Origin of the sequence: Pseudomonas sp. MWU12-3088, from assembly GCF_023242405.1 — a bacterium.
In the GTDB taxonomy this organism is placed as follows: domain Bacteria; phylum Pseudomonadota; class Gammaproteobacteria; order Pseudomonadales; family Pseudomonadaceae; genus Aquipseudomonas; species Aquipseudomonas kribbensis.
The window spans coordinates 281,925-395,417 of record NZ_JALJEA010000004.1 but is presented as its reverse complement, the minus strand read 5'-3'; the positions used below and the strand labels follow the sequence as shown (position 1 = coordinate 395,417).

The following is a 113,493-nucleotide window of genomic DNA, read 5'->3' as shown; positions in this document are numbered from 1 at the left end:
CCTTTGGCCATGGCCTGATTGATCGCACCCAGATCGTCCTCGGGCACGGCGAACACCACGGTGGCCGGGGTCATCTGGGTGATCACGGCAATTCCGGTGGTGCTGGTGGTGGTCACGTAGTTGCCAGGATCGACCTGGCGCAAACCGACCACGCCATCCACCGGCGAAGTGATCGTGCAGTAGCTCAACTGGACTTCGAGGTTCTGCACGCTGCCCTGATCCGAAGCGACCGTGCCTTGCAGTTGCTGCACCAGCGAGGCCTGGGTATCGAGGGTTTGCTGAGTGGTGGAGCCGACCTTGATCAGTTCGCGATAACGCGCAAGATCGCGCACGGCGTTGGCGAGCAGCGCCTGATCATGCATCAGCGTGCCTTTGGCCACCGCCAGTTGCGCCTTCAGCGCCCGGTCGTCAATGCGGGCGATGACCTGGCCTTTGGCGACGTGCTGGCCTTCCTTGAACTCGACCGAGCTGAGAATGCCGTTGACCTGGGTCACCACCGTCACGCTACGGGTCGGGGTCACCGTGCCCAAGGCGTCGATGTAGACCGGCACGTCCTGCAACTTGACCGGGACCGCCGCGACCGGCTCGGCGGCCGGCGGGGGTTTGACCCGGCGCTGACCGGCGCTCAGGTAGAACCACAGGGCAAGCCCCAGCAACAGCACAATGCCAATGATCAACAGGACTTTGCCGCGCCTGCGTCTCGCCATGACCGCCCGCCTCTTGCCCCCGCGTCTGCCTTGACTCTAGCAGCGTCCCGGAAGCCGTCGCGGGGCATGGCGAATTTGTTCAGGCTGGCGACAGACTGACGCGACGAGCGCCACCGACGGGCATTGTTGAGCGCCGCGCGAGGCCGGTGCTACCATGCGCAACCGCCAGAACAGGCAAGGAACCACCGGGTTTATGAGCACAATCCGCGAGCGCAACAAAGAACTGATCCTGCGTGCCGCCAGTGAAGAGTTTGCCGACAAGGGCTTCGCTGCGACCAAAACCAGCGACATCGCCGCCAAGGCGGGATTGCCCAAGCCCAACGTCTACTACTACTTCAAGTCCAAGGAAAACCTCTACCGCGAGGTTCTGGAAAGCATCATCGTGCCGATCCTGCAGGCTTCGACCCCGTTCAACCCGGACGGCGTGCCGAGCGAAGTGCTGAGCGGCTACATCCGCTCGAAGATCCGCATCTCCCGCGACCTGCCGTTTGCCTCCAAGGTGTTCGCCAGCGAAATCATGCACGGCGCCCCGCACCTGAGCGCCGACCTCGTCGAGCAACTGAACAGCCAGGCCAAGCACAACATCGACTGCATCCAGAGCTGGATCGACCGCGGCCAGATCGCCCCGATCGACCCCAACCACCTGATGTTCAGCATCTGGGCCGCGACCCAGACCTACGCCGACTTCGACTGGCAGATCTCCGCCGTGACCGGCAAGGAAAAGCTCGACGAAGCCGATTATGAGTCCGCGGCACAAACCATCATCCGGTTGGTCCTCAAGGGCTGCGAGCCGGACTGAAACCAACACCTCCAGACACAAACAAGCCCGCCCTCACAGAACTTCCTGTGAGGGCGGGCTTGTTCGTTTCAGCAACTATCCGGCGTTAGCCGCTCAGGCCGCCACCCCCGCATCCGCCCGCAGGTCCAAAGCCTCCACAGCCTTGATCGCCACCTGCTCATCGACATCCGACAGATCGCCGCTGATGCCGATCGCCCCCAGTACGTTGCCCGCCTGATCACGGATCAACACGCCACCCGGTGCCGGGACGACGCTGCCCTGCCCCATGCTGTTGAGTGCGGCGATGAACGCCGGGCGTTGTTGCGCGTCCAGCGCCAGCAGGCGTGAGCCCTTGCCCAGGGCGATGGCGCCCCAGGCTTTGCCGATGGCGATGTTCGGGCGCAGCAGGCTGGCGCCGTCTTCACGTTGCAAGGTGACCAGGTGGCCGCCGGTATCCAGTACTGCAATGGTCAGCGGCGCGGCGGAGATCGCCCGCCCTGCGCTGATGGCTTCGTTGACCAGGTTGACTGCGACTTTCAAGGTTAAAGCGCTCATGGTGCCGTCCTCATTTTGTTATTGGGAAAGCCGTTGGACTGCGCTTTTCTGCCGCAGCCCGATGCAACAAATAGAACACAATGAATTATTTTTTTGTATACAATAATTCTCGAAAAGCGCTCCATGCGACGAAAAGCCACAGCAGAACAGGCTTCCGACGAATGAAACAGGCGCTTGAGAAAATGGATTGACCTGCGCCGTCCGCCGTGAATACACTCTGCGCAAAGCCACTTGTATACAATTACAAAACGTAAAGAGGCACAAAACCATGAGCAAAATGAGAGCAATCGAAGCCGCCGTTCTGGTGATGCGCCGTGAAGGGGTTGATACCGCTTTTGGCATTCCGGGTGCTGCGATCAACCCGCTGTATTCCGCCCTGAAGAAAGTCGGTGGCATCGATCACGTCCTCGCTCGCCACGTTGAAGGCGCCTCGCACATGGCCGAGGGCTACACCCGCACCAAGGCCGGCAACATCGGCGTGTGCATCGGCACTTCCGGCCCGGCCGGCACCGACATGGTCACCGGTCTGTACAGCGCCTCCGCGGACTCGATCCCGATCCTCTGCATCACCGGCCAAGCGCCACGTGCCCGTATGCACAAGGAAGACTTCCAGGCCGTCGACATCACCAGCATCGTCAAGCCAGTGACCAAGTGGGCAACCACCGTTCTGGAGCCGGGCCAGGTGCCTTACGCGTTCCAGAAAGCCTTCTATGAAATGCGCTCCGGCCGCCCGGGCCCGGTGCTGATCGACCTGCCGTTCGACGTGCAAATGGCCGAAATCGAATTCGACATCGACGCCTACCAGCCGCTGCCGCTGGCCAAGCCGAGCGCAACCCGCGTGCAGGTTGAAAAGGCTCTGGCGCTGCTCGATCAGGCTGAACGTCCATTGCTGGTGGCCGGTGGCGGCATCATCAACGCCGACGCCAGCGATCTGCTGGTGGAATTCGCCGAGCTGACCGGCATCCCGGTGATCCCGACCCTGATGGGCTGGGGCACGATTCCGGACGATCACCCGTTGATGGTCGGCATGGTCGGTCTGCAGACTTCGCACCGTTACGGCAACGCCACGATGCTGAAATCCGACGTGGTGCTGGGCATCGGTAACCGCTGGGCCAACCGCCACACCGGCTCGGTCGACGTGTACACCGAAGGTCGCAAGTTCATTCACGTCGACATCGAAGGCACCCAGATCGGCCGCGTGTTCACCCCGGACCTGGGCATCGTTTCCGACGCCGCCGCCGCGCTGACCGTGTTCATCGAAGTCGCCCGTGAATGGCAAGCCGCCGGCAAACTGAAAAACCGCAGTGCATGGCTGCAGGACTGCCAGCAGCGCAAGTCCAGCCTGCAACGCAAGACCCACTTCGACAACGTGCCGGTCAAGCCGCAGCGCGTCTACGAAGAAATGAACCAGGTGTTCGGCAAGGACACCTGCTACGTCAGCACCATCGGTCTGTCGCAGATTGCCGGCGCGCAGTTCCTGCACGTCTACAAGCCGCGTCACTGGATCAACTGCGGCCAGGCAGGCCCGTTGGGCTGGACCATTCCGGCAGCGCTGGGCGTGGTGAAGGCCGATCCGAACCGTAAAGTCGTGGCTCTGTCGGGGGACTATGACTTCCAGTTCATGATCGAAGAACTGGCGGTCGGCGCCCAGTTCAATCTGCCGTACATCCACGTCGTGGTGAACAACTCGTACCTGGGTCTGATCCGTCAGGCACAGCGCGGGTTCGAAATGGACTACTGCGTGCAGCTGTCCTTCGATAACCTGAACGCGCCGGAACTCAACGGTTACGGTGTCGACCACGTCGCAGTCGCCGAAGGCCTGGGCTGCAAGGCGCTGCGTGTGTTCGAACCGGCTGACATCGCCCCTGCCCTGCGCAAGGCCGAAGAGCTGATCGAAGAGTTCAAGGTGCCGGTGATCGTCGAGATCATTCTGGAGCGTGTGACCAACATCTCCATGGGTACCGAGATCAACGCTGTCAACGAATTCGAAGACCTGGCGCTGGTCGGCAACGATGCGCCTACCGCGATTTCGCTGCTCGACTGAACGTAACCTGCTCCCTCTCCCTTTGGGAGAGGGTGGCTACATGTCCCTCTCCCCCAGGAGAGGGGACTGATTGCGTTGTGTCAGACATTTTGTTTTAGGAGACCACCATGCCGCGTTTCGCAGCCAACCTGTCCATGCTGTTCACCGAACAGGATTTCCTTGCCCGTTTCGACGCCGCCGCCAAGGCTGGCTTCAGCGGTGTCGAGTACCTGTTCCCGTACGATTTCAGCTCTGCCGAAATCAAGGCCAAACTCGACGCCAACGGTCTGACCCAAGTGCTGTTCAACCTGCCGGCCGGTGACTGGGCCAAGGGCGAGCGCGGTATCGCGTGCCTGCCGGACCGGGTCGAAGAGTTCCGTGCCGGTGTCGATCTGGCCATCGCTTACGCACAGGTGCTGGGCAACACCCAGGTCAACTGCCTGGCCGGTATCCGTCCGCAGGGCGTGGACGATGCCACCGTTGAAAAGACCTTCGTCGCCAACCTCAAGTACGCCGCCGAAAAGTTGCAAGCCGTCGGCATCAAACTGGTGATGGAAGCGATCAACACCCGCGACATCCCGGGCTTCTACCTGAACAACACGGCGCAGGCCCTGTCGATTCGCGAGCAGGTCGGCAGCGCCAATCTGTTCCTGCAATACGACATCTATCACATGCAAATCATGGAAGGCGATCTGGCCCGCACCCTGCAATCGCACCTGGCCGAGATCAACCATGTGCAGTTGGCCGACAACCCGGGCCGCAACGAGCCGGGCACTGGCGAGATCAACTACCGCTTCCTGTTCGAACACCTGGATCGCATCGGTTATCAGGGCTGGGTCGGCTGCGAGTACAAACCGCTGACCACCACTGAAGCGGGCCTCGGCTGGCTGAAATCCCACAACGCGATCTGACCCCCTATTTGCTTGAGCAAGACAAAAACAAGAGGAATTTCTCATGGCTAAAATCGGATTTATCGGCACCGGCATCATGGGCCACCCAATGGCTTCGAACCTGCAGAAAGCCGGTCACAGCCTGTTCCTGTCGGCACACCACGACGCCGCCCCTGCCGACCTGGTTGCCGCTGGCGCCGTGGCTCTGGCCAACCCGAAAGAAGTGGCCCAGGAAGCCGAATTCATCATCGTCATGGTGCCGGATACCCCGCAGGTCGACGACGTGCTGTTCCGCGCCGACGGCGTTGCGGCCGGCATCGGCAAAGGCAAAGTGGTGATCGACATGAGCTCGATCTCGCCGACCGCCACCAAGGCTTTCGCCGCGAAGATCAACGAAAAAGGCGCGCAGTACCTCGACGCTCCGGTGTCGGGTGGTGAAGTCGGTGCCAAGGCTGCGACCCTGAGCATCATGGTCGGTGGCGATGCCGATGCCTTCGAACGCGCACTGCCGCTGTTCCAGGCCATGGGCAAGAACATCACTCTGGTCGGTGGCAATGGCGACGGTCAGACCGCCAAGGTCGCGAACCAGATCATCGTCGCCCTGAACATTCAGGCCGTTGCCGAAGCCCTGCTGTTCGCTTCGAAAAACGGTGCCGATCCGGCCAAGGTGCGTGAAGCGCTGATGGGTGGTTTCGCCTCCTCGAAGATCCTCGAAGTGCACGGCGAGCGCATGATCAAAGGCACCTTCGATCCGGGCTTCCGCATCAGCCTGCACCAGAAGGACCTGAACCTGGCCCTGCAAGGCGCCAAGGAGCTGAACATCAACCTGCCGAACACCGCCAATGCCCAGCAAGTGTTCAGCACCTGCGCGGCCATCGGTGGCAGCAACTGGGACCACTCGGCGCTGATCAAGGGCCTGGAACACATGGCCAACTTCTCGATTCGCGACAAGAAGTAAGCCCTGCCCCGCCCCCGGTGTGGAAGCAGCCCTGCTTCCACACTGGACCGAGTTGCCCTTCCAATAACAAGAATTCCGGGAGCCCGCCATGTCGGTCGATCCGCAACAACTGCTGCGCGAGCTGTTTGCCACAGCCATCGACGCGGCCCATCCGAACCAGGTCCTCGAAGCCCATCTGCCGGCCGATCGCACAGGTCGCGTGATCGTCATCGGCGCCGGCAAGGCTGCCGCTGCCATGGCGCAAGTGGTCGAGCGCTGCTGGGAAGGCGAAGTCTCGGGCCTTGTGGTGACCCGCTACGGTCACGGCGCCCCGTGCGAAAAAATCGAAGTGGTCGAAGCCGCGCATCCGGTCCCGGACGCTGCCGGTCTGGCCGTGGCCAAACGCGTGCTGGAACTGGTCAGCAACCTGACCGAAGACGACCGCGTGATCTTCCTGCTGTCCGGCGGCGGTTCTGCCCTGCTGGCGCTGCCGGCCGAAGGCATCACCCTGGCCGACAAACAGTCGATAAACAAAGCCCTGCTCAAATCCGGCGCGACCATCGGCGAGATGAACTGCGTGCGCAAGCACCTCTCGGCGATCAAGGGCGGACGCCTGGGCAAGGCCTGCTGGCCGGCGACTGTTTATACCTACGCGATTTCCGATGTACCGGGCGACCTCGCCACGGTCATCGCCTCCGGCCCGACCGTGGCCGACCCGAGCACCAGCGCCGAAGCGCTGGCCATCATCAAGCGCTACGGCATCGAGATCCCGGCTTCCGTGCGCACCTGGCTGCAAAGCCCGGAATCGGAAACCGTCAAACCCGGCGATCCGAGCCTGGCCCGCAGTCATTTCCAACTGATCGCCCGCCCTCAGCAATCGTTGGATGCGGCGGCGGTGAAATGCCGTCAGGCCGGTTTCAGCACGCTGATCCTTGGTGACCTGGAAGGCGAATCCCGCGAAGTGGCGAAAGTCCACGCCGGCATTGCCCGCCAGATCATCCATCACGGCCAGCCGCTGGCAGCACCGTGCGTGATTCTCTCCGGCGGCGAAACCACCGTGACCGTGCGCGGCAATGGCCGTGGCGGACGCAACGCCGAATTCCTCCTCAGCCTCACCGACAGCCTCAAGGGCCAGCCCGGCGTCTATGCGCTGGCCGGTGACACCGACGGCATCGACGGCTCGGAGGACAACGCCGGCGCGATCATGACCCCGGACAGCTACGCCCGCGCCGCCGCCCTGGGCCTGAGCGCCAGCGACGAGCTGGATAACAACAACGGCTACGGCTACTTCGCGGCGCTCGATGCGCTGATCGTCACTGAGCCGACCCGCACCAACGTCAACGACTTCCGCGCCATCCTGATCCTCGAGAGCTCTAAATCATGACGCCTGACAAAAAGGTCAAAATCCTCGCCACCCTCGGGCCTGCCGTCGACGGCATCGAAGACATCCGCGAGCTGGTCGAGGCCGGGGTCAACATCTTCCGCCTCAACTTCAGCCACGGCGATCACGCCGACCACGCCAAGCGCTATCAGTGGATCCGCGAAGTCGAGCGCCAGCTCAACTATCCGCTCGGGATCCTGATGGACCTGCAAGGGCCGAAACTGCGGGTCGGCAAGTTCGCTGACGGCAAGGTTCAACTGCATCGCGGCCAGGCCTTCCGCCTCGATCTGGACGCAACACCGGGCGACGAACGCCGGGTGAACCTGCCGCATCCGGAGATCATCGCGGCGCTGGAAGCCGGGATGGACCTGCTGCTCGATGACGGCAAACTGCGCCTGCGGGTCGTCACCAAATACTCCGACGCCATCGACACCACCGTGCTCAACGGTGGCGAGCTGTCGGACCGCAAAGGCGTGAACGTGCCGCAAGCGGTGCTCGATCTGAGCCCGCTGACCACCAAGGATCGCCGCGACCTGAGCTTCGGTCTGGAGCTGGGTGTGGACTGGGTCGCGCTGTCGTTCGTGCAGCGTCCGCAAGACATCATCGAGGCCCGCGAGCTGATCGGTGACAAGGCGTTCCTGATGGCGAAAATCGAGAAGCCGTCGGCCGTCGAGCAACTGCGCGAAATCGCCGAGCTGAGCGACGCGATCATGGTTGCCCGCGGCGACCTGGGCGTGGAAGTGCCGGCCGAAAGCGTGCCGCAGATCCAGAAAAACATCATCACCACCTGCCGCCAGCTCGGCAAACCGGTGGTGGTGGCAACGCAGATGCTCGAGTCGATGCGCTTCTCGCCGGCGCCGACCCGCGCCGAAGTCACGGACGTTGCCAATGCCGTGGCCGAAGGTGCCGATGCGGTGATGCTGTCGGCCGAAACCGCGTCCGGCGAATACCCGCTGGAAGCCGTGCAGATGATGAGCAAGATCATCCGCCAGGTGGAGAACGGTCCGGACTACCAGACCCAGCTCGACGTCAGCCGGCCAAAAGCCGAGGCGACCGTGTCCGATGCGATCAGCTGCGCGATCCGCCGGATCAGCAACGTGCTGCCGGTGGCGGTGCTGGTCAACTACAGCGAGTCCGGCGCATCGAGTCTGCGTGCGGCGCGGGAGCGGCCAAAAGCGCCGATCCTCAACCTGACGCCGAACCTGCAGACCGCCCGCCGCTTGAGCGTGGCGTGGGGCATTCATTCGGTGGTCAATGATCGCCTGCGTCAGGTGGATGAAGTGTGCTCGACGGCGCTGGAAATCGCTCAGGCTCAAGGAATGGCCGAGCGTGGCGATACGTTGCTGATCACCGCGGGTGTGCCGTTTGGGCAGCCGGGGTCGACTAATTCGCTGCGGATCGAAACATTGATTTAAGCAACACCTGTGTGGCGAGGGAGCGTGCTCCCGTCGCTCGGCATGACGGTTTCCACAAGAGACACCGCATTCACCGGGCATGAGCTTCCTCGCCACAGCTTCAAGCAAGACCTTTTGATTGTCCTACTGCCCAGATTTCCCAGACATGCCTGCCAACCATTTCAACACCCACTGCCCTGACTGGGCCGAAGCCTTGCTCAACGGCTTCAGTCAAATCTTCCTCCAGCGCCATCCGCTGTGTGGCCTGCTGTGCCTTTTGGCCATTTTATTCACCGCGCCGGTGCTGTTCGCCGGCGCGCTGCTCGGCGCGGTCGCCGGTTTGCTCACTGCGCAACGCCGCAACTACGCCAAGGCTGATCGCCAGGCCGGACTGTTCAGCTACAACGGCGTGCTGGTCGGCCTGTTGCTGAGCCTGTATTTCCCCTGGTCGCCGATGTTGCCACCGTTGATTCTGGCGGCCGGTGGCCTGAGCGCGATGATCACGCAGCAGTGGCTCAAACGCGCGCGTCTCACCGAGTACCTGCCCGCCTACACCGCGCCGTTCGTGCTGCTGAGCTGGGTATTCCTGTGTTTCGCCGAGCCTTCGACGCCGGCTCCGGCGCTTGAACTGAACACGCTGAACCTGCTCGGTGCCGCCCTGAAGGGGCTGGGCCAGGTGATGTTCCTCGACCACCCGCTGGCCGGTGCATTGATCGCTGCCGGTCTGCTGATCGCCGATCGCCGGGCATTTGCCTGGGCAATGGCGGCCTCGGCGATTGGTCTGGGTTCCAGCCTGTTGCATCACGACAGCCAGGTCGCGCTGCTCGGTCTGGGGGGTTACAACGCGGTGCTCGCCGCCCTCGCCTTCAGCGCCCAACGCCAGCGACCGTGGCTGCCGCTGTTTGGCATCGGCCTGGCGCTGCTGGTGACACCGCTGTTCGGTGCCCTGGGCCTGGCGACCCTCACCGCACCGTTCATTCTCGCCTGCTGGCTGCTGCGCACCGGCATTCGCCTGATGCGCCAACCCGAGTTGAACGCGGCGCCTTGCGCTGACGGGGAGAATCAACCTAGGCTGCGCTGATTTATGGCCAGGGCGATTCGCATGAACGGCAACAACACGTGGCGTGATCGCCTGTACGTGATCATCTTCCAGACTGACACAGTAGCGGGACGTCGTTTCGACAAGACCCTGCTGCTGATCATCCTCGCCAGTCTGGTGACGGTGATCCTCGACAGCATCGATGACGTCCACCAGAACTATGCCGATGTGCTGGCGTACATCGAGTGGGGCTTCACCGTCATCTTTCTCGGCGAGTACCTGCTGCGCTTGTACTGCTCGCCCAAACCGTTGCGCTACGCCTTCAGTTTCTACGGGCTGGTGGACCTGCTGGCGATCGTGCCCGGCATCCTCGCGCTGTATTACAGCGATGCCCAGTACCTGCTGATCATCCGGGTGATCCGGATGCTGCGGATCTTCCGTGTACTCAAGCTCGGCCCCTATCTGAAGCAGGCACATTACCTGCTCGACGCCCTGCGCGGCAGCAAGCAGAAAATCCTCGTATTCCTGCTCAGCGTCTGCACTCTGGTCACAGTGTTCGGCACCCTGATGTACGTGGTCGAAGGCCCGGAACATGGCTTCACCAGCATTCCCAAAGGCATCTATTGGGCTATCGTGACCCTGACCACCGTGGGTTACGGCGACATCGTGCCGAGGACCATTCTGGGCCAGGTGATTTCGTCGCTGGTGATGATTACCGGTTATTCGATCATCGCCGTACCCACGGGGATTTTCACCGCCGAACTGGCCACCGCCATGCGTGGCGGTCAGCTGCAGCACGACTGCCCGGTGTGCAAGAAAAACAGCCACGAACACGAAGCCTCGTTCTGCTCCCGTTGCGGCAATGCGCTGTTCAAGAAAATGGAATAAGCAAAGTTCTTTTTAATCTTTAAGCGACTATGCGCGCCCCGCTATAGTCGCTGGCAAATGGCCTCACCTTTGTAAAAACACCCCCACAGAACAAGGAATGCGCAGTGAAAAAACTCTTTGGCGCCTCACTTCTCGCCGCTGGTCTTGCCTTCGGCAGCGTGGCTCAGGCCGCACCGACCCTGCTTAACGTGTCCTACGACGTGATGCGCGATTTCTACAAAGACTACAACACTGCGTTCCAGAAACACTGGCAGGCCGAACACAACGAAAACATCACCGTACAGATGTCTTTCGGCGGTTCGAGCAAGCAAGCCCGCTCGGTGATCGACGGCCTGCCGGCTGACGTGATCACCATGAACATGGCGACCGACATCAATGCCCTGGCCGACAACGGTCAACTGGTTCCAAAGGACTGGGTCACCCGTCTGCCGAACAACAGCGCGCCATTCACCTCCGCCACCGTGTTCATCGTGCGCAAGGGCAACCCGAAAGCCCTGAAAGACTGGCCGGACCTGCTCAAAGACGGCGTGCAGGTGATCGTGCCGAACCCGAAAACCTCGGGTAACGGCCGCTACACCTACCTGTCGGCCTGGGGCTATGTGCTAAAAAACGGCGGTGATGAGAACAAGGCGAAAGACTTCGTCGGCAAGCTGTTCAAGCAGGCCCCGGTGCTGGACACCGGTGGCCGTGCCGCCACCACCACGTTCATGACCAACCAGATCGGCGACGTGCTGGTGACCTTCGAGAACGAAGCCGAAATGATCGCCCGCGAGTTCGGCCGCGACCAGTTCGAAGTCATCTACCCGAGCGTCTCCGCCGAAGCCGAGCCACCGGTGTCGGTAGTCGACAAAGTTGTCGAGAAGAAAGGCTCCCGCGCCGCCGCCGAGGAATACCTGAAGTACCTGTGGTCGCCGGAAGGTCAGGAAATCGCTGCCGCCAACTACCTGCGCCCACGTGACCCGGCGGTACTGGCCAAGTACACCGACCGTTTCCCGAAAGTCGACTTCCTGTCGGTCGAGAAAACCTTCGGCGACTGGCGCACCGTGCAGAAGACCCACTTCAACGACGGCGGGATCTTCGACCAGATCTACAACGGCCAGTAAGGCGTGAGCTGACATGAAAAAGGCGACCTGAAGAGGTCGCCTTTTTTGTGGCCGGCTACATGGGCGGCTTGACGCCATCCTTCCCCGCCGAGATCGATTGCGCGGTCAATGTGCCGTCCGCGCTCTGGGTCACGAAGGTCACAATCTTCACGCCAACCTTGAGCAGGCTGCGATCGCCCGGCGTCAGGTTGACGATCGGCACGTCCTCCGGCACCAGGATCTTCTGCTGGCCGCCCTTGTAGTTGACGGTCAGCACCCGGCCGTTGCTCACCACCAGATCGCCGACGCTGCCATTGGTCATGCTGCTGCCCTTGGCCAGGTCGAATGGTCGATGACCATCGCCGCTGCCGGCCAGCTCCGGCGGGAAGACGTGAACCTCCAGCGCCTTGAGCGTGCCATCCTCCTGGGGAATGGCTGCCGAACCAATGTAGCTGCCGGGCTTGATGTCTTCGATGTTGGCCAGGGTGACAGCGCGGACCTTGGTGTCCGGGGTCAACTGGACCACTACGTTTTCGCCCGTGTTGACGTGCACTTTGAGGGAGTCGGAGCCGACCCCGGTGATTTCGCCGCGTATGCCCATGCGCATGCCCGGGGCTTCGCCGGCGTAGACGCTGCCGGCACTCAGTAAGCCGATCATCAAAAGTGTCGTGGTGTGGCGAAGCAACTGACGAAACATCGCAATCCTCCCGTTGAGTGCACATGGAAATCCAGACGCAACATAAGCACGCTATCGAACAAGATGTAAGTGAATGTATCATCGTCCCTCTTCGGTCGGACGCAAGGTTCGCCGATGGACGACGGATTGTTCGACGCGATCTATTCCGCAACGGAATAACTGATATCGATCCAGGGCTTCTACCGCCCGCCCGTTTCGTCCCTTAGCCTCACCGCATTCCTTTTCGCTGGATCGAGAAACCCTATGACCGCCACAACTCACGCAATGACCCGAGGCATGGTGCTGCTGTTCGCTTTCTGCTGCGGCGCCATCGTTGCCAACATCTACTATGCCCAGCCGATCATCGGTCTGATTGCCCCGGACATCGGCCTGACCGACACCATGGCCAGTTTCATCGTGTCGCTGACCCAGATCGGTTATGCGCTGGGGCTGTTCTTCCTGGTGCCGCTGGCGGATCTGCTGGAAAATCGCCGTCTGATGATCATCACCACGGTGGTGGCGATTGCCAGCCTGCTGGGCGCGGCGTTTACCGATCAGCCCAACGTGTTCCTGTTGATTTCGCTGCTGGTGGGTTTCAGTTCGGTGTCGGTGCAGATCCTGATTCCGCTGGCGGCACATCTGGCGCCGGAAGAGTCACGTGGCCGGGTGGTCGGCGGGATCATGGGTGGTCTGCTGCTGGGCATTCTGCTGGCACGTCCGGTGTCGAGCGTCGTCGCCGACCATTTCGGCTGGCGGGCAATGTTCATGATCGCGGCGGCGTTGATGGCGGCGATCAGCATCGTGCTGGCCCTGACCGTGCCCAAGCGCCAACCGGATCACAGCGCTTCCTACGGCCAGTTGATCGGCTCGCTGTGGACGCTGCTGCGCCAGCAACCGGTGCTGCGTCAGCGGGCGTTCTACCAGGCCTGCATGTTCGCCACCTTCAGCCTGTTCTGGACCGCCGTGCCGCTGGAACTGGCGCGCAACCATGGCCTGTCCCAGAGTGAAATCGCGATCTTCGCCCTGGTCGGCGCCATCGGTGCCATCGCCGCCCCGATCAGCGGACGCCTGGCCGACGCCGGCCACACCCGCGTCGCCTCGCTGCTGGCCATGCTGTTCGCCAGCCTGAGCTTCCTGCCAGCGTTCATTCACCCGGCCTACAGCGTGATCGGCCTGGCCGTGACCGGCGTGGTACTCGACTTCTGCGTGCAGATGAACATGGTGCTCGGCCAGCGCGCGGTCTACTCCCTCGATGCCAAAAGCCGCGGCCGCCTCAACGCGCTGTACATGACCAGCATCTTCATCGGCGGCGCCTTCGGCTCGTCAGTGGCCAGTGCGGTGTACGAACACGGCGGCTGGCTGTGGATCGTGATTGTTGGCAGTGCGTTTCCGCTGCTGGCGCTGGTGCGGTTTCTGAGTGCGTCCCAGAAAGCAGTGATGGCGACTGCTTGAAAGGTACGAGGCGCTGCCAACCGGCAGCGCCCGACGCTCAATGCCGGACCAGTTTTTCCATGGCAGCATCCGCCAGAAAGGATGAACGGCTTTTGACGTTGTGCTCGCGCACATAGCGGTCGATACGCTGGATGACATAACCGGGCAACGTCACGTTGACCTTTTCGGTCTTGCCCATGTACGGCGAGATGTCCAGCTCCAGCATGCCCCAGCCCATGTCGGCAAATTCCGGGTTGTTGCGGTGGGTGGCCGCCGAGGTCGGCATCGGAATCGGATCACCATCCGCCGCGATCTCCTGCAGCATGATGTGGGCAATCTCGACGGCTGCGTTGTAGGCATCCTCAAACGTATCACCGGCCGTTACCGCGCCGGGAATATCGGGGATCTGAATACCGATGGCGGTATTCTCGTCGCCCCACTCGATGCAGATTGGGTATTGCATTACGAATCTCCTGTGTCACTGGCTGGCGGGTTGTATAACCCGGCGCGCCTCCTGATGCTCTTGACCGTCCCGACCGGCAAATCCTTCTTCGGATGAGGAACGGGAATCGTGTAAGGGTTGTAACGGTGCGTGAAGATGTGATGACTGCCGGTAATCCGATCCAGCGTCCAGCCTGCTTCCTCCAGCTCCTTGATCAATAACCTGCTCTGCACCAACCGCCTCCTTGCTTCGGCTCAACAAAAGTAACTCTAGAGTTATCTTTACTCAAGCACATAAATCCGCAGGACGACGTTCGGTTGTTTTGCAGCATGTGATTGATGCACTGTCCTCGGACCCGATTAAACTCGGCTGCCATGCTTGCTCCTCTCTATTCTCAAGGACCGCCGATGGACCGCCTCGCCGCCATGGAAACCTTCGTCTACGTCGTGGAAACCGGCTCGTTTTCCGCCGCCGCCCGGCGGTTGAATATCGGTCAGCCGGCCGTGTCGAAAACCATCGCCCAACTCGAAACCCGCCTCGGCGTGCGCCTGCTGTTGCGTTCGACCCGAGGCCTGACGCCGACCGAAGCGGGCGTGGCCTTTTTCGAGCGAGCCAGGCGTGCGCTCGAAGAAGCCGACGAGGCCGACAACGCTGCCCGAGGCGTGGCGGGCGGTCTGAGCGGCAATCTGCGGGTCAGCACTGCCGTGACCTTCGGCCGGATGCATGTGGTGCCGCACCTGGGGCCATTTCTCGATCAGCACCCGCAACTCAATGTCGATCTGTTGCTCGACGACCAGAACATCAACCTCGTGGAAGAAGGCATCGACGTCGCCCTGCGCCTTGGGCCGCTCAGTGACTCGGGCCTGACCGTGCGCAAGATCGCCGAATGCCGGCGCGTCATCGTTGGCACTCCGGCCTACTTCGCCAGTCACGGTGAACCTGCCTGCCCTGCCGATCTGAGCCGGCACCGCGCCGTCATCTACCACCGTGGTGGCGGTGCGACCTGGCACTTCAACAAGGATGGCGAAGAACAGTCCGTGACCGTCAATGGCCGCCTGCGGGTCAGCGCCGCCGAAGGGTTGCGTGAGGCGGTGCTGACCCATCAGGGGCTGGGGATGGGCTCGGAGTGGATGTTTGCACCGGAACTGGCCAGTGGCGCAGTGAAGGCTGTCATGGGCGACTGGGTGTTGCCGAAGCTGGAGCTGTGGGCGGTGTTTCCCACGGGCAGGATGGCCAGCGCCAAGGCGCGGGTGTTTGTTGAGTATGTGCAGGGAATGTTGATGAAAAAGCCGTAAAGCAGCACTCGTTTCGTTTATTGCGATTTTCGCTTATTTCGAATAACGTTCCCGGCATTACTCATTTCCAAAGCCGGACTCGCCATGTCGACCGTTATTCATCCCTCCATCAGCCTCCCTGTAGAACGTGAAGTCAAAGCCGCCATTGAAGGGCAACGTGCCTTGGCTGCTTACCTTGCGACCCATTTCGAGACCCAACACATCCAGATTTTCGACGAGCAGAATGAAGCTCATCGCGTCGAACTGCCCACCTCGGCCCTACGCTTGCTGATCGACATTCTGGCGGAGCTGGCAGCCGGCAACGCGGTCCAGGTCGTGCCGGTGCATGCTGAATTGACGACTCAGGAAGCCGCCGACCTGCTCAACGTCTCACGTCCACACCTCATAAAACTGCTGGAAAGCGGCGAGTTGTCCTACCACAAAACAGGCAAGCACCGACGTGTGCGTTTTGCCGATCTGATGGACTATAAGACCCGGCGCACCACCGCCAGCGAGCAGGCAATGGCGCTTCTCGCAGAGCAAGCTCAGGCGTTAAGGACAGGTTACGAGTGAGGCACTCCTCTTTTACCGCTTTGTACGATGCATGCGTCTTGTACCCCGCCCCCTTGAGAGACTTCCTCATGTGGCTTGCCCTCTCGGGACGATTTCGGGCGCGATGGACCCAGGAGATTCACTGCGAATGGAAACGCAATCTGCTGAAGAACCGTCCGGATCTGACAATGGAACAGCTGGATCGTACGTCCGGCCTGATGGATCAAGCGATACCCGACGCTTGTGTCCATGACTATGAAGACCTGATTGCCGGCCTCACCTTGCCCGACTGCAATGATCGTCATGTTCTGGCTGCGGCCATCCGCTGCGGCGCAAGCGTGATAGTGACGTTCAACCAGAAAGACTTTCCCTGCAGATCGCTGGAGCCTTTCGGCATCGAAGCGCAGCATCCGGACGAGTTCGTCGACAACCTCTTGGGGCTTGATCCGGCAGCAGTGGTTGCAGCGGCCCAAAAGCAGCGTCGGCAGCTGAAAATGCCTGCCATGGACGTCGAACTCTTTCTTGATCTACTGCAACGACAAGGCCTGATTAAATCGGTCCAGGCACTAAGCAGCTATCACTCGATTCTTTGAAAGCTCATGACCCTGGATAGCAAAACGGCGATCCAAAGATCGCCGTTTTTCATTATTCCCCGAACTGCTTGCCCAACCCCGCCGGCACACCGTGGATATTGGTGTCCTCCCACGGTCCGTTCGGGCTGATCGAGCGGCTCCAGCCGTTGTTCCAGCGGTAGTAGGTGCGCTGGCGGTAGAAAGTGTTGGGCTGGTCATCCAGCACGTACACGCCCAGTTTCTGGTCCCAGTGGCTGTTGCCGCCCGGTGGCGGGGCGAAGCTTGCCGAGGTGCGCGGGGCGGGTTTCGAGGGTTTGGCCGGGATGCCCGGTTTGCCCGGCGTCGGACTGGTCGACGGAGTCGGGCTCGGCTGTGACGGCGGGATCGGCGGCAGCCGCGTGGTCGGCTCCGGCCGTTGCACCGCACATGCGCTCAAGCCCAGGGCCAGTGTGAGGACTGTGATTCGGGCGATGGCGTTCATGGCGGTGCGTTCCTGATGGTTCCGGCTATTTGTCCGGGCTGTCGATGGTCAGTTTTTGTGGCGCGGTGGTGCTGCTGGCCAGAGGCCCGCTGCGGCCTACCCACTCACCGGCGGTCGGCTGACCGGCACGGGAGACGCGCGCAACCAGTTGGACTTCAGGAAAGTTCGACAGTTTCAACTGCGGCATCATTGCATCGGCGTCGCCCAGCTCGACGGTCACCGGCAGGTCGGCGACGGTCAGACGCTTGGCTGCCAGCGGCGCTGGAGGGCCGGAAACGGCGCGGGCGAAGATGAACACGCTGTCACCCGGTTGCACCTTGCCTTTGAGCTCGCTGGCCAGATCGACGCTGACCTTGAGCAGCGCGGTTTTCGCCACCGGCGCCTGAGCCACCTTGCCGCCGCTGGCTTCAAGTTTCTCGGTCGCTCGCGCGATACCGCCCTGCAGGGCTTCGCGGGATTTGTCATTCGCCGGCAGTTGCTCCAGCAAGCGGTTCCAGTAATCGATGGCTTGCTGATAGCGCTCGCCTTCGAAAGCGGCGATGCCGAGCAGGCCAAGGCTGGTGACTTCTTTCGGATCAGCCTTCAGCGCTTCGTCGGTCAGGGCCTGGATCTTGTCCGACCACTTCTTGCCATCGGCGAAGTACTGCGCCTGCGCCCACTGGCCAAGCAGTTCCGGTTGACGACCAGCCAGGTTGGCGGCGCGCTCGAACATCTTCGCCGCATCGGCTGGACGATCCTGAGCCATGTAGGTGCGACCGAGGAAATACAGGCCTTCGGCGGAATCCGGTTGCGCGGCCACGGCGCGCTCCAGCCGCCGGGTCATCTCATCCATCGACTGCGGTGCCTGGGCGAACTCCCGGGTCAGTTCGACTTTGTCGGCAGCACCGAAATGCAGGTACAAACCGAGGCCCAACACCGGCACCAACACGGCCGCCAGCAACGGCAACGGCTTGCCCAGTCTAGAAACCCGGGTCGGCGCCACACCTTCGGTGTCGGCCAGCAGCTCACGGGCCGCTTCGGCTCGGCCGCTGTCCATTTGCGCAGCATCGAGAACACCTTCAGCCTGCTGCGATTGCAGCTCGGCGACGCGCTCCTGATACAACGCGACGTTCAGTGCAGTCCGATCCTCTTCACGCTGGGCGCGACGCTCTCGCAGAACGGGGATCAGCAGAAAACTCAGGGCGACCAGAAGCAACAGCCCTGCGGCAAGCCAGAAATCAATCATTCTTGGTTTTTATCCAACAGTTGGTCGAGGCGCTGACGCTCTTCGGGAGACAGCGATTGCGGAGTCTCGGCGCGTTGCCCGCGACGGCGGCGGACGATCACGGCGATGACGACAAAACCGCCGAGCAACAATCCCGCCGGGCCGAACCACAGCAGCGCGGTCTTGGCATTCAGCGCCGGTTTGTAGCGGACGAAATCACCGTAGCGATCGACCATGAAGTCGATGATCTGCTGATTGTCCTTGCCCTCGCCGAGCATGCGGAAAATCTCTTTGCGCAGGTCGGCGGCAATCGGCGCGTTGGAATCGGCAATGTCCTGGTTCTGGCACTTGGGGCAGCGCAGTTCCTTGGTCAGCTCGCGGAAACGCTCGCGATCGCCTTCTTTGGCGAACTCATAGGTGTCGATGGCGGCGTGGGCCACACCGGCCAGACTCAGCCCCAGTACCACGGCAGCAATAAAACGCTTCATGGCTTGGCCTCGTCGACCAATGCCTGATACTTGGTCGCCAGTTTTTCGCGCCAGACCTGCTCGTCGATCACCCCGACGTACTTGTCGCGGATGATGCCCTTGGCGTCGATGAAGAAGGTTTCCGGCGCGCCGTAGACACCGAGGTTCAGGCCAAGGGAGCCCTCGTCATCGCGGATGTCCAGTTGATACGGGTTGTGGAATTCGGCCAGCCATTTCAACGCATCGGCGTTGGTGTCCTTGTAGTTGATCCCGTAGATCACCACGCCGCGCTCGGCGAGTTTGTTCAGCACCGGATGCTCGACCCGGCAGGAAATGCACCAGGTGCCCCAGACGTTGACCAGCGCCGGTTTGCCGAGAATGTCAGCCTTGGTCAGGGTCTTGTCGCCCTGCACCGCCGGCAGGGAAAACTCCGGGAACGGCTTGCCGATCATCGCCGACGGCAACTCCGCCGGATCCAGGTACAGACCGCGATAAAGAAATACCGCCACCAGCAGGAAAACCGCCAGCGGCACCAGCATCAACCAACGTCTCATGCAGCGGCTCCTTCCATGCCCAGCGCTTCACGCACCTTGGCTTTGACCTTGACCCGGTAACGCCGGTCCAGCGCTGCCAGCATCCCGCCCAGACCGGTCAGCAGACCGCCGAACCAGATCCAGCGTACAAACGGTTTCACATGCACCCGCACCGCCCAAGCGCCGTCGCCCAGTGGTTCGCCCAGCGCGACGTAGAGGTCGCGGGTGAAACCGGCGTCGATTCCCGCTTCGGTCATCATCGAACTCTGCACGGTGTACAGGCGTTTTTCCGGGTGCAGCACGCTGACTTCGCGGCCATCGCGGATCACCCGGATGGTGCCTTTGTCAGAGGTAAAGTTCGGGCCTTCGAAGTGTTTGGCACCTTCGAACACGAACTGATAACCGGCCAGTTCCATCGACTCGCCCGGCGCCAGACGCAGGTCACGCTCGGCACTGTTCTGGCTCGACAACACCACGCCCAGCGCACACACGGCGATGCCGATGTGGGCCAGTTGCATGCCCCAGTAGCTGCGGGTCAGGGTCGGCAGGCCTTTGATCAGGCCTTTGTGGCGCGTCTTGTCGAAGATGTCGCGCACGCCGGCCAGCAACACCCATGCAGCCAGCAGGAAGGTCGCGATCACCGCCCAGTTGAAATCGCCGTAGGCGACACCGGCAACGACCGCCAGGGCGACACTGCCCAGCAGCACTGGCGTCAGCATATTGGCCAGCCACTTCACCGGCGTATCTTTCCAGCGCACGATCACACCGACCGCCATCACCACCATCAGCAATGCCATCAACGGAATGAACAGCGCGTTGAAGTACGGCGGGCCGACCGACAGCTTGGCGCCGCTGATGGCATCCAGAATCAGCGGATACAGGGTGCCGAGCAGGATCATCGACGCCGCCACCACCAGCACCAGGTTGTTGCCCAGCAGCAGGGTTTCCCGCGACCACAGGTTGAAGCCAACCTGGCTCTTGACCACCGGGGCGCGCAAAGCAAACAGCGTCAGCGAACCGCCGACCACGAACAGCAGGAAGATCAGGATGAACACGCCGCGCTCAGGATCCGAGGCGAACGCGTGTACCGACGTCAGCACACCGGAACGTACGAGGAACGTCCCGAGCAGGCTCAGGGAGAACGCGGCAATCGCCAGCAACACCGTCCAGCTCTTGAACACGCCACGTTTTTCCGTGACCGCCAGCGAGTGAATCAGCGCCGTGCCCACCAGCCAAGGCATGAACGAGGCGTTTTCCACCGGGTCCCAGAACCACCAGCCGCCCCAGCCGAGTTCGTAGTAAGCCCACCACGAACCGAGGGTGATGCCAATGCCGAGGAAAGCCCAGGCAACGATGGTCCACGGGCGCGACCAGCGTGCCCACGCGGCATCCAGACGACCGCCGAGCAGTGCAGCGATGGCGAACGCAAACGCCACCGAGAAACCGACATAACCCATGTACAGCATCGGCGGATGCACGATCAGGCCGATATCCTGCAGCAACGGATTGAGGTCACGACCGTCCGCCGGGATCTGCGGCAGGATCCGCGAGAACGGGTTCGAAGTCAGGATCAGGAACAGCAGGAAACCCGTGCTGATCATGCCCATCACCGCCAATACACGGGCGAGCATGACTTGCGGCAACTGTCGGGAGAACACCGACACCGCGAAGGTCCAGCCACCGAGGATCAACGCCCACAGCAGCAACGAACCTTCGTGGGCGCCCCACACCGCGCTGAATTTGTAGTACCACGGCAGCGCGCTGTTGGAATTCATCGCGACGTAGGCCACGGAGAAGTCATCGGTCATGAAGGCATAGGTCAGAACGCCGAAGGCGAACAGCAGGAACGCGAACTGCCCCCAGGCCGCTGGCTGGGCAAGGCCCATCCACAGACGGTCGCCGCGCCAGGCACCGAGCAAGGGCACCACGGCCTGCACCAGCGCGAAACACAGCGCCAGGATCATGGCCAGATGGCCAAGCTCGGGAATAAAAATCGTTGAAGTCATCGATCAACCCTCCTTCGCTTGGGTCGGCGCGGATTGACCGCTGTCCTTCAGGGCCTTGGTCACTTCCGGCGGCATGTATTTCTCGTCGTGCTTGGCCAGCACTTCATCGGCCACTACGACGCCGTCGGCGTTGAGCTTGCCCAGTGCAACAATGCCCTGCCCTTCGCGGAACAGGTCCGGCAGGATGCCGCGGTAGGTGATGGTCACGGACTTGTTGAAGTCAGTGACCACGAATTTCACGTCCAGGGAGTCCGGGGAACGTTGCAGCGAGCCTTTCTCGACCATGCCGCCGGCGCGGATGCGGGTGTCCTGCGGTGCTTCGCCGTTGGCGATCTGGGTCGGGGTGTAAAACAGATTGATGTTCTGCTGCAGGGCGCTCAGGGCCAGGCCGACGGCAGCGCCGACCCCGACCAGAATCGCCAGAATGATGATCAAGCGTTTTTTGCGCAGCGGATTCACTTGCCGTTCTCCCGGCGCAGACGACGCGCCTCTTGTTGCAGATAACGCTTGCGGGCCGCGATCGGCGCCGCCACGTTGAGGATCAGTACCGCCAGACAGATGCCGTAGGCCGACCAGACGTACAGGCCGTGATGGCCCATGGCGAGGAAGTCGCCGAATGACGCGAAACTCATCGAGCGGCCTCCAGGCTGTTCTGCACTTCTTCTTTCACCCAGCTGGCGCGGGCTTCGCGCTTGAGCACTTCAAGGCGCATGCGCAGCAACAGCACGGCGCCGAAGAAACAGTAGAAACCCAGCACCGTCAGCAACAACGGCAGCCACATTTCGGCGGGCATCGCCGGTTTTTCGGTCAGGGTGAAGGTCGCGCCCTGGTGCAGGGTGTTCCACCACTCCACCGAGTATTTGATGATCGGAATGTTGATCACGCCGACGATGGCCAGTACCGCGCAAGCCTTGGCGGCGCTGTCGCGGTTGCTGATGGCGTTGCCCAGAGCGATCACGCCGAAGTACAGGAACAGCAGAATCAGCATCGAGGTCAGCCGCGCGTCCCAGACCCACCACGAACCCCAGGTCGGCTTGCCCCAGATTGCCCCGGTGACCAGCGCCACAGCGGTCATCCACGCGCCGATCGGTGCGGCGCATTGCAGCGCGACGTCGGCCAGTTTCATCTTCCACACCAGCCCGACCACACCGCACACCGCCAGCATCACGTAGATCGACTGGGCGAGCATCGCGGCGGGAACGTGGATGTAGATGATGCGAAAGCTGTTGCCTTGCTGATAGTCCGGCGGCGCGAAGGCCAGGCCCCAGACGACGCCGACAGCGATCAGCAGCAACGCTGCAATGCTCAGCCACGGCAGGAACTTGCTGCTGATGCCGTAGAACCACTTGGGCGAGCCGAGCTTGTGAAACCAGGTCCAGTTCATACTGTTTCCATCACGGGTGCCGCTCATCGGTGTGAGCAGTCTCAGGGTCTTTGCTGGTTAAATTTTAACCAGACCTCATTATTCGCCGACGCTGATCTTCAGGCCAGCAGCTATTGCAAAAGGTGTCAGGGTTATCGCCAGGGCGGTCAGGCTGCCAAGCCACAACAGATAACCAATTGCCGGCATGCCCTGCAGCGCCGCCTGCAAGGCGCCACTGCCGAGGATCAACACCGGGATGTACAACGGCAGAATCAGCAGCGCCAGCAACAGGCCACCGCGTTTCAGACCGACCGTCAGCGCCGCGCCCACCGCGCCGAGCAAGCTCAGCACCGGTGTTCCCAGCAGCAGCGAAAGCAGCAATACCGGCAGACACGCAGCCGGCAACCCGAGCATCAACGCCAGTAACGGCGAGAGCAAAACCAGTGCCAGCCCGGAAAAAAGCCAGTGTGCCAGCACCTTGGCCAACACCAGAAGTGGCAGGGGGTGCGGCGAAAGGACCCACTGTTCAAGGGATCCGTCTTCGAAATCACTGCGGAAAAGCCCGTCCAGCGAGAGCAGGACCGACAAAAGCGCCGCCACCCAGACTAACCCCGGGGACAAGTTTTGCAATACTTGAGTTTCCGGTCCGACGGCCAGCGGGAACAATGCGATGACGATGGCGAAGAAAATCAGCGGATTGGCCAGCTCCGCCGGGCGGCGGAACAGCAGTCGGGATTCACGGGCAACCAGCAGGCCGAACACACTCATACTGCCCAGTTCCCCAGATCGATGTCGCGATAACCGGCCGGCATCCGGCTCAGCGTGTGGTGAGTGGTCAACACCACCAGACCGCCCTGCTCGCAGTGATTGGCCAGGTGTTCTTCGAGTTGCGCCACGCCTTGCTTGTCCAGCGCGGTGAACGGCTCATCGAGGATCCACAGCGGCGGGCTGTCCAGATACAAGCGTGCCAGCGCCACGCGGCGCTGCTGGCCGGCGGACAGGCTATGACAGGGAACATCTTCGAAGCCGCGCAATCCAACCGCCGCCAGCGCCTGCCAGATCGCCTTGCGTCCGGCAGGTTGATGCAAGGCGCAGAGCCAGGCGAGGTTTTCTTCCGGGGTCAGCAAGTCCTTGATGCCGGCGGCATGGCCGATCCACAGCAGGTTGCGCGCCAGTTCGCTGCGTTGCTCGGCCAGGGGTTGACCGTTGAGCAGCACCTGACCGTCGGTCGGTTGCATCAGGCCGGCCAGCAGGCGCAAGAGACTGGTCTTGCCGCTGCCGTTGGGACCGCTGATCTGCACCATATCGCCACTGGCCAGTCTCAATTCGAGATTCTCGAAGAGCAGTCTGAGATCACGCTCACAGGCGAGGCCGACGGTTTGCAGGACAGGGCTGGTCAAGGGTTCACGGGCCTTATACGGTTCAAGTCGGCTCTGGGGCGGCCGTTAAAGAGTTGCAGCATAAATGCAATGACGGCTCAATCCAGAGAGCTGGGTCAAACAATTGCTATGTTTTTTTGAACGAACGGAAGGACGGGCGGCATTATACATGGCGTCCCCTGCTCTCCCGAGTGCATTTTCCTCAGGTTGTGTCCGCGTATGACAGGCGAAATGAACATCCTCCCGCTCCCGCCCACCACCCCGGCGACCGCTCGCCCGCAGGTAGGTGAGCTGCTCAAGCTGCTGACGCCGATGGACGGGCTGATTGCCGCCGGCCAGAGCGCCAAGGCCGAGGTGTTGTCGCTGAAACCGGCGGACCAGGCCTTTCAGGTACTGCTCAAGGTCACCCTCGACGGCGGCCGCCAGACCACCGTGCAGGCGACCAGTCCCCTGCCGCTGCCGCAAGGCACCAACCTGGCGGTCACCCAGCCGTCGGCGGGCAATCTGGCGGTTACCGTGCAACAGGCCATCGCCACGGCTGTCGCCACCCTCACCCGCATTGATACCGCGCAATTGCCGGTCGGGACGTTGCTGCAAGGCAAGGTGCTGACCAATCAGGCGCTGCCGCAGGTGCCGGGGCAGCCGACGGTGTTCCGCTCGACGGTCAGCCTGCTCAACACGGTGTTGAGCGGCAGCACCCTGAGCCTCGACAGCCCGCAGCCGTTGCGCATCGGCACCCTGCTGTCGGCGCTGGTGCAGGATTCCCAGACCCTGAAATTCCTGCCCCTGAGCAATCGCCAGGAACAACTGGCGGTCAGTCAGCAACTGGTCAGCCAGCAAAGTCGCCAGGGTTCGCTGGATGGCTTGTTGAAAATGCTCCAGAGCCTGCCGCCCGCCGACGACCAGACCTCCAGTGATCTGCGCGCGGCCGTGGACCGGCTGCTGGCGAACCTGCCGGACGTCGGGCAACTGAGCACACCCAAAGGCCTGGCCCAGGCGCTGCTCAACAGCGGCGCATTTCTCGAAGCCAAATTGCTCGCCGGGCAAAACCCGACGCTGACCCCGGACATGAAAGGCGATCTGCTCAAGCTGATCGCGCAACTCACCCCCGGTCTGCCCGGCAATACCAATCTGAATGCGATCATCGCCGCCAACACCCTGGCCCAGGCGATGCCGAGCTTCGTGCGCAATGCCCTCGGCATGCTCGGCCAGGTCAGCGCCAAACCGGTGCCGGGCAGCTTCCCGTTGCCGGACCGGCTGCTGCAAAGCCTGGAAGGTGAAGGCGATCTGGAACACTTGCTGCGCCTGGCCGCCGCCGCTGTCTCACGCCTGCAAAGCCATCAACTGTCGAGCCTGGAGCAGACCGGCGTGACCGACGACGGGCGTCTACTCAGCACCTGGCAACTGGAAATCCCGATGCGCAATATGCAGGACATCGTGCCGTTGCAGGTCAAGTTCCAGCGCGAAGAAGCGCCGCAAGAAGAAAAACAGAATGACCGCCGTGACAGCGAGCGCGAAACCAGACAACAGCTGTGGCGTGTCGATCTGGCCTTCGACATGGAACCGCTGGGGCCAATGCAGGTTCAAGCGCAACTGATCAACGGCAGCCTGTCGAGCCAGCTATGGGCCGAACGGCCGTACACTGCCGACCTGATCGAAACCAATCTGGCCGCACTGCGCCAGCGCCTGCTGGATCGCGGGCTCAACGTCGGCGATCTCGACTGCCACCTCGGCACCCCGCCGCAAGGCATCCAAACCCGTCTCGAACACCGCTGGGTCGACGAAACCGCATGAATGATTCCACTGCTCCACGCCAGGCCATTGCCCTCAAGTACGACGGCAGCCACGCTCCGACCCTCACCGCCAAGGGTGACGACGAACTGGCCGAAGAAATCCTGCGCATCGCCCGCGACTGTGAAGTGCCGATCTACGAGAACGCCGAACTGGTGAAGTTGCTGGCGCGCATGGAACTGGGCGACAGCATTCCGCAGGAGCTGTACCTGACGATTGCCGAGATCATCGCGTTTGCCTGGAACCTCAAGGGCAAGTTCCCGCAAGGACACGACCCGGATGCACCGATGGTCGAGAAAGACGTCACCGAACGCGGCGACGATTACTGAGGGCAAAAAAAAATCGCAGTCATCGACTGCGATTTTTTTGTTCCGCTCGAAACTCTCAACTGCTTCTGTGCAGCTTGCGCATCAACTCCGCCTCAGCCTGGGTCAAGCCGCAAGACTGAGTCAGCTCATCGACACTCGCGCCCATCCCGACCAGTTTCGCCGCCTGGGCGAATGACAGGCTGGACGGGTCGCGCTGTTCGAGCTGGGTGATCTTGTCCGGGATCGGACTGACGACCGCGCGCAGCTCGTGCAGGGCTTCGCCCATGCGCACGTTGCCGTTCTGGTAATCGTCGACACGCTTGGCCAGGTCCTTGATGCGCTGGTCACGCAGCGCATCGCCCTGGGCCTGTTGCGCAGCGATCACGCGCTGCGCCTTGATGTACGCCAGAAACATCGCCAGCGTGCCTGCCCAGAACAGGAACAGGACAATGACCGCTACCTCGAGAATCAATCAGATATTCTCCAGTTCCGACCATTCTTCTTCGCTCATCATCTTGTCCAGCTCGACCAGGATAAGCAACTCGTTGTTCTTGTTGCACACGCCCTGGATGAACTTGGCCGACTCTTCGTTACCGACGTTCGGTGCGGTCTCGATTTCCGACTGACGCAGGTAAACCACTTCAGCCACGCTGTCGACCATGATGCCGACCACTTGCTTGTCGGCTTCGATGATGACGATACGGGTGTTGTCGCTGATCTCGCCGCTCATCAGGCCGAAGCGCTGACGGGTGTCGATCACGGTCACCACGTTGCCGCGCAGGTTGATGATGCCCAGCACGTAGCTTGGAGCACCCGGAACCGGAGCGATCTCGGTGTAGCGCAGGACTTCCTGAACGCGCATCACGTTGATGCCGTAGGTTTCGTTGTCCAGCTTGAAGGTCACCCATTGCAGGATCGGATCTTCGGAACCCTTTGCCGCAGTAGCCTTGTCGTTCATACCCTAGCCCCTCGAAAAACCGCGCCTGGCGGTGTGTGTTCTGTGCGCCGCCATGCATATGCCGGTGCTGTCTGTTATGTAAGTGTCATGTCGGTTTGTGGTTCGGCTTACTGCCGGACATGTGCTTTGCCCCACCGCTGGCGATCAGCTCGGCCAGTGCGGAGACATCGAGCAAGGCGCACATGTGTTCAATCACCGTGCCCGCGAGCCATGGCCGCTGACCCCGGTGACTTCTCCATTTGATTTCATTCGGGTCCAGGCGCAACGAGCGGCTGACCTGATGCACCGCCAGCCCCCACTCGTAACCTTGTACCGAAATCACGTATTGCAGGCCCTGACGGAAGTCATCGCGATAGCGATCCGGCATGACCCAGCGTGCGGTGTCCAGCACCTTCAGATTCCCCGCCTGGCTTGGCAGGATGCCGAGGAACCATTCCGGCTGACCGAACAGCGGCGTCAGCTCATGGCCGGCCAGCGAATAGATCGAGCCCAGGCACACCAGCGGCACGGCCAAGGTCAGCCCGGCGACGTCGAACAGCAGGCATTCAAAGGCTTCCGACGCCCAGGCCGGGCGACCGTCGGTTTCCACCGGTGGCGGCGTATTGCTCGGTGGCAGATGCACTTCCACCAGTGGCGCAACCAGGGTCGGCTCGACCGGGGCTGGCGCAGGCACTTCAGGCTCGGGCGCTGGCGCCGCCGGAACCGCAGGCGTTTGCAGAAGTTGGGTTTGCAGCAGCGGTGCCAGCGTCGAGACCACGCGCACCGGCTCAGGCTCTTTGATCAAAGTTGCAGGTACTTTCGCTACCACAGCGGCAGGCGCTGCAACCGGGGCGACCGGCCGGGCGGCTTGCTGCGCATCGCGGGCCTGCTCTTCAAGCACGGCGGCCTGGAATTCATCGAGTACGGCGGTGTTCTCGACCACCTCGACCGGCGCTGCGATTTCCTGCTCGACCTCGTCCGTCACTTCCTGCAGCAAGCCGTCCAGATAGGACTGCAGCGCCAGTTGCGGCTTCGATGTCAGCTTGATCGGCCGATTCATGCTCAGGCCACCTGCGGAACGAGTTGTTGCGCCAGCAGATGCTTGAGCAGCGCGCGATAGGCCAGCACGCCACGGCTCTTGCCGTCGAATTGCGAAGGCGTGACACCGGCACGGCTGGCATCGCGCAGACGTGTATCGACCGGGATATAACCCTGCCAGATCTCTTCGGGGAATTTGTCGCGCAGCACGCGCAAAGTGCCCATCGACGCCTGAGTGCGGCGGTCGAACAGGGTCGGCACGATGCTGAACGGCAGCGCCTGTTTGCGCGAACGGTTGATCATCGCCAGCGTATTGACCATGCGCTCCAGGCCTTTGACGGCCAGGTGTTCGGTCTGCACCGGGATCACCAGTTGCTGGCTCGCGGCCAGGGCGTTGACCATCAGCACACCGAGCAACGGCGGGCTGTCGATGATCGCGTAATCGAAGTCCTGCCACAGCTGCGCCAGACTCTTGGCGATCACCAGGCCCAGGCCACTCTGCCCCGGCGACTGACGCTCGAGGGTGGCCAGCGCGGTGCTCGACGGCAACAGGGAAATGCGTTCATCGCTGGTGGACAGCAGCAACTGGCCCGGCAGGCCTTGCGGCACACTGCCCTTGTGCAGGAACAGGTCGTAGTTGCTGTGTTCCAGGCTGTCGGGGTCGTAACCGAAATAGCTGGTCATCGAGCCGTGCGGGTCGAGATCGACCACGACCACGCGTTTGCCCGCCTCTGCCAGCAAACCGGCTAAAGCGATGGAAGAAGTGGTTTTACCAACACCACCCTTTTGATTGGCGACTGCCCAGACTCTCATTCGGATTGTTCCTCCCGGCCGAGCTGCTCGGCCGAGACATGGCTCAGCGTATTAATGCGGGCGACGGAGAATTGACGGCACTCTCGCGTCCCGGCGTCTTGACCGGGGTCGGTGCAGTTTGTGTGCCAGCACGCTTCAACGCGGCGTCCGGTGTTGCATTGGCGGTCCCGGTGCCGGTCAGGCTGCGACGCACATCGAGATTGCGCGACACCACCAGCACCACGCGACGGTTCTTCGCCCGGCCTTCGGCGGTGGCGTTGTTGGCCACCGGCTGGAATTCGCCGTAACCCACCGAGGCCATGCGGCCAGGGTTGACGCCCTGCATCGCCAGCATGCGCACGATGCTCGCCGAACGCGCCGAAGACAGTTCCCAGTTGGTCGGGTACTGCGCGGTGCGGATCGGCTGGTCGTCGGTGAAGCCTTCGACGTGGATCGGGTTGTCGAACGGTTTGAGGATCGCCGCAACCTTGTCGATGATGTTAAACGCGATATCGCTCGGCATCGCATCACCACTGCCGAACAACAGGCTGGAGTTGAGTTCGATCTCGACCCACAGTTCGTTGCCGCGTACGGTCATCTGGTTGCTCGCGATCAGGTCGCCGAACGCGGCACTGATATCGTCGGCGATGCTTTTCAGCGGATCGCTGGCCCCGGCGATGCCGGCATCGACCTGTTCGGAGTCCTTGACCAGCGGCTTGGCCGGGGTCACGGTTTTCGGGCGTTCTTCACCGATCGGGATCGGCTTGAGCGAGCGGTCGGAGTCGGTGAAGACCCCGATCAGCGCTTCGGAGATGACCTTGTACTTGCCTTCGTTGATCGACGAGATGGAGTACATCACCACGAAAAAGGCAAAGAGCAAGGTGATGAAGTCGGCGTAGGAAACCAGCCAACGTTCATGGTTTACGTGCTCTTCATGCTGGCGACGACGTGCCATGAGGTTAGTCCCTTAATCCATGAAGCCCTGAAGCTTCAACTCGATGGAGCGTGGGTTTTCACCTTCAGCGATCGACAAAATACCTTCCAACAACATTTCGCGATAACGCGACTGCCGCAACGCAATTGACTTGAGCTTGGCGGCGACCGGCAGCAATACCAGGTTGGCACTGGCCACGCCGTAGATGGTGGCGACGAATGCCACGGCGATGCCGTTGCCCAGTTGCGACGGATCGGCCAGGTTGCCCATCACGTGGATCAAGCCCATCACCGCACCGATGATACCGATGGTCGGCGCATAGCCGCCCATGCTTTCAAAGACCTTGGCGGCTTCGATGTCGCGGGCTTCCTGGGTGTAGAAATCCACTTCGAGAATGCTGCGGATCGCTTCCGGCTCGGCGCCGTCGACCAGCAGTTGCAGGCCCTTGCGCGAGTAGGCGTCAGGTTCGGCATCCGCCACGCCTTCCAGGCCCAGCAGGCCTTCCTTGCGTGCAGTGAGGCTCCAGTTGACGACACGGTCGATGCCGCCGGCCAGATCCACACGGGGCGGGAAAAAGATCCAGGCCAGAATCTGCATGGCACGCTTGAACGCGCTCATCGGCGATTGCAGCAAGGCGGCACCGATGGTCCCGCCGAGCACGATCAGCGCCGCCGGGCCGTTGGCCAGTGCGCCGAGGTGACCGCCTTCAAGGAAGTTGCCGCCGATGATGGCGACAAACGCCATGATGATCCCGATAAGGCTTAGAACATCCATCAGATACACGCCTCGACGATGTGCTTGCCGATATCGTCCAGACCGTACACCGCATCCGCGAGGTCAGCTTTGACGATCGCCATCGGCATACCGTAGATCACGCAACTGGCTTCATCCTGGGCCCAGACGGTGCTGCCGCCCTGCTTGAGCAGACGCGCGCCTTCGCGACCGTCAGCGCCCATGCCGGTCAACACGACCGCCAGAACTTTGTCGCTGTAGGATTTCGCCGCGGAACCGAAGGTGATGTCCACGCAAGGCTTGTAGTTCAGACGCTCGTCGCCCGGCAGGATTTTCACCGCGCCACGGCCGTCGATCATCATCTGCTTGCCACCCGGTGCCAGCAGCGCCAGGCCCGGACGCAGGATGTCGCCATCCTCGGCTTCCTTGACGCTGATGCGGCACAGCTTGTCCAGACGCTCGGCGAAGGCCTTGGTGAAGGCCGCCGGCATGTGCTGGATCAGCACGATCGGCGCCGGGAAGTTGGCCGGCAACTGGGTCAGAACCCGTTGCAGGGCAACCGGGCCACCGGTCGAGGTGCCGATTGCCACCAGCTTGTAGGCCTTGCGTTTCGGCGCCGGCGACGAAGCGCTGGCTGCCGGAGCGCGAGCCGGGGCAGGCGCCGGTGCCGGACGAGCCGGTGCACTGTGGCTGCCAAAGCTCGACGGCGCCGCTGCCGGAGTCGGCGCAGGTGCCGGTGCAGCGGCAGGCGCCGGCGCACTGTAGGCACTGAAACGACGGTTACTGCGCGAGATGCTGTGCACCTTCTCGCACAGCAGTTGCTTGACCTTCTCCGGATTGCGCGAGATGTCTTCGAAATTCTTCGGCAGGAAATCCACCGCGCCGGCATCCAGCGCATCCAGGGTCACCCGGGCGCCTTCATGAGTCAGCGAGGAGAACATCAACACCGGGGTCGGGCAGCGCTGCATGATGTGCCGCACCGCCGTGATGCCATCCATCATCGGCATCTCGTAGTCCATGGTGATCACGTCCGGCTTGAGGGCCAGGGCCTGATCGATCGCCTCTTTACCGTTGGTTGCCGTACCGACAACCTGGATGCTCGGATCCGCTGAAAGAATTTCCGAGACGCGGCGGCGGAAAAAACCCGAATCGTCCACCACCAGGACTTTGACTGCCATAAACACTCCATTAGGTGCAGCGGGACGTTGTCGCCCCGCTGCCCCGGATTCAAATACGCCGTGCGGCGTAACGCTTGAGCATGCTTGGAACATCGAGAATCAGCGCAATGCGGCCGTCACCGGTAATGGTGGCGCCGGACATGCCCGGGGTTCCCTGCAGCATTTTGCCCAATGGCTTGATGACCACTTCTTCCTGGCCGACCAGTTGATCGACGACGAAGCCGATCCGCTGGGTGCCTACCGAAAGGATCACCACATGGCCTTCGCGCTGCTCTTCGTGAGCGGCGGAGCTGACCAGCCAGCGCTTGAGGTAGAACAATGGCAGCGCCTTGTCCCGCACGATCACCACTTCCTGGCCGTCCACCACGTTGGTGGTCGACAGGTCGAGGTGGAAGATTTCGTTGACGTTCACCAGCGGGAACGCGAACGCCTGGTTGCCGAGCATCACCATCAGGGTCGGCATGATCGCGAGCGTCAGCGGCACCTTGATGACGATTTTCGAGCCGGCGCCCTTGGTCGAGTAGATGTTGATCGACCCGTTGAGCTGGGAAATCTTGGTCTTCACCACGTCCATGCCGACACCACGGCCGGACACGTCGGAGATCTCGGTCTTGGTCGAGAAACCCGGGGCGAAGATCAGGTTGTAGCATTCGGTGTCGCTCAGGCGATCGGCGGCATCCTTGTCCATCACGCCGCGTTTCACGGCGATGGCACGCAGGACGTTCGGGTCCATGCCTTTGCCGTCGTCGGAGATCGACAGCAGGATGTGGTCGCCTTCCTGTTCAGCGGCCAGGATCACCTTGCCGCCACGGGCCTTGCCCGAGGCTTCGCGTTCTTCCGGCGACTCGATGCCGTGGTCGACCGCGTTGCGCACCAAGTGGACCAGCGGGTCGGCCAGTGCCTCGACGAGGTTCTTGTCGAGGTCGGTCTCTTCGCCCACCAGTTCCAGGTTGATCTCTTTCTTGAGCTGACGCGCGAGGTCGCGAACCAGACGCGGGAAGCGACCGAAGACTTTCTTGATCGGCTGCATCCGGGTCTTCATGACAGCGGTCTGCAGGTCGGCGGTGACCACGTCGAGGTTCGACACGGCCTTCTGCATCGACTCGTCGCCGCTGTTCAGGCCCAGGCGCACCAGACGGTTACGCACCAGCACCAGCTCGCCGACCATGTTCATGATTTCGTCGAGACGCGCGGTGTCCACACGCACGGTAGTCTCGGCTTCGCTCGCCGGTTTTTCCGGTGGCGGAGTCGCCGGTGCACGGGCCGGAGCCGGTGCAGCAGCGGCAGCCGGTTTGGCCGGTTCGGCTTTGGGCTCAGGCGCTTTTGCAGCAGGCTTCGCCGCAGCGGCCGGGGCCTTGGCGGCAGGCGCTGCAACAGCAGAAGCATTGCCGGCCGTCACGACGGCACCGGTGGCGACGTCAGTGAACTTGCCTTTGCCATGCAGATCGTCGAGCAGCGATTCGAACTCGTGGTCGGTGATCAGATCGCTACCGGCTGCAGCCGCTGCCGGAGCAGCATTCGCATTTGCAGGGACGGACGCAATCGCCGACTCCAGCGCATCGACAGCAAAGTTACCCTTGCCGTGCAACTGATCGAGCAAGGCTTCGAATTCATCGTCGGTGATGTCCGAGCTGTCGCCCGCCGCCGGAGCCGCAGGTGCAGCGGCCGCAGGTGCCACGGCATCGGCCGCGAACTGGCCCTTGCCGTGCAACTGGTCGAGCAGCGACTCGAACTCGGCGTCGGTGATTTCATCGCTGGCCGCTTCGTCGGAAGCCGGCGCAGCGGCAGCCGCCGGGGCTTCGGCTTCGGCCTTGACGGCATTCAGCGAGTCCAGCAGCTGTTCAAATTCGTTATCGGTGATGTCGCCGGAGTCGCCGGTTTCGTTTTCAACGACCAGCTCTTCGATCATCTCGGCCACAGGCGAAGCCGGGGCTTCATCCGCCGATTGCGGTTCGGCCAGGCGCGCCAGGGCGGCCAGCAGTTCCGGGGTTGCAGCGGTGATCGGGCTGCGATCGCGAACTTCGCCGAACATGCTGTTCACCGAGTCCAGCGCTTCGAGCACCACGTCCATCAGTTCTGCATCTACGCGACGCTCACCCTTGCGCAGGATGTCGAACACGTTTTCGGCGATGTGACAGCACTCCACCAGCTCGTTGAGCTGAAGGAAGCCGGCGCCCCCTTTTACAGTGTGGAAACCGCGAAAAATTGCGTTGAGCAGATCTGCGTCATCCGGGCGGCTTTCCAGCTCGACCAGTTGTTCGGACAGTTGCTCAAGAATCTCGCCGGCCTCAACCAGGAAATCCTGAAGGATCTCTTCATCGGCGCCGAAGCTCATTAATGGGGTGCTCCTACAGGTCTAAAAACCCAAAAAAACTCAAAATCCAAGGCTGGATAGCAAATCGTCCACATCGTCCTGACCGGACACAACGTCTTCTCGTTTATCGGCATGAATCTGCGGACCTTCACCCTGCGAGAGATGTTTTTGTGGATCTTTTTCAGCGAGCATCGCCGCACGGTCATGTTCGATGCCCGCAAAGCGGTCAACCTGACTGGCCATAAGGACGAGTTTGAGCAAATTGCTTTCGACTTCGGTGACCAGTTGGGTCACGCGCTTGATCACCTGGCCGGTGAGGTCCTGGTAATCCTGGGCCAGCAGGATGTCGTTGAGGTTGCTCGACACCGCGCGGTTGTCCGCGCTGCTGCGTGCCAGAAAACCGTCGACCCGGCGCGCCAGTTCGCGGAACTCTTCAGCCCCGACTTCGCGGCGCATGAAACGTCCCCAGTCGGCACTCAACGCCTGGGCTTCGTCAGCCAGACCATTGACCACCGGCGTGGCGCTTTCCACCAGATCCATGGTGCGGTTGGCCGCGGCTTCGGTCAGCTTGACCACATAGCCCAGGCGCTCGGTCGCATCAGTGATCTGCGACACTTCCTCGGCCTGCGGCATATGCGGGTCGATCTGGAAGTTGACGATCGCACTGTGCAGTTCGCGCGTGAGCTTGCCGACTTCCTGGTACAGGCCACGGTCACGGGTCTGATTGAGCTCATGGATCAGTTGCACAGCGTCGCCGAACCTGCCTTTTTCAAGGCTTTCGACCAGTTCGACCGCGTGTTTTTTCAGCGTCGACTCGAAGTCGCCCTGTGAAGATTCTTTATGCTCCATAGCTCCCCCGCGCGTCATCAGCCGATGCGTTCGAAAATCTTCTCGATTTTTTCTTTCAGCGCCTGAGCCGTGAAAGGTTTGACCACGTAGCCGTTAACGCCGGCCTGGGCCGCTTCGATGATCTGCTCGCGCTTGGCTTCAGCGGTCACCATCAGCACCGGCAGGTGCTTGAGTTTTTCATCGGCGCGCACGTGACGCAGCAGGTCGATACCGGTCATGCCGGGCATGTTCCAGTCGGTCACCAGAAAGTCGATGCTGCCGCTGTTGAGCACCGGAATGGCGGTGGTGCCATCGTCGGCTTCAACGGTGTTGGTGAACCCGAGGTCACGCAACAGGTTCTTGATGATCCGCCGCATCGTTGAGAAGTCATCAACGATGAGGATTTTCATGTCTTTGTTCAATTCGACCTCCAAGCAGTCTTAAACGCGTCCAGCACCTGAACGCGCCATTTCAATCAATCCGGCAAAGCACTCGATGACTGTCTGGAGCACAACAGAGCAAGACCGGTGCCGTTCACCACCGCACCAGCCTCGTTCGCAGTGTCCCCACACTGCCTTCAGCGCGCTCGCCACTCCCCCAAACGCCCCCGCAAGCGGGCCGCGCACTGGCTGTGTAACTGGCTGACCCGCGATTCACTGACGCCAAGGACTTCACCGATTTCCTTGAGGTTCAGCTCTTCGTCGTAGTACAGCGCCAACACCAGTCGCTCACGCTCCGGCAAATTGGCAATCGCGTCCGCCAGCGCCGCCTGGAAGCGTTCATCTTCCAGATCGCGTGACGGCTCAAGATGAGCACTGGCGCCATCCTCGTGCAGCCCTTCGTGTTCGCCGTCCTGCAACAGGTCGTCGAAACTGAACAGTCGGCTGCCCAGGGTGTCGTTCAAAATCCCGTAGTAATCGTCGAGACTCAACTGGAGTTCGGCCGCAACCTCGTGATCTTTAGCGTCACGGCCGGTTTTAGCTTCAATCGAGCGAATCGCGTCGCTGACCATACGGGTATTGCGGTGAACCGAGCGCGGTGCCCAGTCCCCCTTGCGTACTTCATCGAGCATCGCGCCGCGGATCCGGATGCCCGCGTACGTTTCGAAACTGGCGCCCTTGCTGGCGTCGTATTTGGTCGAGACTTCGAGCAGGCCGATCATCCCGGCCTGGATCAGGTCCTCGACCTGCACACTGGCCGGCAACCGCGCCAGCAAGTGGTAGGCGATGCGCTTGACCAGTGGCGCGTAACGCTCGATCAGCTCGTACTGCGCGTCACGCGCCGACTTTTTGTAAAGGTTCATACCGCTGGCGGTCATAGCACAGGTCCTGCCGTTTGCTGCACGAGGCGCTCGACGAAAAATTCGAGATGGCCGCGCGGGTTGGCGGGCAGCGGCCAGGTGTCGACCTTTTGCGCGATCGCCTTGAATGCCAGTGCGCACTTGGAACGCGGGAAGGCTTCATAGACCGCACGCTGCTTCTGCACCGCCTTGCGCACGCTTTCGTCGTAAGGCACCGCACCGACGTATTGTAAGGCGACGTCGAGGAAGCGATCCGTGACCTTGGTCAACTTCGCGAACAGGTTGCGACCTTCCTGCGGGCTCTGGGCCATGTTGGCCAGGACGCGGAAGCGGTTCATGCCGTAATCGCGGTTGAGCAGCTTGATCAGCGCGTAGGCGTCGGTGATCGAGGTCGGCTCGTCGCAGACCACCAGCAACACTTCTTGCGCCGCGCGAACGAAACTGACTACCGAGTCACCAATACCCGCAGCGGTGTCGATCACCAGCACGTCGAGGTTGTCGCCGATGTCACTGAATGCCTGAATCAGACCGGCATGCTGGGCCGGGCTCAGGTGAACCATGCTTTGCGTGCCGGAAGCGGCCGGCACGATGCGGATCCCGCCGGGACCTTGCAACAGCACGTCGCGCAGTTCGCAGCGGCCCTCGATCACATCGGCCAAAGTACGTTTGGGCGTCAGGCCCAGCAGAACGTCGACGTTCGCCAGACCCAGGTCGGCATCCAGCAGCATGACCCGACGGCCAAGCTCTGCCAGCGCCAGGGACAAGTTCACTGACACGTTAGTCTTGCCGACGCCACCTTTGCCGCCGGTCACCGCGATCACCTGTACGGGATGCATGCTGCCCATGTTATTTCTTTACCTTGTCTTGCATAGACGGAGGCCACATTACTGGCTGCGCGTTCACAACCGGAACAATGCGTGGCAGACCATCGATGTAGGTACAAAAACTGTTCATTACCTCAGCCAACCTGCTTGGTCGGGCTGTGGTAGATATCAGCGAACATGTCAGCCATGGCTTCTTCGCTGGGTTCTTCCTGCATTTGCACGCTGACGGCGCGGCTGACCAATTGATGACGGCGCGGCAGATGCAGATCATCCGGAATCCGTGGGCCATCGGTCAGGTAGGCGACCGGCAGTTCATGACTGATCGCCAGGCTCAGCACTTCGCCAAGGCTGGCCGTCTCATCCAGTTTAGTCAGGATGCACCCGGCGAGCCCGCAACGCTTGTAACTGTGATAAGCGGCGGTTAGAACCTGTTTCTGGCTGGTGGTTGCCAGCACCAGATAATTTTTCGACCGAATGCCACGACCGGCCAGACTTTCCAGCTGCATGCGCAGTGCCGGATCGCTGGCCTGCAGGCCGGCGGTGTCGATCAGCACCACGCGTTTGCGCAACAGTGGATCCAGCGCCTGCACCAGGGACTGGCCCGGGTCGACGTGGGTCACCGACACATTGAGGATCCGGCCCAGGGTTTTCAACTGTTCCTGAGCGCCGATGCGGAAACTGTCCATGCTCACCAGCGCAATGTTCTGCGCGCCGTACTTGAGTACGTAGCGGGCAGCCAGTTTGGCCAGGGTGGTGGTCTTGCCCATGCCGGCCGGGCCGACCATGGCAATCACACCGCCCTCTTCCAGCGGCTCGACTTCCGGTGTGGCGATCATCCGCGCCAGGTGCGCGAGCAGCATGCGCCAGGCCTGACGAGGCTCTTCGATATCGCTGGTCAGCGCCAGCAGGTCGCGGGACAACGGACCGGACAAGCCGATGCGTTGCAGACGACGATACAGATTGGCCTGAGCCGGACGGCTGCCTTGCAGCTGATTCCAGGCCAGGGTGCCGAGCTGCACTTCCATCAGCTCGCGCAGGCTGTTGAGTTCGAAACGCATCGAATCCAGCGCACGCGGATCGACGCCAGCGGCAGCCGGCGCAGGTGCCGGGGCTGGACGGGCCGGTGCGGCGTACGTCGGTTCTGTCAGAGGCTCGGCTGCTGTCAGCGGCAGGCCGGCGGTCAATGGCAGACCGGAGAACAACTGGCGATTGGTGTTGCCGTCGGCCTCACCACGCATGCTCAGCTCGGCCTGGGCAGTGACGATGCGCGACTGGGTCTTGCGCAGCTCGTCTTCGAGTTCCATGTTCGGAACCCGTGGCGCCAGCGCCGACAGTTTGTAATCCAGCGCCGCCGTCAGCTCGACGCCGCCGGCAATGCGGCGGTTGCCAATGATGGCGGCATCAGCGCCCAGCTCATCACGAACCAGCTTCATGGCCTGACGCATATCGGCGGCGAAAAAACGCTTAACTTGCATAAACCACTACCTCAGCCGTTGGGCCCTACTGTCGCAACGATGGTCACTTGCTTGTTGTCCGGAATTTCCTGGTAGGCCAGCACATGCAGTCCGGGAACTGCCAGGCGACCAAAGCGCGAGAGCATCGCGCGAACCGGGCCTGCTACCAACAGGATCACCGGCTGACCTTGCATTTCCTGACGCTGCGCCGCTTCGATGAGCGAACGTTGCAGCTTCTCGGCCATGCTTGGCTCCAGCAGAACGCCCTCTTCCGAGCCTTGTCCTGCCTTCTGCAGACTATTGAGCAATATTTGTTCCAACCTTGGCTCCAGCGTGATGACTGGCAGCTCGGACTCAGTCCCTACAATGCTTTGGACGATTGCACGGGATACGCCAACCCGCACAGCGGCCACCAAAGCGGCGGTATCTTGACTCTTGGCGGCATTGTTGGCGATGGCTTCGGCAATGCTGCGGATGTCGCGCACCGGCACGTGTTCGGCCAGCAGCGCCTGCAACACTTTCAGCAGCTGCGACAACGTGACCACACCCGGCACCAGCTCTTCCGCCAGTTTCGGCGAGCTCTTGGCCAGCAATTGCATGAGTTGCTGCACTTCTTCGTGGCCGATCAGCTCGCTGGAGTGCTTGTACAGAATCTGGTTCAAGTGGGTGGCGACCACGGTACTGGCGTCCACCACGGTGTAACCGAGCGATTGCGCCTGGGCGCGCTGGCTGACTTCGATCCACACCGCCTCCAGGCCGAAAGCCGGATCTTTGGCGGTGATGCCGTTGAGCGTGCCGTAGACCTGCCCCGGGTTGATCGCCAGTTCGCGATCCGGGTAGATCTCGGCCTCGGCCAGAATCACGCCCATCAGGGTCAGGCGATAGGCGCTTGGTGCCAGGTCGAGGTTGTCGCGAATGTGTACGGTCGGCATCAGGAAGCCCAGATCCTGCGAGAGCTTCTTGCGCACGCCCTTGATCCGCGCCAGCAACTGGCCGCCCTGGTTGCGGTCCACCAGAGGGATCAGTCGATAGCCGACTTCCAGGCCGATCATGTCGATTGGTGTGACGTCGTCCCAGCCCAATTCCTTGGTTTCCATGGCGCGGGCCGGCGACGGCAGCAGCTCCTGTTGACGTTTGACCTCTTCCAGCGCCTGCACCTTGGCCACGTTCTGCTTCTTCCAGAACAGGTAAGCACCGCCAGCGGCCAATGCGGCCATGGTCAGGAACGAGAAGTGCGGCATGCCCGGCACCAGGCCCATGACCGCCATCAGACCGGCCGCCACCGCCAGCGCTTTCGGCGAGGCGAACATCTGGCGATTGATCTGCTTGCCCATGTCTTCCGAACCGGAAGCACGGGTCACCATGATCGCTGCAGCTGTAGATAACAACAGTGATGGCAATTGCGCCACTAAACCGTCACCGATGGTCAGCAAGGCGTAAACCTTGCCGGCGTCAGCGAAGGACATGTTGTGCTGGAAGATACCGACCGCCATGCCGCCGATGAGGTTGATGAACAGAATCAGCAGGCCGGCGATGGCGTCACCGCGGACGAACTTGCTGGCACCGTCCATCGAACCGTAGAACTCTGCTTCCTGGGCCACTTCCTGACGGCGGGCCTTGGCCTGGGTCTGGTCGATCAGGCCGGCGTTGAGGTCGGCGTCGATGGCCATTTGTTTGCCGGGCATCGCATCGAGGGTGAAGCGCGCGCTCACCTCGGAAATCCGCCCGGCACCCTTGGTCACCACGACGAAGTTGATGATCATCAAGATCGCGAAGACCACGATACCGACCACGTAGTTACCGCCGATCACCACCTCACCGAAGGCCTGGATCACCTTACCGGCAGCGGCGTGGCCGTCCTGACCGTGGAGCATCACCACCCGCGTCGACGCCACGTTCAGCGCCAGCCGCAACAGCGTCGCCACCAGCAGGATCGTCGGGAACACCGCAAAATCCAGCGGCCGCAGGGCGTACACGCAGACCAGCAGCACGACGATCGACAGGGCAATGTTGAAGGTGAAGAACACGTCGAGCAGGAACGGCGGCACCGGCAACATCATCATCGCCAGCATGACCAGCAGCAACAGCGGCACACCCAGATTGCCCCGGCTGAGGTCGGCAATGTTCGAGCGAGCACTGTTGATTAACTGAGAGCGATCCACCGGTTTTCCCCGTTCCTTTAAAGCAAACTTTTGACGCCCAGAGCGGGCGCACGGCGGCTACTGCAAGAAGCCTTCCAACTTTTGCCGATGATTGAAACAGAGGGGTTTGAGTGTGGTTTTTCTGCTGGGCGGGACGTCGCCTTCGCAGGAAGTCAGCAAAAAGTGCCTTCTAAACTCGGGTGTTTAAAAGACACCTTCAGACACGCCTTACAGGCTACGAATCCTTGCGCCATTGCCTACAGCTACGCCAGAATCCGCCGGCTTGTGCGCCTTGGGGTCGGGTTTTATTGTGGGTCTGTCGCTGACGAATCAGCGATCGGGTTTAGCGACTCGCTCAGATTAAAGGTGCACCAGCGTTCCAGGCTTCGTTGCGGATCTGTATGTCTGCAATTTCGTTATGGTGGCTGTATGCGGGAGACCCTTGCGGTCTGCCGGGTGCCTTTGACCGGTTCGCTAACCTGCGTACAGCCGCCACCTTCCTGTTTAGCGACTGGATCTGGCGGCTCCACCCCAAAGGAGCTTCACCATGATCAAACCAACACCCAATCCGCCCGAAACCGACCCCGCCTCGCCCTACGAATCCCTCGACTCCAGAAAGCTTCACGAAGCCGCCGACCGCGCCCTCGATCACTACCTCTGCCCGCCCGGTTCCACGCCACCACCGCGCAGAACCCGCCGGATGTTTGCCGTCACCGCAGACTTCAAAAACGAAGAGCTGCTGGTCGAGCTCTGCGAAACCCTCGCTTCCGCCAGAACCATCGCCAATGACTTCGCCCACCTCATGCCCGCCTCGCAGCGCAGGACACTGACGGGCATCGGGCAACTGATCATGCTCGGGGAACTGGCAGCGAATCGGGTGTTGAATAATCTGGAACTAACGCCGTCGCAGACCTCCGTGTAAAGGCTTGAGAAATGCGTCGTGGCGGCCTCAATGCCAACGCATGTCATCGGGCATAAAAAAACCGCCACCGGGTTCAACCGGAAGGCGGTTTTTTTTCATCACCACAAAGTCAGGAATCGCGCCGCAGATCCGGCGGAATCGGCAAGTCGTCCTTGAGCGGCTCAGGGAACTTGCCCTTGCCCGCGCGGTGCTGGCGGATCTGGTAGACGTAGGCCAGTACCTGAGCGACCGCGAGGTACAGGCCGCCGGGAATTTCTTCTTCCAGCTCGGTGGAGTAGTAGATCGAACGCGCCAGGGCCGGCGATTCGAGCAGCATGACTTCGTTGGCCACCGCGATTTCGCGGATCTTCAGCGCCAGGAAGTCGCTGCCCTTGGCCAGCAGCACCGGCGCCCCGCCCTTCTCCGAGTCGTATTTGAGCGCCACGGCGTAGTGGGTCGGGTTGGTGATGACCACGTCGGCATCGGGAATGGCCGCCATCATCCGCCGCTGCGACATCTCGCGCTGGACCTGACGGATCCGCTGCTTGACCTCCGGCCGGCCTTCCTGGTCCTTGTGCTCGTCGCGCACTTCCTGCTTGGTCATCTTGAGCTTTTTAATGCTCTCCCAGAGCTGCACCGGGACGTCGACGGCCGCGATGATGATCAGACCGCAGGCCATCCACAGCGTGCTCCAGCCCACCACTTGCAGGCTGTGAATGATGGCCCGGTCGATGGGTTCGTGAGCGATGCGCAGCAAGTCGTCGACATCCCCGGACAGCACCACCAGCGCCACGGCCAGAATGATCAGGAATTTGGCCAGCGCCTTGAGCAGTTCGATCACCGACTTCGCGGAGAACATGCGCTTGAGGCCCGCGCCCGGGTTCAACCGACTGAACTTGGGCGCCATCGAGCCTGCCGCAAACAGCCAACCACCGAGGGCAATCGGCCCGAGAAACGCCGCCAGCAGCAAAGTGATCATGATCGGCTGGATCGCCACCAGCGCAATCAGCCCGGAGTTCATCAGGAACTTGCCCATGGCGCCCTGATCCATGATCACTTCCCGCGACAGCGTGAAGTTCATGCGCATCAGCTCCATCAGGTCCTGCGCCAGCATCCCGCCGAACACCAGCAGCGCGCCGGAACCGGCAAGCATGATCGCCAGGGTGTTGAGCTCCTTGGAGCGTGCAATCTCACCCTTTTCCCGGGAGTCCTTTTTGCGCTTCTCCGTGGGGTCTTCTGTCTTGTCCTGACCGCTCTCGCTCTCTGCCATGACTCAGCGCGCCTGTGCCAGTTCGCGTAGCAGCTGCAAGGCTTCGACGGCCAGCGGCTGATACTGGTTGAGAATGTCCGCGAGACCGACCCAGACAATGAACAGGCCGAGCACGAGGGTCAGCGGGAAACCGATCGAGAAGATGTTCAGTTGCGGCGCCGCCCGGGTCATCACGCCGAACGCAATGTTGACCACCAGCAGCGCAGTGACCGCCGGCAGCACCAGCATCAATGCCGCCCCCAGCACCCAACCGAGCTTGCCGGCCAGTTCCCAGTAATGCGCGGTCATCAGGCCTGCGCCGACCGGCAGTGTGGTGAAACTTTCAGTCAGCACCTCGAAGACCACGAGGTGACCGTTCATGCCGAGGAACAGCAGCGTCACCAGCATGGTGAAGAACTGCCCGATCACCGCCACCGACACGCCGTTGGTGGGATCGATCATCGAGGCGAAGCCCATGCCCATCTGGATCGCAACGATCTGCCCCGCCACCACGAACGCCTGGAAGAACAGCTGCAAAGAGAACCCGAGCACGGCACCGACCAGGATCTGCTCGGCGATCAACAACAGGCCGCTGAGATCGAGAGGACTGACCGCCGGCATGGGCGGCAGGTTGGGCGAGATCACCACGGTGATCGCCAGTGCGAGGTACAGGCGGATGCGTTTGGGAACCAGCGTGGTGCCGAAGACCGGCATCACCATCAGCATCGAGCCGATGCGAAACAGCGGCAGCATGAACGTCGCCACCCAGGTACTGATCTGGGTGTCGGTCAACTGAAGCAGCGATTGCATGGCCTAGCCGATGACCAGCGGAATGTTTTTGTACAGCTGGATGATGTATTCCATGAAGGTCTGGATGATCCACGGACCGCCGACGATCAGGGTCACCAGCATCACCAGCAGACGCGGCAGAAAGCTCAGGGTCTGTTCGTTGATCTGCGTCGCCGCCTGGAACATCGACACCAGCAGACCCACCAGCAGGCTCGGGACCACCAGGATCGCGACCATCATCGTGGTCAGCCACAAGGCCTCGCGAAAGATGTCGACCGCTACTTCTGGGGTCATGGCGAAACACCTCCGAAACTGCTGGCCAGGGTGCCGATGATCAGCGCCCATCCGTCAACCAGCACGAACAGCATGATCTTGAACGGCAGGGAAATGATCAGCGGCGACAGCATCATCATACCCATCGCCATCAGCACACTGGCCACGACCAGGTCGATGATCAGGAACGGGATGAAAATCATGAAGCCGATCTGGAACGCGGTTTTCAGCTCGGACGTGACGAAGGCCGGCACCAGAATGGTCAGCGGCGCCTGATCCGGCGTCGCGATGTCGGTGCGCTTGGACAGACGCATGAACAGCTCGAGATCGCTGGAGCGGGTCTGTGCGAGCATGAAGTCCTTGATCGGCACCTGAGCCTTTTCCACCGCTTGCTGGGCGGTGAGTTTCTCCGCCAGGTACGGTTGCAGCGCATCGTTGTTCACCCGGTCGAACACCGGCGCCATGATGAACAGGGTCAGGAACAGCGCCATGCCGGTGAGGATCTGGTTCGACGGCGTCTGTTGCAGGCCGAGGGCCTGACGCAGGATCGAGAAGACGATGATGATCCGGGTGAAGCTGGTCATCAGGATGACGGCGGCCGGGATGAAGCTCAGCGCCGTCATGATCAGCAGGATCTGCAGGCTGACCGAATACTCCTGCGCCCCGTTGGCGTTGGTGCCCAGGGTGACCGCCGGGATCGACAACGGATCGGCGGCGAACGCCAGTGGCGCGGCCAACATCAGGGCCAGGGTCAAGACGATGCGCAACGCACCCATTACTTCTTATCCTTCTGATCCTTGCCGAGGATCTTCAACAGATGCTGGGCAAATTCCGGAGTCGCTTTTTCGGAGGTGGCCGGGACGTCCACCGGCTCCTTGAGTACGTGCAGCGCGGTGATAGTGCCGGGACTCAGACCCAGCAGGATCTGCTCGTTGCCAACCTGAACCAGCATCAAGCGGTCACGCGGACCGAGCGCCCGGGAACCGATCAGCTCGATCACCTGCCCCTTGCCCGCCGGCCCTGCGTTCTGCACCCGGCGCAGCAGCCAGGCGAGGAAGAAGATCAACCCCAGCACCAGCAGCAGGCCGAACACCAGTTGCGTCAATTGCCCGGCGACGCCACTGCTGACCGCCGGAGCAATCGCGGGCGCCGCAGCAGCAGTCGCGGCCGCAGGCTCGGCGGCCATGACCGTCAATGGCAGCGCCAGCACCGCGGCCAGCAAGGAACCCAGAACCTTTTTCACTCAGCGCAGCTTCTTGATGCGTTCGCTTGGACTGATCACGTCGGTCAGGCGGATGCCGAACTTTTCGTTGACCACGACCACTTCACCGTGAGCGATAAGGGTGCCGTTGACCAGCACGTCCAGCGGCTCACCGGCCAGACGATCGAGCTCGATCACCGAACCCTGGTTGAGTTGCAGCAGGTTGCGGATGTTGATGTCGGTGCTGCCCACTTCCATCGAGATCGACACCGGGATGTCGAGAATCACGTCCAGGTTCGGACCGTCCAGGCTGACCGGTTCGTTGCTCTTCGGCACGCTGCCGAACTCTTCCATCGGCAGACGGTTGGAGCTTGAAACGCCAGCGTCGGCGGCCAGCAGCGCGTCGATGTCGGCCTGCCCGGCTTCACCGGTTTCTTCCAGGGCGGCAGCCCACTCGTCGGCCAGTGCCTGATCGTCCTGGGCGTTCATTTCGTCGTTCATCATTTGTCCTCGGCGGGCAACAATTCAGTTAAAGGCGTAAGGGGTGTTGCGCCGCTTCAGCGGCGCTCGATCGGCTCGATCACCTGCAACGCGAGGTTGCCTTTGTGCGAGCCCATCTTGACCTTGAAGGCCGGCACGCCGTTGGCGCGCATGATCATGTCTTCCGGCATCTCGACCGGGATCACGTCACCCGGCTGCATGTGCAGGATGTCGCGCAGTTTCAACTGGCGGCGAGCCACGGTGGCACCGATCGGCACGTCGACATCCAGCACGTCCTGGCGCAGGGCGTTGACCCAGCGCTCGTCCTGGTCGTCGAGGTCCGACTGGAAACCGGCGTCGAGCATTTCGCGCACTGGCTCGATCATCGAATACGGCATGGTCACGTGCAGGTCGCCGCCACCGCCGTCGAGTTCGATGTGGAACGTGGAGACCACGATCGCTTCGCTCGGGCCGACGATGTTGGCCATGGCCGGGTTCACTTCCGAGTTGATGTACTCGAAGTTGACTTCCATGATCGCCTGCCAGGCTTCTTTCAGGTCGACGAACGCCTGTTCCAGCACCATGCGCACCACACGCAGTTCGGTCGGGGTGAATTCACGCCCTTCGATCTTCGCGTGACGGCCGTCGCCGCCGAAGAAGTTGTCCACCAGCTTGAACACCAGTTTGGCGTCGAGGATGAACAGCGCTGTACCGCGCAGGGGTTTGATCTTGACCAGGTTGAGACTGGTCGGTACGTACAGCGAGTGCACGTATTCGCCGAACTTCATCACCTGCACGCCACCGACGGCAACGTCCGCCGAGCGGCGCAGCATGTTGAACATGCTGATGCGGGTGTAGCGGGCAAAACGCTCGTTGATCATTTCCAGAGTCGGCATGCGTCCACGGACGATGCGATCCTGGCTGGTCAGGTCGTAGCTTTTGACACTGCCGGGTTCGGCAGCGTTATCGGTCTGTACCAGACCATCGTCGACGCCATGCAACAGCGCGTCGATTTCATCCTGGGACAGCAGATCCTGCACGGCCATGTCGTGTTCCTACTGCAGTACGAAATTAGTGAAAAGCAACTGTTCGATCACCACTTTGCCCAGCTCTTTCTGCGCCACTTCCTGGACGCTGGCCGTGGCCTTCTGGCGCAACATCTCCTGGCCGACCGGGGTCGCCAAAGTGGCGAAATCCTGACCGGAGAAGAGCATCACCAGGTTATTGCGGATCACCGGCATGTGCACTTTGAGCGCTTCCAGATCAGCCTGGTTGCGCGCCAGCATGGTGATGCTCACCTGCATGTAGCGCTGACGGCCGTTCTGGTTGTAGTTGGCCACGAAGGCCGGCGCCATCGGCTCGAAAATCGCCGGCTGCTTGCCGACCGGAGCGGTTTCCACGGCAGCCGCAGGTTTGCTCTGGGCGCTGTGCATGAAGAACCACGTCGCCCCCACAGACGCGCCGATGGCCAGCAGCAACCCGAGCACGATCGCAATGATCATCTTGAGTTTGCCTTTGGTTGCGGGGTCTTTTACTGCTGCTGCTTCGCTCTTCGCCATGCCAATAATCCGTCACTAATCGGGTTTTCACAGTCGCACGGCAAGGCAAGAGCAAGTGTTATGCCAGAAGTGTCGGAGGGGAATGGAGAGCGGTGGCAAAACAGACGAGGGAGCGGACAGGGCCGCTCCCTCGGGGTAGGATGAATCAGGCGTAATAGTCGACGGCGCTGGAGCCGATCACGTGAGTTGTAGCGGCAGCCGCTTCAGCCACCGCCGCAGACGTCAACTCTTCTTCCGAAGAGTCCAGGCGACCGCCGGCGGCACTGGTACGCCCCGTCTGGCCCTGCTGGGCCTGCTCCTGACCCTGCCCTTGCCAGCCACGGTTCTGGTCGGAAACGTTGACATCGACCTGTCCCATGCCCTGCTGGGTGAACATGTCACGCAGGCGATGCATCTGGCCGTCGAGGGCTTCGCGAACACTCGGGTGGGCGCTCATGAAAGTCACCTGGGTCTGCTGGTCCGGCACCATGTTCACCCGGATATCCAGACGACCCAGTTCAGCCGGCTGCAACTGGATATCGGCAGACTTCAGGTTATTGCTCGACAGGTACATGACGCGGTTGACCACTTCTTCGGTCCAGCCGTTCTGATGCATGGCAATCGGCTGGTTCACCGGCACCGCGTTGGCGGTTTTCGGTGTGGCCGCCTGAGTCAGTGCCGCCAGACGGTTGGCGAAATCATCGACGCGGGTATCGCTGGTGGCGGATTTCAGGTCTTTCAGACCATCGTCGATCAGACCACTGAAGGCTTTTTCGCCGCCCTGACTGGTGCTGTCCTTGTCGGCCTGCACATCCAGCATGCTGGCCATGCCGGCAGCGAAGGTCTGAGCCGAGGTCAGTTCGCCGTCGGCCTGGGTCTGGGCCGGGGTCGCCTTGGGTTGCGACTGGCTGGACGCGGAAATGTGACCGCTCTGCTCCATCGCCATGCGCAAGGCCGGCATCGAATCGAGTGGATCGGCCTCAGGATCGAAATCACTGTCAACGGCAGGTGTCGTCGCAGTGGCGGCAGCTGGCAATGCCGCCACTGCCGGCGCCTGGGTCTCAGGCTTCACCGGAGGTGTCTCAACGACCGGCGCAGCAACAACCGGCGGTGTGACGACCGGCTGCACGACCTGCATCAGCGCCGGGTCAAGCGTCGGATCCACAACCGGCGCGGTGTCGGCGACCGGCGTGGTCGGCGTATCGGAGGTATCGTCGCTGGCGACCTTGTCGTCCGCAGCTGTCGAAGACGTTTTATCGGCGGGCAAGGCTTTGCCGCTATCGGCAACGGTCGCGTCCGGAGCGGCAGACTGATCCTTGCCGGCGTCCTTCTTGCCGCTGTTGTCGGCGACCTTGTCGCGTGCGGGTTTTACCGAGTTATCGACCGTGACGGCAGGCTTGTTCTGCCCCTGATCGGCAAACACCTGAGCGAAGCTCGAAGCCTTGTCCCCGGGGCCTGCGGCCACCACTGACGGTTTGGCAGAGGCGGCTTGCGCCTTGGCCTGGGCGGCAGTCTGAATAAGAATGTTAGGGGTTGCAGGCATGGCACGGTCTCCGCTGCACTGGGATCGTAGGTACAGTTGAACGAGATGACTGCAAGTGCCGGGCCAGTTTCGTCCGGCGCCGGATAAAAACGCCGGACGGTTGACTCAATGGGCGGGAGAGCGCTGTCGCTCGGCTTCATAGACGGGGCGCACATCCGCGAACTCGTCATGGATGTCGGCCACCAGCTTGATGATTTCGGACGGGCTCTTGTCCCTGGCGTGCTGTTCCAGCTCCTGACAAAGTTCGGCAAGACGGGTTGCCCCCATATTGCTGCTACTGCCTTTGAAGCTATGAGCCACCGACGACAAGGCGTCGGCATCGGCGGTTTTTTGCAGTTCACGCAGGCGCGCTTCGGAATCTGCCAGGAACGTATCCAGCAATTCCGGATAGCCATCCTCCATGACTTCTTGCAACGCACTCAGTACGTCGCGATCTACACAGGCATCAGTCACTTGTTCACTCCTTGATCAAGAATGCGCGGATTATGCCAGAGCCTCCCAGAAAAACTCTACGCGAGCACTACGACCATCGTCCGACCAGCTTGGATTTCTGCTCAATTGCCGGATCAGACTGACGCCGCGCCCCGACAGGCGAACACCGTCGAGCGGCCTCTCCATCACCCGAGCCACGTCAAAGCCTTTGCCGCTGTCTTCGACACGCACGACCAGACAACCGCCCTCGCCCTCTGGACGAACCTCCAGATGCACGCGCACATAACCCTCCTGCAGGGCATCGAGGCGCGCATTGCGTTGCTCATAGTAACGGGCAAAACCCGAAGCGTCGCGCTTGAGGCTGGAGTCCAGCCCCAGCACCCCATGCTCCAGCGCATTGGAATAAAGCTCGGCGAGCACGCTGTACAATGCGCCACTCTGCGTGCGCAAGCCATGCACTTCGAGCAGCAATTGCAGCAGGTAGGGTAAAGGATTGAAGCGCTTGAGCGTGGCGCCGCGAAATTCGAAACCCACCGACCAGTCCAGCGGGCACGACTGGCCACTGTCGGAGTACACCGGTGCCGACGGATTGACCTGCGCCATTTCCAGCAGGCTGACCTCGACCATGCTCACATCGTCCCGGGCTTCGCCGCGAAAATCCTGCAATGCCTGCTCGATCTCGGCGAACAACCGATCCGGCTGGCGATTGCCGGCAAACACCCGCTGCAAGCGCTCGACGCCAAACAACTGATCATTGGCATCGCAGGTGTCGATCACGCCATCGGACAACAGGAACACCCGATCGCCCACCGCCATCGGCAGCACTTCGGTTTGATCGTCAAAGGCCTGCGGGCTGAGCACACCCAGTGGCAGATGCCGCGCCGCCAGCGGAACCCGTTCGCCCGTAGCGATGCGATGCAGATAACCGTCGGGCATGCCGCCGTTCCAGATCTCCACGCTGCGGCGCTGAAAACTCAGGCAGAGCAGCGTGGCGCAGCAGAACATGTCCACCGGCAGGATGCGCTTGAGCTTGGCGTTCATTTCCCGCAGGGTTTCGGCCAGCCCGTACCCCTTGGCAGTCATGCCGTAGAACACTTCCGCCAGCGGCATGGCCCCCACCGCCGCTGGCAGACCATGGCCCGTGAAGTCACCGAGCAACACATGCATGTCGCCGGCCGGCGTGTAGGCTGCCAGCAGCAGATCGCCGTTGAACAGCGCATAAGGTGATTGCAGGTAGCGGATATTCGGCGCACTCAGGCAACCGGAATGCGCGACCTTGTCGAAAACCGCCTTGGCGACCCGCTGCTCGTTGAGCAGGTAGTCGTGGTGCCGGGCAATCAGGTCGCGCTGCTCCAGCACCGTGGCTTGCAGACGACGCAAGCGATCCATCGCCTTGATTTTGGCGGACAGGATCACCTGGTTGTAGGGCTTCGCCAGAAAGTCGTCGCCGCCAGCCTCAAGGCATCGCACCAAAGCTTCGCTCTCGGTCAGCGACGTGAGGAATATGATCGGCACCAGGTTTTCACCGGCCAACACCTTGATTTGCCGCGCGGCCTCGAAGCCGTCCATGACCGGCATCATCGCGTCCATCAGCACCAGGTGCGGCTGCTGACGGGAAAACACCTCGACTGCTTCTGCCCCATTGGTGGCCGTCAGCACTTCGTGCCCCTGGCGTCGCACGATGGTCGACAACAGCAGCCGGTCAGCGGCGCTGTCTTCGGCGATCAGGATCGTCAGGGGTTCTTGCGGCTGCATGGCCGTCAACTGATATCGAACAGTTTGTCGAAGTTGGAGATGGCGAGGATCTTGCGCACATCCGAATTGCTGTTGACCACCCGCACGTCCGAGTCGTCGCCGCCGGCATGATCGCGCAGCAGAAGCAGCATGCCCAGGGCCGAGCTGTCGAGATAGGTGGCATCCTTGAGATCCACCACGATGGAGTCGGGCTTTTTATTGAGTCGCTCGTAGGACTCGCGAAATTCCTGATGGCGACCGAAATCGAACCGGCCCTTGATCGAGATCGTCAGCTTTTGGCCATCCGGAGAAACTTCTGTAACGACTGACATGTACTGGCTTCCTTGTCATTGACGAACCTGTACAAGGTTTAGCACTTGCAAGGGTAAGGGGCAAGGCAGGAAGTCACCGCAAACTGTCAGAGATCAACCCTTCAGTAGGCATCACGGCGCGGCAGGCGCTGGGACAGTTCATCCAGCAGCTTTTGCTCGCGCTTGTCTTCGACTCGCTGGGCTTCATCGCGGTAGCGTTGTACAAGTTTTCGCAAGCCTTCGACCCGGGCAAACGCCTGCTGCCAGGCCTCGCGAGCCTTGTCCAGATTGTTCTGGTGCCACTGCAGGCTTTGCCGTTGCTGGTCGACCGCCGTATCGAGCTGGGTCAGAAACCCCTGAAACCCGAGCAACCACTGCCCGGTCACCCCGGTGCTGCCGCGCACGATCCATTGCTCGGAGTAATCCAGACGAAAGGCATGCAGGTCGGCGAGTTTGCTTTCGGCCACTTTCACCTGCCCCTGGAAATACCCGAGACGCTGCACGGCGGTTTTCTCGGCCTTTTCGGCCATTTCCACCACCGGTGCCAGACGCGCGGCGCGGCTCAGGGCCATGGCCGGTTACCCGCCGGTCGCAGGGGCGAGAATTGTTTCGAGGTAGGCCTCGCTTTCGCCCAGGCTGATGCTGTCGTTCAGACCCTGGCGCAGGTATCTGACCAGTTGCGGCTGCAGATTGATGGCAAGGTCAGTCTCGCGATCACCGCCAGCGACATAGGCACCGACACTGATCAGGTCGCGACTTTGCTGGTAACGCGACCACAGCTGCTTGAAGAATTGCGCCCGGACCATGTGATCGGGCGGTACCACGGCCGGCATGACCCGGCTGATCGAGGCTTCGATGTCGATGGCCGGGTAATGCCCTTCTTCGGCCAGACGCCGGGACAACACGATGTGACCGTCGAGCACGCCCCGCGCCGAGTCGGCAATCGGGTCCTGCTGGTCATCGCCCTCGGACAGCACGGTATAGAACGCGGTGATCGAACCACCGCCCTTCTCCGCGTTACCGGCGCGCTCCACCAGTTTCGGCAGCTTGGCAAACACCGAAGGCGGATAACCCTTGGTCGCCGGCGGCTCGCCAATGGCCAGGGCGATTTCCCGCTGGGCCTGGGCGAAACGGGTCAGGGAATCCATCAGCAACAGGACGTTCTTGCCCTTGTCGCGGAAATATTCGGCGATACGCGTGCAGTACATCGCCGCGCGCAGACGCATCAGTGGCGCATCGTCCGCAGGGGATGCAACCACCACGGAACGCTTGAGGCCTTCTTCACCGAGAATGTGCTCGATGAATTCTTTAACCTCTCGACCCCGCTCACCGATCAGGCCGACGACGATGATGTCGGCCTCGGTGAAGCGGGTCATCATGCCCAGCAGCACCGACTTACCGACACCGGTACCGGCGAACAGACCCAGACGCTGACCGCGACCGACCGTCAACAAACCGTTGATGCAACGAATGCCGACGTCCAGCGGTACGCTGATCGGGTCGCGGTTGAGCGGGTTGATGGTCGGACCGTCCATCGGCACCCAGTCTTCGGCCTTCATGCCGCCCTTGCCGTCCAGCGCACGTCCGGCGCCGTCCAGCACACGACCGAGCATGCTCATGCCCATCGGCAAGCGACCGGTATCGGCCAGCGGCACCACACGGGCGCCCGGCGCGATACCGGCAACACTGCCGACCGGCATCAGGAACACCTTGCTGCCGGAGAAACCCATCACTTCGGCTTCAACCTGCGACGGGTGATAGCTGTCGTCGTTGATCACCATGCAGCGCGTGCCCATGGCGGCACGCAAGCCTTCGGCCTCGAGGGTCAGGCCGACCATGCGCAGCAAGCGCCCTTCGAGGATCGGCGCACCGGGGATTTCGGTGGCCTCCGCATAGGTGCTCAGGCGCTTGGCGAAACTGGTGCGTTCAAGGCGCATCGGGGGCGTCCGCGAGCGGCTCGTCGGTGACAGGGGCCGGTTTCGGCGCTTCCGGCAAGTCGAGGCTCAGATCCGGTTCGGCCGGGTGCAAGGCCTGCTCGTGCAGTTGATCGAACAGCTTGGCCATGACCTGGCCGACACGGGTTTCGATGCTCGCATCGATCCGGCTGTGTTCGGTTTCAACCCGGCAACCGCCCGGCAGCAGCGATTCGTCCTCGACGATACGCCAGGTTTCCTCATGACGTTCACGCAGGGCTTTGACTTGCTCGAAATCCTGCGGATTGACGTACAGCCGCACATTGCCCACGCCCAGCGGCAACAGCTTGAGGGCGTCGCGCATGACGTGTTCGATTTGCGTCGAGTCGATGGCCAGTTCGCGCTGGATCACCTGACGGGCGATGTGCTGCACGAGGTCGACCAGCGACTTTTCAATCTGCGTGTCTTGTTCGGCGATAGGCTCGAACAGGTTCGCCATCAACTGCTCAAGGCTGTTGACCTTGGCGGTGAGGACCACTTCGGCTTCCTGGCGCACCTTGAGGGTGGCGCTGTGGAAACCTTCTTTTTCGCCAATGGCGAAGCCCTCGTTGTAAGCCTCCTGACGGATGCTTTCGAGTTCTTCCAGGGTCAGTGGCTGGACTTCCTCCAGCGGCACTTCTTCCATTTCCGGCGGTTCGGGCTCGGGCTCCGGCTCGGGTTCCGGTGGCGGCGGATCGAAACTCGGGATGGCCCAGGTTTCGAAACCGCGGACGTCCCGGGCACGGATCAGGTCCGTCACATCGTCGTCGTTCTTGCCCATGGTGTTAGATCATTTCCTCGCCGCCCTTGCCACCGAGCACGATTTCTCCGGCTTCGGCCATACGGCGGGCGATGGTGAGGATTTCCTTCTGCGCGGTTTCCACGTCGCTGACGCGCACCGGGCCTTTGGCCTCGAGGTCGTCGCGCAGCAGTTCGGCAGCACGTTTGGACATGTTCTTGAAGATCTTCTCCTTGACGCCTTCGTCCGAACCCTTGAGGGCCAGCACCAGCACATCGGAGGACACTTCGCGCAACAGCGCCTGGATACCGCGGTCGTCGACATCGGCCAGGTTGTTGAACACGAACATGAGGTCTTCGATCTGACCGGACAGGTCTTCGTCGACTTCGCGGATCGAGTCCATGAGCTGGCCTTCGATCGAGCTGTCGAGGAAGTTCATGATGTCCGCCGCCCGCTTGATGCCACCCAGGGTGGTGCGCGAGGCGTTCGAGTTGCCGGAGAACTGCTTCTCGAGGATCTGGTTCAATTCTTTCAGCGCCGCCGGCTGCACGGTGTTCAACGACGAGACGCGCAGGATGATGTCCAGACGCACCTTGTGGTCGAAGTTGCCCAGCACTTCACCGGCCTGGTCCGGATCAAGGTACGCGACCACGATCGCCTGGATCTGCGGGTGCTCGTAGCGGATCACGTCGGCTACGGCGCGCGGCTCCATCCATTTCAGGCTGTCGAGGCCGCTGGTGTTGCCACCCAGCAGAATGCGGTCGATCAGGCCGTTGGCCTTGTCTTCACCCAGGGCCTGGGTGAGCATTTTGCGCACGTAGTCGTCGGAGCCGACGCCCAGGCTGGTCTGGTCGCCGACGATGTCGACGAACTCGCTCATGACCTGTTCGACCTGCTCGCGGTGGACGTTGCCCATCTGGGCCATGGCCACGCCGACTCGCTGAACCTCTTTCGGGCCCATGTGGCGCAGCACTTGTGCAGCATCGGTCGATCCCAGGGACAGCAGCAGAATCGCGGCTTTATCGACCCGGGACAGTTTGGCGACGGCGGCTCGGTTATCACTCATCTGCGTTAATCCACTCTTTCACGACCTGGGCCACACGACCCGGGTCTTCTGCCACCAGACTCTTGATTGCGTTCAACTGAGCGTCATAGCCTTCGCTCGGGCTCGGCAGCAGGATGCTGGTCGGGCCGCCGAGGCTGACGCGATCGTTGGACAGTTCACCGTCCAGACCGCCCATGCCACCCAGTTCCACGTCACCGCCCAGACCGGCCAGCTCCTTGCCTTTGCCGCCACCGGTGATGTTGTTGAGCACCGGACGCAGCACGCCGAACACCAGCACCAGGATGAACAACACACCCAGCACTTGTTTGACGATGTCCCAGAACCATGGCTGGGAGTAGAACGGAATGTCGGCAATCACTTCGCCGCGCTCGGCGGAGAACGGCATGTTGATCACGCTGACGCTGTCGCCACGGCTGGCGTCGAAACCAACGGCGTCCTGCACCAGGCGAGTGAAGCGCGCCAATTCGTCGGCGCTCCACGGCGCACGGGTGGTTTCGCCGTTGGCCGGGTTGATCTTGACCTGATCGTCCACCACCACCGACACCGACAGGCGATTCAGGCGACCCTGCTGCTGCTTGGTGTGGCTGATGGAACGGTCGAGTTCGAAGTTCTTGGTGGATTGTTGACGCTTGTCCGCCGGGTACGGCGCGAGCATCGGCTGGCCGGTGGCCGGGTCCATGATCTGCTGACCGTTGGCGTCAACCAGTGGCTGGCCAGGTTGCACCATGCCGGTCGACGCCTGGGCACCACCGGTGGTTTGCGGCGCCGAAGCCGGCGACGGCGGCTGGTTGCTCAGGGCACCTGGTACGCCTTGCGGGCCATTGCTGGCGGTACGCTGTTCGTTGACCGACTGTTCGCTGCGCAACGCCGGCTGATCCGGGTTGAACTGCTCGGCGGTGGATTCGACGGCACTGAAATCGATGTCGGCCGATACTTCAGCCTTGTAGCGATCGTTGCCCAGTACCGGTTGCAGGATATTGTGCACACGCTGGGTCAGCATGCTTTCCATGCGGCGGCTGTAATCGAACTGCTTGCCGGCCATGGTCATTTCGGAATTTTCCGCCTGATCCGACAGCAGATTGCCCTTCTGGTCGACGACGGTGATCTGCGACTTGCTCAGCTCAGGAACGGAAGTCGCCACCAGATTGATGATGGCAACGACCTGACCCGGCTCCAGCGAACGGCCGGAGTACAACTCGACCAGTACCGAAGCGCTTGGCTTGCGCTCGTCACGCACGAACACCGAGCTTTTCGGGATCGCCAGGTGAACGCGCGCGCCCTTGACGTTGTTCAGGGCGGAGATGGTGCGGGCCAGTTCGCCTTCGAGGCCGCGACGGTAACGGGTCGCTTCCATGAACTGGCTGGTGCCCAGACCCTGTTCCTTGTCGAGAATCTCGAAACCGATGTTGCCGTCGCTGGGAGTGACACCAGCAGCGGCGAGTTTCAGTCGCGCACGGGACAGGTCATCGGCCTTGACCAGCAAGGCACCGGAGTTCGGTTCAACGGTGTAGGGAATGTCGGCGGAGGCCAGGGTGTCCATGACCTGCTTGGCGTCCATACCGGCAAGGCTGCCGTACAGAGGCCGGTAGTCCGGTTGCTGTGACCACAGCACCACGGCAAAGCCAATCGCCACGCTCGCAGCCAGGCCGACCAACAGGCCCACCTGACGCAGCATGGTCATCTCGGAGAGGTTTTCCAGGAAGGACAGGCCGAACAGCGGCGGTTTGCCGTCTATCGGGGTGGCCTTGGCCGGAACGTTATCGGCGACTGCTTCTGCCATGACTCAATCTCGTCCTTAAACCGGCATCTGCATGATGTCTTGATAAGCCTGAACCAGTTTGTTGCGCACCTGGGTCAGAGCCTGGAACGACACGCTGGCCTTCTGCGAGGAAATCATCACGTCCGTCAAATCGACGCCGCTCTTGCCGATTTCGAACGCGTTGGCCAATTGGCTCGAAGCCTGTTGGGTATCGTTCACTTTGTTGATGGCCTGACCGAGCATGTCGGAAAAGCTGCTGCCTGCCACTTCAGGGACGGCGGCAGTCGATTTCGGCTTCGACATGGCGTCCATTTGCATGGCCTTCATGTCCATCATCAACCGATTAAATTCAATACCTTGGCTCATGGTCTACTCTCTTGGGCGGCCCGCAATTTTTTGACACTCACTCGGCGGGTACTCAGGTGTTAGCAACAACGGTGCCAGCTCACGGGCACCGCTTCGAGAAATGCGTTTTCAAACGTTTGCGCCACCGCTTACGTGGCGAACAGATACCCTTCGACGTCCATTCCGGCATCGCGCATCTGCGCCAGTTTGTAGCGCAATGTACGTGGGCTGATACCGAGTTTTTCGGCGGCTTCCTTGCGCCGACCGCGTTCGGTGCGCAGGGTGTCGATGATCATCTGGAACTCGCGACGACGCAGGTCATCGCCCAGCGCGCCGGCCGAATCGGCCTCGATCTCGACCTCACGAATGACCGGCACGACCGGCATCGCCACCGGCAACGGCGCGAACAGCGCAGGCCCGGAGAGACAGAAATCCTGCGGCTGGATCAGCCCGCCCTGCTGCAGAATCAACGCCCGCTGCACCGCGTTATCCAGCTCACGCACGTTGCCCGGCCATGGATAACCGATCAGACACGCCTGCGCCTCGGGCGAGAACTTCGCCATCGCATGCTTCATTTTATTGACGTGTTTGGCCAGCAGACGCTCGGCCAGCGGCAGGATGTCGGCGGTGCGCTCACGCAGCGGACGCCAGGCCAGCGGGAACACCGACAGGCGATAGTAGAGGTCTTCACGGAACCGCCCCGCCGCCACTTCGCCCGCCAGATCACGGTTGGTGGTGGCGACGACACGAATATCGAGAGTGATCGGCTTGCGTGCGCCGACCCGCTCCACTTCACGTTCCTGTAGCACCCGCAGCAACTTGGCCTGCAGACCCAGGGGCATTTCGGAAATCTCGTCGAGCAGAATGGTGCCGCCGTCGGCCTGCTCGAACTTGCCCGCCTGTGCCGCGATGGCGCCAGTGAACGAACCCTTCTCGTGACCGAACAGTGTCGCCTCGAGCATGTTGTCGGGGATCGCCGCGCAGTTGATCGCGATGAACGGCTGACTGGCGCGATGGGATTGCTGGTGAATGTAGCGCGCCAGCACTTCCTTGCCGGTGCCGGACTCGCCGGAAATCAGCACGGTGGAATCGCTGCGGGCGACCCGCGCCGCCAGATCCAGCAGCTGCGCACTGGCCGGTTCGACCGCAACCGGCCCTTCTGCGTCAGCTGTGCCGAGATTGCCCAAGGCATGACGCGCGACCAAATCCAGCAGCGCCTTGGGCTCGAATGGCTTGACCAGATAGTCCGCCGCGCCCTGACGCATGGCATCGACCGCACGCTCGACGGCGCCGTGAGCCGTCATCAGCAGCACCGGCAATTGCGGCTGGCGCGCGCGCAGCAGGCCGAGCAACTGGTGACCGTCCATGCCCGGCATGTTGACGTCGCTGACCACCAGGCTGAACGCCTCGCACTCCACGGCTTTCAGCGCCTCCTCGGCAGAACCCACGGCGTGATAGTCGTGACCGGCCAGCAGCAGCGTATCGGCCAGCGCCTCGCGCAATGAACGGTCATCCTCGACCAGCAGAACCTTGATGCCCATGACCTTCACTCAGCTCCCTGTACAGCGGAAAACATCGGCAGGATCACCTGCGCGCACGTGCCGCGCCCGACCCGCGAGCGCAGCTGCAATTCTCCCTGATGCGCACGGGCCACGGCCTTGACCACGGTCAGGCCCAGGCCGGTGCCGGTGACCTTGGTGGTGAAAAACGGCTCGCCGAGCCGCGCCAGCACCGCCGGCTCGATGCCGCCGCCGTTGTCACTGACGCAAAGGCGCAGGGTGTTGTCGCGGGTGTAGCAATGCACCTTCAGACGCACATCACCGCCACCGGCCTGAATCGCGTTTTCGATCAGGTTGAGGATTGCCCCGACCAGCGTGTCGCGATTGCAAAGCAACTCGCCTGCGTGGCTGTCGCACTGCCAGCGAATTGGCAGATCCTGTACGTGGGTCAGCGCCGCGGCCTGCAACGACTGCATCAGGGCATTGGGCGTGATGCGGTCGGTCAGCGGCAATTCACCGCGAGCGAATACCAGCATGTCGCGCACCTGGTGCTCCAGCTCATGCAGACGCTCCTTCAGGCGCCCGGCAAACCGCTGCTGGGTGGCAACCGGCAGCGCCTGCTCGGTCAAATGGCTGGCATAGAGCAGCGCGGCGGACAGCGGAGTACGAATCTGATGAGCCAGCGAGGCGACCATGCGCCCCAACGATGACAGGCGTTCGTGGCGTGCCAGTTGATCCTGCAAGTGACGGGTTTCAGTCAGATCGTTGAGCAGCACCAATTGCCCCGGCTCGGCATCCAGCGAGCGGGTGGCAATCGACAGGCGTCGACCGTTTCTCAGGGAGATTTCATGACCGTCGTCTTCACGGGGCGCGAAGCAACGGGCAATGACATGGCGCCACAGCTCGCCTTCCAGCGGCAGACCCAGCAGATCGATGGCGGCCGGGTTGGCCTCGCACACGATGCCGTGACCGTCGATGACGATGACGCCACCGGGCAACAGATCCAGGAGATTTTGCAGACGGTTGGCCAGACGTTCTTTTTCCGCCAGTTCCTGCATACGCTGGGCGCTGACCACGGCCAGTTCGCCCTTGAGCTCGGTGACCCGCGCTTCGAGCATGCTGTAGGAGTCGGTCAATTGACTCGACATCTGGTTGAACAGCGCGAACGCCTGCTCAAGACCCTGCCGACTGGCCTGCTCTACGGACGGCAGTTGCCCCGAGGACTCGGGAACAGAAGACATCTGGGAGGCTTGGGGCATTGTGCTCTCTCGCTTGGCTGACCGTCAGTTAAACGGAACGTTGCGAGGGATGTAGCAATACCCGTGCCTAAAAAAAACGGCTTATAAATGAAGGATTTGAAAAACAGGCGTCAATCATCCGCCTGTTCATCACCTTCACGCCGGCTCATGCCGTACTTGCGCATCTTCTCCACCAGCGTGGTACGACGGATGCGCAGGCGTTCGGCGGCCCGGGCCACGATACCGTTGGCGTCATCCAGCGCCTGCTGGATCAGGCCCTGCTCCAGACCACCGAGGTAGTCCTTCAGGTCCAGACCTTCCGGCGGCAGCATCGCGTTGGCAGTGAAGTCCGGCGTGTGACCGTTGATCGCCACGCGCTCTTCCAGATCGCTGCGCAGACTGTCGACCATCTGCTCGTCTTCGTCGTCGACGTAGCGGAACTTCTTCGGCAGTTCGACCACGCCGATCACCCCGTACGGATGCATGATCGCCATGCGCTCCACCAGGTTGGCCAGCTCGCGGACGTTGCCCGGCCAGCCGTGGCGGCACAGGGACATGATGGCGGCGGAGTTGAAACGGATCGAGCCACGCTTCTCGTGCTCCATCCGCGAAATGAGCTCATTCATCAACAGCGGAATGTCTTCGACGCGCTCACGCAGCGGCGCCATCTCGATCGGGAACACGTTCAGGCGATAGTAGAGGTCTTCGCGGAAGGTGCCGATCTCGATCATGCTTTCGAGATTCTTGTGGGTCGCGGCAATGATGCGCACGTCGACGCTTTGGGTCTTGTTGCTGCCCACGCGCTCGAAGGTGCGTTCCTGCAGCACACGCAGCAGCTTGACCTGCATCGGCAGCGGCATGTCGCCGATTTCGTCGAGAAACAGCGTACCGCCATTGGCCAGCTCGAAGCGGCCGGCACGGCTGGTGATCGCGCCGGTGAAGGCGCCCTTCTCGTGGCCGAACAGTTCGCTCTCCAGCAGCTCTGCCGGGATCGCCCCGCAGTTGACCGGCACGAACGGCGCATCACGACGCTTGGAATGGTAATGCAGGTTACGCGCAACCACTTCCTTGCCGGTGCCGGACTCGCCGAGGATCAGCACGCTGGCATCGGTGTCGGCCACCTGCTGCATCATCTGGCGCACATGCTGGATCGCCCGGCTGGTGCCGACGAGGCTGCGGAACAGGTTGGGTTCGCGATGACGGCCGCGCTCGCGGGCCTGGTCGTACATTTCGCGATAGACCTGGGCACGGTGCAGGGAGTCCAGCAATTTGCTGTAGCTCGGCGGCATTTCGAGAGTCGAAAGTACCCGGCGGCGTTGGTCTTCGGGCAAGTCCACCGAAGAATTATCGCCCATCAGCAAAACCGGAAGGAACTCATCCCAGGTCGAGAGTGTCTTTAACAGGCCCAAAAGCGCACCAGGAGCATTGACCGTCCCGATCAGTACGCAAATGACCTCACGACTAGACGACAAAGAGCCGACTGCCTGCTGCCAGTCATGGCTTCCGCAGGGTAAATTTTCTTCGCCAAGAAAATTTAAAATCACCGCCAGGTCGCGGCGGCGGACGCTATCGTCATCGATCAGCAGAATTTTGGTTTCACGCCACATGCAATAGCAACTTCCCTAGTCAACTCAATGCCCGAAACGAGGGGCAAGCGAGACGCTTGCAGGACACTTCGTGCCTGTAGACGCCTGAAATCTGAAAACAGCCACTAGTTAAGTCAAAAAACCGTGCACAGTCAAATTTATGGCGCACATGTCTGGATTAACTGAGGGTTAATTAACCAAACAGATGGTAAACCTTTGCCGCGTTCTGCGCTTGGGTGATCTGCGACATCTCGTCGACTATCGCCTGACGCTCACCCATGGCGACTTCAAGAAGCTCTTTGTAGACATGCAGCAGCTCCTCGAGATTGTCACGCAGCGCCACTTCATCCAGCGAAGCTTCACTCAAGACATCTTCCATGCAGGAACGGCAATCGAGGTCCAGTTGACCGATCGCCTCCCAGTTGCGTTCGGCCAGGGCACCGACCAACGCCACTCGGGTTTCTTCGATTCGCTGCAATACAAGACTCATGGTGATCTCCTTAAAACTGAGGAGCAGGCGTAGGAGCAATGGCATCCCAGCCTTCTTTTACCGTGCTCAGCAAGCCGGCGACTTCATCCAGAATGCGCGGATCGCTGTTGATGTTGGCTTCGGCAAGACGCTTCATCATGTAGATGTACAGCCCGTCCAGATCAGCCAGCGTATCGGCGGAATTCTCCAGGTCCAAACCTTCACGCAAGCCGCTGACGATGCCAATGGCCTTGCTGATCGCCGTGCACTTGGCAGGAATGTCCTTGCGCTCGATCGCACCTTTGGCCTGGGCAATACGTGCCAGGCCACCTTCCATCAGCATTTGCACCAGACGGTGAGGGCTCGCTTCGGACGTCTGAGCGTGGGCACCCACTTTCTGGTATTGCCGAAGGGCTAACATCGGATTCATGTTCTACCTCATTTGCCACAATGACTCGTATGACCAGTGTATCGCCAGCGAGCCGAAAAACTTTAGACCATAAGACAAAAACCCGGCACACGCTCGAAAGCGTAGCCGGGTTTTTGTCGCTCTTGCATGTTACTTCGCAGATTGCTGAGCGTTCAGCGAGCTGAAGAACGACGTGATGTTGCTGGCCGTTGCTTTCATCTGCCCTACCAGCAAGTCCATGGCGTTGTACTTGGCGGTCAGCGTCTTGGTCAGGTTGGCAACACGCAGATCGAGCGCCAGCTGCTGGCTGGTCAGGCTCTTGGTGTTGTTGTTCAGGATGGCCATGCGCTGATCAAGCAAGCCTGTGGCGGTAGGGAGACTACCGGCAGGCGCCTTCAGATAAGGGTCCACCGCCTTGCTCATGCGCGACAGCAGACCGTCGGTATCAGTGGTGCCAAACAACTGTTGAACCTGACCGGTCATGCCCGGCTGGGACATGGTCTTGTTGAATGCAGCGGTGTCGAACGTCAGGTTACCGGTCAGCTTGTCGGTCATCACACCCAACTGCGACAGATAAGACATCGTGCTTGCGGTACCGGTACTCGGCATGGTCAATTGACTGCGAATATCGGCAATCAGCGAACGCGGCAGGGAGTCGCCGGTAAAAGCCGCCTGAACGGTCAGCTTGCCATCTTCGTCCGGCGTCGCCTTGGACAGGGTATCGATGGTGGTCTTCAGCGTATTGTAGGCATCGACGAAAGCCTGAACAGACGTCTGCAAGCCCTTGGTGTTCGAATCGACACTCACCACGACAGGTGTGCCTGGGGGAGTAGGGACCGTCAGCAGGTTCATGGTCAAACCACTGATGGCACCCGTCACGTTGTTGCTTTTGCTGGTCACCTTCAGGCCGTCGATGGTCAGCGAAGCATCTTGTGCGAGCCCGTTGACCGCTCCGGAATCACCTGCCGCCGGCGTGGCACTCATCGGTTTGGTGCCATCGATTTCCAGACCGGCAATACCGCTGACCGTCAAGTCCGAGCCCGCGCCCGTCTTGCTCGAACTGATGACCAGGCGCGAGGCACCGGTGCTGTCCGTCACGATGTTGGCGGAAATGCCATTGACACCCTGTGCCTTGTTGATGGCATCACGGGTGCTCTGCAAGGTGGAATTGGCCGGAATGTCGACATTGTAGTCAGTGCCATTCTGACTGATTTTCAGGGTACCACTCGGAATGGCACTGGCAGCACCGCCGGCAAAGGACGCACTGGCTACTTTCGAGCCGGTCGCCAGGTTATTCACAATAACACTGTAAGTGCCCGATACCGCGGTGTTATCCGAAGTAGCGCCCAGAACAGTAGGATTGCCCGAAGTCGCCGTGTAACCGGAGAACGCAGGGTTGGTCTTGCTGCCCAGGTTGTTCATCGCCGTCTGGAACGCAGTCAGCGCGCTCTTCAGCGTACCGACACCAGAAATCTTCAGCGTGTTGGTTTTGGTAGCGGAATCGATCTGCGTCTGCTTTGGCGACTTGTCGGCGTTGACCAGCGCAGTAACGATCGCACCAATGTCCAGGCCGGAACCCAGGCCGGAACCCGGTAAAATTGGACTTGCCATGTGCATCTCCCTTGGGGTTGTTGCCAGTCTTTTGACCCTTGTGGGGTCTAAAGCACTTCAAACACGATTCATGCCAGCTATCAGACTTTGGCGTCGAACAACACGTGACTCGCGTTGGCCAGGCTGTCTGCCAGCTTGAGAGCTTCTGCGGAAGGGATCTGTCGTACGACCTCGCCCGTCTCGCTTGCGATCACCTTGACGATGACCTTTCCGGAATGCTCATCGATCGAGAATTCCAGGTTGCGCTTGATCGACTGAACGAACTTCTCGATCTCCTGCACCGCCAGCTTCAACTTGGTTTCATCCGATTCCTGACTCTTTTTGACGTCGGAAACGGTATCAACGGCTTGAGGCTTGGTTTCCGACGGTTTGTCGGCGACGGTATTGGCTGGCTTTGGCGCCGGATAAGACAGGTTAAGCTTTACGCTCATGTCCATGCTCATCACCTCTTAATGTAAAAAGCGAGAGAGCACGCAAGCGCACTCCCCCGCCAAAACTCATTCCGAAATTACTGAAGCAGCTTCAGTACAGCGGAAGGCAGTTGGTTGGCTTGAGCCAGAACAGAGGTCGAAGCCTGTTGCAGGGTTTGCTGCTTGGTCAGGTTAGCAGTCTCTGCGGCGAAGTCGGTATCTTGTACGCGACCTTGTGCAGCAGTGGTGTTCTCGGTGATGTTCTGCAAGTTCTGGATGGTGCTGGTCAGACGGTTTTGCGAAGCACCCAGGCTGGCACGAGTTGCACCGATTGCAGCGATAGCGGCGTCGATTGCAGTGATCGCGTTGTCGATGTTCTGCGAAGCAGAACCAGCGCCAGTACCGGTAGTACCGGTCAGAACTACAGTACCGCTACCTACGGACAGGCTTACGGCGTCGAACTTGGAGCTCAGTACCAGGTCGATGTGGTTAGCCGAACCGGTGTTTGCGCCAACTTGCAGGGTCACAGTACCAGCCGAACCGTCCAGCAGGTTTTTGCCGTTCAGGTTGGTAGCAGCCGAGATACGGGTGATTTCGTCAGACATCTGAGCGAATTCAGCGTTGGTTGCGGTCTGGTCAGCAGTGCCGTTGGTACCGTTACGAGCTTTAACAGCCAGTTCACGCATACGCTGCAGAATGTCGGTCGAAGCTTGCAGAGCGCCTTCAGCGGTCTGGGCAACGGAGATACCGTCGTTGGCGTTCTGGATAGCCTGGGTGTTACCGCGGATCTGGGAAGACATACGGTTGGAGATCTGCAGGCCAGCGGCGTCGTCTTTAGCGCTGTTGATTTTCAGGCCGGAAGACAGGCGCTGCATCGAAGTCGACAGAGCGTCGGAGGCGCGGTTCAGGTTTTTCTGAACGTTCAACGACGTGGTGTTGGTGTTTACTGTTAAAGCCATGACGAATTCCTCGTTGGTTGGGTACTGCGGCTTCCGGCCCTGGCAACCGCCGGGTATGGCCTAGAGAACCTTCGTAATAGTTATCGTCGGGTTTGCAGGTTGCTTGAGGGCTTTTTTGAAAATTTTTGCCATCACCCTGCCACCCCCGAGAAAACAAAGACTTAGCAGCACTTCGCCCTCGAAAAAATGACGCCATAAAACCGTCCGCCGCGCAAAGCTGCGGGCCAGTGCTGTCGGTGCTCTTTTATGCCGAAGAACTTTCCAGCAGCCGGATCAATTCGTACTCCATGAAATCGGCGAGACCGAGCCAGTCCTGGCGTTCCTGGCAATCGAGCATTTGCGTGAGCAATTGCGACCACGGCTGCTGGATATCCGGCGAAGCGGACACCAGCAAATGCTGCGCACCCTCGAATACATCCACCATCTCCAGCGCCGCTTCGACATCACGCCCCAGGCGAAACAGGCCAGCGCAGCGCCGGCACTCGTCGACACAACCTTGCAGCGCACTCATTGCACGAACTCCTGATTGAAACGCGTCCCGGCAATCAATGCGCCTGAGCGGCTGCTGTTGAAGAACTCCACTTGCGGCTGACTGGCGATGTAACGCTCCAGCACACACAGATAACCACGAAAATTGAGCTGAGTACTGACGCGCTCACCGAACCCGTCGCGCACCCAGTGCCGCGCCTGATTTACTGATGGGCCCAGGTCACCGTCATTCCAGCCGGCGTGGGTCTTGTTCATCGGAAATGCGAAATCGGCGCCGAACAGAGTGATCCGCGCGGCACCCATCTTCACCGCCAGATCCACCGCCGGGTGAATCACACTGCCGCCCACATGCAGCAGCGCCCGCGGATGTTGCTCACGCAGCACCGCATAGACCGGACTGAGCGAATAACCGCCATAACGCTTGCCCTTCCATGCCCGCAGCACCTCGGGGTCGCTCATCGGCAGATACACCAGCGGGATGTCGTCGGATTCTTCGAAAGGCAAATGCCGGAAGCTGATGCGTTGGTCGATGCTCACCACCAAGTCAGGCACGATCCCGTGCTCACGCAGTGGCCGGTAAGCGGTATCGACGCAAATGAACAGCGGGCGCTCGTCTCGCTGGCGAATGGCGGCCAGACGCTCGAAATGCTGTTCGAGGGTCGGCCCGGTGCCGATCACATAGATCTCCCGGCCAGCGCAAGTACCAAACAATTGCGCCACATCATCGTCAGCGAGCAACACCGGCAGGCAGTCCTGCAGGCGCTGCTGAATGAACGGCGACTGCGGATCGAACTCACGATTGTTGAAGCTCAGGTGCACTTCACTGACCAGACGATCACGGATCTTCGCGTTGAAGTCGTCGGCCAGCAGCATCTCCGCCGGCAAGGCAAAGAACGGCGTGCAGATGTCCGGCAGGTCACCGGCGTATAGAAGTTCTACCCGTGAGTCCTCCAGCCACTGTCGCTGATCAATCAGTTGCAACACCAGGGCGAACAGCGCGCCATTGAGAATGTGCACGTACAGACGCTCTAGCCCGGCACGCTCCAGCAGCACGGTCGGCAAATCCCCGAGGCCGGTGCCGTAGACATGCAATTGCGGCTTGCCGGCCGGCAGGCTTTCGGCCTGAATCCGGGCTTCATGAATGCGGTCATGGCGACTTGTGAGCTGAATGCCACCGATGCTTAGTGTCGAACCCAGCCCTTGCGTCAGATCGGCCTGGATCGTCGAACTGTCTTCGCTCATCAACCGTGCGAACAGCGCCGGCCAGCGTCGCTCGATGACTTCAGCGTTGGCGTGGAAAAACTCGCTCATGATGCCTCGCGCTCCCTTCAGGCAAAAAAATAGCGTTCAAGGTTACCCCTTGAACGCTATTTTTGTATCCGTCGTTTTTGGTGGGTTCAAGGACGATAGATAATCGCCGACCCCCACGAAAGACCGACGCCGAAACCGCTGAGCGCCACTCGGTTCCAGCTGGAATCCAGCGCGTGCTTCTCCAGCAGCAGCGGAATGCTCGATGACACGGTGTTGCCGGTCTCGACCATGTCCTTGATGAACTTCTCCGGCTCGCCTTCGAATCGCCGCGCCACGGCATCGACAATCGCCGCGCTGCCTTGGTGAATGCAGAACGCATCGATGTCATCGGCGTTGAGACCGGAGTCGTCGAGCAACTCATGCAAGTGTGCCGGGACTTTCAGCAATGCAAAGTTGAACACCTGACGACCGTTCATGAAGAACACGCCATCGGTGACTTTCAGATGCGGCGCACCCGAACCGTCGGTGCCGAACTTGGCCTTGCCCAGCGCCCAGACCGGGTCTTCACCCATCCAGGTCGCGGTGGCGGCGTCGCCGAACAGCATGGTGGTGTTGCGGTCTTCCGGGTCGACAATCTTCGAATACGGATCGGCAGTGATCAGCAGGCCGTTCTTCAGGCCGGCAGCTTCCATGAAGCCCTTGATCGCGTAGATGCCGTAGACGTAACCGGAGCAGCCCAGGGAAATATCGAACGCTGCGACATTGGTCGGCAGACCCAGTTTGTCCTGCACGATTGCAGCAGTATGCGGCAGGCCTTCTTCGTCACCGTTCTGGGTGACGACGATCAGCGCATCGATGGATTCACGTTTCAGTTCAGGGTTGCTGGCAAACAGCGCATTGGCCGCTTCAACGCACAGATCGGAAGTTTCCTGTTCTGCATCTTTACGTGGCAGGAAGGCCGAACCGATCTTGCCGAGGATGAATTCTTCATCCTTCTCGAATTTTGCACCTTGTGCGTAATTGTCCACGCCGGCTACAGGAACGTAGCTCGCAATGCTTTTTATGCCAATCATTACGGCTTCCCAATAATAAACAGCCCAATACCACCGCTCGCAAGGATTCGAGGGGCGCCGACAAACAGAAAACGGCCGCCACAACGGGCAGCCACGGGGAGCGCAAAGGGCTATCACTGGAACCGATAACGGGCCAGGCGCCATCTCCCCGGTCAATACAATACAGTGAAGATGCGCGTTATGACTCGCAGGTCACTCTATTTTGCCGAATCGGTGCAGATCGGGTTATTCGACCAGCGACCAGTCCAGCGGCGTGCCGCGTTTGATCGGCGCGCGTGCACAGCGGCCGAGGACGGTGTCGGTGTGCCTGGGTGGCAGACCGAGACCGGGACGAATGGCGCGCAGATTGGCCGCCGTGAAGGGTTCACCGGCCGCCATATCGGCCGTGACGTACAGCGACCGACGGTAAACCAGAGACTTTTTCTCAGCCTCGGTAACGCCGTAATGCACCTGGCCCATGGCCTGCCAGGCGCGCTCGGTTTCGACCACCAGGCTGGCCATTTCCGCGGGCTCCAGCGAGAAACTCGCATCCACCCCGCCCGCCATGCGGTCGAGGGTGAAGTGCTTTTCAACCACCGTAGCCCCGAGCGCCACAGCGGCCACCGACACGCCGACGCCCATCGAATGATCCGACAGCCCCACCTGACAACCGAACAGCTCACGCAGATGCGGGATGGTGCGCACATTGCTGTTGAGCGGCGTCGCCGGGTAGGTGCTGGTGCATTTGAGCAACACCAGATCCTTGCACCCGGCTTCACGAGCCGCGCGCACGGTTTCGTCGAGCTCGGCGATGCTGGCCATGCCGGTGGAAATGATCAGCGGCTTGCCGGTCGCCGCGACGCGACGAATCAGCGGCAGATCGGTGTTTTCAAAGCTGGCGATCTTGTAGGCCGGCACGTCGAGGCTTTCCAGGAAGTCCACGGCGCTGTCATCGAACGGCGTTGAAAACGCGAGCATGCCCAGCTCTTTGGCTCGGGCAAAGATCGGTGCGTGCCATTCCCATGGCGTGTGGGCCTTCTCGTACAAATCGTACAGCGAGGTGCCAGCCCACAAGCTGTTCGGGTCTTTGATAAAGAACTCACCTTCCGCCAGATCCAGGGTCATGGTGTCGGCGGTGTAGGTTTGCAGCTTCAAGGCATGGGCACCGGCCTTGGCCGCCGCCTCTACAATCTGCAGGGCGACTTCCAGCGACTGGTTATGGTTGCCGCTCATTTCAGCAATGATGAATGGCGGTGCGTCGGCACCGATCAGGCGATCGCCAATCTTGAAACTGTTCATGAACGGTGTTCCTTCAAATCCCTGGTGAACGCGCAGGCACTTTGGGTGAACCCGGCGTCACGAAATACATTCAATGAGGCCTGATTGGCCGGCAAGACTTGCGCGCTGATCGCGGTCATCTGCGGCCAGTGCGTCGTGACGAACGCCTCGCCCTGCGCCAGCAGTGCCCTGCCCCAGCCGAGACCGAAACGCCCCTCCAGCAGATACAGCGAAACCTCGGCCTCGAAACCGCGCAGATCGTAGCGCAACACACCGACCGGCCCGTCATCGGACTCGGCGATCAACAACAGCCGTTGAGGATTGCGCAGACTGGCGTTCAACCAGTTCAGATGCTGCGACCACTCGATCACGCCGTTTTCCAGCGACCAGCGACGCACCGTTTCGGCATTGCGCCCGTCAAACAGCAACTGCGCGTCATCCGGCGTCGCCAGACGCATCTTGAGCACCGCTCCCGCCAATGCCGCTGCAACCCGCAATGCCCCACGCCCGTCGACCAGTTGCCGCGAACGCTCGGCCAGGCTCTGGCGCAGGTAAAAATTGTCGACGACAAAACCGATGGCATCGCACAGTTGCTCGACGCTGACCTGCTCCCGTGCGCCCATGAACACATGGGCCCCGGCCGCCGCCATCACCTCGCCGTTGTTCTGCTGGTTGTTCGACACGGCAATGCAGATCGTCGGCAGGCCCATGGCCGCGCGCTCCCAGCTGGTACCGCCACCGGCGCCGATGAACAGGTCGGCTTCGGTCATGCGTCGATGGAAATCGCTGACAAAACTGTGCAGGCGCCAGTTCGGCCGCGTCTCGGCCAGTGCCTGCATCTCTGTCCATGCCGGGTTGTCGGCACCCGCGACAAAGTCCACTTCCAGCCCGGAAAAATCCGCCAGCGCCAGCATCGCGTGATGGGTCTGGCGGGCAGCGTCGAAGCCGCCGAAATTCACCAGCACCCGTCGCGCCACGGGTTTGATTTCAATGGCCGGACCACTGAACTCTTCGCGCAACATGGCAAAGCGCGGACCGAGCAGCGTTCGGCACCCGGCCGGCAGCAGCGGCTGATAGTTTTCACTGAGGCCGGAGAGGTTCTGATTGAGCAGCAGATCCACGCTGTAGCGACGGGTCGCCAGATCGTCCACGGCGGCGATCCGTGGCGCGAAGCGCCGGGCAGCGGTCTGCCAGTGATGATCGAGGCCGTAATGGTCGGCGATGACCCAGTCGAATCCGGCCAGTCCTTCCAGCTGCGTCGCCAGTTCATCGATATCCGCCTGCCACGGCAGCATCGACTCGATGGCCTGCTCCGGATCTTCGCCGGCGTAGCGATCCGGCAACGCAAAAGTCTCGAAGCCTTCACTCTGTAACGCATCGAGACGATGTCCCGGCAAGCGCCGACAGGCAAACGCGACATGACTGCCCTGCGTGCGCAACACTCGCGCCAGCGTCAGACATCGGGCGATATGGCCGCTGCCGATGGTGGGCGAGGCGTCGGCGCGGATCAGCACTCTCATTGCAGCTCTCCGCCGGCCTTGAGTGCCGCGTAGAGATACTCGGCGCGTTTCCAGTCCTCGGCAGTGTCGATGTCCTGCACCAGATGCCGGGGCAGGATCACCGGCAGGCTGGCCGGCGAATACAGAATCTCGCCACGCAACCAGGCCTCGCCGCGCCCCCAGTAGAACTGGCCGGCATCCTGAAAGGCGGCCGGCAGATCCTGCGAACGGGTATTGCGAAACTCGGGGTACAACGCCGTCAGCGCGCCCTGCCCGTCCAGGGTCAAGGCGCGCTGCACCGGAAAGCCGAAATCGGTGACCGAAAAGGCAAAGGATTTGTCGGGATGCTGCTCCAGCAACTCGAGCCCCTGACGCAGAAAGCGCGCCTGCAACAGCGGCGCCGTGGCGTACACGCAGCAGGCGTAATCGAAGGTCGGCAGTTGCTGCAAGGCGTGCACGATCACCGCGGAGGTGCCGGTGAAGTCATCGGCCAGCTCCGCCGGGCGCAAGAACGGCACTTGCGCGCCATGGACCTGCGCCAGCTCGGCGATCTCTTCGTCATCGGTGCTGACCACAACCTGGTCGAACAACCCTGAATCCAGCGCCGTGCGAATCGAACGGGCAATCATCGGCACACCGTCGAACGGTTTGAGATTCTTGCGCGGAATGCGTTTGCTTCCACCGCGGGCCGGGATGATTGCGACGTTGCTCAAGGGCGTTTTTCCAGCAGGAACCAGGTGACGTCATCCAGCGGGAATTGCGGATCACGGTGATAACCGAAGCCGTAATCCAGCAGGTGCAGATCCGGATAGCGATCGAGCATTTCCCCGGCGAAATCACGCTTGAACAGCTTGCCGCTGTTGCCGCGATAGGACACTTCCACCGGTGAGGGATTGTAGTATTCGGCGATCAGAATGTAGCGCTGACTCAGTTCGTACAACTGCGCATAAGCGGTCGACAACAGCTCCGGGGCCAGATGGATCAGCACGCCTTTGCTGAGCGTCAGGTCGTATTGGCGCTCACGGGGAAAGTCGAACAGCGAGCCGTGCCAGATGTTCGCGATTTCCAGCGCACGCGCCTGGGCGCAGGCGTTGGCATTGATTTCGACGCCGAACAACTCGCACTTGGGCAGTAACTGACGCAACGCCTGCAGGTTGTTGCCGGCGTTGGTGCCCAGCTCCAGCAGGCTGTCGATCCGCCCGGCCCGGGTCAGCGCCTTGGCGAACAACGCCAGATTGGCCGCCACCAGTGGCTGGCCGACATTGCGGTCAACGTACTGGTTACCGAATTCGCCCTGCCAGAATTGTTCCTGTTCGCTCAGATCACGCATTGCCGTTTTCCATCCACCGCCGCAGCGGTACTCATTCAGTCAACCGACGCAATTGCTCGACCACGTAATCCTGTTGCTGATCGCTCAGCAACGGAAACAGCGGCAGGCTGATCGCTTCGGCGTAATAACGCTCGGCTTCGGGAAAATCTCCCTCGGCGAAACCCAGTTCACGATAGTACGGCTGCAGATGCACCGGAATGTAGTGCAGGTTCACGCCGACCCCGGCAGCACGCAAGCCTTCGAATACCTGACGGTGGCTGAGGTTGATGCGCTCAGTCTGCAAGCGCACTACGTACAAGTGCCATGCTGATTCGGCGTCCTGCTGAGCACTCGGCACAGTAACTGGCAAATACGCCAGCAAACGGTCGTAACGTGCGGCCAGTTCCCGGCGACGGGCGATAAAGTCGTCCAGTTTGCTCAACTGTGACAGGCCCAGCGCGGCTTGCAGATCGGTGATCCGATAATTGAAACCCAGCTCGACCTGCTGGTAATACCACGGCCCGTGGCTGGGCTCGGTCATCTGCTGCGGATCGCGGGTCATGCCGTGGCTGCGCAGGCGTTGCAGGCGCTCCGCCAGCTCCGGGCGATTGGTCAGCACCATGCCGCCTTCGCCGCTGGTGATGATCTTCACCGGGTGGAAGCTGAACACCGTCATCGCCGCAAATTCGCCACAACCCACCGGACGCCCGGCGTAGCTGGCGCCAACTGCGTGAGAGGCGTCTTCGATCACCGTGAAGTTGTAACATTCGGCCAGTTCGGCGATTCGCCGCATGTCGCAGCTCTGCCCGGAGAACGCCACCGCCACCAGCACTTTGGGCAAGGTGCCGTCGCGTTCGGCAGCGTCGAGTTTGCTGGCCAGAACTTCGGCATCGAGGTTCCAGGTCAGCGGATCGATGTCCACGAAGTCAACGTCGGCGCCGCAGTAACGGCCGCAGTTGGCCGACGCGAGAAAGGTGTTCGGCGTGGTCCACAAGCGGTCGCCCGCTCCCAGTCCTGCGGCCAGGCAGGCAATGTGCAGCGCCGCCGTGGCGTTGCACACCGCGACCGCGAAATCAGCCTGGCAACGCTCGGCCATTGCCTGTTCGAAGCGCTCGATGGTCGGCCCCTGAGTCAGCCAGTCCGACTGCAACACCTCGACGACTGCGTCGATGTCCGTCTGGTCGAGGCTTTGTCGACCGTAGGGAATCATACCGACAGCTTCGCATGCAGGTCGGCGATCTGCCCCACCGAGAGAAAGTGCGGGTTGGTGTCGGAGCGGTATTCGAAATCTTCGCTCACCGGCCGCCCGTGCTCGCCGAGTTTGTCGACGGCAAAATCGACATCGACGCTGGTGAAGCGGATCGAAGGCTGGATCGTATAGTGATCTTCGAACTCCAGGGTCATCCGCGCATCGTCCAGCGGCACCATCAGTTCGTGCAGTTTCTCGCCGGGACGGATGCCGACGTTCTTGTGCGGCAGATGCTCGGCCATGCCGCGAGCCAGATCGACCACACGGATTGACGGGATCTTCGGCACGAACACTTCACCGCCGTGCATCCGCGCAAAACTGTCGAGGACGAATTGCACGCCGTGATCGAGGGTGATCCAGAAACGGGTCATGCGCTCGTCGGTGATCGGCAGCTCGGTCGCGCCATCGGCAATCAGTTTGCTGAAGAACGGCACCACGGACCCGCGCGAACCCGCCACGTTGCCGTAGCGCACCACGGCAAAACGTGTCTGTTGCTCACCGGCGATGTTGTTGGCCGCGACGAACAACTTGTCCGACAGCAACTTGGTGGCGCCGTACAGGTTGATCGGGCTCGCCGCCTTGTCGGTGGACAGCGCGACGACTTTCTTCACGCCGTTATCGATAGCGGCGGCGATGATGTTCTCCGCGCCATTGACGTTGGTACGGATGCATTCGGTCGGGTTGTACTCCGCCGCCGGCACCTGCTTCAACGCCGCGGCATGCACCACGTAATCGATGCCGCGCATGGCCTGGCGCAGACGCTCGGCGTCGCGCACGTCACCAAGGAAGTAACGCATGCACGGCGCGTTGAACGTCTGCTGCATTTCGTATTGCTTGAGTTCATCCCGGGAGAACACCACCACGCGCTTGGGCTGGTACTGCTCGAGCAGGCGCGCAATGAACTTGCGCCCGAACGAGCCGGTGCCACCGGAGATGAAAATCGATTTACCGTTGAACATGTCTTGAGTCCCGTTCCCTGTCGACCTAGGCGATCAACTGTGCCCAATCCAGCAAAGCGCCATCGTTGAGCGCGAAGCCTTTGCCGCTCAGGCTCAGGTTCCCGTTGTACGCCTGATCCTGGGCGAAAGCTCCTGCCCACTTTTCCCGGAGGGCAAGCAATGCCTGGGTTGCCTGGGCAATGTCGCCCTGATGAATGACCTGCACCGACGGCGTCCACACCGTGAGGTAACCGGCCTGGCCAGCCTTGAGGCACAGATCGACATCGCTGCCGCCGTCGGCGAACGTACCGTGGTCCAGACCGCCCAGTGCGTCGAACAGCTCTTTGCGTACCATCAGGCACACGCTCGACACAGCCGAGTAGTTCTGATCCACGGACAAGCGATACAGGTAGCCCTCGGCGTCGTGTTTCTCGCCAATGAATGCCGAGCCGACACCGCCGTTCATGCCGAGGATCAGACCGGCCTGACTGATCTTGCCGTCGCGATCCACCAGTTTCGGACCGACTACGCCGACTTCAGGTCGCAGCGCATGGTTGAGCAGCGAATCGAGCCAGTTCGGGTTGACGACTTCTGCGTCAGCGGCCAGCAACACCAGGAACTCGCCCTGTGCCTGCTGGCTGGCAGCGTTGAACAGCGCCGGCATGCTGTGGGAGCGTTCGGCGCGCAACACACTGACCTTCGGATGTTGATAAGTCCCCAGCCAGTCATTGACCTCGGCGGACTCGGCGCCCGAAGTGACCACCAGTATTTCATAGCGGTGATAGCGCGTACGCAATTGCACGCCTTCCAGACAACGTTGCAGGGCCGGCAGATCACTGCCCGCCGGAACGATGACCGACACCAGAGGGCGATCACTGTGGTGGTAGTCGATCTGGTAGATGCCGGGTACGGACGAAGTGATCTTGGCCTTGTAGCCGCGACTGCCCAGATGGCGCAGCAAAGCCAGGCGCTCATCCGGATTCTCTTCCAGCTCTGGCGCCTCGGTGATCAACAGCGGTTCGTCGAGGTGCGCCAGACTGTTCAGGCCACCGTACTCAATGACGCGCAACAGCAGATCAAACTCCAGAGCCTTGCTGAAGTCCGCGGAATAACCACCGACGTTGACCAGCGTCTCACGACGGATCAGCCAGTGACGAGCCATCATGCCCGGCAGGCTCAGCAGCAGATCCAGGTTGAAGCCGGGGCGGAACACGTCCACCAGCGCACCGTTTTCCTTGCGCTGGATTTCATCCGTGGAAACGGCACTGCAGCCACCGGCGTTCATCAGTTCCAGGCTGGCGCGCAGCAGACCGCTGGCAGTGAACTCGTCACCCGCCTCGGCCAGGAGCACCCAGTCGCAAGGCGACTGACGGGCGCTCTGGTTGAGCTTGTCGACCAGATTGCCCGGCGTGACGCGCACGAAGTGCAGGGTGTTCTGCGCCGTGGTGGCCGCCGGCGCTTCGCCGGTGGTGAACACGACAATCCTGAACGCCTTGCACTGACCTTCGAGCAGGCTGTCGAGACTGACCTGCAGTTTGTCGATGTCGTTGTCCAGATCCAGCAGGAAAATACCGAATTGCGGGCCACCGCCATTGACCGCCAGGTGTTCGGCAATCGACTCGCGCTGTGCCGCATCCGGCTGACGCGAGTCCAGCCACTTGAGCAGACGGCCGGATTGCATCTTGTCGAACACCGGATGGTGATCGGCGACGGTCAGCGATTCCAGGCGTGCGATCCAGTCGCGCATCTTCTGCGCTTCCTCGGCCTCGCCGGACAGCTCCAGTTGCGCGGCCAGACGTTTGGCCACCGTGCGGTTGAACGCATTGAGATCGTGGGCCTGCCACAAACGGTCAAGCACGCTTTCCGGAGTGTCGTTGTTGCGCGACTCGATCAGGTGAGCCTGACGCGTCCATACGCCTTCGAGGCCTTCGAGTTGAATGCGCCCGGCCGGCATGGCGTGCAGCATGAATTCGAACTGCGCCAGACGATCGAAAAAGGCCTGGTTGTAGAACGGCATTTCGACGTACTGCAACGGACCGAAACGGCGATCCGGATGTTTGAGTGCCTGGTTCCAGGTGGACTGAATGATCAGCTCCGCCGTCAGGGCCCGACCGCTTGCCAGGCTGTCGACCATCGCTTCGAAACTTTGCAGGGCGAACGCCTTGCCCTGCTCCGGGTTCAAGTCCTTGATCCCGGTCGGCAGTCCCGCCAGGAACTCGGCGAACGCCTCACGCTCGGCCACCGACTTGGGGTCGATGTAGGTCAGCGAGTGGTAGACCTCCGTGCTGTGCTCGGAGTTGCCGTAGTTGATCTCGCGCACCACGTATGGAATCGGCAGGATCCGCGCCTTGGCACTGGCCAGCAGGAAGTACACATGGCCGATTTCCTGCCACTGGAAATTGGTGCCCGGCGGCAGCGCCGAATGCCAGGTCTTCATCAGGTCGGTACGGGTCACCGCGTAGAACGGCGGGATGTACTGGCTCATGTAGTCGAGGACGCGATCCTGAGCCCGCTCGGACGCATAGTCTTCCTGCACTTTCTTGTCGCGGCGGTAGTAGCTCACACCACCGGCCAGCGTCAGGTACATCATGCAGTAGCCGTGGCACATGCCGTAGTCGGGGTTCGCCTGCAGGAAGCCCACCGACTCGGCCAGCGAGTCGTGCAGGATGAAGTCGTCGTCGGCCGCCAGCACCATGTACGGCGTGGTCAATCGCTCGACGCCGTAGGCCAGTTTGGCCTGCATGCCCCAATAGGCGAATTGCGGCACGTGGTGGTAATCAACCGCGGAGAAGTCGCCTTCAGGGCGTTCGGCCGTGGAGTCCAGCACCATGATCTTGCAGGGCAGGCTGCTGTAATACTTCACCGCCCGGCGCAGAAACGCCGGCCGATTGTGCGTAATCAGCACTACGGTCAACAGTTCGTTGAGCGGTAGCGTCAGTTCAGAACCGTACTTGCCTTGCATAACTTCTCTCCACAACCGGCGACACGCCGAGATAACGCTTTGGTGATGTTGCGAATTAACGAACGCGACGCAGGTAGCCGTCCGGCGCCACGGTGATCAGCAGCTTGTTCTGCAGCTGAACGTCGATTTCGAAATCCTTGTTCTCTTCCAGGTATTTCCACACGGCGGTCTTCGGGTTGTCGCCCGGGCCCCATGGACGATCCGGGAAGAAATCGGCCGGCATGTCTTCAACCACGGTGTCCATCACCACGCAGTAGCTGTCGACCGAAACCAGTGGCGCGTAGAGGCGCAGCTCTTCGAGCACGTGGTCGTGGGTGTGGTTGGAGTCGAGTACCAGAATGACCTTCTTGCCTTCGGCGGCAGCACGCACCTGAGCGGCGATGGCCGGGTCGATGCTCGAACCTTCGATCATCTTGATGCGCTTGCTCATCGGGTGGCTTTCGATGGCTTCACGGTTGTGGGCGCGGATGTCGAGGTCGATGCCCAGCACTTCGCCGTGACCTTGCAGTTCCAGCAGGGATGCGTAGTAGATGATCGAACCGCCGTGGGCGATGCCGCACTCGATGACCAGGTCAGGCTTCACCTGCCAGATGATTTCCTGCATCGCCATCATGTCTTGCGGCAGCTGGATGATCGGACGGCCCATCCACGAGAAGTGGTAGCTGTACTTGTGCTTGGCCGATTCGTTGAAGAAGTCACGGGCCAGACCGGTGAGCTTCTGGTCGTCACCCTGCTGGGCGATCTGCTCGCGGCATTCGGCTTCGAAAGCTTTGTTGATGCTGTTGTCGGTCATTTTCAAAATCTCAAGGGTCACTGGAACGAAGCGCTGTCGACGGCGTGATAGACGTAACGTCCACCGGTCATCCGCTTGATCTCTTCGAGGTAATTGGAATTCATCACAAACAGGTTGGCGCCTTCGGGCAACGCATCCATCGCCTCTTGCGGCGAGGACACCCGGGCGCCGCTCAAGGGCAGGTAACGCCCCTGCTTGGCCGGATTGATATCGACCACCCGATCCACCGCCACACCGGCCCGTTGCAGGAACAGCGAATAGATCACGCCTTTGGACGACGCGCCCCAGATCGCCGAACCCTGTTCGGGTGCGCTCTGGATGATCTGTACCGCGCGCTCGAGGCTGGCGGTGAAGTCGTCCGGCAACGCCAGGCGCGGTACCGGCTGTTCCGGGGTCAGGCGCAACGTCGCAAGGTCGGCGACGATGTACAGATACTGGCCGCCGAACAGGTGGCCGGCCTCGTGCACGGTGCCGAACATCCGGCGCAGGTCATCGAGGCGGAAGTAATTGACGTGCTCGTAGAACAGGTCGAACCAGGCTCGGTGTTCGAGGATCCAGTCGAAGCACGGCACTTCGATATAGATCTGCCCGCCACCCTGATTGGCCTCGGCGATCACCGCCAGAAAACCCAGCGGATCCTGGATGTGTTCCAGCACATGACGCAGCACGATGGCGTCCGCTTCCAGGCCCAGACCACGGGTGAACGGCGCCTTGATCACGTCGGCATTCTCGCCTTCGTAGGCCGGATCGATGCCGGTGATGCGGTAGCCCAGACCTTTGAGCAGCTCGAGGAAATAGCCTTTGCCGCAGCCGACTTCGATCAGTTCCTGGCCCTTGAAGTGCCGGGCAATGATGCCTTCGACATCGCTCAGGTGCTTCTGGAACTGGCCGGAATGCGCCTGTTCGTTCTGGTAGTCGGCGTCGTAGCTGAGTTTGTCGGCGTCGAACGCCGCATTGAAGATCAGACCGCTGCGCTCATCCTGCACCAGCAGCATGTCGGCGCTGGCCGATGCCTTCGCCGATTCGGGATCGGCAAAGGTGCGGTTCTGCAGCACCGGCAGGTCGGTGACCCGATACAACTCGTGCCTCATTGCAGCTCTCCCAATAACTGTTGCAGACGCTCGGTCACCGCCCAGAACGCCAGGGGTTCGTGGGTCGGATACGGGTAGTGGCCGAGGTTCAGGCCGATGGTCGCATCGCGTTCACGCACTCGCTGCTCGACCAGCGCCCGCACCGACACCGGCTGGCCGCTGGCGCAATTGATCGTGCCGTCGAAATCCCGTTGGTGCAGGATCGCGGCGAGATGGCCGGCAGCGGTTTCAATCGCCAGAAAATCGCGCAGCTGCTCACCGGCCGACATGTTGAACGTCGCATCGCCGGCATCGATTGCCCGGTCCAGCGCCGCCAGCAGACTGTTGGGGTTTTGCCCGGCGCCGTGCAGATAGAACAGACGCGCCCATTGCAAAGTGAACGGATGTTCCTGCTGCAGATTTTGCAAAAACAGATGCAGCGTGTGCTTGGCCAGACCGTAGGGATTGGCCGGCTGCGCGTCGTTCTGTTCGCTCAGCGGGCCACTCTGCATGCCGTATTCGAAGCAGGTGCCGGTTACCAGCACCTGCTTGATGCCCGCCTCTACCACGCCTTTGATGAAACGGTAGTCGGCCATCAGGTTGTGCTCGAAATGGAACAGCGCCCGATAGTTCGGCAACCCCGGCCAGGCCAGGTGTACGAGTGCATCCACGCCTTCGGTCAGCGCGCCGATGTTCAGGTCGGCGGCGTGAATATCCGCGCTGACGAACTCGACGTCATTGATCCACGGCATGCCCGCAGCTTTCTGTGCATCACGCGCAACCGCCCGCACCGTGCAGCCACGGTTCAGCAATGCCGCGACCAGATGGCGACCGACGAAGCCGGTGGCTCCGGTAACCAGAACCTTCACAGCACGCTCAACTCAGGTACGGCAATCACGAAGCGGCCGTCCCACTGGCGCACCTGGGCCAGTTGCTGACTGACTTCGTGCAGCAGGTTCCATGGCAACACCAGAACGTAGTCCGGTTTCTCGATATCGATCTGCGCCGGCGCCACGATCGGAATGCGGCTGCCCGGCAGGAACTTGCCCTGCTTGTGCGGGTTGGCGTCGGCAACCCAGGCCAGCAGGTCCGACTTGACTCCGGCGTAGTTGAGCAAGGTGTTGCCCTTGGCGGCGGCGCCGTAACCGACCACACGCTTGCCGTCGGCCTTGGCCTGCAACAGGAAGCGCAGCAGGCCATGCTTGATGCGTTCGGCGGCAGGCGCCAGCGTGGCGTAGTACTCGGGGGTTTTCACCCCGGCGTCGAGTTCGGCCTGCAACTGCTGTTGCACCGTCGGCTGCACGGCGCGGCGTTCGCCATCCTTGCGCTGCACGAACACCCGCAGCGAGCCGCCGTGGGTGGTCAACTGGCTGACGTCGAACACTTCCAGACCGTTGCGCTCGCACAACGTCTGCACGGCGGTCAGGGACAGATAGGAATAGTGTTCGTGATACAGCGTGTCGAATTGCGCACCCGCCATCAGCGTCAGCAGTTGCGGGAATTCGAAGGTGGCAACGCCGGTCGGTTTGAGCAGCGCGGCAAAACCGCCGAGGAAATCATTGATGTCCGGCACGTGGGCCAGCACGTTGTTGGCGGCCATCAGGTCGGCGGCCCAGCCTTCGTTTTTCAACTGGGCGGCGGTATCGCGACCGAAGAACAGTTCACGGATTTCCAGGCCTTTTTCCCGCGCTGCCTGTGCGGTGCTGCGGGTCGGCTCGACGCCCAGGCACGGGATGCCGCGACCGGCGACGAATTGCAGCAGGTAGCCGTCATTGGCAGCGACCTCAACAACGCGGCTGTCAGCCGTCAGGCCAAAGCGCTCGACCATCTCCGCAACGTAACGATCGGCATGGGCCAGCCAGGTGCTGGAAAACGAACTGAAATAGGCGTACTCGGCGTCGAACAGGCTGTCGGCGGAGGTGTAATCCTCGGTCTGCACCAGCCAGCATTGCTGGCACACGGCAACCTTCAGCGGCACCCATTGCTCCGCCTGCTCCAGGCGATCGGCATGCACGTAGGCGTTGGACGGTGGCGAGGTGCCGAGGTCGATCAGCGGCAGGCTCAGCGGTGCGGCGCACCCACGGCAGTTCATAGACGCACTCCAGCAAAGTGTTGATCGAGCGCGGGATGGCTGGAATCACGCGCTGACAAATTATTGACAGGCAACGGCCAGGCAATCGCCAGCCGGGGATCGTTCACCGACAGCCCGCCCTCGTGCTCCGGCGCGTAATCGGCGCTGTGCAGGTAAAGCAGCTCGGCATCGTCGGTGAGGGTCTGGAAACCGTGGGCGAAACCGGCCGGAATCAGCAGGCTGCGACCGTCGCCGGCCTTCAGGTGCTCGGCGTGCCAGTGCAGGAAGGTTTCGGAATCCGGGCGCAGGTCCACCGCCACGTCCCACACTTCACCGCGCAGGCAGGTGATCAGTTTGGCTTCCGGGGCGTTGGCGTTCTGGTAATGCAGGCCGCGCACACTGCCCTTCTCGCGGGTGCAGGAATGGTTGATCTGGCGGATGTGAAATTCGCTGCCGAACGTTTTCAGGCTGCCCTCGCAAAACAACCGGGCGAAGTGCCCGCGCTGATCTTCGAAGCGTTTGTGCTGGACGCTGAACAGCCCGGCCAGCGGTAACTGTTTCAAGGAAAACTCGCTCACAGCGCGCCCCGGTAGAGGTTCAGTTGGCCGAGGGTCACGGTGCGCATGTCGTCGCCGTTCTGCCACGCCAGGTGCCAGTCGAGGGTCTGAGTCAGGCATTGCTGCAACGACCAGCGTGGTTGCCAGCCCAGCACCTGACGGGCGCGGCTGCTGTCCAGGCGCAGCAGGCCGGCTTCGTGCAGCTCGCTCGGTTCGATGCGCAGACCGCGGGCCTGAGGCCAGCGGTTGGCGAGCAGTTCGACCACTTCGCCGACGCTGCACATGTCCGCTTCGCCCGGGCCGAAGTTCCACGCCCCGGCGTATTCCGGACCTTCTTCGTAAAGCCCGGCGGCCAGTTGCAGGTAGCCGGCCAGCGGCTCCAGTGCGTGCTGCCATGGGCGCACGGCTTGCGGGTAGCGCAGGGTCACCGGCTCGTCGGCGGACCAGGCTTTCAGTACATCGGGAATCAGCCGCTCAGGGGCGAAGTCACCGCCGCCCAGCACATTGCCCGCACGCGCGGTGGCCAGGGCCAGACCGTGTTCGGCGTACTTGTCGGCCGGGAAGAACGATGCCGCGTAAGACTGCGCCAGCAATTCGCAGCACGCCTTGCTGCTGCTGTAAGGGTCGTGGCCACCGAGGGCTTCATCCTCGCGGTACGGCCACAGCCATTCCTTGTTGGCGTAGACCTTGTCGGTGGTCACCAGCACACAGGCGCGCACGCAACCGACCTGACGAATCGCTTCGAGCAGATTCAGGGTGCCCATGACGTTGCTGGAGTAGGTACCGAGCGGATCGCGATAGCCTTCACGCACCAGCGGCTGGGCTGCCATGTGCAGGACGATCTCCGGCTCGGTGTCGGCAATGATCTCGAGCAAGGCGCCGAGGTCACGCAGGTCGCCGCGCTGATCGTCGATGCCTTCATGCACCCGCGCCAGTTCGAACAGGCTCGGTTCCGTCGAAGGATCGAGGGAGAAACCGCTGACTTGCGCGCCGAGGCTTTGCAGCCACAGGGTCAGCCAGCTGCCCTTGAAACCCGTGTGTCCGGTGACCAGAACCCGCTTGCCGCGCCAGAACTCAGGACTCAGGCCCATTGCTTCCATGGGGCCTCCCCGCTCTGCCACAGCGCTTCGAGATGGTTCTTGTCACGCAGGGTGTCCATCGGATGCCAGAAACCTTCGTGTTCGAAGGCTTTCAGTTGTTCGTCCTGAGCCAGTCGAGCCAACGGCTCCGCCTCCCAGGTGGTTTCATCACCGGCGATGTAGGACAGCACTTTTGGCGACAGCACGAAGAAACCGCCGTTGATCCAGCCGCCGTCGCCGCGCGGTTTTTCGGTGAAGCCGAGGACCTGATCGCCATGCCGCTCGAGGGCACCGTAGCGGCCCGGTGGCTGCACGGCAGTGACGGTCGCCAGACGGCCGTGACCTTTGTGGTAGTCCACCAGCTGCGCAATGTTGATGTCGGAGACGCCGTCGCCGTAGGTGAAGCAGAACGCCTCTTCATCCTTGAGGTAGCGCCCGGCACGCAGCAGACGGCCACCGGTCATGGTTTCCTCGCCGGTGTCGATCAGGGTGACGCTCCACGGCTCGCTGTAGTTCTGGTGCACGTCCATGCGGTTGTTGCGCATGTCGAAAGTGACGTCTGAGGTGTGCAGGAAGTAGTTGGCGAAGAAGTCCTTGATCGCGTAGCCCTTGTAGCCGAGGCAGATCACGAAGTCGTGGATTCCGTGGGCGGAATACTGCTTCATGATGTGCCAGAGAATTGGCTTGCCGCCGATCTCGATCATCGGCTTGGGCTTGAGGTGCGACTCTTCACTGATGCGCGTGCCGAGGCCACCCGCCAAAATAACTGCCTTCATCGTCTCCCCTCTTCTACGTCACAGGGCTCGGCCTCGCTGTTGCAGGCCTTTGCGGCTGAACCTTTGCCAGTCCGGGCGCAGGTGAATGACCGCGAGCGCTCGTTTTATGGCGATTTGAGGGGGACTTGCAGGAAACGCGCCAGCTCCGCCAGCCCTGTGTCGGCGAGGAAATGCAGGCATGAAAAAAGGGATGAATCCGTTGCCGGACTCATCCCTTTCTCAGGCTCGTTTCAACGGATCGAAGGGATCAGCCGAACATGGCAAACCCGTCGACAGTCGCCGGCAGGTCGTAGACCTGGCCGTCGGCCGTCTGCAGGTGCTCGATGTTGTTGTAACCGGCGTACCAACCCTGCAGCTTCACGCCGCTGGCAGGAACACCGACGCTGCCGTCGTTGGCGCCATGCAGATAGGCGTCGTCACCGATGCGAGTGACGTTCAGCTGACTGAGATTGGCAACAGTGTTCAGGATCAGGGTGTCGTTGAGATCCCAGCCCTCATCCTGGATCGTCACCAGCCCGGTAGTGTTCACCACGTAGGTGTCATCACCCTGACCGCCATAGGCAGTGCCGCCGGAATGCGACTGACCGGCAAGATTGAGGATCAGCAGATCATTACCCTCATCGCCGGTCAGCAGGTAGTTGCGCCCTGCACCTGTCAGGACATCGTTACCCTCCCCACCGCGAGCGTCCCCGCCAAACACCAGAATGGTGTCATTACCCGCGTCGCCTTCGGCGATAGTGTTCGTGTCATAGGAGTCGCTGATGATGACGTCGTCACCGGCGCCCCCTGACAACAAATCGGAATTGTAGCCCTGCTCATCGAGACCGGACGCCAGACCGCCATAAATGAGGTCGTTACCCTCCCCACCAAAAATGAAGTCGAAGCCAGCACCGCCCTCGAGGATGTTGTCCCCCGAGTCACCATACAGGTGATCATCAAACCGACTGCCGCGCAGACCTTCGATATCGATAAAGATGTCTCCGAGGGCAATGCCGGTCTGCATGCTCCAGTTCAAAGCAGCGTACAACCCTTCAGTGCTCTCGTCATAACTGACGATGTCGATACCGGCCCCGCCCTCAAAGCGATCAGCACCCGCGCCACCTGACAGGATGTCATTGCCGGCACCGGAGATGATGGTGTTTTCCAGGTCGTTTCCGTATCCGGTGAAGTCCGCCGTGCCGGTGTAGGTCATGTTCTCGACGAACGCTGGCAAGTGCATCGACGACACGCTGGTGTTCAGCTGATCGATGCCGCCAAAAAAACTATCCTCGACGATGGTCACACCCTCGCTGTTGATCGTGTAAACATCATCGCCCGCTCCACCTGCCAGGGTCAGGCCGCCGACGTTGGCGGTGAAGTGATCAGCGAACAACGTACCGATGACATTCTCAACGTTCAGCAACGTGACACCCGGACCTGCATGCTGACCAATGCCGATGCTGACACCATCCCAGGAGTGACGGTAGTTCACGGTGTCGTAGCCATCGGCGCCATCCACGATCATGGCGTTATCGAGCAGATACACCACGTCATCGAAATTCGATCCCTGAATCGCCTCGATGCCGGTGAAGGTGTCGCCAGCGGCGATGGTCAGTGCGCCATAGTTCTCGAAGTCCTGGACTCTCACACCCTCGAGGCTGTCGGAATAGCTGACGGTATCGAAGCCTTCGCCACCCACGAAGTGATCAGCGCCGGCGCCACCCCACAGCCAGTCGTTGCCGGCGCCACCGATGATTTCGTTGTCGCTGGCATTGCCGTAGCCTTTGAAATCGCCGGTTCCGGTAAACGTCAGTTTCTCGATGAACGGATCCATCCTCATGGTGTTGAGGTGAGTACGCAGCTCGTCGTAACCACCGTAATTCTCTTCGATGATAGTCACGCCTTCGGCACCGACAATGTAAACATCGTCACCCATGCTGCCCTCCAGCGTCACACCGCCGATGTTGCTGGTGAAGGTGTCATTTTGAAAGGTGCCGAAGACTTTCTCCACGCCGATCAGCGTATCGACCTTGCCGTCAGCGGCAGTGACAGTCGTCGAAGCACTGTTGAACTCCACGCTCACGCCCGAGGACAAGGCGTAATAGGTCGCCGTATCAAACCCTTCCCCGCCATTCAGCAGATCATTGCCGGCGCTTGCCAGCAGCACATCATCGGACTCCATTCCATAGAGTTCGTCATTGCCGTCGGTGCCCGACAGGACATCCGCATCACTCGTTCCATTCACTACTGACATTTGCGTCTTCCTTGCGTTGTTGTTGAATCCGGATCCTGCCTCCCGGGCACAAGCCGATCACGCCAGCATCAACCGTCCGAGGTCAGCGAATAGAGAAGTATCGACACGAAAATCCCGATGCTTGAGGCTGTCCGGCGAAAAAAGTATCGAGACTGATACAAAGGGGGCATTCAAGACGCAAAAAAAACAGGCGACTCGAAAGTCGCCTGTTTTTCAGTACGTGCCGCGCGGATCGATCAATCGGCCAGCCAGCCGTTTTCCCAGTGCCGCAGGTTGTCGTCGCGCAATACGTAGTCGCGCATGACCACCTCGCGCAACGCATCGCCCATGCGGTAGCTGGCATCCGGATCGGCCAGGTGCATGCGGATCGCCTGCAGCCATTCATCCGTGGAGTTGGTCTTGACCCGGGTGCATGGCAGGTAGCCGCGATAGGCCTCGGTGTCGGTGCACACCACCGGGTAACCGCAGGCGCCGTACTCCAGCAGACGCAGGTTGCTCTTGCAGTCGTTGAAGATATGGAACTCCAGCGGCGCCAGGGCCAGATCGAGATTGAGGCTGGCCAGTTTCGCCGGGTACACGTCCAGCGGAATCACACCATGGAACTCGTGCATGTACGGACGCAGGTCATCCGGGCACATGCCGAAGAACACCCAGTCGACTTCGTTGGCCAGTTCGCGCACCACGTCGGCGATCACCGCCAGGTCACCGTGGTGACTGGTTCCGCCGCCCCAGCCGACCCGTGGTTTTTTCGAGGTACGGCGCTGGCTGCGCAGGTCGGTCCACAAGTGCCGGGACAGCATGTTCGGTACGACGCGAATGTCGTGGTGCATGTCCGACAGCGCGTTGGCCAGCGGCTCGGTCGACACCACGACACGATCGCAGAGACCGATCGCACGCCGCACCAGTCGCTCCATTTCCTGCTTGTTCGGCATGTTGCGAATGTGTGCGTTGCGGTGCGGGACATCGATGACATAGTCATCGAGCTCGTAGATCCGCCGGGCATTGAAGAAGTTCTTCAGCGGTGGAATTTCTTCAATGGCGCTCTCCGAATAACGCCCTTGCAGCACGATCACGTCAGGCGCCTGCCGTTCGATATCGATGATCGAAGGCAGTCCGTAACAAATTCGCCCTTCGGCCCGGTTGGCCGCCTCCAGTTCGATCATCGGCTGGCTGATGCGGTAATGGCCGATGGCAGAAGCATTGATCGGCACCGCCAGCACATTCGGCAACTGCTTGCGGGAGAACGGGTTCCATCCGGTGCGCAGGCCAGGCTCCAGACTGAAGCTGGTTGCACCGACACCCTGCACCGCCAGATTGACGTTGAAGGCAGGATCCCGCGCAATGAGCGGCAACCAGCGCTTGTAGAACGTTTCGTGTTCCTGAACCTGCGTTTGCTGCTCGTCTGCCGTTGCCTCGACAGTCGGTCGCGCGCCCAGCGCCAGCAGCGCATAAGGCGTCCAGACCACCAGATAACCTTCCTGGCCGATACGCAGGCACAGATCCGCAATATTCAGAGCCTGCGCCAGATGTTGCTCGTCGAGCCCACCCACAGCCTCGTAGACCGCTCTGCGAATCATCACGCAGTCACCCCCCACGGCACTCAGGTCATGGGCCGCCTGCAACCGGAACATGTACCCGTCCGCCTGCAGCGACTGGCCATAGAACGGCAGGCCCACCGCCCCTTGCATGCCCAGAATCAGACCGGCATGCAGCACGGCACCGTCCGGGTTGTACAGTTTGGCGCCCACCACACCGACTTCCGGGCGCTGCGCCTGATTGAGCAGTTCGTCGAGCCAGTCGGCATGGGTGATGACCGTAAAGGAATTGAGCATCAACACGTATTCGCCGCGCGCCTGCCCCACCGCAAAATTGTGGGTGGCAGCGGCATTGCCCTGTTGCGCAAAACTCAGGACGCGAACCCGGTCACTGCCCAGTTGCGCCATTCCCTCCAGCCATGCGAGTGCTTCGGCACTGGTACTGCCGTTGTCGACCAGCAGCAGTTCGTATTCGGTGTAGGCGGTCTTTTCCAGCAGCGTTTCGACACAGCGCTGCAAGGCAGCGGTCTGGTCCTTGGTCACAATGACGATGGACACCAACGGACGCCGGCCGTGGAGATAATCGACCCGGTTGAGCAATTCGGAACTGCCGCGACGAATCTCGTGAGCGACGCCGAGACGTTGCAGATGCGCTTCGAGAACACGAGGGTTCTGCGCGACGACACCGGGCTCGGCAAGCCACTTCGACAGGTCGAACGGTGACTCCAGCAAAATTTCGGCGACGTGCCCGACAACCTGCGTGCCGTCGCTCTCGACCATGCGCCACAGCACATCGTGAGGTGCCAGTTGAGCGAACTCCGATGCAAAACCACCCAGCGCCAGAAAGCGCTCACGTTCGAACGCCATGGTCCGCCCGACATAGGGATAGCTGCGCATCAGGTCGAGGTTGAAATCCGGTTTGAATGCAGGCTCCGCCGACTCTCCGTTGCGCAGGCTGCCCTCGTCGCTGTACAGGCATTTGAATGACGGGGAATTGACGATGCGCTCGGCCATGACCAACAACGCCGGCGCCACCAGCCGATCACCGGCCTGCAGCAGGTAGAACCAGTCGGCACCTTCCAGTTGCGGCAGCAAGGCGTTGATCTGCGCCAGACCATCGTCCTGCAAGGGCATGCGGAACACCCGCCCGTCCAGTCCGGCCTCGGTACACGAGGCGGACAGCACCAGGATCAGCTCCGGCGGATAGTCCTGAGCCGCAAGCGACTCCAGCGTGCGCTCGACACTGTCACGACTGCCCTGTCCGTCGATGACGATGGGTACGATTCGCGGCTGATACGACCAGCCGGCAAGTGTCTCCGGCAACAACGTACGCTGCCCGTCGGTGAGCACCCGACACTCGAGCCAATGGGCATAGAGCTCGCCAAAACTCCAGCTGTCGATCCCGACGCTCCACTCCTGGCGGCTCTGCTTGGAACCCAGAGTGCGACTCAGCGGCAGCTCTTCCCAGACCCGCGGCGACTCGTCGGCCTTGGTCAAAGGAACGTAGCGCACCCAGCCCGGCGCAGGTGCCGACTCACCGCTGCGCGCCTTGAGCATTTGCAGAATCCATTCGCGCTCGACTTCCAGCGCATCCTTCATCGGCTGTTGCGCGCTCAGACGCTCTGGGTACAGCCGCTCCGCGCTAAGCACATTGTTGGAGACCGCCAGATTGCCGCGCCGCAACAGGCAGACATACAAGGCGAAATCCAGGGATGCGACGAAGCAGTGACCGTCCTGAGTCAGGGCCGGCAGCAGCTCTTCGACATCTGCACGGCGGAACAATGCATTGGTAAACCCGCCGAGCACATTGACCGGGAATTTCTCGAAGATTCCCAGCAGATCGTCGCCCTTGAACAGACCGCTGTGCGGCGACAGCGAGGTGTTCTCCAGACGCGCCGGCAGGATGATGTCCTGGGCATCCCAGAACAGACGCTGGGCCAGCACCAGACTGACTTCCTCACGCAGCATTTCCTGTGCCTGCTGCTTGATGTGGTCGGCATACAGATGATCATCGTCACACAGAAACTTGATGAACTCGCCCCGCGCCTGATCCAGGCAAGCCTTGAGGTTGCCGATCATGCCCAGCGTGCGCGGGTTGCGTACGTGACGCACCTCGACCCCGGACTCCGCCACCACGGACGCGACGATGCTTTCGATCTCCGAGCCACGACTGTCATCGCAGACAATGATCTCCAGATGACCATAGGTCTGGCTCACTGCACTGTTCAGAGTCCGTTCGAAAAAACGCGGGTTGAAGGCGGGAATGACGAGACTGACAAGGGGGAGTGAATTCACGGCGGACTCGCAAGCGGCGGGAACCCGCCCGGAACAGCGAGCCCTTTGAAACCGCAAAAGAAAACAGAAAATACAGAACGGTCAGAGCAACCGGGCGCTCGCGCGCCCGGCCAGTATCAGATCTTGTTGAACAGACCCAGCTGGCTGATCTTGCTAAACGCCAGTTGCGAGGCCTGCAGCATGGTCTGCTGCAAGGTCAGGCGCGTCATCACCTCGGCCGGATCCGAATCACGGATCGAACCCTGGGTCGTGGTGTTGGCCTGGATCAGGCTCTGGTTGGTGGTGTCCTGGTCATCCAGCGACTGCCCCCGCGCACCGATCGAAGTTACGGCGGCCCCGATCTGATTGGAGGCGCTGTCGATGTTGCCCAGAGCCGACTCCATGGCGCCCTGGAATTTCTGCTTGGCCACCGGATCACCATCGATCGGCGTGTTCAGCGCCGTGACCATCTGGCCCAGGGTGTCGAGCACATTCTGGGTCTGGTGGTTGTTGGACTGGATCGAGAACTGATCACCTGCGCCCGGGGTACCGCCAATGGCGAAGGTCACACCCGCGGCCGTGGCATTGCTGCCGACCATGGTGCCCGACGAAATCGGCTTGCTGTCCGCGGTGACGGGCGCCGCGTACAGGTCGAAGTTGGTGGCACTGGTGAACTTCAGAACCGCGCCGCCGCCCGACGGGAACGTGGCGTCGTAGGCGCCCTGGTTGGTCACGCCGGAGCCAGTAATGACGGCGGTGGACGGGTTGCCCGCGCTGCGCGCCGTGGTGAACGAATCAGGCGTGGCAGACAGCTGGAAGCTGTGACCGGCGATGACCGCGTCCGGGTTTGTGTCGCCAGCCTTGAGGTTGATGTTCAACTTCATATCGACGCCACGGAAGCTGACGGTCTGGTTCGCGCCGTTGCTGTTGCTGATCAGGCCGTTCTGGCTGGCTTCGGTTGTCACATCGTTGCCAAGGGCATCGGTGATTTTCAACTGGGTGCTGCTGACGAAGCTGACGGTGTACGGCTGGCCGCCGGCAAACTTGGCGTTATAGGTGGCGCTGGAGCCGACAGTACCGTTGGTCAACACCACGCGACCGTCATCGACAGCCGGAGCGGTCATGGTGGTCTGGGTGCGGCTGGTATTGATGGTCTGCTGGAAGGCATCCCAACCGGTGGTGTTGGTGGCGACCGACATGCCGTCGCCGATGTTCAGGTTGATCTGGGTCTGGTCACCGTTGTAGGTGTAGGTGCCATCGGCGTTCTGCGAGTACGGCGCCGTATCGGTCTTGGAACCGGAAAACAGGTAGTTGCCGTTGGCATCCTTGGAGTTCATCAGGCCCAGCACCTGCTGCTGGATCTGGCTCAACTCGGCGGCGTAGGCCTTGCGGTCCGCGTCGGTGGCGATGCCGTTGTTGGCGGCCAGGCCGATTTCCTTGGCACGCTGCAACGCCGTGGTAATGGAACCCAGTGTGGATTCCTGCACGGTCAGCGCGCTCTTGGTGGTGCTGACGTTGCCCTGATACTGCTCCAGCATCGAGGCCTGCTGACCCAGCTTGAGCAGGCGCCCGGCACCAATCGGATCATCGGCGGCGGTATTGATGCGTTGCAGGCTGCTCGCCTCGTTCGCAGTGGCAACAGTCTTGCTGTAGTTACGCTGATATTGGGAAGCTTGTGTCGCGTAATACTGAGCGGTGGAAATGCGCATGAATTACGACTCCTTAAAGACTGTTGATCAGCGTGGCGAAGGTTTCCTGCGCAGCCTTGATGATCTGCGAAGACGCTGTGTAGTACTGCTGATACTTGACCAGGTTGCCGGTCTCTTCATCCAGGTTGACCTGAGACAGCGAATCGCGCGCGCCCTTGGCCTGATCGAGGATCGCCGAGGTGGCGTCGTTGTCGGACTTGCTCTGGGCCGCCTTGGTGCCGACGTTGGTCACCAGTTTGTTGTAGGCGTCGGTCAGGCTGATGCCCTTGCTGCCGGTGCCGGTGTCAACGGTCTGTTTGGTCTGCAGGCCGACCAGCGCTTGCGCGTTGCGGTTGTCAGAAGAAGCGGCGCCGGTCAGGTTGATGGTGAAGGTTTCGCCTGGTTTTGGCGTCGCGCCCACGGTGGTCTGCACGGTGAAGGTTTTCTGCACGTTCGGCGTAACCGAAGTATCCATCACCGGAGCACCGGTGGAATCGACCATGCCGATCTTCAGGTTCAGGGTGTTGGCCTGGCCCGGCACGATGGTGCCGGTGCCGATGGTGTTGCCCTTGGCATCGACCATGTTGTACGACTGGCTGCCGCTGGTGACCGCACCCATGACCAGTTTGACTGGCGTCGAATACTTGAGCGCGTTCTGCAACTCGGCCTGGGAAGCCGGGTTGGTGATGTCAATGGTGTCGACCAGCGTCGGCTGGGTGTAGGTGCCGGAGTTGTTGGCACTGGCCACGCCGGTCAACGGTGCTGCTGCCGCGATTTTCTTCGGATCGGTGAGCACGGTCTGAATGTTGGTGGCCGCGTCACGGGTCGGGGTCACCTTGAAGGTGTCACCGGCGCTCATCGCGCCGCCGTTGAGGGCCAGGGTAAAGCCGTCGATCACTGGCGGCGGCGTGGTCGTGGTGCTGAACGAACCCATGTCGGTGCCGTCGGAGCGCTTGACCGAATAGTTGGTGGCGCTGGTGAAGGTGACCTGGTAATCGCTGGTGGTCAGCTTGCCGGTGTCCTTGATGGTGACGTTCAGGTTGCCCGAACCCGCGCTGTTGCCGGCCGAGGCAATGCTGCGCTGGCTGATCAGCGCAGCACTGTTGATGTCATTGAAGATCGGCGCGCCGAAGTCACCGTTCTTGTCGATGCCTTGGGCTTGCTGGCGGTTCATCTGGTCGGCAATGACCAGTGCTACACGGCCCAGCTCGTTGAGCGACGGGTTGAGCACTTCATTGCGATAGGTCAGCAGACCGCCGATTTCACCGCCGCTGATCACCGAAGTGATGTCGATGGTGCTGGAGCCACGATCCATCTGGATGCCCATGCGCGACGGGTCATCCTTGCTCGGAACGGTGCTCAGGGTGTTGGTGGTGTTGCCGACAACCAGCGGCTGACCGCTGCCGACGTAGACGTCGAAGCTGGTGCCGCGCTCTACCACTTGCGCGCCGACCAGCTCGGAGAGCTGACGCACCGCTTCGTTACGGCTGTCGAGCAGATCGTTCGGCTGACCGCCGCTGGTGGAAACTTCGCCGATCTTCTGGTTGAGATTGGCAATCGAAGTGGCCAGCTTGTTGACCTGGGCGGCCATGTCGCCGAGGTTGCCATTGATCGTGGTGTTCTGATCGTTCAGCTGTTTGGCCAGGGCGTTGAAGCGGCTGGTCAGCGCTTGCGAGCCGGTCAGTACCGACTGACGGGACGTGTCGTCGGTCGCCGAAGTCGCTACACCTTGCATCGAGGTGAAGAACTTCTGCAGCACGCCGGTCAGGCCTGTGTTGGTATCGGACAACGAGTTGTCCAGGGCAGTCGCCTGGCCACCGTAGGCAGCCGCTTCACTGTTGAGCGACGTGGCGGTATGCAGCTGGCTTTCCAGGTAAGAGTTGTATACCCGGCGCACGTCGGCCAGGGTCGTGCCCGTACCGATGAACACGTTGCCAGTCTGGATCGAGGACTTGGTGCCCTGCACGGTTTGCTGGCGCGAATAACCGGCGGTGTCGACGTTGGCAATGTTGTTACCTGTCACAGCCAGAGAGGACGAACTCGCGGCCAACCCCGACATCCCGATATTGAGCAAACTCATGATTCAAACCTTACCTTGTGTTTATAAAGGCGTTGTTGAAACGCCGGCCGCAGCGTAGTTCTGATTTACCGTCATCTGCCTGGCAATCTGCGAAATCTTGCTTGCGTAGTTCGGGTCGGTCGCATAACCGGCCTTTTGCAACTCGCGTACAAACTGTTCTGGGTTATCGGCCGACTTCAGCACATCTTGATAGCGATTATTGCTCTGCAGCAAAGTCACCAGATCGTGGAAGCTGTCCTTGTACGAGGCATAGGAACGGAACTCGGCCGTCTCCTTGACCATCTGCCCGTTGCGGAACTCGCTGGTGATCGCCCGGGCCGAATCGCCCTTCCAGTTGCTGCTCGCCTTGATGCCGAACAGGTTGTGGCTGCTGGTGCCGTCCTGGGCGCGCATGACCGATTTGCCATAACCGGTTTCCAGTGCGGCCTGAGCCACCAGATAACGCGGATCGACGCCAATGCGCGCCGCCGCCTCCTTGGCCATCGGCAGCATGGTGTTGACGAATTCGTCGGCGTTGCTGAACGCCTTCTTCGCCGGCGCCAGTGGAATCTGCGCCATGGCGCGACCGTAAATCTGCATCTGCCCGCCGGAGGCCTTGTCAGCTTCGGCGCGGGCCAGCCAGTCGCCGTTGTACAGCGGGCCGGAACCGGTGGCGGCAGCCATCGTGTCGCGCTGCGGCAATTGAGTGGCTGCTGCCGGCGTAGCCGAAGGCACCAGACCGGCAAGCAGGCGATCAGCCAGTTTCGGCGGCAGCGCCAGGCGACGCTGGTTGATCATTTCCATGTCATTGCGATGGGCAAGCTGGGTGTTCGGCGCATGCACCGAACGCGAAGCCCACAACGGACGCTCGCCATTGAGGCGCGACAGCGGACCGTTGGTGGCCACGGTGCCGGCGGCAATCGGCGTTTCCACCGCAGCGGCCCTGGCCAGCGCCTCCTGCTGCTTGGCAGCGGACGCGGCGGCAGCCTCGCCCGGCGCCATCGGTTTGTTCTTCGACATCTGCTTCATCAGCACGTCGGCCAGACCGATACCACCACCCTCGCGGGACAGGGAAACGGCCAGCTGCTGGTCGTACATTTCCTGATATTGCTTGGCTGCCGGGGTGTTGAGCGGGTTGTCCTGGCCCAGCGCTTCAGTGGCCGAACGCATCGACTTGAGCATCTCGCCGAGGAACAGCGATTCGAATTCCTGCGCAACCTTGCGCATGTTGCCGTCGCTGTTCTTGTCGCCGACCTTGAGCTGGTTCAGACGATTGAGGTCGGAGTACGAACCCGAATCGCTGCTGCTGACCAGACCGCTTTTGCGCATATCCATGGGCGGCGTCCTCAGATCACGATCAGGTCGGCTTGCAACGCGCCGGCCTGCTTCAGTGCTTCGAGAATGGCCATCAGGTCACCCGGTGCCGCGCCGACCTGGTTCACCGCACGGACGATTTCGTCGAGGGTGGTGCCCGGGCCGAACTTGAACATCGGCTTGGCTTCCTGCTGAGCATTCACACGCGAGCGCGGCACCACGGCGGTCTGGCCGTTGGACAACGGGCCAGGCTGGCTGACGATCGGGTCTTCGGTGATGGTCACGGTCAGGCTGCCGTGGGTCACGGCGGCCGGCGACACCTTCACGTTCTGGCCGATGACGATGGTGCCGGTACGGGAGTTGATGATGACTTTCGCCACCGCCTGACCCGGATCGACTTCGAGGTTTTCCAGGATCGACAGATAGTCGACACGCTGGCTCGGATCGAGCGGCGCGGTGACGCGGATCGAACCGCCGTCGATGGCCTGAGCAACGCCCGGGCCGAGCATGTCGTTGATCTTGTCGACGATGCGCTTGGCGGTGGTGAAGTCGGAACGGTTGAGGTTCAGCGTCAGGCTGTTGCCCTGGTTGAAACCGCTCGGCACCGAACGCTCGACCGAGGCACCGCCGGGGATGCGACCGGCCGACGGAACGTTGACGGTGATCTTCGAACCGTCACGACCTTCGGCGTCGAAACCACCCACCACCAGGTTGCCCTGAGCAATGGCGTAGACATTGCCGTCGATACCCTTGAGCGGGGTCAGCAACAGGGTGCCGCCACGCAGACTCTTGGAGTTACCGATGGACGAAACGGTGATATCGACCTGCTGACCCGGCTTGGCGAACGCCGGCAGATCGGCACTCACCGACACCGCCGCGACGTTTTTCAACTGCACGTTGCCCGATCCCGGCGGCACCTTGATGCCGAACTGCGAGAGCATGTTGTTGAAGGTCTGCAGGGTGAACGGGGTTTGCGTGGTCTGGTCGCCGGTGCCGTTAAGCCCGACCACCAGGCCGTAGCCGATCAACTGGTTGGAACGCACGCCGGAAATGCTGGCGATATCTTTCAGCCGCTCGGCTTGTGCGTTGAAGGCCGCCGACAACAAAACGGCAGCCACCATGAGGCTCTTGAAATTCAACTTGGCCACCTAGAAAGGGAACAGCGGGCTGAGGAAGAAACGGTCGAACCAGCCTGGCTGACTCGCATCGGCAAACGAACCGGTGCCCGAGTAGGTGATGCGCGCATCGGCGACCCGGGTCGACGACACGGTGTTGTCAGTGGCGATGTCATCGGCGCGTACGAGGCCGGCGATCCGCACCAGTTCATCACCGGTGTTGAGGGTCATCCACTTCTCGCCACGCACGGCGATGATGCCGTTGGGCAACACGTCGGCCACGGTCACGGTAATCGAACCGGTCAGGGTGTTGCCCTGGGCCGCCTTGCTGTCACCCTTGGTCGCGCGGTCGCCGCTGTAGCCGACGTCCAGGCTCAGATCGTTTCCACCCAACGGGTTGTTGGTGGTGCCGCTGCCGCCGAACAGCGAAGTCAGGCCGATGCCGGTCTTGCTGTTCTTGGCCACTTGCGAGTTGGCGTTTTTGCTGGCCTGGGTCTTCTCGTTCAGGGTGATAGTGATGATGTCACCGACCCGGAACGCCTTGCGGTCGCTGTACAGGTTCTGTTCGAAACCGGCCTGATAGATCGAGCCGTTGTTGGCGGCCGCCGGCAACGGCGTACGCGGCAACACCGGGGCGTAGTAAGGGTCATTGGGCTTGGGCGTCGGAGCGACGCAGCCCGCGAGCGAGACGACCCCACCCAATGCCAGAACAGATACGAAGCGTTTCATGACCCTTACCTCACGGTGTTGCAGGCGGCCTCATGGCCGCCTCATAGACTTGATTACAGATTCTGCGTTACGAACGAGAGCATCTGGTCGGCGGTGGAGATCACCTTGGAGTTCATCTCGTAGGCACGCTGGGTGGTGATCATGTTGACCATCTCTTCCACGGTGCTCACGTTGGAGGTTTCCAGGGTGTTCTGCAGGGTGGTGCCGAAACCGTTCAGGCCCGGAGTACCGACTTGCGGCGCGCCGGAAGCGGCGGTTTCCAGGAACAGGTTGTTGCCCACGGCTTGCAGGCCGGCCGGGTTGATGAAGTCGGCGGTCTGCAGGTTGCCGATCACTTGCGAAGCGGCGTTGCCGGCAACGGTGATCGACACGGTGCCGTCACGGCCGACGGTGAAGGTCTGGGCGTTGTTCGGGATGACAATCGCCGGCTCCAGCGCGAAACCGCTGGCGTTGACGATCTGGCCGTTGGAATCGAGGTGGAAAGTACCGTCACGGGTGTAGGACGTGGTGCCGTCCGGCTGCAGGATCTGGAAGAATCCACGGCCGTCGATGGCCATGTCCAGCGGCTGCTCGGTGGTTTGCAGGCTGCCGGCGGTGAAGTTTTTCTGGGTGCCGACGATGCGCACACCGGTACCCACTTGCAGACCCGACGGCAGTTCGCTGTCCTGGGTCGACTGGGCGCCTGGCTGACGCTTGATCTGATACAGCAGGTCCTGGAACTCGGCGCGGTCACGTTTGAAACCCGTGGTCGACACGTTGGCCAGGTTGTTGGAAATGGTGGTCAGGTTGGTGTCCTGGGCGGACAGACCGGTTTTGGCAACCCATAGAGCCGGAAGCATTCGATTCTCCTCGTGCGCCTGTTTTACGGCGCGACGTTCTGATAATTAGCTGATCTGCAAGACCCGAGCCATGGCCTGGTCGTCGTCTTTGGCGGTGTTCATCATCTTGACGTGCAACTCGAACTGCTTGGCCAGGGCCAGCACCGAGGTCATCTCTTCCACGGCATTGACGTTGCTCGATTCCAGGAAACCCGACACCAGTTTGACGTTGGCATCGGCCGGCGCAGGCTGGCCGTCCTTGGTGTAGATCGAACCGTCCAGGCCCTTGTTCATGTTCTTGATGTCCGGGTTGACCAGCTTGATCCGGTCGACTTCGGCCATGACGCGCGGGCCCTCGCCCATCGCACGGATACTGATGGTGCCGTCTTCACCGACTTCCACTTGCTGCTCCGGCGGAATGGCAATCGGACCGCCATTGCCCAGCACCGGCATGCCGTTGCCGGCACGCAACACGCCAAGGGCGTCGATATTCAGGCTGCCGGTACGCACATAGCTTTCGCCGCCGTTGGGGTTCTGCACGGCAATGAAGCCGTTGCCGCTGACGGCCACGTCGAGGTCACGCCCGGTCTGCACCAGGGAGCCCGGAGTGAAATCGGTGGCAGGCCGTTCGCTCATGGCAAACGCACGCGCCGGAAAGCTGTCACCGAACACCGGCATCGAACGCGCCTGCTCCAGGTCGCGCTGAAAACCATTGGTGGAGATGTTCGCCAGGTTGTTGGCATGAGCCTTTTGCGCCAGTGCGTTCTGGCTGGCGCCGGTCATTGCCACATAAAGGTACTTGTCCACACTCTTTCCTCTGCATGCCGGACGTTTGCCGCCCACCGCTGTACTGCTGAGCCACAAGCAATTTGCAGACCAACTTTTTTCTGGCGGCCAGGAGCCCGATAAACAAAGGACTTGAGGGGTTTTGCGGGAAAGAAGGAAATGTATCGAAGACGAAAAACCGGCGGTGTCATGCCGCTTCGCGGCAATCAACCAGGCCGGTCGGGATCACTCGGACGCGTCTTTGCCGACTTCGTATTCACGCAACTTGTTGGCAATGGTCGTATGGGAAACCCCAAGCCGCTTGCCCAGTTGCCGACTGCTCGGGTGCTCGGAATACAGTCGCTCCAGCACCGCTTTCTCGAAGCGCCCGACAATCTCGTCCAGCCCGCCTTCGAGGGAGAAATCGCCAAGCGGCTGACGCACGCCATAGTCCGGCAGACGAATATGCTCGGCCTTGACCGTTCCGCCATCGCACAGCGAAACCGCCTGGAACAGCACGTTCTCCAGTTGCCGCACGTTGCCCGGCCAATGGTAGTGGCTGAGTCGGTCCATCGCCGCCGGTGCCAGTTTCGGCAGCGGGCAACCGATCTGCCGGCTGGCCTGATCGAGGAAGTGCTCCACCAGCGGCGTCAAACCGTCGAGGCATTCGCGCAATGGCGGGATGTGCAGCGAAAGCACGTTTAAGCGATGGTACAAATCCTGGCGGAACTCGCCACGGGCGCACAACTCGGACAAATCGACCTGGGTGGCGCAGATCACCCGCACATCCAGATAAACCTCTTCATCACTGCCTACACGCCGGAAGCAACCGTCCTGCAGGAAGCGCAGCAATTTCACCTGCAGGCGCGGGCTCATTTCGCCGACGCCATCGAGGAACAGCGTACCGCCCGCCGTCAGCTCCAGCAGCCCGAGCTTGCCTTCCGCCCGCGCGCCCTCGAAGGCACCGGGGCCGTAGCCGAACAGTTCGGTCTCGGCCATCGATTCCGGCAGCCCCGCACAGTTGAGCGCCATCAGTGGCGACTGGCCGCGCGGGCTCGCCAGGTGACAGGCCCGCGCCAGCAACTCCTTGCCGGTGCCGGTTTCGCCTTCAATAAGAAGAGGCGCATCCAGCGGCGCCATGCGCCGGGCTTCGCGCACCACTGCCGCCATCACTTTCGAGCTCTGGAAGATGCTGTCGAAGCCACGCAGCTCCTGCTTGCGCACGTTATAGATGCGCTCGCCGACCCGGTCCGCCCGGTGCAGCGTCAACACAGCACCCGCCATGGCCTCGCTGTCATCGTGCTCCGATTGGAGGGGAGCGATGTCGGCCAGAAAGATGTCGCCCTTGACCTTGACCCGCATGCCGTTGATTCGCGACTTGTTGGCGCGCACCAGTTCCGGCAGGTCGAAGTCCTCGGCGTAACGCGACAGCGGAATCCCCGGCACCTCGTCCACCCGCACGCCGAGCAACTGCGCCGCCGCACGGTTGGCGGCAACGATCGAGCCGCCCATGTCGATCGACAGCACCGGAAACTCCAGCGCACCGAGCAACGCGTTCAACTCCATGTGCCGGCGCTCGCTGGGCATCAGCCCTACCCGCTTCACACCAAACACCCCGGCGATGGCTTCGAACTTCGGCCGCAACGCCTGGAACTGCAGGTTGATCAGGTTCGGGCAGTGCAGATAGATCGCATTGCCGTGTTCACCGCCGACCTCGCCGCGGGCGACGTTGATCCCGTACTCCACCAGCAGATTGAGAATGTCGCGCAGGATGCCGATGCGGTTCTGGCAGTGGACTTTGATACGCATATAAAGGCCCGAAACAGGTAAAGGAGCGGATTTTTCTCTGCCGCCCAAAAGATAGTCGTCAAGATTATGTGACAGGCACGGCTCGTTTCAAACCCGCGAATCACCACAATCACGACTTATCGCACAAAGCGTAACGATAATTTTACGATTTAAAGAGACTTTTCCTACTCGAGCGATCTTCAACCTGCTGCAACACGGCACGCTCTGGGGTATTTCTCAGTCCATAGCAGGACATAACAAGAACGAATTCCCCTCGCAGGAGAGCAGTATGAAGCAGACGCAATACGTGGCCCGCGAGCCCGATGCGCAAGGTTTTATCGACTACCCCGCCGAAGAACACGCGGTGTGGAACACGCTGATCACCCGCCAGCTCAAAGTGATCGAGGGTCGGGCGTGCCAGGAATACCTGGACGGTATCGAAAAACTCGGCCTGCCCCACGACCGCATCCCGCAACTGGGCGAGATCAACAAGGTGCTCGGCGAGACCACCGGTTGGCAGGTTGCCCGCGTCCCGGCGCTGATTCCCTTCCAGACCTTTTTCGAATTGCTCGCCAGCAAGCAGTTTCCGGTGGCCACCTTCATTCGCACCCGTGAAGAACTGGACTACCTGCAAGAGCCGGACATTTTCCACGAGATCTTTGGCCATTGCCCGCTGCTGACCAACCCATGGTTCGCCGAATTCACCCATACCTACGGCAAGCTCGGCCTGCAAGCGACCAAGGAAGAGCGCGTGTATCTGGCGCGCCTGTACTGGATGACCATCGAGTTCGGCCTGGTCGACACCCCGCAAGGCAAGCGCATCTACGGCGGCGGCATTCTGTCTTCGCCGAAGGAAACTGTTTATTCGCTGTCGGACGAGCCTGAGCATCAGGCTTTCGATCCGCTGGAAGCCATGCGCACGCCGTACCGCATCGACATCCTGCAACCGCTGTACTTTGTCCTGCCGAACCTCAAGCGCCTGTTCGACCTCGCCCACGAAGACATCATGGGCATGGTCAAGCAAGGCATGCAGCTGGGTCTGCACGCACCGAAATTTCCGCCGAAACCAAAAGCTGCGTGAACCGTGGCTTTTACTTACAAGTGAGTCTGTCAGTCGTCGCGGCTTTGGTTTAGCGTGACGGCATTGCCAGCCAATATAAAAAAACACCTCTAGATTTCAGGAAGTACACCATGTCCACCTTGAACCAAGCCCATTGCGAAGCGTGCCGTGCCGATGCTCCACAGGTCAGCGATGAAGAATTGCCGATCCTGATCAAGCAGATCCCTGACTGGAACATCGAAGTACGCGACAGCATCATGCAGCTGGAAAAAGTCTTCCTGTTCAAGAATTTCAAGCACGCCCTGGCCTTCACCAATGCCGTCGGCGAGATCTCCGAGGCCGAAGGTCACCACCCGGGCCTGCTGACCGAGTGGGGCAAAGTCACCGTGACCTGGTGGAGCCACTCGATCAAGGGCCTGCATCGCAACGACTTCATCATGGCCGCGCGCACCGACGAAGTGGCCAAGACTGCAGAAGGACGCAAGTAATGCACTTCGACGCCATCGGCCGGGTGCCCGGCGACCCGATCCTCGGCCTGATGGAGGCCTACGCGCAGGATTCCAACCCGCGCAAGTTCGACCTCGGCGTGGGCGTCTACAAGGATGCCCAGGGCCTGACGCCGATTCCCGAAGCGGTGAAAATCGCCGAGGCGCGCCTGGTCGAGAGCCAGGACACCAAGACCTACATCGGTGGCCACGGCAACCCGCTGTTCGGCAAGGTGATCAATGAGCTGGTGCTCGGTGCCGATTCGGCACTGATCGCCCAGCAGCGCGCCGGCGCCACCCAGACCCCGGGCGGCACCGGTGCCCTGCGTCTGGCAGCGGACTTCATCGCGCAATGCCTGCCGGGCAAAGGCGTATGGCTGAGCAACCCGACCTGGCCAATCCACGAAACGATTTTCGCGGCCGCCGGGGTCAAGATCAGCCATTACCCGTACGTCGGCAGCGACAACCGCCTCGATGTCGATGCGATGCTCGCCGTGCTCAATGAAGTGCCGAAAGGTGATGTGGTGCTGCTGCACGCGTGCTGCCACAACCCGACCGGTTTCGATCTGAGTCACGACGACTGGCACCGCGTGCTGGACGTGGTGCGCAGCCGCCATCTGCTGCCGCTGATCGACTTTGCCTACCAGGGCTTTGGCGACGGTCTGGAGCAGGATGCGTGGTCAACCCGGCTGTTCGCCGCCGAGTTGCCCGAGCTGCTGATCACCAGTTCCTGCTCGAAGAACTTCGGCCTGTACCGCGACCGCACCGGTGCGCTGATCGTCTGCGCGAAAAGCGCCGACAAGCTCATCGACATCCGCAGCCAGTTGGCGCACATCGCCCGCAACCTGTGGTCGACGCCGCCGGATCACGGCGCGGCTGTGGTCGCCACGATCCTCGCCGATCCGGAGCTGAAACGCCGCTGGGCCGACGAAGTGGAAGCCATGCGTCTGCGCATCGCCCAGTTGCGCAGTGGCCTGGTGGAAGCGCTGGAGCCGCATGGCTTACGCGAGCGCTTTGCACACATTGGCGTGCAACGCGGGATGTTCTCCTACACCGGCCTGTCGCCGGAACAAGTGAAAAACCTGCGTGAGCATCACAGCGTGTACATGGTCAGCTCGGGCCGGGCCAACGTCGCCGGGATTGATGCGACACGTCTGGATCTGCTGGCTGAAGCGATCGCTAGCGTCTGCAAATAAACAAATGTCAGGGGCGGCGGGCACACCGCCGCTCCCGCATTTGTCCTGCGTCACCCTGTCGCACTTGTCTAGACAATCCCGCCCGTCGAAACAAATGGATTTAAAAATCTGATTGTCACTTTTCCTGCTGTATCCTTCGCAGGCTTTCTGAAAGCGCGGATCTACCAGATCTATCAACAGACTTAGCGAGGAGCGCAACCATGCACGAGATTCCCAATCTCCCCTTCCCAAGCCTGCACGTACCTGAGCAGACGACCACGCAACAAGCCGGCGCCCAACAGCCCGAGCCGAAAGAAGCCGCCGAAAGCCGCCCGGCCGACAGCGAAGAGTAAGTAACACCCGCCGTACAGACCGTGTGGAAAGCGCTAACATGCGCTTTCCACACTGCCTGAAATCGAGCCCGCCATGACCGACGAATCCTTCAACGAACACCAGGCTGAAATCCTCATCGGCGCCACCGAGAAGATGATCGAGATCTGGAGCCGCCTCTCACCCGAGAAACAGGCCGCCCTGCTCGCCCGTTTCGGCAGCGAAGAAAATGCCCTCGCGGCACTCGTCACCACGCAACTGGTCGCCCCGGCCAAATAGTTTTACTTTTCCCCGCCGCAGCATCGTCCACGCCGGTATCATGAGCAGCCTATCTATTCTGCTCTCCCCGTGGATCGTTACCCATGTCGTCCTCTATGCCAGAACCCCAGCGCCCCCTGGCGGTCACGCTGCAAGTCGTTTCCATCGTCCTGTTCACCTTCATCGGCTATTTGAATATCGGCATTCCGCTGGCCGTGCTGCCCGGTTACGTCCATAGCGACCTGGGCTTCGGCGCGGTCATCGCCGGCCTGGTGATCAGCGTGCAATACCTCGCCACCTTGCTCAGCCGTCCGTATGCCGGCAAGATCATCGACAACCAGGGCAGCAAACGTGCGGTGATGATTGGTCTGGCCGGGTGCGGTTTGAGCGGTGTGTTCATGCTGATTTCGGCGTGGACACCGAATCTGCCGATGCTCAGCCTGATCAGCCTGTTCGTCGGGCGACTGGTGCTGGGCAGCGCGGAAAGTCTTGTCGGCTCCGGATCGATCGGCTGGGGCATCGGCCGCGTCGGCGCGGCCAACACGGCCAAAGTCATCTCGTGGAACGGCATCGCCAGTTACGGCGCGCTGGCCATCGGGGCGCCGCTGGGGGTGTGGCTGGTCAGCCATTTCGGTCTGTGGAGCATGGGCGTCAGCATTCTATTGCTCGCATCGCTGGGCCTGCTGTTGGCTTGGCCGAAGACGGCTGCGCCGATTGTCGCCGGCGAGCGTTTGCCGTTCATGCACGTGCTGGGTCGCGTTTTCCCGCACGGCTGCGGCCTGGCGCTGGGCTCGATCGGTTTCGGCACCATCGCCACCTTCATCACCCTGTATTACGCCACGCAACATTGGGATAACGCGGTACTGTGCCTGAGCCTGTTCGGTGCCAGCTTCATCGGTGCGCGACTGCTGTTCGGCAACCTGATCAACCGCCTCGGCGGCTTTCGCGTGGCGATTGCCTGCCTGTCGGTGGAAACCCTGGGCCTGTTGCTGCTATGGATCGCACCGGATGCACACTGGGCGCTGGCTGGCGCAGCATTGAGCGGTTTCGGCTTCTCGCTGGTGTTCCCGGCACTGGGCGTGGAAGCGGTGAACCTGGTGCCGGCCTCCAGCCGTGGCGCGGCGGTCGGCGCCTATTCGCTGTTCATCGACTTGTCATTGGGGATCACCGGGCCGCTGGCCGGGGCCATTGCGGCGGGCTTCGGTTTTGCCTCGATCTTCCTGTTCGCCGCGATCGCCGCGTTGAGCGGCCTGGCGTTGAGCGTCTATCTATACCGCCACACATCGAAGTACCGCGAAGACTAGAAATCCACCTTGCCGCGCCCGGCCTTGATGCTGCCGCGTTTGGTCTTTGACTCCAGCCGGCGCTTCTTCGAACCCAGCGTCGGCTTGGTCGGGCGGCGCTTCTTCTCGACCTTGGTGGCGCTGAGGATCAACTCGGTCAGGCGCTCCAGCGCATCGGCACGATTCTGTTCCTGCGTACGGTATTGCTGGGCCTTGATGATCAACACGCCGTCGCCGGTAATGCGACTGTCGCGCAGCGCCAGCAGCCGTTCCTTGTAGAACTCGGGCAAGGACGAGGCGGGAATGTCGAAGCGCAGGTGCACGGCGCTGGAGACCTTGTTGACGTTCTGCCCACCGGCGCCCTGGGCGCGGATGTACGTCAGTTCGATCTCGGCATCCGGCAGATGCACGTTGTTGGAAATCACCAGCATGGAAAAGCGTCCGTAATCAGAACCCGCAGGATACCGCGAAAGCACAAAAAACCCGGCACTTGGCCGGGTTTGTTGTTTTTTGCAACGACGCTTACTTGGCAGCGTTCGCCGCGTGCAGTGCCTGCTGTGCACCGCGCTTGTTCTTGATCACGTAGCAGACCCACATGAACACGACCCACACCGGAATCGCATACACCGAGATCTGGATACCAGGGATCAGCAGCATCACGCCGAGGATGAATGCCACGAACGCCAGGCAGATGTAGTTGCCGTACGGGTACCACAGCGCCTTGAACAGCGGCGTCTGGCTGGTCTTGTTCATGTGCTGGCGGAACTTGAAGTGCGAGAAGCTGATCATCGCCCAGTTAATCACCAGCGTTGCAACCACCAGCGACATCAGCAATTCCAGCGCGTGTTGCGGCATCAGGTAGTTGAGCAGCACAGCCACCAGCGTTACCGCTGCCGAAGCCAGGATCGAACGCACCGGTACACCGCGCTTGTCGATCTTCGCCAGGCCTTTCGGCGCGTCGCCCTGCTCGGCCATACCCAGCAACATGCGGCTGTTGCAGTAGGTGCCGCTGTTGTACACCGACAGTGCGGCGGTCAACACCACGAAGTTGAGGATATGCGCGGCGGTGTTGCTGCCGAGCATCGAGAACACCTGCACGAACGGGCTGCCGCTGTAGGAATCGCCTGACGCGTTGAGGGTTTCCAGCAGACTGTCCCACGGGGTCAGCGACAGCAGGATGACCAGTGCGCCGATGTAGAAAATCAGGATCCGGTAGATCACCTGGTTGATCGCTTTCGGGATCACGGTTTTCGGCTTGTCGGCTTCGGCTGCGGTGAAACCGAGCATTTCCAGACCGCCGAAGGAGAACATGATGATCGCCATGGCCATCACCAGACCGCTGACGCCGTTCGGGAAGAAGCCGCCGTGAGACCACAGGTTGCTCACCGACGCCTGCGGGCCGCCGTGACCGCTGACCAGCAGATAGCTGCCCAGGGCAATCATGCCGACGATCGCCACGACCTTGATGATCGCGAACCAGAATTCGGCTTCACCGAAGACTTTGACGTTGGCCAGGTTGATCGCGTTGATCAGCAGGAAGAACGCGGCTGCGGTGACCCAGCTCGGGATATCCGGCGCCCAGTAGTGGATGTACTTGCCGACCGCGGTCAGCTCCGACATGCCCACCAGGATGTACAGGATCCAGCAGTTCCAGCCCGACAGGAAACCGGCGAAACCACCCCAGTATTTGTGCGCGAAGTGGCTGAAGGAACCGGCCACCGGCTCCTCGACGATCATCTCGCCGAGCTGGCGCATGATCATGAAAGCGATGAAGCCGCAGATGGCATAGCCGAGGATCATCGACGGGCCGGCGGATTTCAACACCCCGGCCGAGCCGAGGAACAATCCGGTACCGATCGCGCCACCAAGGGCGATCAGTTGAATATGGCGATTTTTCAGGCCGCGTTTCAGCTCGCCTGATTGCGAGTTTTGTCCACTCATGAAAAAGGTCTCACGCAAGGTTTGATGATGTTCAGTAGACGTTGCTGCAAGGTTGCGATTTCAACCAACCTTGATCAAACCCCAGCGCAGGCACCAGGAATTCAGCTTTCTTACAACGGTCATGCGTCACCTGTTTGTTTTTATCTGTGACGAAATCGAACCCGACACGCTTGTGACGCGGCGGAGTGAACAAGGCGGATAATCCTTGAGGTTTGCGCGATTACGCAGAGGGTCACAGTTAAAACGCGGCGCATTGTACACCGCTAACCCCCTGCTGCCAGACCCCGCTGGATCAGCGTGTCGGTTGCCGGGATTGCGTGTGTCCGCCCCGAGAGGCCCGGGCGGCTGCAAAAATTGAGTCAGGCCTTTGCAGGCCATCGGCGTGGACGATGGAAAATCCGCCCCACGTGGAGAAGTGAAAATGGATATCGGCGTTCATTGCGCCTCCTTCTTGTTATGCACCTGCACGACAGGCATGGGGCGCATCTCACCTCTCAATCGAACCTGAAACAAGCACGCCAGAGCCCTGCGCCAGGCCCGGCTGACGGGGCTTCGGCAGATTTTCCTTACAGCCTGACAGAGGTGCACGATTCACGGGACTTCGCGGGCTTTTCCGTAAACATTCACTGACAGCGCGTAACGTAAAGTTTCCACTCCAGACCTATCGAAGCCGGAGCCGGTGTTTGACGTTAGCTGGCTAACTATCTGAAAGTCGTCAATTTTTTTGTCTTAAAACAAGAAAAAACACACCCAAAAAAAGAAACAAAAAATCCAAAAAAAAACGCCAACCCTGAGGTTGGCGTTTCTGTTTTCCGCTTGAAGCTTGCCGCTCGAAGCTTACAACTGCGTTATTCCGGCTTCTTGCGACCGAAACCCGGACGCTGACCGGAACCGGCCGGGGCGCCACGACGCTTGCCCGACGGCTTGTCATCGTCAGCCAGTTTGATACCTGGACGCTTCGGTGCCGGTTTGGCCGGACGCTTGGTCTCGGCAGGACGATCCGCCACCGGCGTACCGCGACCGGCCGGTGCACGACCTTCACCGCGCTCGGTGCGACCGCGTGGAGCGCGTTCGCCATCCGGACGCGCTGCCGGCTTGCGACCCGGACGCTCGCCTTCGATCTGCGGCTCACGCACGGTACGCGGGCCGGCAGCCGCCGGTGCGCCGTTGGCCGGACGCAGAGTACGCACGCGCTCGGTGCGAGGCATCGGACGCGACGATTTACGCTGCATGCGGTCGAGCTTGTCTTTGCTCTTGGCGTTCAGTTGCGGCATGGCCACCGGGGTCAGGCCGACTTCGGCGCTCAGCACGTCGACTTCGTACTGGCTCATTTCGCGCCAGCGGCCCATCGGCAGGTCGGAGTTGAGGAACACCGGACCGAAACGCACGCGCTTCAGGCGGCTGACCACCAGACCCTGGGATTCCCACAGACGACGCACTTCACGGTTGCGACCTTCCATCACCACGCAGTGATACCAGTGGTTGAAGCCTTCGCCGCCCGGTGCCTGTTGAATGTCGGTGAAACGCGCCGGGCCGTCTTCCAGCACAACGCCGGCCTTCAGGCGCTCGATCATCTCGTCATCGACTTCACCGCGAACACGTACCGCGTACTCACGGTCCATCTCGTAGGACGGGTGCATCAGGCGGTTGGCCAGCTCACCGTCGGTGGTGAACATCAGCAGACCGGTGGTGTTGATGTCGAGACGACCGATGTTGATCCAGCGACCTTCTTTCGGACGCGGCAGCTTGTCGAACACGGTCGGACGGCCTTCCGGGTCGTCACGGGTGCAGATCTCGCCATCGGGCTTGTTGTACATGATCACGCGGCGGACCGACTCGGCGGCCTCTTCGCGCTTGATGACCTTGCCATCGATGGTGATTGCATCGTGCATGTCGACGCGCAGACCGAGGGTCGCCTCTGCGCCGTTGACCTTGATCCGGCCCTGGCTGATCCACGCTTCCACGTCACGACGCGAGCCGACGCCGATACGGGCGAGGACTTTCTGCAGTTTTTCGCCTGCTGGGCCGATTTCCTGGTCGTCTTTCTGGTTGTCACTCATCTGTGCACCTCCCGGTGTGATCTGTTCGGCGGCTCTGGATCGGGCCTGCCGAAGCATTGAAATCTGGTTTTTCGGGCGAAGGGATCGCCGAAGGGTCGCGAATCATACGCGGATGTGTTCGTTCGCGCATCAGAGACTAGTCGATCGAGGCCAGGTTATTTCTTTTTCCGCCGACCGGCGCTGCCGAGCTTGATCAGGCGCAACGCGGCTTCGGCCAGCACCGTGCGCTTGTCGTCCTTGTCGAGCTTCTTCCAGGCCCTGATCTCGCGTTTGCTGCGGCCGCAGCCGAGGCAGATGTCATCGCTGAACTTGCAGAGGCTGATGCACGGGTCCTTGGTCGAGCTCATGCTCAATCTTCGAACTCGCGGCGTTCGGCTTCAATGGCCTCGGCCAGGGCGCGGGCTTCGGCTTCTTCTTCGCTCAGCTCTTCCTCTGCGGCAGGTTCCGGTGCGGGTTGTTCGAGGCGAGCAACGGCGGCCAGCAGTTTTTCCCGGGCTTCGGCCACGCCGAGCACATCGTCTTCCTGCTCAGGTTCAGGTTCAGGCTTGGACTCAAACTCAGGCTCAAATTCCGATTCAGGCTCGAAGTCGACCTCCGGCTCTGCTTCGAACTCAACGTCGGCTGGCGGCTCGACCGGACCGGACTCAAACCCGGACGGCATCGGCTCGCCATCCGCAACATCACGCAGCAAATCGTCGAAGTCGGTCTTGATCCCCTCCTCCATGCTGTCCAGCTCCAGCAGCAGCGAGTGGAAACTGGTTTCCTCCTTCGGCTCTTCCGGCTCGACACTGGCATCGGCCAGTTCCTGCAAGCCCGCAGGCACGGGGGCGTCGTCGAAGTCGAGTACCGGATCCGGCTCGATCTCGCGCAACTCCGCCAGCGGCGGCAATTCGTCGAGGCTCTTGAGGTTGAAATGATCGAGGAACAGCTTGGTGGTGGCGAACATCGCCGGTTTGCCCGGCACGTCGCGATAACCGACGACGCGGATCCACTCGCGCTCCATCAGCGTCTTGACGATGTTGGTGTTGACCGCCACGCCCCGCACGTCTTCGATCTCGCCCCGGGTGATCGGCTGGCGATAGGCGATCAACGCCATGGTTTCCAGCAGGGCCCGGGAATAACGCTGCGGACGTTCTTCCCACAGGCGGCCGACCCACGGTGCGAACTTCTCGCGAATCTGCAGGCGATAGCCGGAGGCAACCTCCACGAGCTCGAACGCCCGCCCCTCGCAAGACTTGCCGAGCAGGGTCAGGGCTTTCTTGAAGACCGGCGGCTCCGGCCGTTCGCCTTCCTCGAACAACTCGTACAGGCGTTCAAGGGTTTGCGGCTTTCCCGAGGCCAACAGAAAGGCTTCAAGCAGGGGCGCCAGCTCGCGGGGTTCACTCAGGTTCATGTTCGGACTCGTTATTCGACTCGGGCTCGCACGTGGATCGCGGCGAACGGCTCATTCTGCACCAGCTCCACCAGGGATTCCTTGACCAGTTCAAGGATCGCCATGAAGGTCACTACCACACCGAGCCGGCCTTCCTCAGCGGTGAACAGCTCGACGAACGGCACAAACCCGCCGCCCTTGAGCCGCTCCAGCACATCGCTCATGCGTTCGCGGGTGGACAGTGCCTCGCGGCTGACCTGGTGGCTTTCAAACATGTCGCCACGGCGCAGCACTTCGGCCATGGACATCAGGATTTCTTCCAGCGCCACGTCCGGCAGCAACTTGCGCACCGTGACCTGCGGCGCGTCGAGCTTGGGCACGATCACATCACGACCGACCCGACTCAGACCGTCGATGCCTTCGGCGGCGGCCTTGAAGCGTTCGTATTCCTGCAGGCGGCGGATCAGTTCGGCCCGCGGGTCTTCCTCTTCCTCTTCGACGGTTTCGGCCCGGGGCAGCAACATCCGCGACTTGATCTCGGCCAGCATCGCGGCCATCACCAGGTACTCAGCGGCCAGTTCCAGACGCACCGACTGCATCAGCTCGACATAGCCCATGTACTGACGGGTGATTTCCGCCACCGGAATGTCGAGGATGTTGATGTTCTGTTTGCGGATCAGATACAACAGCAGGTCGAGCGGCCCTTCGAAGGCTTCGAGGAAGACTTCCAGGGCGTCCGGCGGAATGTACAGGTCCAGCGGCATTTCCGTGACGGCCTGGCCATAGACCATGGCAAACGGCAGTTCCTGCTGGGCACCGGCCTGGGGATCAACGGTTTCTACTGCGGACATTCAGGCCTCGACCATGAACGGCGCAGGATCGCCGCAACCGACGCGAACCACTTCCGGATCGTCGCCGGTCAGGTCGATCACGGTGGAGGCCTTGATGCCGCCGAAACCGCCGTCGATGATCAGGTCCACCTGATGCTCCAGCAACTGACGCATTTCGTACGGATCGCTCAGCGGGTCTTCATCGCCGGGCATGATCAGGGTCACGCTCATCAGCGGTTCGCCCAGCTCGGCGAGCAGCGCGAGCGCGATCGGGTGGCTCGGCACGCGCAGGCCGATGGTGCGCTTCTTCGGATGCAGCAACAGCCGGGGTACTTCGCGGGTGGCGTTGAGAATGAAGGTGTAAGGCCCCGGCAGATGGGCTTTCAGAATACGGAAGGTGCCGGTGTCGATCTTGGCGTAATTGCCCAGTTGCGACAGGTCGCTGCAAATCAGCGCGAAGTTGTGCTTTTCATCGAGCTGACGCAGGCGTCGAACGCGCTCGATGCCGTTCTTGTCGCCGATCTGGCAGCCGATGGCGTAGGAAGAGTCCGTTGGATAGACCACCACCCCGCCCTTGCGGATGATCTCGACGGCCTGTTTGATCAGGCGCGCTTGCGGGTTTTCCGGATGGATCTGGAAAAATTGACTCACATTCTCTACCTGTTCAGACGGCGGCAATAACTGTGTCATGTTTGAACCGACACCACAGGGGTGGAAGGTCCTCAGGGAGCGGCCGGTACTGGCCGATCTCCGACCAGCCTCCAGGGCCATGAAAATCACTGCCGGCAGTGACCAGCAGACCGAACTCACGGGCAAGGATCGCCAGGCTGCCCACCTGTTCCGCAGGCTGATGGCCGTTGACCACCTCGAGCGCCTGCCCGCCCGCTTGAATATAGTCGGCAATCAGCTTTCGGCGCTTGCTGCGCGTGAAATCGTAGTGCCAGGGATGCGCCAGGCTGACCCAGGCCCCGGCGGCGCGCAGCGTGCCGACGGTGTCTTCGAGGGTCGGCCAGTGCTGCTTGACGTCCCCCAGCTTGCCGGCGCCGAGCCATTTGCGGAACGCCTCGGCGCGATCCTTGACGAAACCTTCCCGCACCATCCAGTCGGCGAAATGCGGGCGGGCCGGTGCATTGCCGCTGTCGCCCAATTCCTGCTGGATCTGCCGCGCGCCGTCGAGGGCGCCGGGCATGCCCTTGAGGGCGAGCTTGCGGCTTATTTCTTCAGACCGCAGCCAGCGGCCATCGTGCAGACTGGCGATCGCCTCGACCAACGGCGCGGCGTTGACATCGAAACCGTAGCCCAGCACATGAATGGTCGCGCCGCCCCAGGTGCAGGACAGTTCGACGCCGTTGACCAGTTGCATGCCCAGCGCTTCGGCGGCCGTGCGCGCTTCGGCGAGGCCTTCGAGGGTGTCATGATCGGTCAGGGCCAGGACTCGCACGCCGTTTTCGAACGCACGCGCAACCAGTGCCGCAGGCGCCAGGGCGCCATCGGAGGCCGTGCTGTGGCAGTGCAAATCAACATTCACGGGGATGTGTAACCTCAAATCAGCTGGCGCTATCGCGCGCCCATATGTTTGTTATTATGCCGCCACATCCAGCTTCTGGCTCTCACTGTGAAACAATTCATCGATTTCATCCCGCTTCTGCTGTTTTTCATCGTCTACAAACTCGATCCACGCACCGTCGACGTTGCCGGCCATGAGTTGACCGTAGGCGGCATCTACAGCGCCACCGCCGTGCTGATCATCAGCTCCCTGGTGGTCTATGGCGCGCTCTTCATCAAGCAGCGCAAGCTGGAAAAGAGCCAGTGGCTGACCCTGATCGCCTGCCTCGTGTTCGGCAGCCTGACCCTGGCCTTCCACAGCGAAACCTTCCTGAAATGGAAAGCCCCGGTGGTCAACTGGCTGTTCGCCCTGGCCTTCATCGGCAGCCACTTCATCGGTGACCGCCTGTTGATCAAGCGCATCATGGGTCACGCACTGACCCTGCCGGACGCCGTCTGGACGCGCCTGAACATCGCCTGGATCGGCTTCTTCCTGTTCTGCGGCGCCGCCAACCTGTTCGTCGCGTTCACCTTCCAGGACTACTGGGTGGACTTCAAGGTGTTCGGCAGCCTGGGCCTGACCGTGCTGTTCCTGGTCGCCCAAGGCATCTACCTGTCCCGTCACCTGCACGACGCCGATACCACAACACCAAAAACCGAGGACTGACATGCTCTACGCAATCATTGCCACCGACGTCGCCAACTCCCTGGACGCGCGCCTCGCCGCCCGCCCGGCCCACCTTGAACGCCTGCAAGTGCTCAAGGGCGAAGGCCGCATCGTCCTGGCCGGCCCGCACCCGGCGGTCGACAGCAATGATCCGGGCGCAGCGGGTTTCACCGGCAGCCTGATCGTTGCCGAATTCGATTCCCTGAGCGCCGCGCAGGGCTGGGCCGACGCCGATCCGTACATCGCCGCCGGCGTCTACGCCAACGTTGTCGTGAAGCCGTTCAAGCAAGTCCTGCCGTAATCCTTCCCCACGCGATGAACCTTGTCGGTTCATCGCGTTCTCAATCGCTCATTATTCTCGTTTGCCGGCCGACAACCTGCCCAATATCCATTTGGTAACAGGAGTCGCGATGCGCAAGGGTCCGTTGTGTCTGATGCTGGTCACGTTGTCGATCATGGCGCCCGCCCATGGTGAAGAAAGCACCGAAAGCGGCAATTCCACGCCGCTTTCGTTGAGCGCCGGCAGCCAGATCACCGAGTTGCAGCAGCGCCTGAAGGCCAGCGAGCAGCAGCGGGAAGAACTGAGCAAACAACTGCAGAATGCCGATAACACCCGCGAAAGCGCCCAGCTTGCCCGGTTGCGCCAGGAGAACCAGCGCTTGAAGCTGCAACTCAAGG

General features: G+C 61.3%; 115 protein-coding genes (2 of these 115 running past the window's edge). 25 read left to right on the top strand and 90 right to left on the bottom strand.

Annotation, left to right across the window (positions count from 1 at the left end):
• Positions 1-707, bottom strand: the 5' portion of a protein-coding gene (locus M5B98_RS13420; RefSeq protein WP_248742940.1) for an efflux RND transporter periplasmic adaptor subunit. The gene continues 421 nt to the left of window position 1, outside the view; the window shows 707 of its 1,128 coding nt (coding positions 1-707); its start codon is at positions 705-707; the stop codon falls past the left edge of the window.
• Positions 708-900: 193 nt separating this feature from the next.
• Here M5B98_RS13420 and M5B98_RS13415 point away from each other — a divergent pair, with 193 nt between their 5' ends.
• A complete protein-coding gene (locus M5B98_RS13415) occupies positions 901-1,506 on the top strand; it encodes a TetR/AcrR family transcriptional regulator (RefSeq protein WP_085710525.1) in 606 nt (201 codons plus the stop codon).
• Positions 1,507-1,599: 93 nt separating this feature from the next.
• Here M5B98_RS13415 and M5B98_RS13410 read toward each other — a convergent pair whose 3' ends face one another.
• On the bottom strand, positions 1,600-2,040 hold the full coding sequence (locus tag M5B98_RS13410; RefSeq protein ID WP_085710524.1) for a GlcG/HbpS family heme-binding protein: 441 nt from the start codon (positions 2,038-2,040) through the stop codon (positions 1,600-1,602).
• A 268-nt stretch (positions 2,041-2,308) separates the two neighbouring features.
• Here M5B98_RS13410 and gcl point away from each other — a divergent pair, with 268 nt between their 5' ends.
• From gcl to M5B98_RS13370, 8 genes are all read left to right on the top strand, one after another.
• Positions 2,309-4,084 (top strand): glyoxylate carboligase, encoded by a 1,776-nt coding sequence (gene gcl / locus M5B98_RS13405; RefSeq protein WP_134825910.1) that lies wholly within the window; start codon positions 2,309-2,311, stop codon positions 4,082-4,084.
• A 107-nt stretch (positions 4,085-4,191) separates the two neighbouring features.
• On the top strand, positions 4,192-4,974 hold the full coding sequence (hyi, locus tag M5B98_RS13400; RefSeq protein ID WP_248742939.1) for a hydroxypyruvate isomerase: 783 nt from the start codon (positions 4,192-4,194) through the stop codon (positions 4,972-4,974).
• A gap of 43 nt (positions 4,975-5,017) precedes the next feature.
• On the top strand, positions 5,018-5,911 hold the full coding sequence (locus M5B98_RS13395) for a 2-hydroxy-3-oxopropionate reductase (protein ID WP_085710522.1): 894 nt from the start codon (positions 5,018-5,020) through the stop codon (positions 5,909-5,911).
• An 88-nt stretch (positions 5,912-5,999) separates the two neighbouring features.
• On the top strand, positions 6,000-7,274 hold the full coding sequence (locus M5B98_RS13390) for a glycerate kinase (protein ID WP_114881924.1): 1,275 nt from the start codon (positions 6,000-6,002) through the stop codon (positions 7,272-7,274).
• Complete coding sequence (gene pyk / locus M5B98_RS13385) at positions 7,271-8,686, top strand: pyruvate kinase (RefSeq protein ID WP_085710519.1); 1,416 nt, start codon at positions 7,271-7,273, stop codon at positions 8,684-8,686. Before M5B98_RS13390 ends, pyk begins: the two co-directional genes overlap by 4 nt.
• A gap of 145 nt (positions 8,687-8,831) precedes the next feature.
• Positions 8,832-9,746 carry an urea transporter gene (locus M5B98_RS13380; RefSeq protein WP_248742938.1) on the top strand — a complete coding sequence of 305 codons (915 nt, stop codon included), beginning with the start codon at positions 8,832-8,834 and terminating at the stop codon, positions 9,744-9,746.
• A gap of 21 nt (positions 9,747-9,767) precedes the next feature.
• Positions 9,768-10,592: an ion transporter gene (locus tag M5B98_RS13375; RefSeq protein WP_134825907.1), complete on the top strand. Its 825-nt coding sequence runs from the start codon at positions 9,768-9,770 to the stop codon at positions 10,590-10,592.
• Between the two features lie 104 nt (positions 10,593-10,696).
• A complete protein-coding gene (locus M5B98_RS13370; protein WP_248742937.1) occupies positions 10,697-11,695 on the top strand; it encodes a sulfate ABC transporter substrate-binding protein in 999 nt (332 codons plus the stop codon).
• Positions 11,696-11,750: 55 nt separating this feature from the next.
• Here the strand turns inward: M5B98_RS13370 and M5B98_RS13365 are convergent, their stop codons facing one another.
• Positions 11,751-12,371, bottom strand: coding sequence for a hypothetical protein (locus M5B98_RS13365; RefSeq protein ID WP_412548538.1), 621 nt, complete (start codon positions 12,369-12,371; stop codon positions 11,751-11,753).
• Between the two features lie 243 nt (positions 12,372-12,614).
• Between M5B98_RS13365 and M5B98_RS13360 the strand changes: the two genes are divergently transcribed.
• Entirely contained in the window at positions 12,615-13,802 is a 1,188-nt protein-coding gene (locus M5B98_RS13360; protein ID WP_248737937.1) for an MFS transporter, read from the top strand.
• Positions 13,803-13,839: 37 nt separating this feature from the next.
• Here the strand turns inward: M5B98_RS13360 and M5B98_RS13355 are convergent, their stop codons facing one another.
• The gene (locus M5B98_RS13355; RefSeq protein WP_114881918.1) at positions 13,840-14,244 is read right to left on the bottom strand and encodes a type II toxin-antitoxin system HicB family antitoxin; all 405 of its coding nucleotides are present in this window, start codon (positions 14,242-14,244) and stop codon (positions 13,840-13,842) included.
• Positions 14,244-14,456, bottom strand: coding sequence for a type II toxin-antitoxin system HicA family toxin (locus M5B98_RS13350; RefSeq protein WP_065261097.1), 213 nt, complete (start codon positions 14,454-14,456; stop codon positions 14,244-14,246). Before M5B98_RS13350 ends, M5B98_RS13355 begins: the two co-directional genes overlap by 1 nt.
• Positions 14,457-14,630: 174 nt before the next feature.
• On the opposite strand from M5B98_RS13350, the gene M5B98_RS13345 reads away from it, so the two are divergent.
• The 3 genes from M5B98_RS13345 (at position 14,631) to M5B98_RS13335 (ending at position 16,642) form a co-directional block, all read left to right on the top strand.
• Positions 14,631-15,518: a LysR family transcriptional regulator gene (locus tag M5B98_RS13345; protein ID WP_248742935.1), complete on the top strand. Its 888-nt coding sequence runs from the start codon at positions 14,631-14,633 to the stop codon at positions 15,516-15,518.
• Positions 15,519-15,602: 84 nt separating this feature from the next.
• Entirely contained in the window at positions 15,603-16,070 is a 468-nt protein-coding gene (locus M5B98_RS13340) for a helix-turn-helix domain-containing protein (protein WP_007959254.1), read from the top strand.
• Entirely contained in the window at positions 16,067-16,642 is a 576-nt protein-coding gene (locus M5B98_RS13335; protein WP_248742934.1) for a PIN domain-containing protein, read from the top strand. Before M5B98_RS13340 ends, M5B98_RS13335 begins: the two co-directional genes overlap by 4 nt.
• Before the next feature lie 52 nt (positions 16,643-16,694).
• Here M5B98_RS13335 and M5B98_RS13330 read toward each other — a convergent pair whose 3' ends face one another.
• The 10 genes from M5B98_RS13330 to ccmA form a co-directional block, all read right to left on the bottom strand.
• Positions 16,695-17,102, bottom strand: a complete 408-nt coding sequence (locus tag M5B98_RS13330; protein WP_085710507.1) for a hypothetical protein — start codon at positions 17,100-17,102, stop codon at positions 16,695-16,697.
• A gap of 25 nt (positions 17,103-17,127) precedes the next feature.
• A complete protein-coding gene (gene ccmI, locus M5B98_RS13325; RefSeq protein WP_248742933.1) occupies positions 17,128-18,327 on the bottom strand; it encodes a c-type cytochrome biogenesis protein CcmI in 1,200 nt (399 codons plus the stop codon).
• Positions 18,324-18,794 (bottom strand): cytochrome c-type biogenesis protein, encoded by a 471-nt coding sequence (locus M5B98_RS13320; RefSeq protein WP_114881915.1) that lies wholly within the window; start codon positions 18,792-18,794, stop codon positions 18,324-18,326. The genes ccmI and M5B98_RS13320 overlap by 4 nt, the downstream gene beginning before the upstream one ends.
• The gene (locus M5B98_RS13315; RefSeq protein WP_248742932.1) at positions 18,791-19,327 is read right to left on the bottom strand and encodes a DsbE family thiol:disulfide interchange protein; all 537 of its coding nucleotides are present in this window, start codon (positions 19,325-19,327) and stop codon (positions 18,791-18,793) included. The genes M5B98_RS13320 and M5B98_RS13315 overlap by 4 nt, the downstream gene beginning before the upstream one ends.
• Complete coding sequence (locus tag M5B98_RS13310; RefSeq protein ID WP_085710503.1) at positions 19,324-21,312, bottom strand: heme lyase CcmF/NrfE family subunit; 1,989 nt, start codon at positions 21,310-21,312, stop codon at positions 19,324-19,326. Before M5B98_RS13310 ends, M5B98_RS13315 begins: the two co-directional genes overlap by 4 nt.
• 3 nt (positions 21,313-21,315) lie before the next feature.
• The gene (gene ccmE, locus M5B98_RS13305) at positions 21,316-21,771 is read right to left on the bottom strand and encodes a cytochrome c maturation protein CcmE (protein WP_065261104.1); all 456 of its coding nucleotides are present in this window, start codon (positions 21,769-21,771) and stop codon (positions 21,316-21,318) included.
• A complete protein-coding gene (gene ccmD / locus M5B98_RS13300) occupies positions 21,768-21,944 on the bottom strand; it encodes a heme exporter protein CcmD (protein ID WP_011333085.1) in 177 nt (58 codons plus the stop codon). The genes ccmE and ccmD overlap by 4 nt, the downstream gene beginning before the upstream one ends.
• Positions 21,941-22,696, bottom strand: a complete 756-nt coding sequence (locus M5B98_RS13295) for a heme ABC transporter permease (protein WP_085733725.1) — start codon at positions 22,694-22,696, stop codon at positions 21,941-21,943. The genes ccmD and M5B98_RS13295 overlap by 4 nt, the downstream gene beginning before the upstream one ends.
• A 78-nt stretch (positions 22,697-22,774) precedes the next feature.
• Positions 22,775-23,443: a heme exporter protein CcmB gene (gene ccmB / locus M5B98_RS13290; RefSeq protein WP_007959235.1), complete on the bottom strand. Its 669-nt coding sequence runs from the start codon at positions 23,441-23,443 to the stop codon at positions 22,775-22,777.
• Positions 23,440-24,075, bottom strand: coding sequence for a cytochrome c biogenesis heme-transporting ATPase CcmA (ccmA, locus tag M5B98_RS13285; protein ID WP_248742931.1), 636 nt, complete (start codon positions 24,073-24,075; stop codon positions 23,440-23,442). The genes ccmB and ccmA overlap by 4 nt, the downstream gene beginning before the upstream one ends.
• A 198-nt stretch (positions 24,076-24,273) precedes the next feature.
• Between ccmA and M5B98_RS13280 the strand changes: the two genes are divergently transcribed.
• Both M5B98_RS13280 and M5B98_RS13275 read left to right on the top strand, forming a co-directional pair.
• Complete coding sequence (locus M5B98_RS13280; protein ID WP_248742930.1) at positions 24,274-25,848, top strand: flagellar hook-length control protein FliK; 1,575 nt, start codon at positions 24,274-24,276, stop codon at positions 25,846-25,848.
• Positions 25,845-26,174: an EscU/YscU/HrcU family type III secretion system export apparatus switch protein gene (locus tag M5B98_RS13275; RefSeq protein ID WP_248742929.1), complete on the top strand. Its 330-nt coding sequence runs from the start codon at positions 25,845-25,847 to the stop codon at positions 26,172-26,174. Before M5B98_RS13280 ends, M5B98_RS13275 begins: the two co-directional genes overlap by 4 nt.
• A gap of 55 nt (positions 26,175-26,229) precedes the next feature.
• On the opposite strand, the gene M5B98_RS13270 is transcribed toward M5B98_RS13275, so the two are convergent.
• The 14 genes from M5B98_RS13270 to flhA all read right to left on the bottom strand — a co-directional run bounded on the left by M5B98_RS13270 (position 26,230) and on the right by flhA (position 40,646).
• Positions 26,230-26,625, bottom strand: coding sequence for a DUF2802 domain-containing protein (locus M5B98_RS13270; RefSeq protein WP_085710496.1), 396 nt, complete (start codon positions 26,623-26,625; stop codon positions 26,230-26,232).
• Positions 26,626-27,111: a chemotaxis protein CheW gene (locus M5B98_RS13265; RefSeq protein WP_007959223.1), complete on the bottom strand. Its 486-nt coding sequence runs from the start codon at positions 27,109-27,111 to the stop codon at positions 26,626-26,628.
• 85 nt (positions 27,112-27,196) lie between these two features.
• A complete protein-coding gene (locus M5B98_RS13260) occupies positions 27,197-28,150 on the bottom strand; it encodes a CheW domain-containing protein (protein ID WP_248742928.1) in 954 nt (317 codons plus the stop codon).
• A gap of 2 nt (positions 28,151-28,152) precedes the next feature.
• A complete protein-coding gene (locus tag M5B98_RS13255) occupies positions 28,153-28,941 on the bottom strand; it encodes a ParA family protein (RefSeq protein WP_085710493.1) in 789 nt (262 codons plus the stop codon).
• A gap of 43 nt (positions 28,942-28,984) precedes the next feature.
• Entirely contained in the window at positions 28,985-29,875 is an 891-nt protein-coding gene (motD, locus tag M5B98_RS13250) for a flagellar motor protein MotD (protein WP_085710492.1), read from the bottom strand.
• A 12-nt stretch (positions 29,876-29,887) separates the two neighbouring features.
• Positions 29,888-30,628 carry a flagellar motor protein gene (locus tag M5B98_RS13245; RefSeq protein WP_085710490.1) on the bottom strand — a complete coding sequence of 247 codons (741 nt, stop codon included), beginning with the start codon at positions 30,626-30,628 and terminating at the stop codon, positions 29,888-29,890.
• The gene (locus tag M5B98_RS13240; RefSeq protein WP_114881910.1) at positions 30,628-31,764 is read right to left on the bottom strand and encodes a protein-glutamate methylesterase/protein-glutamine glutaminase; all 1,137 of its coding nucleotides are present in this window, start codon (positions 31,762-31,764) and stop codon (positions 30,628-30,630) included. Before M5B98_RS13240 ends, M5B98_RS13245 begins: the two co-directional genes overlap by 1 nt.
• A 49-nt stretch (positions 31,765-31,813) precedes the next feature.
• Complete coding sequence (locus M5B98_RS13235; RefSeq protein ID WP_248742927.1) at positions 31,814-34,099, bottom strand: chemotaxis protein CheA; 2,286 nt, start codon at positions 34,097-34,099, stop codon at positions 31,814-31,816.
• 39 nt (positions 34,100-34,138) lie between these two features.
• Positions 34,139-34,927: a protein phosphatase CheZ gene (locus M5B98_RS13230; RefSeq protein ID WP_007951961.1), complete on the bottom strand. Its 789-nt coding sequence runs from the start codon at positions 34,925-34,927 to the stop codon at positions 34,139-34,141.
• Between the two features lie 17 nt (positions 34,928-34,944).
• Positions 34,945-35,316: a chemotaxis response regulator CheY gene (locus M5B98_RS13225; protein WP_003183998.1), complete on the bottom strand. Its 372-nt coding sequence runs from the start codon at positions 35,314-35,316 to the stop codon at positions 34,945-34,947.
• Positions 35,317-35,483: 167 nt separating this feature from the next.
• Positions 35,484-36,224, bottom strand: a complete 741-nt coding sequence (fliA, locus tag M5B98_RS13220; RefSeq protein ID WP_007951959.1) for an RNA polymerase sigma factor FliA — start codon at positions 36,222-36,224, stop codon at positions 35,484-35,486.
• The gene (gene fleN / locus M5B98_RS13215) at positions 36,221-37,051 is read right to left on the bottom strand and encodes a flagellar synthesis regulator FleN (protein ID WP_003222917.1); all 831 of its coding nucleotides are present in this window, start codon (positions 37,049-37,051) and stop codon (positions 36,221-36,223) included. Before fleN ends, fliA begins: the two co-directional genes overlap by 4 nt.
• Before the next feature lie 113 nt (positions 37,052-37,164).
• On the bottom strand, positions 37,165-38,505 hold the full coding sequence (gene flhF / locus M5B98_RS13210) for a flagellar biosynthesis protein FlhF (protein ID WP_085710485.1): 1,341 nt from the start codon (positions 38,503-38,505) through the stop codon (positions 37,165-37,167).
• Positions 38,506-38,516: 11 nt separating this feature from the next.
• On the bottom strand, positions 38,517-40,646 hold the full coding sequence (gene flhA / locus M5B98_RS13205; RefSeq protein ID WP_085710483.1) for a flagellar biosynthesis protein FlhA: 2,130 nt from the start codon (positions 40,644-40,646) through the stop codon (positions 38,517-38,519).
• A 526-nt stretch (positions 40,647-41,172) separates the two neighbouring features.
• On the opposite strand from flhA, the gene M5B98_RS13200 reads away from it, so the two are divergent.
• A complete protein-coding gene (locus M5B98_RS13200; RefSeq protein WP_134825895.1) occupies positions 41,173-41,547 on the top strand; it encodes a DUF6124 family protein in 375 nt (124 codons plus the stop codon).
• 109 nt (positions 41,548-41,656) lie between these two features.
• Here the strand turns inward: M5B98_RS13200 and flhB are convergent, their stop codons facing one another.
• From flhB to M5B98_RS12935, 53 genes are all read right to left on the bottom strand, one after another.
• Positions 41,657-42,796: a flagellar biosynthesis protein FlhB gene (gene flhB, locus M5B98_RS13195; RefSeq protein WP_248742926.1), complete on the bottom strand. Its 1,140-nt coding sequence runs from the start codon at positions 42,794-42,796 to the stop codon at positions 41,657-41,659.
• 3 nt (positions 42,797-42,799) lie between these two features.
• Positions 42,800-43,585, bottom strand: coding sequence for a flagellar biosynthetic protein FliR (gene fliR / locus M5B98_RS13190; protein WP_085710477.1), 786 nt, complete (start codon positions 43,583-43,585; stop codon positions 42,800-42,802).
• 3 nt (positions 43,586-43,588) lie between these two features.
• Positions 43,589-43,858, bottom strand: coding sequence for a flagellar biosynthesis protein FliQ (gene fliQ, locus M5B98_RS13185; protein WP_085710476.1), 270 nt, complete (start codon positions 43,856-43,858; stop codon positions 43,589-43,591).
• The gene (gene fliP, locus M5B98_RS13180; protein WP_085710474.1) at positions 43,855-44,613 is read right to left on the bottom strand and encodes a flagellar type III secretion system pore protein FliP; all 759 of its coding nucleotides are present in this window, start codon (positions 44,611-44,613) and stop codon (positions 43,855-43,857) included. Before fliP ends, fliQ begins: the two co-directional genes overlap by 4 nt.
• Positions 44,613-45,023 (bottom strand): flagellar biosynthetic protein FliO, encoded by a 411-nt coding sequence (gene fliO / locus M5B98_RS13175; RefSeq protein WP_412548541.1) that lies wholly within the window; start codon positions 45,021-45,023, stop codon positions 44,613-44,615. Before fliO ends, fliP begins: the two co-directional genes overlap by 1 nt.
• A gap of 57 nt (positions 45,024-45,080) precedes the next feature.
• Positions 45,081-45,539 (bottom strand): flagellar motor switch protein FliN, encoded by a 459-nt coding sequence (fliN, locus tag M5B98_RS13170; RefSeq protein WP_085710472.1) that lies wholly within the window; start codon positions 45,537-45,539, stop codon positions 45,081-45,083.
• Between the two features lie 56 nt (positions 45,540-45,595).
• Positions 45,596-46,564, bottom strand: a complete 969-nt coding sequence (gene fliM / locus M5B98_RS13165; protein ID WP_003222890.1) for a flagellar motor switch protein FliM — start codon at positions 46,562-46,564, stop codon at positions 45,596-45,598.
• Between the two features lie 9 nt (positions 46,565-46,573).
• Positions 46,574-47,077, bottom strand: coding sequence for a flagellar basal body-associated protein FliL (gene fliL / locus M5B98_RS13160; protein ID WP_085733741.1), 504 nt, complete (start codon positions 47,075-47,077; stop codon positions 46,574-46,576).
• A gap of 145 nt (positions 47,078-47,222) precedes the next feature.
• A complete protein-coding gene (locus tag M5B98_RS13155; RefSeq protein WP_248742925.1) occupies positions 47,223-48,599 on the bottom strand; it encodes a flagellar hook-length control protein FliK in 1,377 nt (458 codons plus the stop codon).
• A gap of 105 nt (positions 48,600-48,704) precedes the next feature.
• Entirely contained in the window at positions 48,705-49,052 is a 348-nt protein-coding gene (locus M5B98_RS13150) for an Hpt domain-containing protein (RefSeq protein WP_085710468.1), read from the bottom strand.
• A 30-nt stretch (positions 49,053-49,082) separates the two neighbouring features.
• Positions 49,083-50,786 (bottom strand): fused response regulator/phosphatase, encoded by a 1,704-nt coding sequence (locus M5B98_RS13145; protein WP_248742924.1) that lies wholly within the window; start codon positions 50,784-50,786, stop codon positions 49,083-49,085.
• A gap of 5 nt (positions 50,787-50,791) precedes the next feature.
• Entirely contained in the window at positions 50,792-51,097 is a 306-nt protein-coding gene (locus M5B98_RS13140) for an STAS domain-containing protein (protein WP_119428818.1), read from the bottom strand.
• Between the two features lie 101 nt (positions 51,098-51,198).
• Positions 51,199-51,648, bottom strand: coding sequence for a flagellar export protein FliJ (gene fliJ, locus M5B98_RS13135; RefSeq protein ID WP_114881898.1), 450 nt, complete (start codon positions 51,646-51,648; stop codon positions 51,199-51,201).
• A gap of 6 nt (positions 51,649-51,654) precedes the next feature.
• The gene (gene fliI, locus M5B98_RS13130; RefSeq protein ID WP_085710464.1) at positions 51,655-53,013 is read right to left on the bottom strand and encodes a flagellar protein export ATPase FliI; all 1,359 of its coding nucleotides are present in this window, start codon (positions 53,011-53,013) and stop codon (positions 51,655-51,657) included.
• On the bottom strand, positions 53,003-53,809 hold the full coding sequence (fliH, locus tag M5B98_RS13125; RefSeq protein ID WP_114881897.1) for a flagellar assembly protein FliH: 807 nt from the start codon (positions 53,807-53,809) through the stop codon (positions 53,003-53,005). The genes fliI and fliH overlap by 11 nt, the downstream gene beginning before the upstream one ends.
• Before the next feature lie 4 nt (positions 53,810-53,813).
• Positions 53,814-54,833, bottom strand: coding sequence for a flagellar motor switch protein FliG (gene fliG, locus M5B98_RS13120; protein WP_007958288.1), 1,020 nt, complete (start codon positions 54,831-54,833; stop codon positions 53,814-53,816).
• Entirely contained in the window at positions 54,826-56,613 is a 1,788-nt protein-coding gene (fliF, locus tag M5B98_RS13115; RefSeq protein ID WP_085710461.1) for a flagellar basal-body MS-ring/collar protein FliF, read from the bottom strand. The genes fliG and fliF overlap by 8 nt, the downstream gene beginning before the upstream one ends.
• Before the next feature lie 15 nt (positions 56,614-56,628).
• Positions 56,629-56,958 carry a flagellar hook-basal body complex protein FliE gene (fliE, locus tag M5B98_RS13110; protein ID WP_085710460.1) on the bottom strand — a complete coding sequence of 110 codons (330 nt, stop codon included), beginning with the start codon at positions 56,956-56,958 and terminating at the stop codon, positions 56,629-56,631.
• Between the two features lie 128 nt (positions 56,959-57,086).
• Positions 57,087-58,478 carry a sigma-54-dependent transcriptional regulator gene (locus M5B98_RS13105; RefSeq protein ID WP_248742923.1) on the bottom strand — a complete coding sequence of 464 codons (1,392 nt, stop codon included), beginning with the start codon at positions 58,476-58,478 and terminating at the stop codon, positions 57,087-57,089.
• A 5-nt stretch (positions 58,479-58,483) separates the two neighbouring features.
• The gene (locus tag M5B98_RS13100; RefSeq protein WP_114881895.1) at positions 58,484-59,695 is read right to left on the bottom strand and encodes a sensor histidine kinase; all 1,212 of its coding nucleotides are present in this window, start codon (positions 59,693-59,695) and stop codon (positions 58,484-58,486) included.
• Positions 59,696-59,805: 110 nt separating this feature from the next.
• On the bottom strand, positions 59,806-61,281 hold the full coding sequence (locus M5B98_RS13095) for a sigma-54 dependent transcriptional regulator (RefSeq protein ID WP_003222863.1): 1,476 nt from the start codon (positions 61,279-61,281) through the stop codon (positions 59,806-59,808).
• A 172-nt stretch (positions 61,282-61,453) separates the two neighbouring features.
• Positions 61,454-61,750: a flagellar protein FliT gene (locus M5B98_RS13090; protein WP_085710457.1), complete on the bottom strand. Its 297-nt coding sequence runs from the start codon at positions 61,748-61,750 to the stop codon at positions 61,454-61,456.
• 10 nt (positions 61,751-61,760) lie between these two features.
• Positions 61,761-62,159: a flagellar export chaperone FliS gene (gene fliS, locus M5B98_RS13085; protein ID WP_085710456.1), complete on the bottom strand. Its 399-nt coding sequence runs from the start codon at positions 62,157-62,159 to the stop codon at positions 61,761-61,763.
• Between the two features lie 129 nt (positions 62,160-62,288).
• Complete coding sequence (fliD, locus tag M5B98_RS13080) at positions 62,289-63,749, bottom strand: flagellar filament capping protein FliD (RefSeq protein ID WP_248742922.1); 1,461 nt, start codon at positions 63,747-63,749, stop codon at positions 62,289-62,291.
• Between the two features lie 80 nt (positions 63,750-63,829).
• Complete coding sequence (locus M5B98_RS13075; protein ID WP_248742921.1) at positions 63,830-64,186, bottom strand: flagellar protein FlaG; 357 nt, start codon at positions 64,184-64,186, stop codon at positions 63,830-63,832.
• A gap of 71 nt (positions 64,187-64,257) precedes the next feature.
• Positions 64,258-65,118 (bottom strand): flagellin domain-containing protein, encoded by an 861-nt coding sequence (locus M5B98_RS13070; RefSeq protein WP_007958307.1) that lies wholly within the window; start codon positions 65,116-65,118, stop codon positions 64,258-64,260.
• Positions 65,119-65,362: 244 nt separating this feature from the next.
• Positions 65,363-65,629, bottom strand: coding sequence for a hypothetical protein (locus M5B98_RS13065; RefSeq protein WP_248742920.1), 267 nt, complete (start codon positions 65,627-65,629; stop codon positions 65,363-65,365).
• A complete protein-coding gene (locus M5B98_RS13060) occupies positions 65,626-66,918 on the bottom strand; it encodes a motility associated factor glycosyltransferase family protein (RefSeq protein WP_248742919.1) in 1,293 nt (430 codons plus the stop codon). The genes M5B98_RS13065 and M5B98_RS13060 overlap by 4 nt, the downstream gene beginning before the upstream one ends.
• 86 nt (positions 66,919-67,004) lie before the next feature.
• On the bottom strand, positions 67,005-67,931 hold the full coding sequence (locus M5B98_RS13055) for a ketoacyl-ACP synthase III (RefSeq protein WP_085710450.1): 927 nt from the start codon (positions 67,929-67,931) through the stop codon (positions 67,005-67,007).
• Between the two features lie 225 nt (positions 67,932-68,156).
• Entirely contained in the window at positions 68,157-69,209 is a 1,053-nt protein-coding gene (pseI, locus tag M5B98_RS13050) for a pseudaminic acid synthase (RefSeq protein ID WP_248742918.1), read from the bottom strand.
• Complete coding sequence (pseG, locus tag M5B98_RS13045) at positions 69,206-70,708, bottom strand: UDP-2,4-diacetamido-2,4,6-trideoxy-beta-L-altropyranose hydrolase (protein ID WP_248742917.1); 1,503 nt, start codon at positions 70,706-70,708, stop codon at positions 69,206-69,208. The genes pseI and pseG overlap by 4 nt, the downstream gene beginning before the upstream one ends.
• Positions 70,705-71,400, bottom strand: coding sequence for a pseudaminic acid cytidylyltransferase (gene pseF / locus M5B98_RS13040; protein WP_248742916.1), 696 nt, complete (start codon positions 71,398-71,400; stop codon positions 70,705-70,707). Before pseF ends, pseG begins: the two co-directional genes overlap by 4 nt.
• Positions 71,397-72,017 (bottom strand): pseudaminic acid biosynthesis-associated methylase, encoded by a 621-nt coding sequence (locus M5B98_RS13035; RefSeq protein WP_248742915.1) that lies wholly within the window; start codon positions 72,015-72,017, stop codon positions 71,397-71,399. Before M5B98_RS13035 ends, pseF begins: the two co-directional genes overlap by 4 nt.
• A 31-nt stretch (positions 72,018-72,048) precedes the next feature.
• On the bottom strand, positions 72,049-73,206 hold the full coding sequence (gene pseC, locus M5B98_RS13030) for a UDP-4-amino-4,6-dideoxy-N-acetyl-beta-L-altrosamine transaminase (RefSeq protein WP_248742914.1): 1,158 nt from the start codon (positions 73,204-73,206) through the stop codon (positions 72,049-72,051).
• The gene (gene pseB, locus M5B98_RS13025; RefSeq protein ID WP_248742913.1) at positions 73,203-74,204 is read right to left on the bottom strand and encodes a UDP-N-acetylglucosamine 4,6-dehydratase (inverting); all 1,002 of its coding nucleotides are present in this window, start codon (positions 74,202-74,204) and stop codon (positions 73,203-73,205) included. The genes pseC and pseB overlap by 4 nt, the downstream gene beginning before the upstream one ends.
• A 25-nt stretch (positions 74,205-74,229) precedes the next feature.
• Positions 74,230-77,145, bottom strand: a complete 2,916-nt coding sequence (locus M5B98_RS13020) for a TIGR00180 family glycosyltransferase (protein WP_248742912.1) — start codon at positions 77,143-77,145, stop codon at positions 74,230-74,232.
• A gap of 55 nt (positions 77,146-77,200) precedes the next feature.
• Entirely contained in the window at positions 77,201-77,938 is a 738-nt protein-coding gene (locus tag M5B98_RS13015; protein WP_064378606.1) for a cephalosporin hydroxylase family protein, read from the bottom strand.
• Between the two features lie 17 nt (positions 77,939-77,955).
• Positions 77,956-79,029, bottom strand: coding sequence for a class I SAM-dependent methyltransferase (locus M5B98_RS13010; RefSeq protein WP_085710440.1), 1,074 nt, complete (start codon positions 79,027-79,029; stop codon positions 77,956-77,958).
• On the bottom strand, positions 79,026-79,877 hold the full coding sequence (locus M5B98_RS13005) for an NAD-dependent epimerase/dehydratase family protein (RefSeq protein ID WP_248742911.1): 852 nt from the start codon (positions 79,875-79,877) through the stop codon (positions 79,026-79,028). Before M5B98_RS13005 ends, M5B98_RS13010 begins: the two co-directional genes overlap by 4 nt.
• Positions 79,874-81,100: a class I SAM-dependent methyltransferase gene (locus M5B98_RS13000; protein ID WP_248742910.1), complete on the bottom strand. Its 1,227-nt coding sequence runs from the start codon at positions 81,098-81,100 to the stop codon at positions 79,874-79,876. Before M5B98_RS13000 ends, M5B98_RS13005 begins: the two co-directional genes overlap by 4 nt.
• A complete protein-coding gene (gene rfbC / locus M5B98_RS12995; RefSeq protein ID WP_248742909.1) occupies positions 81,097-81,657 on the bottom strand; it encodes a dTDP-4-dehydrorhamnose 3,5-epimerase in 561 nt (186 codons plus the stop codon). Before rfbC ends, M5B98_RS13000 begins: the two co-directional genes overlap by 4 nt.
• Positions 81,654-82,736 (bottom strand): CDP-glucose 4,6-dehydratase, encoded by a 1,083-nt coding sequence (gene rfbG / locus M5B98_RS12990; RefSeq protein ID WP_248742908.1) that lies wholly within the window; start codon positions 82,734-82,736, stop codon positions 81,654-81,656. Before rfbG ends, rfbC begins: the two co-directional genes overlap by 4 nt.
• Complete coding sequence (rfbF, locus tag M5B98_RS12985; protein WP_007958332.1) at positions 82,718-83,491, bottom strand: glucose-1-phosphate cytidylyltransferase; 774 nt, start codon at positions 83,489-83,491, stop codon at positions 82,718-82,720. The genes rfbG and rfbF overlap by 19 nt, the downstream gene beginning before the upstream one ends.
• Positions 83,492-83,738: 247 nt before the next feature.
• Positions 83,739-85,724, bottom strand: coding sequence for a calcium-binding protein (locus M5B98_RS12980; protein WP_248742907.1), 1,986 nt, complete (start codon positions 85,722-85,724; stop codon positions 83,739-83,741).
• A 236-nt stretch (positions 85,725-85,960) separates the two neighbouring features.
• Positions 85,961-89,554 carry a glycosyltransferase gene (locus M5B98_RS12975; protein WP_248742906.1) on the bottom strand — a complete coding sequence of 1,198 codons (3,594 nt, stop codon included), beginning with the start codon at positions 89,552-89,554 and terminating at the stop codon, positions 85,961-85,963.
• A gap of 116 nt (positions 89,555-89,670) precedes the next feature.
• Positions 89,671-91,242, bottom strand: a complete 1,572-nt coding sequence (locus M5B98_RS12970) for a flagellar hook-associated protein 3 (RefSeq protein WP_248742905.1) — start codon at positions 91,240-91,242, stop codon at positions 89,671-89,673.
• A 13-nt stretch (positions 91,243-91,255) separates the two neighbouring features.
• Entirely contained in the window at positions 91,256-93,301 is a 2,046-nt protein-coding gene (gene flgK / locus M5B98_RS12965) for a flagellar hook-associated protein FlgK (RefSeq protein ID WP_248742904.1), read from the bottom strand.
• A gap of 21 nt (positions 93,302-93,322) precedes the next feature.
• Positions 93,323-94,615, bottom strand: a complete 1,293-nt coding sequence (gene flgJ, locus M5B98_RS12960) for a flagellar assembly peptidoglycan hydrolase FlgJ (protein WP_248742903.1) — start codon at positions 94,613-94,615, stop codon at positions 93,323-93,325.
• Between the two features lie 11 nt (positions 94,616-94,626).
• Entirely contained in the window at positions 94,627-95,715 is a 1,089-nt protein-coding gene (locus M5B98_RS12955) for a flagellar basal body P-ring protein FlgI (RefSeq protein WP_065260802.1), read from the bottom strand.
• A 27-nt stretch (positions 95,716-95,742) separates the two neighbouring features.
• On the bottom strand, positions 95,743-96,438 hold the full coding sequence (flgH, locus tag M5B98_RS12950; RefSeq protein WP_007965503.1) for a flagellar basal body L-ring protein FlgH: 696 nt from the start codon (positions 96,436-96,438) through the stop codon (positions 95,743-95,745).
• A gap of 53 nt (positions 96,439-96,491) precedes the next feature.
• Positions 96,492-97,277 (bottom strand): flagellar basal-body rod protein FlgG, encoded by a 786-nt coding sequence (flgG, locus tag M5B98_RS12945; protein ID WP_007958342.1) that lies wholly within the window; start codon positions 97,275-97,277, stop codon positions 96,492-96,494.
• Positions 97,278-97,322: 45 nt separating this feature from the next.
• Positions 97,323-98,063, bottom strand: a complete 741-nt coding sequence (locus M5B98_RS12940; protein WP_085710427.1) for a flagellar basal body rod protein FlgF — start codon at positions 98,061-98,063, stop codon at positions 97,323-97,325.
• Between the two features lie 204 nt (positions 98,064-98,267).
• On the bottom strand, positions 98,268-99,830 hold the full coding sequence (locus tag M5B98_RS12935) for a sigma-54-dependent transcriptional regulator (protein ID WP_085710425.1): 1,563 nt from the start codon (positions 99,828-99,830) through the stop codon (positions 98,268-98,270).
• Positions 99,831-100,053: 223 nt separating this feature from the next.
• Here M5B98_RS12935 and phhA point away from each other — a divergent pair, with 223 nt between their 5' ends.
• The 6 genes from phhA (at position 100,054) to M5B98_RS12910 (ending at position 104,421) form a co-directional block, all read left to right on the top strand.
• Positions 100,054-100,890, top strand: a complete 837-nt coding sequence (gene phhA / locus M5B98_RS12930; RefSeq protein ID WP_225739972.1) for a phenylalanine 4-monooxygenase — start codon at positions 100,054-100,056, stop codon at positions 100,888-100,890.
• 110 nt (positions 100,891-101,000) lie between these two features.
• Complete coding sequence (locus M5B98_RS12925) at positions 101,001-101,357, top strand: 4a-hydroxytetrahydrobiopterin dehydratase (protein ID WP_003222798.1); 357 nt, start codon at positions 101,001-101,003, stop codon at positions 101,355-101,357.
• Positions 101,357-102,550 carry an amino acid aminotransferase gene (locus M5B98_RS12920; RefSeq protein ID WP_248742902.1) on the top strand — a complete coding sequence of 398 codons (1,194 nt, stop codon included), beginning with the start codon at positions 101,357-101,359 and terminating at the stop codon, positions 102,548-102,550. The genes M5B98_RS12925 and M5B98_RS12920 overlap by 1 nt, the downstream gene beginning before the upstream one ends.
• Positions 102,551-102,750: 200 nt before the next feature.
• Positions 102,751-102,882, top strand: a complete 132-nt coding sequence (locus M5B98_RS28685; RefSeq protein ID WP_256574703.1) for a hypothetical protein — start codon at positions 102,751-102,753, stop codon at positions 102,880-102,882.
• A 73-nt stretch (positions 102,883-102,955) separates the two neighbouring features.
• Positions 102,956-103,138, top strand: coding sequence for a hypothetical protein (locus M5B98_RS12915; RefSeq protein ID WP_085710421.1), 183 nt, complete (start codon positions 102,956-102,958; stop codon positions 103,136-103,138).
• A 95-nt stretch (positions 103,139-103,233) separates the two neighbouring features.
• The gene (locus M5B98_RS12910) at positions 103,234-104,421 is read left to right on the top strand and encodes an MFS transporter (protein ID WP_192553564.1); all 1,188 of its coding nucleotides are present in this window, start codon (positions 103,234-103,236) and stop codon (positions 104,419-104,421) included.
• On the opposite strand, the gene arfB is transcribed toward M5B98_RS12910, so the two are convergent.
• The 8 genes from arfB to M5B98_RS12870 form a co-directional block, all read right to left on the bottom strand.
• A complete protein-coding gene (arfB, locus tag M5B98_RS12905) occupies positions 104,418-104,831 on the bottom strand; it encodes an alternative ribosome rescue aminoacyl-tRNA hydrolase ArfB (protein WP_011333010.1) in 414 nt (137 codons plus the stop codon). The two genes, M5B98_RS12910 and arfB, sit on opposite strands and share 4 nt — an antisense overlap.
• A 91-nt stretch (positions 104,832-104,922) precedes the next feature.
• Positions 104,923-106,341 carry an amino acid permease gene (locus M5B98_RS12900; protein WP_114881869.1) on the bottom strand — a complete coding sequence of 473 codons (1,419 nt, stop codon included), beginning with the start codon at positions 106,339-106,341 and terminating at the stop codon, positions 104,923-104,925.
• 848 nt (positions 106,342-107,189) lie between these two features.
• The gene (rluB, locus tag M5B98_RS12895; RefSeq protein WP_085710417.1) at positions 107,190-108,401 is read right to left on the bottom strand and encodes a 23S rRNA pseudouridine(2605) synthase RluB; all 1,212 of its coding nucleotides are present in this window, start codon (positions 108,399-108,401) and stop codon (positions 107,190-107,192) included.
• Positions 108,402-108,556: 155 nt separating this feature from the next.
• Positions 108,557-108,748, bottom strand: a complete 192-nt coding sequence (locus tag M5B98_RS12890; protein WP_248742901.1) for a DUF1289 domain-containing protein — start codon at positions 108,746-108,748, stop codon at positions 108,557-108,559.
• 2 nt (positions 108,749-108,750) lie between these two features.
• On the bottom strand, positions 108,751-109,794 hold the full coding sequence (gene scpB / locus M5B98_RS12885) for an SMC-Scp complex subunit ScpB (protein WP_248742900.1): 1,044 nt from the start codon (positions 109,792-109,794) through the stop codon (positions 108,751-108,753).
• An 11-nt stretch (positions 109,795-109,805) separates the two neighbouring features.
• On the bottom strand, positions 109,806-110,504 hold the full coding sequence (locus tag M5B98_RS12880) for a segregation and condensation protein A (protein ID WP_170931588.1): 699 nt from the start codon (positions 110,502-110,504) through the stop codon (positions 109,806-109,808).
• A 120-nt stretch (positions 110,505-110,624) separates the two neighbouring features.
• On the bottom strand, positions 110,625-111,254 hold the full coding sequence (locus tag M5B98_RS12875) for an L-threonylcarbamoyladenylate synthase (RefSeq protein ID WP_096822250.1): 630 nt from the start codon (positions 111,252-111,254) through the stop codon (positions 110,625-110,627).
• 13 nt (positions 111,255-111,267) lie between these two features.
• Positions 111,268-112,131, bottom strand: coding sequence for a PHP domain-containing protein (locus tag M5B98_RS12870; RefSeq protein WP_085710411.1), 864 nt, complete (start codon positions 112,129-112,131; stop codon positions 111,268-111,270).
• Positions 112,132-112,218: 87 nt separating this feature from the next.
• On the opposite strand from M5B98_RS12870, the gene M5B98_RS12865 reads away from it, so the two are divergent.
• The 3 genes from M5B98_RS12865 to M5B98_RS12855 all read left to right on the top strand — a co-directional run.
• A complete protein-coding gene (locus M5B98_RS12865; RefSeq protein ID WP_085710410.1) occupies positions 112,219-112,815 on the top strand; it encodes a septation protein A in 597 nt (198 codons plus the stop codon).
• A gap of 1 nt (position 112,816) precedes the next feature.
• Positions 112,817-113,116 (top strand): YciI family protein, encoded by a 300-nt coding sequence (locus M5B98_RS12860; RefSeq protein ID WP_248742899.1) that lies wholly within the window; start codon positions 112,817-112,819, stop codon positions 113,114-113,116.
• Between the two features lie 109 nt (positions 113,117-113,225).
• Positions 113,226-113,493, top strand: the 5' portion of a protein-coding gene (locus M5B98_RS12855) for a translation initiation factor 2 (protein WP_085710407.1). Its footprint extends 143 nt past the window's final position; the window shows 268 of its 411 coding nt (coding positions 1-268); its start codon is at positions 113,226-113,228; its stop codon lies beyond the right edge, outside the window.

Coding starts and splice junctions, on each gene's coding strand:
- fliP (WP_085710474.1), bottom strand. CDS start 44,613: ATGGGTGCGTTGCGCATCGTCTTGACCCTGGCCCTGATGTTGGCCGCG.
- fliJ (WP_114881898.1), bottom strand. CDS start 51,648: ATGGCCCTGAGCCGCGCCGCGCGTCTGGCACCGGTGGTGGAAATGGCC.
- fliI (WP_085710464.1), bottom strand. CDS start 53,013: ATGCGCCTTGAACGCACCAGTTTCGCCAAGCGCCTGAGCACCTATGCG.
- M5B98_RS13275 (WP_248742929.1), top strand. CDS start 25,845: ATGAATGATTCCACTGCTCCACGCCAGGCCATTGCCCTCAAGTACGAC.
- M5B98_RS13015 (WP_064378606.1), bottom strand. CDS start 77,938: ATGACCGACAACAGCATCAACAAAGCTTTCGAAGCCGAATGCCGCGAG.
- M5B98_RS13355 (WP_114881918.1), bottom strand. CDS start 14,244: ATGCAATACCCAATCTGCATCGAGTGGGGCGACGAGAATACCGCCATC.
- M5B98_RS13410 (WP_085710524.1), bottom strand. CDS start 2,040: ATGAGCGCTTTAACCTTGAAAGTCGCAGTCAACCTGGTCAACGAAGCC.
- flgJ (WP_248742903.1), bottom strand. CDS start 94,615: ATGGATATGCGCAAAAGCGGTCTGGTCAGCAGCAGCGATTCGGGTTCG.
- M5B98_RS12860 (WP_248742899.1), top strand. CDS start 112,817: ATGCTCTACGCAATCATTGCCACCGACGTCGCCAACTCCCTGGACGCG.
- scpB (WP_248742900.1), bottom strand. CDS start 109,794: ATGAACCTGAGTGAACCCCGCGAGCTGGCGCCCCTGCTTGAAGCCTTT.
- fliS (WP_085710456.1), bottom strand. CDS start 62,159: ATGAATCCGATGTTAGCCCTTCGGCAATACCAGAAAGTGGGTGCCCAC.
- fliO (WP_412548541.1), bottom strand. CDS start 45,023: ATGGCCGCCGAGCCTGCGGCCGCGACTGCTGCTGCGGCGCCCGCGATT.
- M5B98_RS13090 (WP_085710457.1), bottom strand. CDS start 61,750: ATGAGTCTTGTATTGCAGCGAATCGAAGAAACCCGAGTGGCGTTGGTC.
- M5B98_RS13055 (WP_085710450.1), bottom strand. CDS start 67,931: ATGATTGGCATAAAAAGCATTGCGAGCTACGTTCCTGTAGCCGGCGTG.
- fleN (WP_003222917.1), bottom strand. CDS start 37,051: ATGGGCAGCATGCATCCCGTACAGGTGATCGCGGTGACCGGCGGCAAA.
- rfbG (WP_248742908.1), bottom strand. CDS start 82,736: ATGGAAGCAATGGGCCTGAGTCCTGAGTTCTGGCGCGGCAAGCGGGTT.
- M5B98_RS13320 (WP_114881915.1), bottom strand. CDS start 18,794: ATGAAGCGTTTTATTGCTGCCGTGGTACTGGGGCTGAGTCTGGCCGGT.
- pseB (WP_248742913.1), bottom strand. CDS start 74,204: ATGTTCAACGGTAAATCGATTTTCATCTCCGGTGGCACCGGCTCGTTC.
- M5B98_RS13265 (WP_007959223.1), bottom strand. CDS start 27,111: ATGAACGACAAGGCTACTGCGGCAAAGGGTTCCGAAGATCCGATCCTG.
- fliL (WP_085733741.1), bottom strand. CDS start 47,077: ATGGCGAAGAGCGAAGCAGCAGCAGTAAAAGACCCCGCAACCAAAGGC.
- rluB (WP_085710417.1), bottom strand. CDS start 108,401: ATGAGTGACAACCAGAAAGACGACCAGGAAATCGGCCCAGCAGGCGAA.
- fliR (WP_085710477.1), bottom strand. CDS start 43,585: ATGCAATCGCTGCTTCAGTTGACCGACACCCAGATCAGTACCTGGGTG.
- M5B98_RS13295 (WP_085733725.1), bottom strand. CDS start 22,696: ATGAACTGGACCTGGTTTCACAAGCTCGGCTCGCCCAAGTGGTTCTAC.
- M5B98_RS13230 (WP_007951961.1), bottom strand. CDS start 34,927: ATGGAGCATAAAGAATCTTCACAGGGCGACTTCGAGTCGACGCTGAAA.
- M5B98_RS13390 (WP_114881924.1), top strand. CDS start 6,000: ATGTCGGTCGATCCGCAACAACTGCTGCGCGAGCTGTTTGCCACAGCC.
- flhB (WP_248742926.1), bottom strand. CDS start 42,796: ATGGCAGAGAGCGAGAGCGGTCAGGACAAGACAGAAGACCCCACGGAG.
- M5B98_RS13280 (WP_248742930.1), top strand. CDS start 24,274: ATGACAGGCGAAATGAACATCCTCCCGCTCCCGCCCACCACCCCGGCG.
- M5B98_RS13315 (WP_248742932.1), bottom strand. CDS start 19,327: ATGAGACGTTGGTTGATGCTGGTGCCGCTGGCGGTTTTCCTGCTGGTG.
- M5B98_RS13330 (WP_085710507.1), bottom strand. CDS start 17,102: ATGAACGCCATCGCCCGAATCACAGTCCTCACACTGGCCCTGGGCTTG.
- M5B98_RS13365 (WP_412548538.1), bottom strand. CDS start 12,371: ATGTTTCGTCAGTTGCTTCGCCACACCACGACACTTTTGATGATCGGC.
- M5B98_RS12915 (WP_085710421.1), top strand. CDS start 102,956: ATGACCGACGAATCCTTCAACGAACACCAGGCTGAAATCCTCATCGGC.
- fliE (WP_085710460.1), bottom strand. CDS start 56,958: ATGAGCCAAGGTATTGAATTTAATCGGTTGATGATGGACATGAAGGCC.
- M5B98_RS13255 (WP_085710493.1), bottom strand. CDS start 28,941: ATGAGAGTCTGGGCAGTCGCCAATCAAAAGGGTGGTGTTGGTAAAACC.
- fliD (WP_248742922.1), bottom strand. CDS start 63,749: ATGGCAAGTCCAATTTTACCGGGTTCCGGCCTGGGTTCCGGCCTGGAC.
- hyi (WP_248742939.1), top strand. CDS start 4,192: ATGCCGCGTTTCGCAGCCAACCTGTCCATGCTGTTCACCGAACAGGAT.
- M5B98_RS13095 (WP_003222863.1), bottom strand. CDS start 61,281: ATGTGGCGTGAAACCAAAATTCTGCTGATCGATGACGATAGCGTCCGC.
- M5B98_RS13155 (WP_248742925.1), bottom strand. CDS start 48,599: ATGCCTGCAACCCCTAACATTCTTATTCAGACTGCCGCCCAGGCCAAG.
- M5B98_RS12890 (WP_248742901.1), bottom strand. CDS start 108,748: ATGAGCTCGACCAAGGACCCGTGCATCAGCCTCTGCAAGTTCAGCGAT.
- rfbF (WP_007958332.1), bottom strand. CDS start 83,491: ATGAAGGCAGTTATTTTGGCGGGTGGCCTCGGCACGCGCATCAGTGAA.
- M5B98_RS13000 (WP_248742910.1), bottom strand. CDS start 81,100: ATGAACTGCCGTGGGTGCGCCGCACCGCTGAGCCTGCCGCTGATCGAC.
- M5B98_RS12980 (WP_248742907.1), bottom strand. CDS start 85,724: ATGTCAGTAGTGAATGGAACGAGTGATGCGGATGTCCTGTCGGGCACC.
- fliN (WP_085710472.1), bottom strand. CDS start 45,539: ATGAACGACGAAATGAACGCCCAGGACGATCAGGCACTGGCCGACGAG.
- M5B98_RS13245 (WP_085710490.1), bottom strand. CDS start 30,628: ATGGATGTTCTAAGCCTTATCGGGATCATCATGGCGTTTGTCGCCATC.
- M5B98_RS13100 (WP_114881895.1), bottom strand. CDS start 59,695: ATGCCCCAAGCCTCCCAGATGTCTTCTGTTCCCGAGTCCTCGGGGCAA.
- M5B98_RS28685 (WP_256574703.1), top strand. CDS start 102,751: ATGCACGAGATTCCCAATCTCCCCTTCCCAAGCCTGCACGTACCTGAG.
- fliQ (WP_085710476.1), bottom strand. CDS start 43,858: ATGACCCCAGAAGTAGCGGTCGACATCTTTCGCGAGGCCTTGTGGCTG.
- M5B98_RS13395 (WP_085710522.1), top strand. CDS start 5,018: ATGGCTAAAATCGGATTTATCGGCACCGGCATCATGGGCCACCCAATG.
- M5B98_RS12925 (WP_003222798.1), top strand. CDS start 101,001: ATGTCCACCTTGAACCAAGCCCATTGCGAAGCGTGCCGTGCCGATGCT.
- fliG (WP_007958288.1), bottom strand. CDS start 54,833: ATGAGTGATAACCGAGCCGCCGTCGCCAAACTGTCCCGGGTCGATAAA.
- pyk (WP_085710519.1), top strand. CDS start 7,271: ATGACGCCTGACAAAAAGGTCAAAATCCTCGCCACCCTCGGGCCTGCC.
- fliM (WP_003222890.1), bottom strand. CDS start 46,564: ATGGCCGTGCAGGATCTGCTGTCCCAGGATGAAATCGACGCGCTGTTG.
- M5B98_RS13380 (WP_248742938.1), top strand. CDS start 8,832: ATGCCTGCCAACCATTTCAACACCCACTGCCCTGACTGGGCCGAAGCC.
- M5B98_RS13060 (WP_248742919.1), bottom strand. CDS start 66,918: ATGAGCGAGTTTTTCCACGCCAACGCTGAAGTCATCGAGCGACGCTGG.
- M5B98_RS12955 (WP_065260802.1), bottom strand. CDS start 95,715: ATGGTGGCTGCCGTTTTGTTGTCGGCGGCCTTCAACGCACAAGCCGAG.
- M5B98_RS13070 (WP_007958307.1), bottom strand. CDS start 65,118: ATGGCTTTAACAGTAAACACCAACACCACGTCGTTGAACGTTCAGAAA.
- M5B98_RS13010 (WP_085710440.1), bottom strand. CDS start 79,029: ATGAGGCACGAGTTGTATCGGGTCACCGACCTGCCGGTGCTGCAGAAC.
- M5B98_RS13140 (WP_119428818.1), bottom strand. CDS start 51,097: ATGTCAGTCGTTACAGAAGTTTCTCCGGATGGCCAAAAGCTGACGATC.
- M5B98_RS13105 (WP_248742923.1), bottom strand. CDS start 58,478: ATGGGCATCAAGGTTCTGCTGGTCGAGGATGACCGTTCATTGCGCGAG.
- M5B98_RS13075 (WP_248742921.1), bottom strand. CDS start 64,186: ATGGACATGAGCGTAAAGCTTAACCTGTCTTATCCGGCGCCAAAGCCA.
- pseI (WP_248742918.1), bottom strand. CDS start 69,209: ATGAACAGTTTCAAGATTGGCGATCGCCTGATCGGTGCCGACGCACCG.
- flgK (WP_248742904.1), bottom strand. CDS start 93,301: ATGAGTTTGCTCAATATCGGGATGTCGGGGTTGGCCGCGAGTTCGTCC.
- M5B98_RS12900 (WP_114881869.1), bottom strand. CDS start 106,341: ATGAGTGGACAAAACTCGCAATCAGGCGAGCTGAAACGCGGCCTGAAA.
- M5B98_RS13415 (WP_085710525.1), top strand. CDS start 901: ATGAGCACAATCCGCGAGCGCAACAAAGAACTGATCCTGCGTGCCGCC.
- ccmB (WP_007959235.1), bottom strand. CDS start 23,443: ATGAGTGTGTTCGGCCTGCTGGTTGCCCGTGAATCCCGACTGCTGTTC.
- M5B98_RS13345 (WP_248742935.1), top strand. CDS start 14,631: ATGGACCGCCTCGCCGCCATGGAAACCTTCGTCTACGTCGTGGAAACC.
- M5B98_RS13200 (WP_134825895.1), top strand. CDS start 41,173: ATGATCAAACCAACACCCAATCCGCCCGAAACCGACCCCGCCTCGCCC.
- M5B98_RS12920 (WP_248742902.1), top strand. CDS start 101,357: ATGCACTTCGACGCCATCGGCCGGGTGCCCGGCGACCCGATCCTCGGC.
- flgH (WP_007965503.1), bottom strand. CDS start 96,438: ATGAAACGCTTCGTATCTGTTCTGGCATTGGGTGGGGTCGTCTCGCTC.
- fliA (WP_007951959.1), bottom strand. CDS start 36,224: ATGACCGCCAGCGGTATGAACCTTTACAAAAAGTCGGCGCGTGACGCG.
- fliF (WP_085710461.1), bottom strand. CDS start 56,613: ATGGCAGAAGCAGTCGCCGATAACGTTCCGGCCAAGGCCACCCCGATA.
- flgG (WP_007958342.1), bottom strand. CDS start 97,277: ATGCTTCCGGCTCTATGGGTTGCCAAAACCGGTCTGTCCGCCCAGGAC.
- ccmI (WP_248742933.1), bottom strand. CDS start 18,327: ATGATTGATTTCTGGCTTGCCGCAGGGCTGTTGCTTCTGGTCGCCCTG.
- M5B98_RS12970 (WP_248742905.1), bottom strand. CDS start 91,242: ATGCGCATTTCCACCGCTCAGTATTACGCGACACAAGCTTCCCAATAT.
- M5B98_RS13260 (WP_248742928.1), bottom strand. CDS start 28,150: ATGAATCGGCCGATCAAGCTGACATCGAAGCCGCAACTGGCGCTGCAG.
- M5B98_RS13225 (WP_003183998.1), bottom strand. CDS start 35,316: ATGAAAATCCTCATCGTTGATGACTTCTCAACGATGCGGCGGATCATC.
- M5B98_RS13375 (WP_134825907.1), top strand. CDS start 9,768: ATGAACGGCAACAACACGTGGCGTGATCGCCTGTACGTGATCATCTTC.
- ccmD (WP_011333085.1), bottom strand. CDS start 21,944: ATGAGTTTCGCGTCATTCGGCGACTTCCTCGCCATGGGCCATCACGGC.
- M5B98_RS13020 (WP_248742912.1), bottom strand. CDS start 77,145: ATGCAAGGCAAGTACGGTTCTGAACTGACGCTACCGCTCAACGAACTG.
- flhF (WP_085710485.1), bottom strand. CDS start 38,505: ATGCAAGTTAAGCGTTTTTTCGCCGCCGATATGCGTCAGGCCATGAAG.
- M5B98_RS13360 (WP_248737937.1), top strand. CDS start 12,615: ATGACCGCCACAACTCACGCAATGACCCGAGGCATGGTGCTGCTGTTC.
- M5B98_RS13240 (WP_114881910.1), bottom strand. CDS start 31,764: ATGGCAGTCAAAGTCCTGGTGGTGGACGATTCGGGTTTTTTCCGCCGC.
- M5B98_RS13235 (WP_248742927.1), bottom strand. CDS start 34,099: ATGAGCTTCGGCGCCGATGAAGAGATCCTTCAGGATTTCCTGGTTGAG.
- M5B98_RS13035 (WP_248742915.1), bottom strand. CDS start 72,017: ATGCGTGATCTGAGCGAACAGGAACAATTCTGGCAGGGCGAATTCGGT.
- M5B98_RS13145 (WP_248742924.1), bottom strand. CDS start 50,786: ATGCAGCCGCAAGAACCCCTGACGATCCTGATCGCCGAAGACAGCGCC.
- M5B98_RS13310 (WP_085710503.1), bottom strand. CDS start 21,312: ATGACTTCAACGATTTTTATTCCCGAGCTTGGCCATCTGGCCATGATC.
- M5B98_RS12910 (WP_192553564.1), top strand. CDS start 103,234: ATGCCAGAACCCCAGCGCCCCCTGGCGGTCACGCTGCAAGTCGTTTCC.
- gcl (WP_134825910.1), top strand. CDS start 2,309: ATGAGCAAAATGAGAGCAATCGAAGCCGCCGTTCTGGTGATGCGCCGT.
- motD (WP_085710492.1), bottom strand. CDS start 29,875: ATGGCACGTCGTCGCCAGCATGAAGAGCACGTAAACCATGAACGTTGG.
- M5B98_RS13065 (WP_248742920.1), bottom strand. CDS start 65,629: ATGAGTGCGCTGCAAGGTTGTGTCGACGAGTGCCGGCGCTGCGCTGGC.
- fliH (WP_114881897.1), bottom strand. CDS start 53,809: ATGGGCAAGAACGACGACGATGTGACGGACCTGATCCGTGCCCGGGAC.
- M5B98_RS12935 (WP_085710425.1), bottom strand. CDS start 99,830: ATGCGTATCAAAGTCCACTGCCAGAACCGCATCGGCATCCTGCGCGAC.
- arfB (WP_011333010.1), bottom strand. CDS start 104,831: ATGCTGGTGATTTCCAACAACGTGCATCTGCCGGATGCCGAGATCGAA.
- pseG (WP_248742917.1), bottom strand. CDS start 70,708: ATGAGAGTGCTGATCCGCGCCGACGCCTCGCCCACCATCGGCAGCGGC.
- M5B98_RS13340 (WP_007959254.1), top strand. CDS start 15,603: ATGTCGACCGTTATTCATCCCTCCATCAGCCTCCCTGTAGAACGTGAA.
- pseC (WP_248742914.1), bottom strand. CDS start 73,206: ATGATTCCCTACGGTCGACAAAGCCTCGACCAGACGGACATCGACGCA.